This window comes from Brevundimonas albigilva (assembly GCF_023503965.1).
In the GTDB taxonomy this organism is placed as follows: domain Bacteria; phylum Pseudomonadota; class Alphaproteobacteria; order Caulobacterales; family Caulobacteraceae; genus Brevundimonas; species Brevundimonas albigilva.
In genome coordinates this window covers 2,892,501-3,003,485 of the sequence record NZ_CP097298.1, presented here as the reverse complement: position 1 = coordinate 3,003,485, position 110,985 = coordinate 2,892,501, and the positions used below count along the sequence as shown (strand labels likewise).

Here is a 110,985-nt window from a genome sequence, read left to right as displayed (position 1 = left end):
GTCGACATGGCCCCGGCCGCCGGCAGGAAGATGATGTAGACCTCGGGGTGGCCGAAGAACCAAAACAGGTGCTGCCACAGCACCGGATCGCCGCCCCGCGCCGCATCGAAGAACGGCCAGTCCAGCGCCCGCTCCAGTTCCAGCAGCAGGGTCGACAGGATCACCGACGGAAAGGCGATGATGATCATGCAGGCGAAGATCAGCATGGCCCAGGCGAAGATGGGCAGCTTGTCCAGCGACATCCCCGGCGCGCGGGTCTTCAGCACGCCGACGATGATCTCGATGGCCCCGGCGATGGCCGAAATCTCGATGAAGCCGATGCCCAGCAGCCAGAAGTCCGCGTTGATCCCGGGCGAATAGGTCATGGACGTCAGCGGGGGGTACATGAACCAGCCCCCGTTCGGCGCCAGGCCGAAGAACAGCGAGCAGAAGAAGGCCAGCCCCCCGACCAGATAGGCCCAGAAGGCGTAGGCGCTCAGCCTGGGGAACGGCAGGTCGCGCGCGCCCAGCATCTGCGGCAGCAGCAGCACCCCCAGCGCCTCGACCGCCGGCACGGCGAACAGGAACATCATCACCGTGCCGTGCATGGTGAAGATCTGGTTGTAGGTCTCCTGCGGCAGGAAGCCGTTCAGCGGCAGGGCCAGCTGCGTCCGCATCAGCAGCGCCAGCACCCCCGCCAGCACGAAGAACAACATGGCCGCGCCGACGTAATAGACGCCGATGAAGTTGTTGTTGATCGCCGTGATCCACTCCCACGGCCGGCGCGGTCCGCACCAGACGTCCTCAAGCTGCTTCAGCTCGCCCTCGGGCCGCTTCTCCTGCGTGGGGAAGCGTTTGTAGAGTTCGGGATCGAACCCGGTTTCCGAACTCATTTCAGGCTTTCCAGATAGGCGGCGACGGCGCGCAGGTCCTGGCCGGTCAACACGGGATAGGACGGCATCCGGTTGCCGGGCTTGATGCCCTGGCTGTCGGAGATCCAGCCCGCCATCGTTCCCTGGTTGTTGGGCAGGATGCCCGCGCCCAGGGTCTGGCGCGATCCGACGTGGGTCAGGTCCGGCCCGGCTAGCCCGTTCGCCTCGGTTCCGCGAATGGTGTGGCACGCCCCGCAGCCCGAGGCGGCGAACACGGCGCGTCCCTGATCGATCAAGGCCAGCGGCGCCTGGGCCGAAACGACCGCCGTGGCGGCCTGCGCCTGACGCGCGCGCCAGGCCGCATAGGCCCGGGGATCATGCGCGACCACGACCAGCCCCATCAGCGCGTGGGGACCGCCGCAATATTCGGCGCACTGCCCGCCATAGGTCCCGGGCGCATCGGCCTGCAGGCGCAGGAAGTTGCGCCGCCCCGGGATCATGTCGACCTTGCCGCCCAGACGCGGAACCCAGAAGCTGTGGATCACGTCGGCGCTTTCCAGTTCGAACACCACCGTCTGGCCGGTGGGAATGTGCACCTCGTTGGCGTCCTGGACCACCTCGCGGCCGTCGGCGTCCAGATAGGCCACGCGCCACCACCACATCTCGCCGGTGACGCGCACCCGCATCTCGCCGGGTTTGGGCTCGGCTGCGACCCGCGCGCCGGTGGCCAGGCCATAGATGAGCAGGCCGGACAGCACCACCACCGGGAACGCCAGGCCGCCGATCCACACCAGCCGCTCGCCGCCCACACGCCGCTTCCACTTTCGCGGCCCGAACAGGGCGACGCCCAGCGCCAAAAGGACGATGGCCAGGACCACCGCCGCCATGACGAACAGGACCCAGGCCACGACCTGGATCGGCCCCGCGAAGGGACCGGCCGGATCGAGCACGGGCGGGGGCCAGCCGGACAGTCCGGGCGCGGTTTCAGTCGTCATCGAGCTCATACAGATAGGCCGCGACATCGCGGGCTTGGGCTTGGGTCAGGGGCATGGGCGGCATGGCCGTTCCGGCGTCCAGCGAAGGCGCGTCGATCAGCCAGCGCACCAGAACGTCCGGCTGGTTGGGCAGGCGGCCGGCGATCAGCGGCCGGGCACCGAACCCCGCCAGGGCGCCCGCGGAACGGCCCTCGGGCCACGCGACGCCCGGGATTGCATGGCAGGCGGCGCAGCCGACCTGTCGGATCACGTCCAGGCCGCGCGCCGGATCGCCCTGGGCCACGGGTCGCGGCAGATCGGCCTTGTCGACACACCCTGCCAGTCCGACCAGCGCGAAGGCGAACAGGCCCGGCAGGCTGCGCCTCATGTCTCGCCGCTGATGACGCAACGCCGCATCCCCGTCCCCTAAGCTTGACCAGACCAACCCCGACCCCGCCGGCGGTTCCCGGCTGCGACACGTCGTCCCCAGGCGAATGCGGTGGAACCTTCGCCATAAGCGCGGGTTGGATCGCCGTGCGCGCGATCCTTCCGACCCTTTCCCTTCTGGCCGCCATCGGGGCTTCGGGCTGCGACGCCACGCCTGGGCGAACGGATCGCGCCTTTTCCGAGACGGGCCAGACCATCGCCATGAGCGGCGGCCCCGGCGGCGCGGCCAACGCCTGCTTCACCTGTCACGGCCTGGACGGTCAGGGCGACGGCGTCGCCGCGCCGCGACTGGCGGGGCTGGATGCGGGCTATCTGCAGAAGCAGATGGAGGACTACGCCTCTGGCCTGCGTCAGGACGCTCTGATGACCCGCGTGGCGAAGGGTCTGGACCCGAACGGCCGGCGCGCGGTCGCGGCCTATTACGCCAGCCTGCCGGTCCCCGCCGCTGCGCCCGTCCCCGTGTCGCCGGCGCCCGCCCTCTACAGCCGGGGCGATCCCGCGCGCGGCGTCGTCGCCTGCGCCGCCTGCCACGGCGACCGGGGCCAGGGCGCCGGCGACGGCGGCAATCCCCAGATCGCCGGACAGCCCTACGCCTATACGCTGGAACAGCTTCAACGCTGGAAGACCGGCGCCCGCCGCAACGACCCGCGCGGCGTGATGGCCGCGGCGGTCAGGCCGCTTTCGGACCCAGAAGCCCGCGAAATAGCGCTTTGGCTGTCGCGCCAACCCGCTTCTCCAGCGCGCGCCAGCGCCGTTGCCAGCGGGTCCGCTTCCGTCGACGCAGCGGCACGACCGGCAGCATCGCGTGAAACACGTCGTCCCGATCGATCAGATGGTGCTTGAGGGCTGCGCCCGCGTGGATGGGAATCATCAGCAGCAGCGTGACGACCAGGCCCCAATGCATCCATTCCGCCGCCGCCTCGATCGCCCATAGCTGGGTGTTCGACAGGTCCTGCAACGGCAGCAACGGCCACGGGATGAACCCCAGCGCCTCCAGCTGTCGCATCCGGTCGGTGGCGGAAATCATCGCCCAGCCGCTCAACGGCAGGCCGAACAGGCAGATGTAGAAGACGTAGTGGGTGATGTGGGCGGCGGTGCTTTCCCAGCCGGGCTTGTCCGCGTCGTTGATCAGGTTCGGCGCCAGCAGACGCCAGGACAGGCGCCCGATCACCAGGATCAGCATGAAGACGCCGACCGCGAAATGCACGTCATAGGCCGCGACCATCGCCCCGCCCACCGGCTGACGGCCCATCCACCAGCCCCAGCCCAGCTGGAAGAAGACCAGCGCCGCCATGACCCAGTGAAAGGCTATGCCCACGGGCGAGTAGCGCCCTTCGTCGTGGTGCCCGGCGGCCCACTCCAGGGCCTGGCGAAACAGCTTTTCGATCACGCGGCGACCTCCGCGCGCGGCGTCAGCAGCCGCGCCATCCGCCACAGGGCGACGACCAGATAGACCGCCGCCGCCGGCGCCCACATGATCAGGCCGGCCGCCTGCTGGTCTTCCAGGGGCGTCAGGCCCCATGCCAGGGTCGTGGCGAAATGCGGCGCATAGATCGGCTGGCCGGCGAAGGCGATCAGGGCGCCCAGCAGCCCCATCCCCAGCATCACCGCCAGCAGGCCCGCGATCGCCGCCGGGGCCGAGGCGGCGCGCACCGCCGACCAGAACCAGATCGCCGTCGCCAGCAGGCTGGCCTGCATCGCCCAGTAGGTCGCGTCGTTGGACAGGGCCGCCGCATAGGCGCCCGGCGCATGCCAGGCCCACAGGACCAGCAGGTGCAGGGCGGCCGCCGGCAGCAGTCGTGATCGCTTCGGCGTCGGCAGCGCCAGCGCCAGCAACGGCGCCGCGGCCAGGATCAGCAGCAGGTGGTGCAGCGTCCGCGCGGTGAACAGCGCCGAACTCAGGGCGCACAGCGGCGAGACGAAGCTGATCGCCAGCACGCCTGCAGCGGCCGCCAGCATGATCCGCTGGTCGCGCGCCCGTCCTCGCCACAGCAGGGCGAAAGTCACCGCCATCACCGCGATCAGCACCGGGTCCAGGTTCCATCGCGCCAGCCAGCCCGCCGGGGCCGGGGCCGCGCCGCAATAGGGTGTCCAGATCCGCTCGTCCATGCCGTCAGCCCCCGTTTGCTCGCGCTTCTCGTGATGGCAACGCTTGAAACGCCATGAGGTTGTCGCGCCAAGGCGGAATCGCGCCTAAAGGGAAGGTCATGGCCAAGCCGCGCCCCGATACGCTGGAACGCGCCCTCGCGCGGATTTTCGAGGGGCGGATGATCGATCGCGCCAGCTGGTTCGCCCTGACGGGCGGCGAGCCGCTGTTCCTGGCGGGCGAGCCGGCCGACACCCTGTATCTGGTCCGTTCGGGCCGTCTGGGCGTGTTCCGGGTCGAGGACGCCCAGCCGGTCCAGTTCCTGGGCGTGGTCCGCGCCGGCGAACCGGTGGGCGAAATGGCCATGCTGGCCGGCACGCCGCATACCGCCAGCGTCGTCGCGCTGCGCGATTCCGAGATCCTGGCCCTGCCGCGCGACGCCTTCTTCGAAGCCGCGCGCTCTGAGCCCGACCTCATGGTCGAACTGTCGCGGTTGATGATCCACCGGGCGCGGGAGCGCACCGCCGGCGCGGCCGAGCCCAGCGTGTTCGGCTTCGTCTCGGCCCGTCCCCGCCCCATCCGCGCCTTCGTCGAGCGTATCGCCGCCGCCATCCAGGCCCTGGGCTTCAGCTGCAAGGTGATCGACCAGTCGGCCCTGACCTCGGCTGCGGAATGGTTCAATCGGGTGGAGGACGACCACGACTATGTCCTCTACGTCGCCGAACTGGACCAGCCCGCCTGGGCGGCGCTTTGCGCGCGCCAGGTCGACCGCCTTTTCGTGGTGGGCAGCGGCCTGCTGGCGCCGCCGCGCAATCTGCCGCACCGCACGGGCTTCGGCGACGGACGGCAACTGACCGACCTGATCCTGCTGCGCGATCCGCGCATGACGCGGCCGGCCAACACCCGGGTGTGGATCGACGGCGTTCGTCCCGACCGCTGGTTTCATTGCGTGGAAGGCGTGGCGTCGGACGCCCAGCGGCTGGCCCGCGTCGTCACCGGAACCTCGGTCGGCCTGGTCCTGTCGGGCGGCGGCGCGCGCGCCTACTGCCACATCGGCGCGGTCCGCGCCCTGCATGAGGCGGGCGTTCCGCTGGACTTCATCGGCGGCGCCTCGATGGGGGCGGTGGTCGGGGCGGGTCCGGCGCTGGGCTGGTCGGACCAGGAGCTGGACCAGAAAATCCGCAAGGCGTTCGTTCAGTCCGATCCGCTGTCGGACCTGGCCTTCCCCCTGGTCGCCATGACCCGGGCGCGCAAGGTCGCCGGCCTGCTGGAAGACGCCTACGGCGACATCGACATGGCGGACATGCCCCTGCCCTTCTTCGCCGTGTCGTCGAACCTGACCTCGGGCAAGCTGGAGGTCCACCGCACCGGCCTGCTGCGGCGGGCCATGCGCGCCTCCATCGCCATTCCCGGCGTCATGCCTCCGGTGGTGATGGACGGCCAGGTTCTGGTCGACGGCGCCGTGCTCAGGAACTTCCCCACCGGCGTGATGCGCCAGCTCAACAGCGGCCCCATCGTCGGCGTCGACATGTCCCAGACGCGCGGCGTCGATCCGGAGACGCTGCAGAACCCGCCGTCCTGGTGGAAGTGGGTTCTGTCGGGCGCATGGAAGCGCGGACCGCCCATCGTGTCGGTGCTGATGCGCTCGGCCACCCTGTCCACCGACGCCGAGATGGAGCAGGCCCGCGCCCAGGCCGACGTTCTGGTCCTGCCCGATCCGGGCGGCGCCGACATTCGCGACTGGAAGGTCTATGACCAGCCGGTGGCCGCCGGCTACGACGCCATGCGCGCGGCCCTGGCCGACCTGCCCTGCCCCGTCTCGGACCTGCGCCACTGCGCAAAGGACGCCAAGGGCGGTTCAACGACCCAGACGCCCGCGGCATAGGCGCCTTGCGCTCGCGATGAGCGGCTATCGGTTCACAGCGGCGCGCACGCCTGCGCCAGCCACGTCTTCGCCTCGCCGTCCAGCAGCGGTCCGACCTTGGCCAGCGTCTCGGCGTGATAGGCGTCGACATAGGCCCGTTCGTCCGGCCTCAGCAGGCCGACCTCGATCAGCCTGCGGTCCAGCGGCGCGAAGGTCAGTTGCTCGAAGCCGTGCATCGGCCGTTCGCCGCCTTCGGGAACCACGGCCGGCGTCACCACCTGAAGCGTCTCGATGCGGATGCCCCAATGGCCTTCGCGGTAATAGCCGGGCTCGTTGGACAGGATCATCCCCTCCAACAACGGCTGGCTGGTGCCCCATTTGGCGATTCGCTGCGGCCCCTCGTGGACGCCCAGATAGCTGCCGACGCCGTGGCCCGTGCCGTGGTCGTAGTCCAGGCCCGCGTGCCACAACGGCGCGCGCGCGATGGCGTCCAGCGCCATGCCGCTGGTTCCCGGCGGGAAGCGGATGGTCGCCATGGCGATGTGGGCCTTGAGCACAAGGGTGAACATCCGCCGCTGGTCAGCCGACGGTTCGCCGACCGCCACGGTGCGCGTCACGTCGGTGGTGCCGTCCAGGTACTGGCCGCCGCCGTCGACCAGCAGCAGCGACCCCTTCTCGATCCGCCGGATGGTTCGCGTGACGGGCTTGTAGTGCGGCAAGGCGCCGTTCGGCCCGGCCCCGGCGATGGTGTCGAAGCTCAGATCCTTCAGCGCGCCGGTCTCCTCTCGGAACCGCTCCAGCGCCTCCACCACCTCGCGCTCGTCGGGAAGGGTCTGCTGCGCCGTCGTGTCGACCCAATGCAGGAAGCGGCTCAGCGCGGCGCCGTCGCGGATGTGGGCCTGGCGGCTGCCCTCGATCTCCACCGCGTTCTTGACCGCGCGCGGCACGGCGCAGGGGTCGGGCGCCCGCACCGCCGTCGCGCCCGCCTGCTCCAGCCGGTCGAAATACCAGGCCGAGGACAGCGCGGGGTCGATCATCACCCGCCGCCCGGCCAGGCGTCCAGCGCTTCGGCCAGCCGCTCGGGCGCCTCGATCTGCACCTCGTCGCCCAGCCACGCCGGCAGGGCGTTGGTGACCTTGGCCGAATCCAGGAACAGGCGCGCGCGGCCATCGGCCTGCAGCAGGGCCTGGCCGATCGGCAGCGGCGAACGGATGACGTCCCCCCCGCGCACGTTGAACAGCCAGGCGATCGACGACGGCGCCGTCAGCAGGGCTGCGTCGGCGCCGGCCTTGGCCACCGCCTTGCCGATGCGGGCGCGCTTGGCGGCGTGGCTCTCGCCGGAATAGTCGTCCGGATGCGGGACCACCGGCGCGGCGGGTTGCGCGGGACGGCCTTCGCCCCAGGCCTGGTCCAGCGGATTGACCTCGACCGGCTTCAGGGTCGCGCCCGCCCTGGACGCCGCCTCTTGCAGCTGCGCCAGCGCGTCGGGGCTGTGCAGGCGCGGATCGTAGCCGATCACGGCGCCCTGGGGAGCGCCTTCCAGATAGCGGGCGACATCGCCCAGGTCGAAGCGCTCGAACAGGGCCGGATCGGTCTGGGCCTTGACCTGGACGGTGTAGCGGCCGTCGGTGAACATGGCCGCGCGGTCGCGCATCACCACCGCCGCCCCGGCCGAGCCTGTGAAGCCCGTGGCCCAGGCCAGCCGCTCGTTGGCGTCGGGCAGATATTCGTTCTGATGCTCGTCCTCGTGCGGGATCAGGAAGCCGTCGAGGCCCTGCTCGGCCATGCGGGCGCGCAGCAGGGGCAGGTGTCGGGCTCCGAAGGACGGGTCGGTGGTTTCGTCGAAGGTCTGGCGCATGGCCTTCACCTAGGCCCAGGCCGCGTTCCGCTCAACCCGTCGCGGGGCGATCAAAATCTGCTGATGGAACGGGGCGGCGGCGGTCCGGTTGTGCCCGCAACCCCCGATGCAGCAAAAGGAGCACAGCATGAGCCGCTTTTCAGGAAAGACCGTGATCGTCACCGGCGGCGGGTCCGGCATCGGTCAGGCCGCCGTCCGCCGCTTCGCCGGCGAGGGCGCCAACGTCCTGGCCGCCGACCGGGACGAGGACGGCCTGGCCGAGACCCTGTCCGGCCTGGACACCTCCCGCGTGATCACCCGGATCGTCGACGTCTCGCGTCAGGACGACGTCGAGGGCATGGTCCAGGCCGCCGTCGATCGCTTCGGCGCCCTGGACGTCATCCACAACAACGCTGGCGTCGGGTGCGACGGCACGGTGCAGACCATGACGCTGGACGACTATCGCAAGGTCATGGCCATCAATGTCGACGGCGTGCTGTACGGTTGCCGCGCCGCCTATCCTCACCTGAAGAAGAGCCGCGGCTGCATCGTCAACACCGCCTCGATCTCCGGTCTGGGCGGCGACAGCCAGATGCTGGGCTACAATATCTCGAAGGGCGCCGTGGCCAATCTCACCCGCGCCCTGGCCCGCGACAGCGGCAAGGACGGCGTTCGCGTCAACGCCGTCGCGCCCACCCTGGTCCACACCGGCATGACCGCCGAGATGGAGGACGACAAGGCGCTGATGCAGGAGTTCGCCAAGCTGATCCCTATGGGTCGCGGCGCCCAGCCCGAGGAGATCGCCGCCGTCGTCGCCTTCCTGGCCAGCGACGACGCCAGCTTCGTGCACGGCCATGTGCTGTCGGTGGACGGCGGCCTGGCCGCCTCGACCGGCCAGCCGGACTTCAGCCTGTTCTGATCACGCCATCCGGCGCAGCACCAGGGCGCTCCAGGCGTCGTGGCGAATGCGCTTTTCCAGCCGGAACCCGCGCGAGGCGTAGGCCGCCGTCACCCGGCGCTCCTGCGTCCGCAGCAGGCCCGACAGGATGGCCACGCCGCCCAGGTTCAGCGCCATCTTGATATCCTGCGACAGGGCCACCAGCGGCGGCGCCAGGATGTTGGCGAACACCAGGTCGTAGGGGCCGTGCCGGCGCACCCGCTGGTCGTTCAGGCCCGAGGCGTGGACGAAGGACGCCTTGGCCGCGTTCAGTTGCGCGTTCTCGTTGGCGATCCGCACCGAGGGCGCGTCGATGTCGGTGCCGACCGCCACGCGGCTGCCGGTGCGCGCGGCGGCGATGGCCAGCACGCCCGTGCCGCATCCGACATCCAGCACCCGTTCGAACCGCTCGCGCTTCAGCAGGTCGTCGAACGCCTCCAGGCAGCCGACGGTGGTGCCGTGGTGGCCGGTGCCGAAGGCGGCGCCGGCGTCGATCTTCAGGGCCACCGCGTTGGGCGGCACCCGCCCCTCGTCATGGGCGCCATAGACGAAGAACCGCCCCGCCCGCACCGGCGGCAATCCCGACAGGGACATGGCCAGCCAGTCGGCGTCCGCCAGCTTCTCGACCGAGACGGTGACGGGGTGATCGGCCAGCCGCGCCTTCAGGCCCTCCACCTCGTCTTGCGAGGTCGGAAAGGCGTCGATGCGCCAGATGTTGCGGTCCTCGTCCTCCTCCAGGATGGAATAGGTCGCGCCTTCCAGCAGCGGATCGGCGTCGATGGCGGCGGCGGCGGCCTCGGCGGCGGCGCGCGGACCGCGCGCGATTAACTGAATTGCGGACTCGGACATTTCTCAAACACCGCTATCATGGCGAATCGTTGCGGCCCGGCGCTTTCGCCTGAACCACGCCGCGTCGTCTAAACCGAGGGGTCGGGGAAATACATGGCTAAAGCACCGTCTACGTCGAAACCCGCCGCCGCCAAGCCGGCGGCCGCGAAAAAGCCCGCCGCGCCGAAGGCCGCCGCCGCCAAGACGCCCAAGCCTGTGACGGCCAAGGCTCCGGCCGCCGCGAAGGCGGCGCCCAAGACGACCGCGCCAAAGACGACCGCTCCCAAGACCGCCGCTTCGAAGACGGCGACCAAGACCGCCGTCGCCAAGACCGCTCCGGTCAAGTCGGCCGCGCCGAAAACCGCTGAAGCGAAGGCGCCGGCCGTCAAGACCGCCGCCCCGAAGGCCGCGGCCCCGAAGCCGGCCGCTGCGAAGGCCGCCGCCCCCAAGCCCGCCGTCAAGGCCCCGGCCGCCAAGACGACCGCCTCGAAGCCCTCGGCGCCCAAGGCCGCGGCGCCGAAGCCTGCGCCCGCCCCCAAGGCTGCGGCTCCCGAGCCCGCCGCCGCCGCCGCGGTTGCGCCCAAGCCGGAACCGGTCGCCGCGGCCAAGCCCGCGCCGGCCCCGACGGCCGCCCCGGCGCCCGCCGCCGAGAGCAAGGGCTTCTTCGCCAAGTTCGGCGACCTCATCTTCGGCAAGCGCTGACCCAACACTGAACCCAGTCGCAGGATCGCCGGACGGGCCGCCCGTCCGGCGATTTTCGTTTGGGCCCTCTCGCGCCCTTCATGCGTTCATGGCGACGCTGAAGGAGGTACGGCCATGCGCGGCGAACTCGACACCTATCGCGGCAAGCGCGACTTCGAGAGCACGCCCGAGCCGCGCGGCCGCAAGGGTCGCTCCAATCGGGGCCGGCTGCGCTATCTGATCCAGCGACACGCCGCGACGCGTCTTCACTACGATTTCCGCATCGAATGGGACGGCGTGCTCAAGTCCTGGGCGGTCACCAAGGCGCCGTCGCGCGACCCGTCCGTCAAGCGGCTGGCGGTCGAGGTCGAGGACCATCCCCTCGACTACGGCGACTTCGAAGGGACCATTCCCGGCGGCGCCTACGGGGCCGGCACGGTGCAGATGTGGGACACGGGAACCTGGACCCCCCAGGACGAGGATGTCGAGGCCGCCTTCAGAAAGGGCGTCCTGAAATTGACGCTGGACGGCGAGCGCCTGAAGGGCGGGTGGGCGCTGGTGCGGCTGAAATCCGATCGCGGCAAGCCGTCGAAGCGCAACAACTGGCTGCTGCTGAAGGAAAAGGACGACCAGGCCGTCGAGGGCGAGGGCGACGCCCTGGCCGAGATCGATGCGTCGATCACCACCGGCCGCTCGATGGCCGAGATCGCCGGGGTGCGTCTCGCTGGACCCGCTCGCGGCCCACCACGCGCAAGGCCCCGCCCAAGCCCAAGCCGACCCGCGCCGCCGCCTCCAGCTCGTCCCGACCCCGCGCCTTCACGCCCCTGCAGTTCGCCAAGGTGGTCGACCATCCCCCGGCGGCGCCGGTTGGGTGCACGAGATCAAGTTCGACGGCTATCGCATCCAGATCGCGGTCGGCGGCGGCCAGGCGGTCCTGCGCACGCGCAGCGGTCTGGACTGGACCGATCGGTTTCCCGCCCTGGCCGCCCAGGCCGCGACCTGGCCGGATGGCGTGATCGACGGCGAACTGTGCGCGCTGGACGCCGACCACACCCCCGACTTCTCCGCCCTCCAGGCCGCCATATCGGACGGCAAGACCGACAGCCTGGTCTATTTCGCCTTCGACCTGCTGTTCGAGGGGGACGAGGATCTTCGCGCCAAGCCCCTGTCGCATCGCAAGGCGCGCCTGCAGGCCTATTGCGACCGCGTCGGCAAGGCCGGTCCGAACCTGCGTTTCGTCGACCATTTCGCCTCCTCCGGCGAGGCGGTCCTGCTCAGCGCCTGCCGCATGGACCTGGAAGGGGTCATCTCCAAGAGGCTGGACGCGCCCTACAAGGCCGGCCGCACTGTCACCTGGGTCAAGTCCAAATGCCGGGGCCGCGATGAGGTCGTGATCGGCGGCTGGTCGTCCGAGGGCGGGTCGCGGCTGCGCTCCCTGTTGGTCGGGGTGAAGGACAAGGGCGGGCTGCGTTACATGGGTCGCGTCGGCACCGGCTTCTCGGCCGCCCTGACCAAGACCCTGCTGCCCGCCCTCAAGAAGGCCGCCGCGGACGAGAGCCCCTTCGCCGGCAAGGCCGCGCCCAAGGGCGGTCGCGACATCCACTGGCTGAAACCCGTCCTGGTGGCCGAGATCGAACACGCCGGCCTGACCGAGGCCGGCTCGGTCCGCCAGGCCTCCTACAAGGGCCTGCGCGAGGACAAGGCGGCGCGCGAGGTGACGGCCCAACCCCAGCCCCCGCGTCCGCCCCGACGGCGGCGAAGGCCGCGAAGGCTCCGGCGCCGCGCGGCGGCAAGGTCGTGGTGGCCGGCGTGACCCTGTCCCACCCGGACAAGGTGTTGTGGCCGGCCCAGGGCGGCCGGCCGGCGGTCACCAAGGCCGACCTGGCCCGCTATTACGAGGCGGCCGCCCCGCGCCTTCTGACCCACGTCGCCCAGCGGCCGGTGTCGATCGTGCGCGCGCCCGAGGGGATCGACGGCGAGCGCTTCTTCCAGCGTCACGCCATGCCGGGCCACAGTCCCCGCCTTGCGTTGATCGACGTCAAGGAACGCAAGCCCTACGTCGGCGTCTCCGACGCGGGCGGCCTGGTCGCCATCGGCCAATCCGGCGGACTGGAGCTTCATCCGTGGGGTTGCCGTCCCGGGGACCCCGAAACGCCCGACCAGATCACCTTTGATCTGGACCCGGACGAGGGCCTGGACTTCGGCGACGTCATCGCCGCCGCACGGATGCTGAAACCCTATCTGGAGGGCCTGGGCCTGACGCCCTTCGTCAAGACGACCGGCGGCAAGGGCCTGCACGTCGTCGTCCCGATCAAGTCCGACAGCCGCAGCCGCGTCGAATGGGACCAGGCCAAGGCCTTCGCCAAGGCGGTGTCGGAGGCCATGCGCAAGGACCATCCCGAGCGCTTCACCACCACCCTGGCCAAGAAGGCGCGCGGCGGAAAGATCTTCCTCGACTATCTCCGCAACGGCCGCATGGCCACCGCCGTCGCCCCCTGGTCGCCGCGCGCCCGGCCGGGCGCGACCATCGCCTTCCCCCTGTCGTGGGGACAGGTGAAGGCGGGCCTGGATCCCCGCGCCTACACCATCGCCGACGCCGCCGCCCTGCTGAAGAAGCCCGATCCCTGGAAGGACTTTCGCAAGGCCGAGGCCTCGCTGAAGCCGGCCCTCAAGAAGATGGGTCTCTAGCCAGGCCCCGTCACCTCAGCCGTTCGACCAGGAAATCGACGAACACCCGCACCCGCGCCGGCGTGTTGGCGCCGCCGACGAAGACGGCGTGGATCGGCTCCCGGTCGCCGGGATTGAACGCCTCCAGCAGCGGCACGAGGCGGCCCTCGGCGATGGCGTCGCCGACGCTGAAATGCCCGACGCGGGTCACGCCGACACCCGCCAGCGCCAGTTGGGTCAGGGTCTCGCCGTTGTTGGCCTCCACCGGCCCGTGCACCGTCAGGGCGTAGTCGCGCCCGTCCTTGCGGAACGGCCAGACCGGCTCGGCCCGGCGGAAGTTGAAGTTCAGGCAGTCGTGGTCGTGCAGGTCCTCGGGCGTGCGCGGCGTCCCCTTGCGCGCCAGATAGTCCGGCGAGGCCACGATGGTCCGCCCCGTCTCGCCCAGGCGCCGGGCGGTCAGAGGACTGTCGGCCAGCGGCCCGAACCGGATCGCCACGTCCGCCTGCCCCGCCGCCACATCGACCACCGTATCGGTCAGGTTGATGTCCACCAGGATGTGCGGATAGCGCCGCACGAACGCGCCCAGCAGCGGCACCACCTGTTGGCGGCCGTGCGCCAGCGCCGCGCTCACCCGCAGCCGCCCCTCGGCGCCCCCTGGTCGGCGACGCCCTGTTCGGCGTCGTCCAGGTCGGCCAGGATGCGCCGCGCGGCGGCCAGATAGGCCTGGCCTTCCGCCGTCAGGGCCAGGGCGCGGGTCGTGCGCAGCATCAGGCGCACCCCCAGCCGCGCCTCGATCCGGTCCACGGTCCGGCTGACCGCCGACGGCGTCAGGCCCAGCCTTCGTCCGGCCGCCGAGAAGCTGCCGCCGGCCGCCACCGCCGCGAACACCTCCATCTCTCGCGCGCGGTCCGCGCCTGACGCCTGCATCTTTGCGTTCATGTCAAAAATCCTTGGCCTGCCGACGCCCTACCCCGGCGTCGTCTCCCCGTCCATCTGTGCGTCGCACCGGATCGAAAGGGATTGTCATGGAATATCGTCAACTGGGCGCATCGGGCCTGCGCGTGCCGGCCCTCAGCTTCGGCGCGGGGACCTTCGGCGGCTCCGGCCCCTGTTCGGGGCCTGGGGAAACAGCGACGCGGCTGAGGCGCGCAAACTGGTCGACATCTGCCTGGAGGCCGGGGTCACCCTGTTCGATACGGCCGACGTCTATTCCGACGGCGCTTCGGAAGAGGTGCTGGGCCAGGCGATCCAGGGCCGCCGCGACGCCGTCCTGATATCGACCAAGACCGGCCTGCCGACGGGCGACGGCCCCGGCGACTGGGGCGTGTCGCGCGACCGCCTGATCCGCGCGGTGGAGGCCGCCCTGCGCCGCCTGGGGACCGACCGCATCGACATCCTGCAACTGCACGCCTTCGACGCCTCGACCCCGGTCGAGGAGTTGCTGTCCACGCTCGACGTCCTGGTCCGCGCGGGCAAGGTGCGCCACGCGGGCGTCTCCAACTATCCCGGCTGGGCGCTGATGAAGGGTCTGGCCGCCGCCGAGCGCCACGGCTGGCCGCGCTTCGTGGCCCACCAGGTCTATTATTCGCTGATCGGCCGCGCCTATGAGGCCGACCTGATGCCCCTGGCCGCCGACCAGGGGGTCGGCGCTCTGGTCTGGAGCCCGCTGGGCTGGGGCCGCCTGACCGGCAAGATCCGTCGCGACGCGCCGATCCCAGAGGGCAGCCGCCTGCACGAGACGGCCCAGTTCGCCCCGCCGGTGGACGACGAACACCTTTATCGCGTCGTCGATGCGCTGGACGCCGTCGCGGCCGAGACGGGCAAGACCGTGCCCCAGGTGGCGATCAACTGGCTGCTGCGTCGCCCGACCGTCGCCTCGGTCATCATCGGCGCCCGCAACGAGGATCAGCTGCGCCAGAACCTGGGCGCGGTGGGCTGGAGCCTGACGCCCGAACAGGTCGCCGTCCTCGACGCCGCCAGCGACGTCATGCCCGCCTACCCCCACGCCCCCTATCGCCAGCAGGAAGGGTTCGCCCGCCTGAACCCGCCGCTGGTCTGACCGCCCCAAGTCGAAGGCCTCCTCCCATGAAACTCAATCCTCCCCTGCTGGCGCTGGCCGCCGGCGCCTTCGGCATCGGCGTGACCGAATTCGCGCCGATGGGCCTGTTGCCCGTCATCGCCACGGACCTGGGCGTGTCGATCCCCTCGGCCGGCCTGTTGATCAGCGCCTATGCGCTGGGCGTCATGCTGGGCGCGCCCCTGATGACCCTGACCACGGGCCGCGTGCCGCGCCGAACCCTGCTGATCGGACTGGCGGTCATCTTCACCGCGGGCAATCTGCTGGCCGCCATATCGGACAGCTATGGGATGCTGCTGGCGGCGCGGGTCGTCACCTCGCTGAACCACGGCGCCTTCTTCGGCGTCGGCTCCATCGTCGCCGCCGGCCTGGTCCCGCCGAACCGCCAGGCGGGTGCGGTCGCCGCCATGTTCATGGGCCTGACCATCGCCAATGTCGTGGGCGTGCCGCTGGCGACCTGGGCCGGGGACGCGCTGGGCTGGCGCGCCAGCTTCTGGGGCATCGCCGGCGTCGGCGTGATCGTCATCGCCGCCCTGCGCCTGACCCTGCCGAACCTGCCCGCTCCGTCCGGGGGCGACGGGATCGCCGAGCTTCGCGCCCTGGGGCGCGGCCCGGTCCTGGCCGCCCTGGCCCTGACGGTGATCGGCTCCAGCGCCATGTTCACCGTCTTCACCTATATCGCGCCGATCCTGCGCGACGCGACCCACGCCTCGGTCGGCTTCATCACCGCCATGCTGGTGACTTACGGCCTGGGCCTGACCGTCGGCAACTGGCTGGGCGGAAAGTTCGCCGACCGCTCGGTCGATCGGACCCTGATCGTCACCCTGGCGAGCTTGTCGGCCATCCTGATCGCCTTCGCGTTCGCCATGCCCTTCGCGATTCCGACGTCGGTCCTGGTCTTCCTGTGGGGCGTGGCCAGCTTCGCCCTGGTGCCCCCGCTGCAGGTGCGGGTCATGGCCGCCGCCTCGGACGCGCCGAACCTGGCGTCTTCGGTCAACATCGGCGCCTTCAACCTGGGCAACGCCATCGGTGCGGCCTTGGGCGGCGCGGTCATCGCCGGCGGCCTGGGCTATCCGGCCGTGTCCCTGGCCGGGGCCGGCGCCGCGGGCCTGGGCCTGCTGCTGGTGCTGGTCCTTGCGCGCCGCGGCGCGTCGACGCCGGTCCCGGCGGCCGGCTGATCAGGCCGCCGTCTTTCGGGTCGTCTTCTTCGCAGGGGTCTTGCTGGCCGTCGTCGCGCTTTTCTTGGCGGCGGCCTTCTTCGCCGGGGCCTTCTTGGCGCCGCCGGCCGACCCTTTCAGGCTGGCGCGAAGCGCCTCCATCAGGTCGATGACGTTGGTGTCCTCGGGCTCTGGCGCGGCGACCACGCCCTGCCCCTTCTGTTTGGCCTTGATCATCTCGCGCAGGGCGTCGTCGTAGCGATCCTTGAATCCCGAGGGATCGAAGTCGGCGTCCTTCTGGGCGATGATGCGTGCGGCGATCTCGACCATGTCCTTGTCCGCCTTCACCGTGGGGATGCCGTCGAAGAATTCATCGGCGTCGCGCACCTCGTCGTGCGGTCGCAGGGAATAGGCCACCAGCCCCTTGCCGTGCACCTCCAGCGCCAGCTGCCGCTCGCGTCCGCGCAGGACCAGGCAGCCGATGGCGATCTTGCCCGCCTTCTTCATCGCGTCGCGGATCACCGCGAACGCCTCGGCGCCGGCGCCCTTCTCGGGCACGACGAAGAAGGGGTCGTCCCAATACAGGCGATCGATCTCCTTCTCGTCGACGAACTGGTCGATCGAGATCGTCTTGGTGCTTTCCAGCCGCACCTGCTCGAAGTCGGCGTCGTCGAACAGGACGTATTCGTCCTTGGACACCTCATAGCCCTTGACCAGGTCCGAGCGCTCGACCGGCCCCGTGTCCGGATCCGTCGGCACCATGCGGATGCGGTTGTTGGTCTCGGGATTGATCAGATGGAAGCTGACGTGGCTGGACGACGCCGTCGCCGTGTACATGGCGACCGGACAACTCACCAACGACAGCTTCAGATGCCCCTGCCAGGTAGGACGCGCGGCCATGACGATTCTCCTTCGTCGCCACAACGTCATTCCGCGGCCAAGGTTCAGAGGCGCGGGCTCAGTGGAAGTCGCGCGACCCTGGCAGGATGCGCACGTCGCGCGGATGGCGGCCGGTCGGCGACCGCGGCGCCTGCGGGTATTTCACCGCATCCGCCCGCGACAGTTCGACCTGAAGGTCATAGTCCTCCGACAACCGCCTGAGCTCGGCCGAACGGTCGAAGACGCGCCGGACCATGACGTGCAGCACGCCCTCGACGCTCTTCTCGACCGTGCCCTCCACCTCCATCAGCCGCGCGGCCATGACCTCGCGCCGGAAGGTCTCGAACAGCCGCGCCCACAGCAGGGCGTTCACCACTCCCGTCTCGTCCTCCATCGTCACGAAGATGGCGTTGCCGGTCCCCGGCCGCTGCCGCACCAGCACCACCCCGGCCGTGCGCACCAGCCGCCCGTGCTTCTGGGCATTGACCTCTTCGGCGCTCAGCACCCCCTCGGCCCGGAACACCGGCCGCAGGATCTGCATCGGATGGCCCTTCAGCGACAGGCGCGTGGTCTGATAGTCGGTGGCGATATGCTCCTTCAGCGGCATCAGCGGCAGGTTCGCCGCCGCCTCGACGCCCAGTTCCCTGGCGCCGTTCTTCACGGAATTGGCGGCCTGGAACAGCGGCAGCGGCTCGTCGTCCGGCAGGCGCCGCACCGCCCACAGCCCCTCGCGACGATCCAGGCCCAGCGACCGGAACGCATCCGCGTCGGCCAGCTTGCGCATCGCCGCCGCCTCCAGCCCCGTCCGCCGCGCCATCTCCTCGACATCGGAGAAACCGTCGCCGCGCGCCTCCGCCAGCTTCACGGCCCAATCCTCCCTGAACCCGTCGATCTGCCGCAGCCCCAGCCGCAGCGCCAGGCCGCGCGCGCCGGGTTCCAGCGTGTTGTCCCAGACGCTGTGGTTCACGTCGATCGCCCGCACCTCGACCTTCTGCGGGCTCTCCTGCGCATCCCGCACCAGTTGCGCCGGCGCATAGAAGCCCATCGGCTGGCTGTTCAGCAGCGCGCAGGCGAACACCGCCGGATGATGGCATTTGATCCACGACGAGATGTACACTAGCTTGGCGAACGACACCGCGTGGCTCTCGGGAAAGCCGTAGGAGCCGAAGCCCTTGATCTGCTCGAAACAGTTGCGCGCGAAGTTGGGGTCGTAGCCGCGCTCGATCATGCGATTGACCATTCGGTCTTCGTACTTCCAGAGATTGCCGTCCCCTCTGAAAGTCCCCATCGCTTTGCGCAGGCCGTTGGCCTCACCGGATGAAAACTCAGCCGCGACCATAGCCACCTTCATCGCGTGTTCCTGAAACAGCGGAACACCGAGCGTTTTCCAAAGAATCGCCTTCAACTCATCGGGATCATGCGGCGGCTTCGGCCCAGCGTAATCCGGCTCCTCGAGCCCCTGCCGTCTTCGGAGATAGGGGTGGACCATGTTTCCTTGGATTGGCCCGGGCCTGACGATCGCGACCTGTATCGCCAGGTCGTAGAATTCAGCGGGCTTCAGTCTCGGCAGCATGTTTATCTGCGCCCGGCTCTCCACCTGAAAAACGCCGATTGAGCGCCCCTCCTGGAGCATCCGGTAAACGTCCGGGTCTTCGTCTTCGAAGGAATCCAACTCCAAGCGTCGAGCATGATGCTCATGGATCAGGTCGAACGCCTTTCTGATGCAGGTCAGCATCCCCAGCGCCAGTACATCGACCTTCATCAATCGCAGTGCGTCGATGTCGTCCTTGTCCCATTCGATGAAGGTGCGGTTCGGCATGGCCGCATTCCCGATGGGGACCAGTTCATCCAACCGGTCCTGGGTCAGGACAAATCCGCCGACGTGCTGGGACAGATGTCGCGGAAACTCCAACAGACGCCGGGTCATGGCGACAGCACGGGTCACCGTCAGATTTCCGACCTCAAGCCCGGCCTGTTCCAGGTGTCGATCGGGAATGTCCGATCCAAAGCTGCCCCATTGGCTTCCCGCCAGACGGGCCGTGATATCCTCGGTCAGTCCCATGACCTTACCGACTTCGCGAATGGCGCTGCGTGGACGGTATCTGATCACGGTCGCGGCGATGCCGGCGCGGTGACGGCCATATCGCTTGTAGATGTGCTGGATGACCTCCTCGCGTCGCTCGTGCTCGAAATCGACGTCTATGTCAGGCGGCTCGTTCCGATCCGTCGACAGGAACCGCTCGAACAGCACATCGTGCTTGCTGGGATCGACCGAGGTGATCCCCAAAACATAGCAGACGGCCGAGTTCGCCGCCGACCCGCGGCCCTGGCAAAGGATGCCTTCCTTGTTTGCGTAACGAACGATGTCGTGAATCGTAAGAAAGTAGTGAGCCAGTTCGCCGTCAGCGATGAAAGCCAGTTCCTTATCTAGAATATCCCGAACCTTGCCGGGCACGCCTTCCGGATACTTCCGCTGCTCATAGGCAGCCACCAGTTCGACCAGGCGATCTTGCGCCGTCATGTTTGGGGGACCGGCTCTTCGGGGTAGTTGTAGCGAAGATCCCCCAGATCGAACGCCACGCGCGCCAGGAAGTCCTGCGTCTCGGCCACCGCCTCGGGCGCATCGGCGAACAGGCGCGCCATCTCCTGGGCCGGCTTCAGATGGCGTTCGGCGTTCTGGTCCAGACGGCGCCCGGCGGTTTCCAGCGTCACGCCCTCGCGGATGCAGGTGACGACATCCTGCAGGTCGCGCTGCTCGGCGTCGTGATAGAGCACGTCGTTGACCGCCAGCAGCGGCGTGCCCGTCGCCGCGCCCAGCGCCTTCAGCCGCGCCAGCCGACGCCGGTCGTCGCCCGTTCGGCGCATGGCGACGCCCAGCCAGACGGCGCCGGGCGCCGCCGCGTTCACCTGGCGCAGCACCGCTTCCAGCCCGTCCAGCCGGCGCGGCGGCGTCACGATCAGCAGCAGCCCCTCCGGCGCCCGCAGCAGATCGGAAGGCCGATCTCGCACTGGCCCTTCTTCGCCCGGCGGTTGCCCAGCGTCAGCAGGCGGCACAGCCCCGCCCAGCCCTGCCGGTCCTCGGGATAGGCCAGGATGTCCGGCGTCCCGTCGTTGAACCGCAGCCGCGCGCCCAGGATCAGCTTGAAGGCCTTGGCGCGCGCCTTCACCATTTCCCGGTCGATGTGCTGGAACTCGGGATCCTCGACCCAGACGAACTCGCCCGGGCCGCCCCCTTCCCGCTTCTTCTCGGGGGCCCAGCCCTCCTCCCGGAAGTCCCTCAGCGCGCTCCAGGCCCGCACCACGCCGGCCAGGGTGTTGCGATCCGCCAGCCCCAGTCCCGTGTGCCCGCGCAGGATGGCGCTCAGCACCAGGTGCTTCGGATGCGACGCCCCCTCCAGGAAGGAGAAGTTGCTGCGCGCCGCCAGTTCGGCGTAGGCGGTCATGCGAAGACGCCGTGGACGAACCAGCGCGGCGCCGGCTCCTCGCCGTAAGCCGGAGCGGAACAGCCAGAAGCGGCGGCCCTCCTGGTCCTCGACCCGGTAATAGTCGCGCGTCGGCTCAAGCGGCGTCTCCAGCCGCCGCCACCATTCGGGGGCGATGCGCTCGGGCCCTTCGACGCGCACCAGGCGGTGATCCAAGCGTCGCCAGATGAAGCGGTTCGGCGGATGATCCGGCACCTCGGCCGTGGCCAGAACCGGCTGGGGCGGATCGAACACCTGCAGCGGCCGCAGCGGCGGGTCGGCCGGGTCCGGTTCGGGCCACCCCTCTTCGGCCCGCACCGGCAGGGCGGCGGGCGCCAAGGCTGCAGGGATCAGGCGGACCGCGCGTTCCGGCCGGTGCGACGCCACCGGCTCAAACCGGCTGACGGCTTCCGGGCCCAGGCGGGCGGTCAGGCGGTCGACCAGCCGCCCCAGATCTTCCGCCCCCGGCGGGGTTTGCTCGAACCCCCGCTGGCGCGACGCCAGGCGGTCCGCGACCGGCACGGACGGACAGGCGCAGCTGGTCGAAGCCGAAGCCCGGGTCCAGCGGCCGCGCCAGCGCCGCCAGCCGTTCCTTGAACAGGCGCAGCACCCCGGCCGCGTCACGGCTGGGCCGGCCGGTGCGGACCGTGATGCGCCGCACCTCCCCGTCCACGCGGAAGAAGGCCGCCTGGAACGCGCGCCCGCCCTGGCCGCGCAGGTCCAGCCGGTCCATGGCCTCGGCCAGCAGGTCGCCGATCACCGCCTCGATGTCGGCCGTCTCGGTGATCGGCTCGACCAGAACCCGGTCGACCGACACCATCAGGGTCGGCCGTTCGGGCCGGATGCGCACGTCCTCACGCCCCAGCACCCGGTTCAGCCGCGTCGCCGCCGCCGCGCCGAACCGGGCGGCGATCGGCGCCGTGGGCCGGTCGTCCAACTGCGCCAGGGTCTTCAGGCCCGCACGGGACAGGGCCTGGGTCTCCTTGTCCGACAGCTCCAGCGCCGCCACCGGCAGGCGGCGCAGCGCCGCGCGCTGGCCTTCGCCCTGATGGATCCCGCCGCGACCGAACCGCGTCAGCGCCCGCGCCGCCTCGGGCGCGCCCGCCATCGCCGTGCGGATCGCCAGGCCGATCCCGCGCGCCCGCGCCTCGACCGCCTTCACCAACCCGGCCTCCCCGCCGAACAGATGGGCGCAACCGGTCACGTCCAGCGCCAGGCCGTCCGGCCCGTCGGTCGCCGCCATCGGGGTGAAACGGCCGAAATCCAGCAGCACCCGCTTCAGCAGCGCCGCATCCGCCTCGGGCCGGTGCGCGACCACGCGGATGTCGGGCGCCCGCGCCCGCGCGTCGGCCAGGGTCATTCCGGGCGACAGGCCCAGCCCCATCGCGCGCGGGTCCGCGGCCGCCAGCCGCAGCGCGCCCTTGACCTTTTCGACCAGGACGACGGCGGCCTCAGCCGAAGCGTCGGACTGCCCCTCCTCCCGCCGCAATCGATCGGTCGGCAGGAACGGAAACCACACCGCCAGATACCGCCGGCCGTTCGAGCCGTTCCTGCCCGCCATTCTGGAAGACTCCGCGCTCACGATTCCACTCCATGATCCAGGATCTCGGCTGCGCGCCCAGCCGATGCCGCAACAGTTCGACCTCGAAGGTCGGATGACCGGGCGCCTCGGCTTCCAGCGCCCGCGACGGGGCGGCCTTCACCCGCCACCGGCTCTCGGCCGCGCTGGGCTGGGGCGGGGCCGCCAGCCGCACCAGGACAGCCGTCGCCCGGCCCTGCGCCGCCGCCAGCGACAGCCGCCGGCTGGCCGTCAGGCTCATGGTCTTGGCCTCGCCCCACGCCGTCAGCAGCACCGCCCCGACCGCCCCGCAGGCCAGCGCCTCCTCCCCCGCCGCCAGCAGGTCCTTCGTCTCCTTGACCCGCACCAGCACCACCCGGTCGGGGTCCAGCCCCAGCTCGCGCAGCCCCGGCCCGTGGATGTGGCCCGTCTCCAGCCCCGCCATCGCCTGCACGCCCCACACCAGCGCCTTGTCCGGCGCCGCGCGTCGCGCCAGCCCCAGGGCGAAGCCCAGGGCCGCCGTCGCATCGGGCGTCGTCGCGGCATGAACCTCGTGCAGGGCATGGACCGCCAGTCCGCCCAGATGCCGGTCCGCCGCCTCGTGTCCCAGGTCGAAGCGCGCGGAATCGACCGGATGGCCGTCGGCCTCCAGCATCTTCAGGCGTTCGCGCAGGGCGTCGATGTCGCGGTCGGGCCGCACGTCAGTTCTCCTTTTGTTCTTATATGCCGCCTTCCCAACCCCGGGAGTCAAGCGGCGTTCCAGCTTGGCCATAGGAATTCATTCCGCGGCGACGACCGATCCGGAATACTTGACTTTTACGCAGGGACTTCTATATCGCCCCCAGCCTCGGGACAGGTCTGCGATCCGCGCCGCCCGCTCGCCCACAGAGGGGCGGTTCCGTCGCTGCTATGCACGCAGACGCTTTCTCTCCCAAGGATTCATGACCGAATTTTCCCAACTGGGCCTTTCGCCCACGACCCTTCAGGCCGTCGCCGCCACCGGCTACACCACCGCCACCCCCATCCAGGAGCAGGCTATTCCGGTCGCCCTGGCCGGCCGCGACGTTCTGGGCATCGCCCAGACCGGCACCGGCAAGACGGCGGCCTTCACCCTGCCCCTGGTCGAGCGTCTGGCCTCGGGCCGCGCCCGCGCCCGGATGCCGCGCGCCATCGTCCTGGCCCCCACCCGCGAACTGGCCGACCAGGTCGCCGAGAGCTTCGGCAAATACGCCAAGGGCACCAAGCTGAACTGGGTGCTGCTGATCGGCGGCGTCTCGATGGGCGACCAGGTCGCGGCGCTGAACAAGGGCGTGGACGTCCTGATCGCCACTCCCGGCCGCCTGCTGGACCTGTTCGAACGGGGCAAGATGCTGCTGACGGGCGTCGAGATCATGGTCGTCGACGAGGCCGACCGGATGCTCGACATGGGCTTCATCCCGGACATCGAGCGTATCTTCAAGCTGACGCCGCCGCGGCGCCAGACCCTGTTCTTCTCGGCCACCATGCCGCCCGAGATCACGCGCCTGACCACCGCCTTCCTCAAGGATCCGACCCGGATCGAGGTCTCGCGCCCGGCCCAGACGGCCGACACCATCACCCAGTATCTGGTGCGCATCCCCACCAGCGATCCCAAGGCCAAGCGCACGGCCCTGCGCGCCCTGATCGAACGGGCCGACGTCAAGAACGGCATCGTCTTCTGCAACCGCAAGTCCGAAGTCGATATCGTGGCCAAGTCGCTGCAGAAGCACGGTATCGACGCCGCCCCGATCCACGGCGATCTGGACCAGTCCTACCGCATGAAGACCCTGGCGGCCTTCCGCGCCGGGGAGCTGAAGATCCTGGTCGCCTCCGACGTCGCCGCGCGCGGCCTGGACATTCCCGACGTCAGCCACGTCTTCAACTACGACGTCGCCCACCACGCCGACGATTACGTCCACCGCATCGGCCGCACCGGCCGCGCGGGCCGCACCGGCGAGGCCTTCATGATCGTCACTCCGGCCGACGACAAGTCGCTGGACAAGGTGCTGAAGCTCATCAAGAAAACGCCCGAGGAACTGGTCCTCGACGGCATCGACTTCAGCGAGATTCACGATCGTCCGCGCGATGATCGCAAGCCCGCCCGGGGACGCGAGCGCACCCGCGGCGGACGTTCGCGCGTCGCGGACTCCGCGCCGGCGGCCGTCGAGGCCACGCCCGCTCCCGTCGAAACCGTCGAGGCCGCGGCGGATGACAAGCCCGCCCGTTCGCGCAGCCGCCGCAAGAAGGCCGAGCCGGTCGCGGAAATTCCGGTGGCCGAGACGCCGGTTTCCGTCGTCGATCCGATGGAGCCCCAGCTGCTTCAGTCCGATCGTCGCGGCGAGCCCCGCCCGACCCGGTCCGAGCCCCCCGCCAGGGCGGCGTGCGCGGCTTCGGGGACGACATCCCGGCCTTCCTGCGCCGTCCGGTCGTGGTTCCGGCCTGAGCCGGGTCGCCGTTTAACCCGGCGTTACGGAACATCCCGTAGTCTTTTCCCTCGACGGACCTCGGCGCGGGGTCCTTTGGGGGAAGCGGATGTCCAATCAAGTCGAAACGGCGGTGCGAGGCCCCCAGGCCTATGCCTTGGCGCGCGACGTCATCGATGAGATGGAAAAGGCCCGCGTGTGGCCGACGCCCCTGAACTTCGAGATCTGGCTGCACTATCTCGGCGATCCCGACGGCGCGCTGGGCCGCGAAATTCGTCGGATGCTGGCCGAGAACCTGCCGATCACCGAGGAGACCTCGGAGATGCTGGCCGCCGAATTCCTGCCGCGCGGCCGCCTGTCCGACGAGATTCGCGACGCCGGCGCCGTGCTCGACCGCGAACTGGCCAGCGTCGCCTCCGCCATCGCCCGCGCCCACAAGACCCAGTCCGACTACGGCCAGACCCTGGCGGGCGCGTCGGACTCCATCGACACGGCCACGGACGGCGACGCCCTGAAGACGGTGATCGGCGGCCTCTCCACCGCCACGCGCAAGGTTCGGCGCGAAACCGCCGCCCTTGAAAAGCGCCTGGAGGCCTCCAACAACGAAGTCGCCCGCCTGCGCGACCATCTGGAACAGGTCCGTCGCGACGCCATGACGGACGCCCTGACCAACCTGGCCAACCGCAAGGCCTTCGACGAACGCCTGGCCGAGGTCTGCGCCGAGGGTCAGAAGGCGCCGCTGACCCTGGCCCTGCTCGACATCGACCATTTCAAGCGTTTCAACGACACCTGGGGCCATCAGACGGGGGATCAGGTGCTGCGCTACGTCTCCACCGTCCTGTCGCGCGTCTGCGTCGGCCAACGCTTCGCCGCCCGCTTCGGCGGCGAGGAATTCGCCATCATCTTCCCGGGCGAGAGCGCGGGCGCCGTGATGGCCGCGCTGGAAAGCATCCGTCAGGAAGTCGCCTCCCGCTCGCTGCGGCGTCGGTCGACGAACGACGAGCTGGGCGCCGTCACCCTGTCCGCCGGCTTCGCCGAGCGCCGGCCGGACGAGCCCTGCGCGGCCCTGCTGGAACGCGCCGACGCCGCCCTCTACGCCTCCAAGCGCGCGGGCCGCAACCGCATCACCGGCGCCCCGGCCGTCGACCGCGCCCCCGGCCAACGCGCCGCCTGACTCAGGCCCTGGTCCGGCGCGACGCCGCCGTCCTCAACGCGACCTCCAGCGACCGCCGCGCCCAGGCCAGCGCTTCGTCGGGGTCGTCCAGGACGCTGTCGGGCAGGGTCCAGTATCCCATGCTCATCGACCGCCCGTCCTTCGTCGGATAGGTGAACTGGCGGCTGCCCGCCTCTCGCAACGCCGGCGCCAGCGCCTGGTCCGCCTTCAGCCACACCACGCCGGCGTCCAGCAGGGCGAACATCACGCCGGACGCATAGACGCCGGCCCCGCCGAACATCCGCTTGATCTCCAGCGGTCCCAGCCCCTCGAAATGTTCGCGGACCCATTCGCCGAAGTCCGCGTCATAGGCCATGTCAGGCGCTGGCGGCCGGCACGATGGTGACGCTTTCGCCGCAGCCGCAGGCGTCGGTCTGGTTCGGATTGTTGAACACGAATTTGGAGGCCAGCCGGGTCGTCTCGTAGTCGATCTCGGTGCCGATCAGGAACAGCACCGCCTTGGGCTCGATCAGGATGGTGACGCCCTTGTCCTCGACCACCTCGTCCATCGGCCCGATCTCGTCGGCGTAGGCGAAGGTGTATTCCTGCCCCGCGCAGCCGCCGTTCTTGACCCCGATCCGCAGGCCGATGTGGTCGTTCTCGGCGTTGTCCAGGATCTCGCGCACCCGCTCGGCGGCGGCGTCGGTCAGGGTGACGGCCTTGGGGCGCGGCCGGCGCGGGCGGGATGTGGTCTGCAGGTCGGTCATGGTCGGAACCTGTCCATCAGAACATATTCAGGGCCAGCTTGGCCTCGTCGCTCATCTTGGAGGCGTCCCACGGCGGGTCGAACACCAGGTTGGCCTTGGCGCTGCGCACGCCCGGCACCTTCTCCACCGCCGTCTCGACCCAGCCGGGCATCTCGCCCGCCACCGGACAGCCCGGCGCGGTCAGGGTCATGTCCACCACCACGTCGCGGTCGTCGCTGACATCCACGCGGTAGATCAGCCCCAGCTCATAGATGTCGACAGGGATTTCCGGATCATAGACCGTCTTCAGCGCCTCGATCAGGTCCTCGGTCAGCGTGTCCAGCTCGGCCTGCGACAGGGCGCTCTTCTGGGGTTCGTCCCAGGCGGCCTTGAAGGCGTCGTTGTCCTGAATCGCGTCGTCGGTCATGGGGCCTTACACAAAGAAGTTCCGCGCCTTGATCAGCGCGTCCACGAAGGCGTCGGCGTCCTCCACGGTGTTATATAGGGCGAAGGAGGCGCGCGTGCTCGACGTCACCCCCATTCTTTTGGCCAGCGGCTCGGCGCAATGCGTGCCCGCCCGCACCGCCACGCCGTAGCGATCCATGATCTGGGCCACGTCATGGGCGTGCGCGCCCTCGACGGCGAAAGTCAGGATGGCGCCCTTGCCCTCCGCCTGCCCCAGGATCCGCAGCCAGTCCTGCTCCGCCAGCCGGTCGGCCGCGCGCCGGTACAGGGCGTGCTCGTGCGCCTGCACCGCCGCCCGGTCGTACTGCGCCAGCCAGTCCAGCGCGACGCCCAGGCCGATGGCTTCCAGGATCGGCGGGGTGCCGGCCTCGAACCGATGCGGCGGGGCGGCATAGGTGACGCGGTCCTTCTCGACCACGCCGATCATCTCGCCGCCCCCCTGATAGGGCGGCAGCGCCTCCAGCGCCTCGGCCTTGCCGTACAGGGCGCCGATGCCGGTCGGGGCGAACAGCTTGTGGCCCGTCAAAACATAGAAGTCGCAGCCGATCGCCTGCACGTCCGGCGCCGCATGGACCGCGCCCTGACAGCCGTCGACCAGCACCTGCGCGCCCGCCGCATGGGCCAGTCGGGTGATCTCCGCGACCGGATTGATCGTCCCCAGCACGTTCGACATATGGGTGACCGCGACCATCCGCGTCCTGGGCCCCAGCAGGTCCGCATAGGCGGCCATGTCCAGCGAGCCGTCGTCCAGGACCGGGATCCACTTCAGCACCGCCCCGCGCCGCTCGCGCAGCAGATGCCACGGCACGATGTTGGAGTGATGCTCCATCTCAGAGATGATGATCTCGTCGCCCGGCTGGATCGACAGGCCCAGGCCGTTGGCGACCAGGTTGATCGCCTCGGTCCCGCCCTTGGTCCAGACGACCTGTTCCGGCGTCTCGGCGTTCAGGAAGCGGGCCACGATCTCGCGCGCCTTTTCGAACGCCTCGGTCGCCTCGTTCGACAGGGTGTGCAGCCCGCGGTGGACGTTGGCGTAGCCGCCCTCCATCGTCGCGACCAGGGCGTCGATCACCGCACGCGGCTTCTGGGCCGAGGCGGCGTTGTCCAGATAGACCAGCGGCTTGCCATTCACCTGTCGCGACAGGATCGGAAACTGCACCCGCACGGCGTAGGATCGAACAGGGTCACAGGCGCGCCGTCAGCCATTCCCGCACCACCTCTCGCGCGCCTTCGTGCTCGATCCGGTCGACGACCTCGATCAGGAAGGCCTGGGTCAGCAGGGCGCGGGCCTCGTCGGCCGGAACGCCGCGCTGCTGCATGTAGAACAGGGCGCTTTCGTCCAGCGCCCCCACCGTATTGCCGTGCGCGCACTGCACGTCGTCGGCGTAGATGATCAGTTCCGGCTTGGCGTCGATCTCGGCCCGCTCGCTGGCGATCAGGGCATGGTGCCCCATCCGCGCGTCGGTCCCGTCCGCCCCGCGCTCGACCACGATCTTGCCCTGGAAGACGCCGCGCGCCGCATCGCGCGCCACGCCCTTGATCAGCTGGCTGGTCGTGCCGTCCCGGTCCAGGTGGCGCACCACGCTCGTCAGGTCCGCCTGGCGTGCGCCGTTCAGCAGATACAGGCCGTCCGCCTGCACGTGCGCGCCGCGCGCGTGATGGTCGACCCGCGTCTCCACCCGTTGCAGCCTGGCGCCGGTGGCGATCACGGTCTGACGGAACACCCCGCCCGCCTCGACCTTGACCTGGGCCTGGGCGATCGACAGCGCGTCCTCGGGCTCCTCGACCAGGACGATGCGCGTCACCTCGGCGCCGGCCGCCACGTCCAGCTCCAGGGTGTTGTGCGCCACATAGGCCGAGCCCGCGCCCTCGTGCGTCTCCAGCAGCAGCAGCCGGGCGCCCGCCCGCGCGGCCACCCGGGCGCCGGCCGAATGCCCGGTGCCCACGGCGTCCGAGATGTAGCGCAGCCGCAGCGTCTGGTCGCCCGAGGCGATGAAGTCGGTCACGCCCACCGCGCGTCCGTTGGCGAAGACGATCGCCTCCCCGCCCAGGTCGTAGAACGGCCCCGGCGCGCCGATCGCCGCCGTCGGCGACGGCTGCGGCGCTTCGCGAAGATAACGCTTCAGGTCACTGTATTTCCACGCCTCCGTCCGCCGTGACGGAAAGGTCGAGGCGTCCGCCAGGTCGATATCGAACAGCGCGCTCATCCGATCCTCCCCGTTCACGGGGGAGGGGGACCATCCGAAGGATGGTGGAGGGGGCGGACCCGAAGCCGGTGTCTGGGGTCGCCCCCTCCACCGCTTCGCGGTCCCCCTCCCCCGCTGCGCTTCGCTTGCTGGGGAGGATCATCGTCAAGCCGCCGCCGGAAGGTATTTGTCATAGCCTTCCGCCTCCAGCTGCAACGCCAGCTCCGGCCCGCCCGACGCCACGATCCGACCCGCGGCCAGAACGTGCACCCGGTCCGGTTTGATGTAGTCCAGCAGGCGCTGGTAGTGGGTGATGACCAGCATCGACCGCTCGGGCGACCGCAGGGCGTTCACCCCGTCGGCGACGATGCGCAGGGCGTCGATGTCCAGGCCCGAATCCGTCTCGTCCAGGATCAGCAGCGACGGCTCAAGCAGCGCCATCTGCAGGATCTCCATCCGCTTCTTCTCGCCGCCCGAGAAGCCGACGTTCAGCGGCCGCTTCAGCATGTCGAAGTCCATCTTCAGCGCCTTGGACGCCGCCTTGACCAGCTTCAGGAACTCGGGCGCCGACACCTCCTCCTCGCCGCGCGCGCGGCGCTGAGCGTTCAGCGCCGTCCGCACGAAGGTCAGGGCCGGCACGCCGGGGATCTCGATCGGATACTGGAACGACAGAAACACGCCCTTGGCCGCCCGCTCGGCCGGATCCAGGTCCAGCAGGTCCGCGCCGTTCCATTCGACGGACCCTTCGGTCGCCTCATAGCCCGGCCGTCCCGACAGGGCGTAGCCCAGCGTCGACTTGCCCGCCCCGTTCGGCCCCATGACGGCGTGCACCTCGCCGGCGGGAACATCGAGCGTCAGCCCCTTGAGGATCGGCTTGTCGCCGACGGAAACGTGGAGGTTGGAGATAGAGAGCATTGTCATTCTTCGTTCAAGGGAGCGCGGACCTCCAGGTCCGCAGTCGATGGCGAGGCGGACCTGGAGGTCCGCGCTCCGGTCGGCGTCATCACCCCACGCTTCCCTCCAGGCTGATCGCCACCAGCTTCTGCGCCTCGACGGCGAATTCCATCGGCAGTTCCTGCAGCACGTCGCGGACGAAGCCGTTGACCAGCAGGGCCACCGCCTCCTCCTCGCTCAGCCCGCGCTGCTGGGCGTAGAACAGCTGGTCGTCCGACAGGCGCGTCGTCGTCGCCTCATGCTCCAGCTGGGCCGAGCCGTTGCGCGCCTCGATATAGGGGATGGTGTGCGAGCCGCAGTCCTTGCCGATCAGCAGGCTGTCGCACTGGGTGAAGTTGCGTACGCCCGTCGCCTTCGGATGCACCGAGACCAGGCCGCGATAGGTCGAATCCGACTTCCCCGCCGACACCGCCTTGGCGATGATCCGCGACTTCGAATTCCTGCCCAGATGGATCATCTTGGTGCCAGTGTCGGCCTGCTGATGTCCGTTGGTGATGGCGATGGAATAGAACTCCCCCGAGCTCTCCTCGCCCTTCAGGATGCACGACGGATATTTCCAGGTGACGGCCGAGCCCGTCTCCACCTGCGTCCACGACACCTTCGACCGGTCGCCCCGGCAGTCGGCCCGCTTGGTGACGAAGTTGTAGATGCCGCCCCGCCCTTCGGCGTCGCCCGGATACCAGTTCTGGACCGTCGAATATTTCACCTCGGCGTCGTCCAGCGCCACGATCTCGACCACCGCCGCATGCAGCTGGTTCTCGTCGCGCATCGGCGCCGTGCAGCCTTCCAGGTAGCTCACATAGCTGCCCTTGTCGGCGATGATCAGCGTCCGTTCGAACTGGCCCGTCTGGCTGGCGTTGATCCGGAAATAGGTCGACAGTTCCATCGGGCAGCGCACGCCCGGCGGAATGTAGACGAACGACCCGTCCGAAAAGACCGCGCTGTTCAGCGCCGCGAAATAGTTGTCCGAGACCGGAACCACCGACCCCAGATATTGCCGCACCAGATCAGGATATTCGCGCAAGGCCTCGGAAATGGGCATGAAAATCACGCCCGCCTTGGCCAGCTCCTCCTTGAAGGTGGTGACCACCGACACGCTGTCGAACACGGCGTCCACGGCCACGCGCGGCGCGCCCTCGACGCCCGCCAGCACCTCCTGCTCCTTCAGCGGGATGCCCAGCTTCTCATAGACGGCCAGCAGTTCGGGATCGACCTCGTCCAGGCTTTTCGGCCCCTCCTTCTTCTTGGGCGCGGCGTAGTAGAACAAGTCCTGGTAATCGACCGGCGCGTATTTCACCGCCGCCCAGGTCGGCTCCTCCATCGCCTGCCAGCGCTCATAGGCGGCCAGACGCCATTCCAACATCCACTCCGGCTCGCCCTTCTTCTCGGAGATGAAGCGCACGATGTCGGCGTTCAGGCCCTTGGGCGCGAACTCCTGTTCCACGTCGGAGGTGAAGCCGTACTTGTACCGCTCCAGCTCGGCGACGGCGTCGATGGTTTCCTTGACGGCGGCCATCAGGCGACCTCTCTCACGCGCGCGGCGGCGCGTGCCTTGTGCTTGTCATACGCGGCGACCCAGGCGTCGGCGAACCGCGCCCAGTCGCCCTCGGTCGTGCCCCAGCCGCCGGAGACGCGCACGCCCCCGGTCGCCAGCGCGTCCAGCCCCATGGCGCTGATGGTCTTGGACGGCTTGACCTTGCCCGACGAACAGGCCGATCCCGCCGACACCATGACCCCGGCCAGGTCCAGGGTGATCAACTGTTGAGGGCTGTCCCAGCCCTCGACCGCCATGAACAGGGTGTTGGGCAGGCGGTCGGCGCCTTCGCCGATGATGGTCGCCCCGGCCGTCTTCACCCGGGTCTGGGCGGCGTCGCGCCAGGCGGCGTGAGATCCCATGGCTTCCAGGTCACGCACGGCGCAGTCGGCGGCCACGCCGAAGCCGACGATGCCCGGCACGTTCTCGGTGCCCGCGCGCAGCCCGCGCTCCTGACCCGCGCCGTGTAGGATGCGAACGCCCGACACGCCTTCCTTGAAGACCAGGGCGCCCACGCCCTGCGGCCCGCCCAGCTTGTGCGCCGACAGGGTCAGGCTGTCGGCGTCCAGCGTCCGAATATCGACCGGAATCTTCCCCGCCGACTGGATGGCGTCGACATGCAGCCAGCCGCCCGCCGCGCGCACCAGACGCGCCGCCTTGGCGATCGGCTGGATCACGCCGCTCTCGTTGTTGGCGTGATGGATGGCGACCACGGCGCGTCCCGGCCGCTTCAGCGCCGCGTCCAGCCAGTCCAGGTCGATCACGCCCTTGGCGTCGACGGGCAGAACCTCGACCGGCGCGCCGGCGTTCGCCGCCGTCTCGGCCACGCACGGATGTTCGGTCGCGGACACGATCAGCCTTTCGCCGCCCGCCGCCAGGGCGCTGGCGACGCCTTGCGCGTTCGCCTCGGTCCCGCCGCTGACGAACACCACCGCCGTCGGGTCCGCCCCGACCAGTTCGGCGACCTGGGCCCGCGCCGTCTCGACCCGCGCCCGCGCGCGCCGCCCGGCCGCATGGACCGCCGACGGATTGCCGTTGTCGGCCAGGGCCCGGGTCATGGCCTCCAGCACCTCGGACCGCACCAGGCCCGAGGCGTTGTAATCCAGATAGATCGCGCTCATGCCGCCACCCCCACGGCCGCGCCGTCGTCGGCCGACAGGGCCGCGCGACGCCGCGCGCCGGTCCGCCGCATCACCACGTCCTCCAGCGACACGCCGGCCAGATAGCGGTGGATCTCGTCGCCCAGGTCTTCCCACAGGTCGTGGGTGATGCAGCGCTCGCCGCCCAGCATGCAGCCCTTGGGCGTGCCGTGCGCCACGCAGCGGGTTGCGCGGATCGGTTCGTCCACCGCCAGCACGATCTCGGCCACCACCGTCTCGTGCGCGCCCTTGGCCAGCCGATAGCCGCCGCCCGGCCCGCGCACGCTGCGCACCAGCCCGCTCTTTCTCAGACGGGCGAACAGCTGCTCCAGATAGCTCAGCGAAATTTCCTGGCGCGCGGCGATCTCGGCCAGCGATACGGCCCGGCCTTCGCCGCCGTCGCCGCGCCCGTTCTTGGCCAGATCGGCCATCGCCATCACGGCGTATCGTCCCTTGGTCGACAGACGCATCGCGCACCCTCAAAAATTGCGCTTTTCGGGGCTCCTGTGCTAGAACCCGCGCCTTCGCAAAGGCGGCGGCGCGCCGGAGGGACTTAGAAAGTCCTACCCTGGCGGTCAAGTATTACGCAGCCGCGAAATGACAGTTGAACGGATTGCAGAGCCGACATGCCTGAAGTCATCCTGCCCGGCGCGGCCGGCCGCATCGAAGGCCGCTATTCTCCCGGCAAGCGCCCCAATGCGCCGATCGCCCTGATCCTGCACCCGCACCCCAAGGCCGGCGGGCACATGAACAATCCGGTGACCGTGACCCTGCACCAGCTGTTCCAGCAGCGCGGCTTCGCCACCCTGCGCTACAATTCCCGCGGCGTGGGCAAGTCGCAGGGCGAGTTCGATTCGGGCATCGGCGAACTGGCCGACGCGGCGACGGCCCTGGACTGGCTTCAGGCCAACAATCCCGCCGCCACCCAGACCTGGGTCGCCGGCTATCAGTTCGGGGCCTACATCGGCATGCAGCTGCTGATGCGCCGGCCCGAGACGGACGGCTTCATCTCGGTCTCGCCGCCGTCGAACATGTACGATTTCAGCTTCCTGGCCCCCTGCCCGGCGTCCGGCCTGTTCCTGCACGGCACGGCCGACACCATCGTTCCGCCGGTCGAGGTCGAGCGTGTGGTCAACAAGCTGCGGACCCAGAAGGGCATCGTCATCGACTACGAACTGGAAGAAGGCGCCAGCCACTTCTGGCAGGACCACCTCGCCGCCGTCGATCGCCGCGTCGGCGCCTATCTGGACAAGCGTCTGGAAGAGAACCCGGCGTAGAGCCTGTATCGGGATCGTGCTAAACTGACCAACCAACTGGTCAGGAAGCGATCGTGGAACGCATCAATCTCGCCGACGCCAAGGCGCACTTGAGCGAACTGGTCACCCGCGCCTCCAACGGCGAGGAGATCGAGATCGTCCGGCGCGGTAAATCTGTCGCCCGTCTCCTGCCGCCTGAAAAGCCTCGCAAACCCTTCGATTGGGACGAGCTGGAGCGGGTGACCAGCGCCATGACCCCTCAGCCCGAAAGCGCAGGCGACTTCATGCGCAAGCTCCGCGACAGCGGCTATTGATGCACTATCTCGATGCGTCGGTCCTCGTCGCCGCCGTCACCGAAGAGATAAGCCGCAAAGCGGTCCAGAACTGGCTACGGCCGCGAGAGGACGATCTCGCATTCAGCCATTGGACCTTGACGGAAGTCGCCTCCGCCCTGTCCATCAAACTGCGGACGGGCCAGATCGACGAACATGCGAAGGCGGCGAGCGCCCGGCAGCTTGAAGAGATGCGAAACACCTTCCTCGTTTCCACCCCGATCGATGAAACCCACTTCTTCGCGGCTCGTAAATTCGCCGACAAGCATGAGACCGGCCTGCGCGCCGGAGACGCCCTTCATGTGGCGATCGCCGCCGATTTCGACATGACGCTCGTTACGCTCGACAAACGTATGGCGGCTGGCGCGGCCATGCTGGGCGTCAATGCCGTTCTGCTTCCAATCGCTCCCGGCTCGTGATCGGGGATCTCTGATGCAGCACGACATCGTCATCATCGGCGGCGGCGCCGGCGGGCTTGAGCTGGCCGCCCGTCTGGGCCGTCGCTTCGGCCCGCGAGAGGGACGCCGCCGCGTCCTGCTGATCGACCGCTCCATCTTCCACCTGTGGAAGCCCAGCCTGCACGAGGTCGCCGCCGGTTCGCTGGACAGCCACCAGGAGGGCCTGTCCTATCCCGTCCTGGCGCGCCGCAATCACTTCAGGTTCGCCTTCGGCGACCTGACCGGCCTCGACCCCGAGGCGAAGACAATCTCCCTGGCGGAAATCCGCGACGGCGACGGCCAGGTGCTGGTCGCGCCGCGCACCCTTTCCTACCGCACCCTGGTCCTGGCGACCGGCAGCGGCTCCAACCTGTTCGACACCCCCGGCGCGGCCGAACACGCGCACCTGCTGGAAGACGTCGCCGACGCGGAAGGATTCAACCGCCGCCTGACCTCGGCCTTCCTCGCCGCCGCCTATTCGGACGAGCGGACGCTGAACATCGCCATCGTCGGCGCCGGGGCCACCGGCGTGGAGCTGTCCACCGAACTGATCGAGGGCCACGACGAACTGTCCGCCGGACTGACGCCCGACCAGCGCTTCGACCTGAACGTGACCATCGTCGAGGCCGCGCCGCGCATCCTGGGCGGCCTGCCCGAGCGCGTTTCCGACAAGGCGGCCCGCGCGCTGGAGGCCAAGGGCGTGCGCCTGCTCACCGACGCGCAGGTCCAGGCCGTCCATCCCGACCGTCTCGACACCAGCCGGGGCCCGGTCCCCGCCGACCTGATCGTCTGGGCCGCCGGGGTGAAGGCGGACGACCGCAATCGCGCCTTCGGCCTGAAGACCGGCCGCCTGAACCAGTTCGTCGTCGACGACCGCCTGCGGACCTCCGCCCCAGACATCTACGCCCTGGGCGATTGCGCCGAGGCGCCCGGCCCCGACGGCCGCCCCGTCCCCGCCCGCGCCCAGGCGGCGGCGCAGCAGGCCGCCTATCTTGCGAAGGCCCTATCCGACCCGGCGCGCGATCCCGGTCCCTACGTCTATCGCGACAAGGGCTCGCTGGTGTCGCTGGGCGACGACAAGGGCGTCGGCTCCCTGATGGGCGGCCTGGGCGGTCCTGACTTCCTGATCGAGGGCCTGCTGGCCAAATGGGCCTACATGGCCCTGCACCTCGACCACCACCGCGCCATCATCGGCGTGCGCCGCACGGCCCTTCTGGCCCTCTCGCGCCTGCTCCACCGCCGCGTCTCCGGACGGCTGAAGCTGCATTGAGCCCGCCTTCCGCTCATCCCGGCGAAAGCCGGAATGAGCGGAAACGAAACTTAAGCCGCCTCCGTCGCCTCTTCGGCCGGGACGGTGCGGATCAGGTAGTCGAAGGCCGACAGGCCGGCCTTGGAGCCCTCGCCCATGGCGATGACGATCTGCTTGTAGGGCACGGTCGTGGCGTCGCCCGCCGCGAACACGCCCGGCTGGGACGTCTCGCCGCGATGATCGACCTCGATCTCGCCGCGCGGGGTCAGGGCCACCGCCCCGTGCAGCCATTCGGTGTTCGGGACCAGGCCGATCTGGACGAACACGCCTTCCAGCTGGACCTCGTGCACGGCGTCCGAGTTGCGGTCCTTGTAGACCAGGCCGTTCACCTTCTCCCCGTCGCCTAGCACCTGGGTCGTCAGGGCCGAGGTGACGATCCTGACGTTCGGCAGGGTCGCCAGCTTCCTTTGCAGCACGGCGTCGGCCCGCAGTTCGCTGTCGAACTCGATCAGGGTGACATGGGCCACGATGCCGGCCAGGTCGATGGCCGCCTCGACGCCCGAGTTGCCGCCGCCGATCACCGCCACCCGCTTGCCCTTGAACAGCGGCCCGTCGCAGTGCGGGCAATAGGCCACGCCCTTGTTCCGGTACTGGTCCTCGCCCGGCACGTTCATCTGCCGCCAGCGCGCGCCGGTCGACAGGATCACGGTGCGCGCCTTCAGGCTGGCGCCGTTCTCCAGCTGGACCTCGTGCAGCCCGCCCGGAACCTTGGCCGGGATTAGACGCGACGCCCGCTGCAGGTTCATGATGTCCACTTCATACTCGCGGACGTGCTGCTCCAGCTGGGCGGCCAGCCTGGGCCCCTCGGTGTGGGGCACGGAGATGAAGTTCTCGATCGCCATGGTGTCCAGCACCTGGCCGCCGAAGCGCTCGGCCGCCACGCCGGTGCGGATGCCCTTGCGCGCGGTGTAGATGGCCGCCGCCGCGCCGGCCGGACCGCCGCCGACCACCAGCACGTCGAACGGGTCCTTGGCCTTGATCTTCTCGGCCGCCTTGGCCTCGGCGCCGCTGTCGATCCGGGCGACGATCTGCTCCAGCTCCATCCGGCCCTGCCCGAACAGTTCGCCGTTCAGGAAGACCGTCGGCACGGCCATGATCTTGCGTTCCTCGACCTCGTCCTTGAACAGGCCGCCCTCGATCGCGACGTGCTTGATGCGCGGGTTGATGACGCTCATCAGGTTCAGGGCCTGCACCACGTCGGGGCAGTTCTGGCACGACAGCGAGAAATAGGTCTCGAACAGATAGTCGCCGTCCAGGTCCTTGACCTGCTGGATCACCTCCTGCGCCGCCTTGGACGGATGGCCGCCGACGTGCAGCAGGGCCAGCACCAGCGAGGTGAACTCGTGGCCCAGCGGGATGCCGGCGAAGCGCACGCCGATGTCCGTTCCCTTGCGGCGGATCAGGAAGCTGGGCTGGCGCACGTCGTCGAAGTCGCGGCCCATCTCCACCTTGCCGTGCGAGACCGAGACGATGTCCTCCAGCAGGGCCTTCAGCTCCTGCGACTTCGGGCCGGCGCCCAGCGAGGCGACCAGCTCGACCGGATGCACGATGTTCTTCAGATAGCCTTCCAGCTGGGTTTTCAGATTGGCGTCGAGCATCGGGATCCTCACAAAATCTCGGGTGGAACGCGCCGTCCTCCAGCCGCTGCGGGCGAGGACCGGACGCAAAAAGGCCGCGGGGACGGAAACACTACATGCACCCCGCGGCCTCTGCGGACGCCCGGCGGACCGGGCGCCGTGAACCGGCGGCGAAAACGCGACGCGCCGCCGGTCTGTCTGGGTCGTCGGGCTTAGATCTTGCCGACCAGGTCCAGCGACGGGGCCAGGGTGGCTTCACCCTCTTCCCACTTGGCCGGGCAGACTTCGCCGGGGTGCGAACGCACATACTGGGCGGCCTTGACCTTGCGCAGCAGTTCCGAGGCGTTGCGGCCCACGCCTTCCGAGGTGATCTCCATGAACTGGATCACGCCGTCCGGATCGACCAGGAAGGTCGCGCGGTCGGCCAGGCCCACGCCCGGACGCATCACGTCGAAGTTGTTGGTGATCGTGCCCGACTGGTCGCCGACCATGTAGTAGTCGATCTTGCCGATCGCCGGCGAGGTGTCGTGCCAGGCCTTGTGGCTGAAGTGGGTGTCGGTCGAGACCGAGAACACTTCCACGTCCAGGCCCTGCAGGGTCGGATAGATGCCGGCCAGGTCTTCCAGCTCGGTCGGGCACACGAAGGTGAAGTCGGCCGGATAGAAGAAGAAGACGCCCCACTTGCCCTTCACGTCGGCGTCGGAAATCTCGACGAACTTGCCCTGCTTGTAGGCGGTGGCCGTGAACGGCTTGATGGTCGTGTTGATGAGGGCCATGCGAAATCCATAGGCTGGAAGTGATTGGGGAGGAGGTCCTTCTAACCGACTCGAACGGATAAGCCCAATCACTTATTTGCAGATGCACAATAAACTGCGTTTATACAAAAAAGCGCAGGATGTTCAGAGACAACGATCCGCCGGACAGGCCCTTTGGCACGCCGCCGCCCTCCGTCGCTTCGCGATCGCAGCAAATCTTAGGCGCAGGGCGCCGAAGCGGCGAACCGCGCCTCGTACTCCGCCATCGTCCATCGGAAGCCCATCTCGCGGCGGCGCGTCTCCACACGCTCGGGCTCTTCCAGATTCTCGACCACCCATCGCCCGTCGCGGCAGGTCATTTGGGTTCCATAGCGCTGCGGGCGGCCCTCGCTGACGGCCAGGCGGTCGTACATCAGGCCATATTCCTCTCCGTCCACCTCGCCTCTCGCCACCAGCGGCTCCAACACCGGCACGAACCGTCGCCAGTGCTCGGCCCCGGAATGCTGTACGATCAGGAAGGCCGAGCCCGCAGCCTGCTCGCCATACCGGCTCTTCAGGAACCAACCCTCCGGCGGAACCATGGTCAGCAGTTCCGCCATCAGGGCGCGGTCATTCTCGCCCAGCACGCGCCAGATCGCCGCGCGCGCGGCCGACCGCTCCTCGGGCGGCAGGCGGCTGTAGTCCACGCTGTTCAGCGCATGGCGGCCAGCCTGATCCAGCACGCCCATGCGCTCCAACCGCTCGCGGTCGCTGGCCGCCGGGGCCAGCGCGGCCTGACGCGCCTTCTCGGTCTCCAGCGCCTGGACGACCGGCTTGATCGCTTCCCGAGCCTCGACACTCAAACCGTCCGGATTCGGTTGGCTCATCGAGAGAACCACCGCCATCGCCAAACCCAGCATCACGCCTCCTCCGCACAGGCCGGCGATCCATCGTCGCATCATCCCGAATGCCCCGCTGTTCAGTACAGCAGATGGGGACGCCGAATCTCAATCCAAGATTGCTCGTCCGACAAGGCTGGCGCGTCCAGGTCCCCCGCGCCGCCCCCGTCGTCGACCCATTCGCGCAGCCCCGGCCCGCCGTTGATGGTGTCGATCGGCAGCCGCCCGAAGGCGTACTCATACGGAAAGTCGCGCCACAGGTCGTAATCCGGATACAGCCGCCGGATCGCCTTGAACCCGAGCGCCTGCACCCGCCACGGCCGGAACGCCGCATGGTCGTAATGCGGTCCCTCGACGTGGATCTGCACGCCGCTGCACAGTTGGCCGACATGCTTGTGGAAGGTCGGCTGGAACCAGCATTCGCGCAGCACGCACCCCGTCAGCCACTCCGGCGCCAGCGCCTGCATCTCGAAGATGACCGCCCGCGCGTCGATGTCCGGCGCCCCGAACAGCTCCAGCGGCCGCGTCGTCCCCCGCCCTTCCGACAGGGTCGCCCCCTCCAGCATCACCGTGCCGGCATAAGTCCTGGCCATGCTCAGGTTCGGCGCGTTCGGACTGGGATTGACCCAGGCCCGCTCGAGCAGCGGCCAGCCGTACCCCGGCCCCTCGTCCGGCCGCCAGCCCTCCATCTCCACCACGCGGTAGTCGACATCCAGCTTGAAGCGGTCGACGAACCACAGGCCCAGTTCCCCCATGGTCATGCCATGCCGCATCGGCATCGGCCCGGCCCCGACGAAGCTCTCGAACCCCGGCTTCAGCGTCATGCCCTCGACCGGCCGTCCCGCCGGATTGGGCCGGTCCAGCACCCACACCGCCTTGCCGTGCTTCGCCGCCGCCTCCAGCACATAGAGCAGCGTCGTGACGTAGGTGTAGATGCGGCACCCCAGGTCCTGCAGGTCGATCAGGATGACGTCGAACGTCTCCATCCACGCGTCCTTCGGCCGCCGCACCTCGCCGTACAGGCTGAACACCGGAAAGCCGTGGACCGGATCGCGATAGTCCGGGCTCTCCATCATATTGTCCTGCAGGTCGCCCTTCATCCCGTGCTGCGGCCCGAAGGCGGCGCTCAGCGTGATCTCGGGACAGGCGGCCAGGGCGTCGATGGCGTGCGTCAGGTCCTTCGTCACCGACGCCGGATGCGCCAGCAGCGCCACGCGCCGCCCCTTCAACTGCGCGCGCAGGGCGTCGTCGGACAGCAGGCGATCGAGGCCGAAATTCATGTCAGGTCCAGCGCGAGGGAATCGGAATGATGAAAGTCCGGCTTATCCGACGGATGGGTCAGCGCCCAGTACAGGATCGACCCGTCCAGCCGCTCGATCACCGCCGTCAGGCCCACCGCCCCCGTCGCATCGTCCGGCAGTTGCACGTCGACCGTCAGCACGAACCGCCCCGGCGCCGTCCGCGTGACGATGAAGGGCGCCGGAACCGCCAGGTTGCGCATCCCCGCGCGATAGCCGTCGAAGCCATAGGCCGCCCACGCCCCCGACGGCGACAGATTGTATTCGACATAGCCCCCGGCCGTCCGCGCGAACGCCTCGAAACAGGTGGTCCGCCACAACTCGTCCGTATGCGCCCGCGCCGCCGGTTGGGGCCACCGCACCGTTTCCACCGCCCCGCCCAGCGTATATTCCAGGCTCAGCCCCCGGCCCTCTCGCCGCGCCTCGACCTCCAGCGTCAGGCCGTGCACGGCGGCGGTGGTCGGGTGCGGGATCAGGGGCAGACGCATCCGCCACTGGTATCGCACGCGGACGCCGGGTCAAAGTCGGCTCGACGGTGCCTTGCGCCGTCGCACGCGCATTGCCTCCCGCTTTTCCTTTGAAAAACAACGACGGCGCGGCTCGATCAGCCAATCGACCTCGCACCCCTCGGGGCTGGTGTATGATGCGGGCCCCTTGGTCGGCCGCAGCCGCGCACCGACCAGGGGTATGCGCCTACCGGATTTCACACGATTCACACTATTCACACTGTGTTTTTCGCCCTGACCATCGCCCGTCCGTCGCGCTTGTCCCCCGAAGGGGAAGACGACCGAGGGCAAGCCTGCTAACGACCCACCGCCATGACAGACCCAGCCTTCAAGTCCGACTTCCTCCGCACCATGCAGGCGCGGGGATACATCCATCAGATCACCCACCCGGCCGAGCTCGATCAGGCGGCGGCCTCGGGCGTGGTCACGGGCTATATCGGCTTCGACGCCACGGCGCCGTCGCTGCACGTGGGCCACCTGATCCAGATCATGCTGCTGCGGCGTCTCCAGCAGCAGGCCGGACACAAGCCCATCGTCCTGATGGGCGGCGGCACCACCAAGGTCGGCGACCCCTCCTTCAAGGACACCCAGCGCCCCCTGCTGACCGAGGCGCGGATCGCCGAGAACATCGCCGGCATCAAGGGCGTGTTCGAGAAGTTCCTGACCTTCGGCGACGGCCCGTCCGACGCCATCATGGTCGACAACGACGAGTGGCTGTCGAAACTGGGCTATCTGGAGTTCCTGCGCGACTACGGCACGCACTTCACCGTCAACCGGATGCTGAGCTTCGATTCCGTCAAGCTGCGCCTGGAGCGCGAGCAGCCTCTGACCTTCCTCGAATTCAACTATATGCTGATGCAGGCGACCGACTTCCTGGAGCTGAACCGCCGCTATGGCTGCGCGCTCCAGATGGGCGGATCGGATCAGTGGGGCAACATCATCAACGGCGTCGAACTGACCCGCAAGGTGGACCAGAAGGCCGCCTTCGGCCTGACCACGCCGCTGCTCTCGACCGCCTCGGGCCAGAAGATGGGCAAGACCGTGGGCGGCGCCGTCTGGCTGAACGCCGACGCCCTGTCGCCCTATGACTACTGGCAATATTGGCGCAACACCGAGGACGGCGACGTGGGCCGTTTCATGCGCCTGTTCACCGATCTGTCGGACGCCGAGATCGCCGGCTACGAGGCGCTGGAAGGCGCGGCCATCAACGACGCCAAGAAGGCCCTGGCCGACGCCGCCACCGCCATGCTGCACGGCGCCGACGAAGCCGCCAAGGCCCGCGCCGCCGCCGAAACCGCCTTCGAAAAGGGCCAGGTCTCGGCCGATCTGCCGACCGTCGAACTGCCCGCTTCCGAGGTTTACGGCGCCATGATCGCCGCTGTCGTGACCAAGGCCGGCCTGACCGCCTCGAACGGCGAGGCCCGCCGCCTGGCCCAGGGCGGCGGCCTGCGCCTGAACGATGTGGCCGTGTCCGACGGCGCGCAGCTGCTGAGCGAGGCGGACGTCGCCGACGGCGTGATCAAGCTGGCCGCGGGCAAGAAGAAGATCGTGCTGGTGCGCCCCGTTTAACCCGCTCGGAGATGTGAGATGCCCGAAGTCGGCCGCCCCGCCCCCGCCCTCGACCTGCCGACCGACGGCGGCGGCCGCGTCTCCCTGGCCGCGCTGAAGGGCCGGCCCGTGGTGGTCTATTTCTATCCCAAGGCCGACACCCCCGGCTGCACCAACGAGGGCAAGGACTTCTCCGCCCTGCTGGACGACTTCGCGGCGCTGGATGCGACCGTCGTCGCCGTGTCCAAGGATCCCGTGAAGAAACTCGACCGCTTCAAGGCCAAGCACGACCTCAAGGTCGTCCTGGCCTCCGACGAAGCCGGCGCCGCGTGCGAGGCCTGGGGCGTCTGGGTCCAGAAGAGGCTCTACGGCCGCGAATACATGGGGATCGAGCGCGCGACCTTCCTGGTCGGGCCGGACGGGAACATCGTCCGGGCCTGGCGCAATGTCCGCGTCCCCGGCCATGCCGAGGCCGTGCTGGCGGCCCTCAAGGCTCCGTGATCGGCGAGCGGGGTTCGAAAGCGGTGCTTGACGTTCGCCCTCCCCGCCCCCTAAATCGCGTCCGAGGGCTTTGGGGTAAGGGCCGGCCTTGGCTGGCAGATGCGGAGCGCACCATGTTCACCAAGAGCAAACCCAACGACAGCGGCGGCATGGGCATTCCCCCCGCCCCGGACCCCCAGCCTGCGGCTCCTAACCCGGCTCCGGCGCCCGCAGCGGCCGCGCCCGTCGCCCGCGCGCCCGAACCGGCCCGCCCCGCGGCCGCGCCGCGCTCCACCAGCCTGTCGACCCTGTCGGCGGGCGTGAAGTACGAGGGCAACATCTCCGGCGCCGGCGACCTCCAGATCGAGGGCTCGCTCAAGGGCGACGTCCGCGTCGCCCGCGTCACCATCGGCGAAGGCGGCTCGGTCGAGGGCACGGTCCACGCCGACGTGCTTGACGTGCGCGGCCGGGTCACCGGCGCCATCGTGGCCAAGCAGGTCCGCCTCTACGCCACCTCGCGCGTCGAGGGCGACATCACCCAGGAACAGCTGTCGGTCGAACAGGGCGCCTGGTTCCAGGGCCGCTGCAACCAGGCCAAGCGCGACACGCCCGGCGCGTCGATGCTGGAGCCGCCGGCCGACAAGAAGGCCGACGCCAAGGAAAAGGCCCCGGCCTGATCCGAAAAGGGGCGGTCCGCCGGACCGCCCCTTTCCTTATTCCGCCGTCGATCCGCGCGTCTCGCCGACCCGCGCGGCCAGCGCCGCGCCCATGAACTGGTCCAGGTCGCCGTCCAGGACCCCTTGGGTGTCGGACGTCTCCACCTCGGTCCGCAGGTCCTTGACCATCTGGTACGGCTGCAGGACGTAGGACCGGATCTGGTGGCCCCAGCCGATGTCGGTCTTGGCGTCCGCCAGCGCCTGGGCCGCCGCCTCGCGCTTCTGAAGCTCAAGCTCGTAGAGGCGCGCGCGCAGCATCTTCCAGGCCTGTTCGCGGTTCTGGTGCTGCGACCGCCCGGCCTGGCAGGCCACGACGGTGTTGGTGGGCACGTGCGTCAGGCGCACCGCCGAGTCGGTCTTGTTGATGTGCTGCCCGCCCGCGCCCGAGGCCCGGTAGGTGTCGGTGCGGACGTCCGCCGGGTTGATGTCGATCTCGATCGCGTCGTCCACCACCGGCGACACCCCGATGGAGGCGAAGCTGGTGTGCCGCTTGGCGGCCGCGTCATAGGGGCTGATGCGCACCAGGCGGTGAACGCCCGATTCCGACTTCAGCCAGCCATAGGCGTTGGGGCCCTTCACCTGGATCGTGGCGGACTTGATGCCGGCCTGTTCGCCGCCTTCCTCCGCCTCGATCTCGACCTCATAGCCGTGCGCCTTGGCCCAGCGCGAATACATCCGCAGCAGCATGCCGGCCCAGTCGTTCGACTCGGTGCCGCCCGCGCCGGAGTTGACTTCCAGATAGGCGTCGTTGCCGTCCGCCTCGCCCGACAGCAGGGCTTCCAGCTCGGCGCGCGCGGCGCGGTCCTTGATGGCCTTCAGCTGGGCGCGGGCGTCTTCGAGAGCGGCCTCGTCGCCCTCGTCGTCCGCCATCTCGGCCAGCATGACGCCGTCCTCCAGCCCCTGCTCCATCTCCCTGACGGCGTTGACCTGGCCTTCCAGGCGCGAACGGTCGCGGCTGACGGCCTGGGCCTCGTCGGGGTTGTCCCAAAGGGTCGGGTCCTCGACCCGCGCGTTCAGCTCGTCGAGCTTCCTTAGAGCGACATCCCAGTCAAAGTCGCCTCCTGAGCAGAGCGACGCTCTGCTCGATGTCGGCCTTCATGGCCTCGACATCCGGTCTCATCGCGATCTCCAGCGATACGTAAAGTGAGGGGCGGACATAGAGGCCCCGCGCCGAAAGGGAAAGGGGCGATCCCGATCAGGGCCACAGCCGGGTCTTGCGCCAGCCGTCGCCGTCGCGATCGAACCGCATCCGGTCATGCAGGCGGAACGGCCGGTCGCGCCAGAACTCCACCGACGACGGAACGACGCGCCATCCGCTCCACCGCGCGGGCCGGGGCACGTCCTGGCCGTCGAACCGCGCCGTCTCGCGCGCCACCGCGGCTTCCAGCGCCGCCCGGTCCGGCAGCGGGCGCGACTGGTCCGAGGCCCAGGCGCCGATGCGGCTCTCGCGCGCGCGGCTGGCGAAATAGGCGTCCGCCTCATCGGCCGTGACCGGCTGCACCGCGCCGCGCACCCGGACCTGGCGGCGCAGCGACTTCCAGTGAAAGGTCAGGGCCGCGACCGGCCGGGCGTCCAGCTCCAGCCCCTTGGCGCTCTCGCGGTTCGAGTAGAAGGTGAAGCCGCGCCCGTCGACGTCCTTCAGCAGCACGATCCGCGCGTCCGGCAGGCCCTCGGCGTCGACGGTCGACAGGGTCATGGCGTTGGCGTCGTTGACCTCGTGCGCGCGGGCGTCGGCCAGCCAGTCGACGAACAGGCCGACCGGCTCGGCCCGCTCGAAGGCGGCGTCGTCGCTGTTGGCGGCCAGGGCGGCGGCGTAGTCGCGGGCGTATTCCTCGCGCGACGGGCTGGGCGGGATCACGGGGGCGGTCATGCCGTCGGTCTAGCCCCTTCCCCGCATCGAGGAAATGATGCGGATCAAAGGCGGCTTTCCGCCATCGCGGTTAACCGGCTCTTGACCATGTCGCGCCACAGTCCGGGCCATGCGCGCGTTTCCTTCCGTGTCCGATCCCGCCGTCCGCGACGCCCTGGCGTTGCTGGGCCTGGAGAGTGCGGAGCACGACGCCGCGTCGTTGAAGACGGCCTTCCGCAACGCCGTGAAGACGGCGCGCCCGGATCGGGCCGGCGGCGACGCCGAGCGTTTTCGTCAAGTCATCGCCGCCTATCGGCTGCTGCAGGCGCAGGGTTCGGCGCGGCTGGCCCTGGCCGCGCCGGTGGTGCGCGCCGCCCCGCCGCCCGTCGCGACCCTGACGCCGCGCCAGGCCGTGAACGGCGCCCGGATCGACATTCGGCTGGGCGGCCGTCGCCTGCGCCTTTCCGTTCCCGCCGGGATGCGAACCGGCCAGCATCTGCGCCTGAGGGGCGCGGCCCCCGACGGCGGCGACCTTTACCTGCGCGTCCTGATCCGTCCGGCCGAGGGCCTGTCGGTCATGGGCGACGATCTGTTCATGACCGCCCCGGCCAGCGAGCGCATCCTGGCCGACGGCGGGCGCCTCGAAATCCAGACCCACGCCGGCCTGCGCTCGGCGTGGATCACGCCGGGCTTGCAGTCGCCCGTGCGCCTGAGCCTTCGCGGCCTGGGCCTGCCGGCGCGCGGGTCGCGACCGGCGGGCCGGCTGATCGTCACCCTGGAGCCCTGCGAGGACACGCCGTCCGCGGCCGAGGACCTGCTGATGCGCTTCAACCGGGTCTGGACGCCGGAGCGTCTGGCGGCCTAAGTCGGGCCATGTCGCACAACACCTTCGGCCATCTGTTCCGCGTCACCACCTGGGGCGAAAGCCACGGCCCGGCGATCGGCTGCGTGATCGACGGCTGCCCGCCGCGGATCCCGCTGACCGAGGCCGACATCCAGCCGTGGCTGGACCAGCGGAAACCCGGCGGCTCCCGGTTCGTCACCCAGCGGCAGGAGAGCGACACGGCCCAGATCCTGTCGGGCGTGTTCGACGACGGCGATGGTCCGGTCACCACCGGCACGCCGATCTCGATCCTGATCCGCAACGAGGACCAGCGGTCCAAGGACTATGGCGAGATCGCCCGCGCCTATCGGCCGGGCCACGCGGACTTCGCCTATCAGGCCAAATACGGCGTGCGCGACCATCGCGGCGGCGGGCGGTCGTCGGCGCGCGAGACCGCCAGCCGCGTCGCCGCCGGGGCCGTGGCGCGACGCATCCTGGGCGACGGCGTGCAGATCCGCGCCGGCGTGGTCCAGATCGGCCCGCACCGGATCGCGCCCGAAGCGATCGACTTCGACGCCGTTCCCGGCAACCCGCTGTTCGCCGCCTCGGCCGAGGTCGTGCCGGACTGGGAGGCCTATCTGGACGGCGTCCGCAAGGCCGGCTCCTCCATCGGCGCGGTGGTGGCGCTGGAGGCGACCGGCGTCCCCGCCGGCTGGGGCGCGCCTCTGTATGGCAAGCTGGACGCCGAACTGGCCGCCGCCCTGATGTCCATCAACGCCGCCAAGGGGGTCGAGATCGGCGCGGGCTTCGGCGCGGCGGAACTGTCGGGCGAGGACAACGCCGACGAGATGCGGCTGGACCTGAACAGGCAGCCCGTCTTCCTGTCGAACCAGGCGGGCGGCGTGCTGGGCGGCATCTCGACCGGACAGTCGGTGACGGCGCGGGTGGCGTTCAAGCCCACCTCCTCCATCCTGACGCCGCGCCAGACCATCACCCGCGACGGCGAGGAGACGGACCTGCGCACCAAGGGCCGCCACGACCCGTGCGTCGCTCTGCGCGCCGTGCCGGTGGTGGAGGCGATGGCCGCCTGCGTCCTGGCCGACGCCTTCCTGCGGCATCGCGCCCAGGTCGGCTGAGCCGTCACGTCAGGGCGATGCGCGCCAGGTTGCGGTCGCCGGCGCGACACGCCGGCCCGTCTTCCGCCGCCACCGACACGCCCGTCGCCGCCAGTTCGGCCAGGAAGCGTTCGCGCGCGTCCGGCGGGGCGGTTTCGCCCTCCCCGACCGCCGGGGCCGGATCGGGCCGGCAGAACCGGAGGCGAGGCCGCGCCCGCCAGCGCGCCAGGGCCCAGGCGGCTTGGGCGCGGGCGTCGGCGTCGGCCAGATCGACCGTCTCCATTCCCTCCAGCGGCGGCGTGACCCAGACGTCCACGCCCTCGAACTTGGCTCTCAAGGCCTTCTCCAGGGCGAAGGCGCTGGACAGGTCCAGCCCCGCGTCGGGCCGCAGCAGCACCACCGCCCGGCGCCCCTCCCCGTCCACCATAAGGGCGTCGGTGGCGAAGGGGACCGAGTCCGACAGCCGGCCGCGCAGGGCCGCCACCGGGTCCGGCGCGGAGGCGGCGCTGGCCTGGACGGCGCGGGCCGCGGCCTGGGGATCGGCGACGACGATCTGGTCCAGCGTCGCCTCGACCGGCACGTGCAGCGCGGCGGTCAGCCGTTCCTGCAGACGCGCCTGGGCGTCGGCGACCAGGGCGCGCGTGCTGACCAGGGCCGAGACCGTGACCTTGTCGCCGTCCGCCCGCGCGTCCAGCAGAGTCACGCGCGAGTCGGCGCCGGAGAAGATGTCGTTGACCGCCAGCCGCGTCTCGGCCGTGGCCCGGCTCTCCAGCCCGATCGAGCGCAGCGACAGCGCCAGCGGGATCGACAGCAGCACGAAGACCACCACCACCGCCACGCCCCGCCACGGCGCAGGCCGTTCCAGCAGGCGGGGCCGAAAGCCGTAGAAGCCCGCCGTCAGCGTCGCGGCCAGGGCGATGGCCACCAGGTTGGTCATGAACAGGAAGACCGCGCCGCCCGCGATCCGCAGGTCGCCGGTGCCCAGGCCGAACCCCACGGTGGCCACCGGCGGCATCAGGGCGGTGGCGATGGCCACGCCGATGATGGTTTCCCCCTTTGCCGGATCACGGCGTAGGCGCCGGCGACGCCCGAGAAGACGGCGATCAGCAGGTCGAAGAAGTTGGGCCGCGTCCGCGCCAGGATCTCGCTGGTCGGCTCCTTCAGCGGCGACAGCAGGGTCAGCAGTATGGCCACCGCCAGGGCCAGGCCGACGCCGACCGCCAGCGCCTTGACCGCCCGCTTCAGCTCTTCCCAGTCCAGCAGCGCCAGGGAAAAGCCCAGCGCCACGATCGGCCCCATCATCGGCGAGACCAGCATGGCCCCAATCACCACCGCCGGCGACCCCAGCATCAGCCCCAGCGCCGCGATCGCCGCCGAGATCACCGTCATCATCAGATATCGGCCGGTCAGCCCGCCGTTGTCATAGACCGACAGGGCGACCACCGAATGGTCCACCCCCAGGCGGGCGGCGGCCAGGGCGCGTCGCGCGATGTTTCGTTTTCGCGGGCGGAGGCGGATTCGGTCTTCATGCAGCCAGACTAGCGAGCTTCGTCCGTCGGATCGCCCCCGGGCTTGTCGTCGTCCGATTTCGGCTTGCGGGCCGCCATGCCCGCCGAGCCGAGGCCCGCGCCGATGGCGACGCCGAGCGCGATCCCCAGCGCCAGATTGTCCAGCGCCAGGCCCAGGGCCACGCCGATGGCGACGCCCATGCCGATCCCGCCCGCGAAAAACGCCCCGCCCCTGTTCTTCATCCCCGACTCCTTCGTGACTGCGGCGACGATAGCATCGCGCGAAGCGGAATCAGCGCCTAAATAGGCGCATGAGCACGCCCCGTTCCGTCCGCCTCGCCATCATCGGTTCCGGCCCCGCCGGCTGGACCGCCGCCATCTACGCCGCCCGCGCCTCGCTGAACCCGGTGGTCATCGCCGGCCTGCAACCCGGCGGCCAGCTGACCATCACCACCGACGTGGAAAACTATCCCGGCTTCGCCGAGACGATCCAGGGGCCGTGGCTGATGGAGCAGATGCGCGCCCAGGCCCAGCATGTCGGGACCGAGGTGATCCACGACATCGTCGTGTCCGCCGACCTGTCCCAGCGGCCCTTCCGGCTGAAGCTGGACGGCGGCGACGAACTGCTGGCCGAGACGGTCATCATCTCCACCGGCGCCCAGGCCAAGTGGCTGGGGCTGGACTCCGAGGCGGCCTATCAGGGCTTCGGCGTCTCGGCCTGCGCCACCTGCGACGGCTTCTTCTATCGCGGCAAGGAAGTGGTCGTGGTCGGCGGCGGCAACACCGCCGTGGAAGAGGCGCTGTTCCTGACCAACTTCGCCTCCAAGGTCACCGTGGTCCACCGCCGCGACGAGTTCCGCGCCGAGAAGATCCTTCAGGACCGCCTGTTCGCCCATCCCAAGGTCGAGGTGATCTGGAACCATGCGGTGGAAGAGGTTGTCGGCGTCGTCGACGGCGTGGCCAGGAACGTCACCGGCGTGCGGCTGAGCACGTCCAGGACGGCTCCACGCGCCAAGTCCCGGCCGACGGCGTCTTCATCGCCATCGGCCACGCCCCGTCGTCGGAACTGTTCAAGGGCCAGCTGGAGACCAACAGCGGCGGCTATCTGCGCGTCACGCCCGGCACGGCGGCGACGGCCATCGAAGGCGTCTGGGCCGCCGGCGACGTGACCGACGACGTCTATCGCCAGGCCGTCACCGCCGCCGGCATGGGCTGCATGGCCGCGCTGGAAGCCAGCCGCTTCCTGGCCGAGGAAGACCACAAGAAGCAGGGCCATCCCATCAGCCACGCCGAGGCGGAGAAGATCGGGGTCTGGTGAGCCTGCCCCCGCCGCGCCGACGGTCGATCAGAAGCGGAAGTTGATCCAGGCGGTCAGATAGTCGGAACTGGCGTAGCCGGCGTCCTTCAGCACCGGTCCCGCCGCCAGATGTTCGTAACGGCCGATCAGGCTGGTGCGCGCCGAGACGTTGTGGGCCGCCTGCACGCGCCAGACCTCGCCGACGCGACGGCCGTCCACCGCCTGGGTCCCCGCATAGGGCAGGTCCGTGGCGCGATAGACCGCATCGCGCTCTGACGCCCGCCAGGTTCCCTGCACCTCGCCGCTCAGGGTCGTTCGCCCGCGGCGGATCGAGATGTTGGGCGCGACGGCGATCATGTTCACCGGGCCGAACACGTTCTGATAGCTGTAGAAGGTCGGCACCCCCTGGGGCGTGACCGCCGCGCGCAGGGTCCCATCGCCGTAGGACCCGCCGCCGGAGCCATAGTCGATCCTGACGCCCAGACGCGGCGCGCCGGCCCCGTCGCCCAGGCTGACGCTCTGCTGGGTGAAGACGTGCAGCGCCTCGATGCGCCGGTCGCCGAACCGTCCGGTCTGTCTGGCCACGGCCCAGTCGATGTTGGCGGGCCCCATCTCGCCCCACAGGCGGGCGCCGACATAGTCGCGCCTCTCGCGCGCGGTTTGCGCGCCCCACCGTCGATCGGCGTCGGTCGTGCGCCACACGAAGGGATCGAAGAACAGCTTGGACCCGCCGAACCAGTCGCGGGGGACCACCATCCCCGCGGTCACGCCCTGGAAGCGACGCGCATCGTCGGTGCGGTCGTCGTCGACGCCCCCGGTCCCCAGCTGCGTGGCCTTCAGGTCGAAGACGTCCGCCCTCCACCGGGCGCCGCGGACCCAGGCCCGGGCGCCGTTGAACGGCGTCAGGATCGTGGCGCCGTTGCGGGTGCTGATCAGATAGGGCGATCCGTCGATGAAGAATTGGCGCCCCAGCCGTGCGCCCAGTTCCAGGCCGCCAGCCTCGCCGCTGACATCGACGAACGCCTGCTGCACCACCAGGTCGTTGCGGATGGCCCCCACCGGATTGGGATCGTTGCGGCCGCCGGAGCCGCCATGCGCCACTTCGCCATAGGCGCGCAGGTGACGCCCCAGATGAAGGTCCGCGCCCCCGACCAGCCGCAGGGTGTCCAGGCGCTGGTCCGGCCGATCCAGCAGGCCCGGACCGGTCGTCAGCGCCGTGCGGGCGCGCATCTCGCCCGAAAGGCTCAGCCACACCGCGCCGTCTGCCGACAAAGGAATGAACTTCAGCCGGTCCAGCGCATCCTTGCGTCGGGCGGGATCGGCGTATGCGGACCAGTCCTCGGCCCAGCGCGCCTCGGCGTAGCCCGCCGCAACCGGTCCCACGCCGATCCCGGCCCGGGGATAGGGCGCCGCCGCAGGGCCCGCGCTCTCCTGCGCCAGGGCGGGACAGCCGATCAGCGGCAGGCTGGCGACCGCCAGGCCCAGGATCGGACGGTGGAACCGACGCGCGCGATCGCGCGCCGTGAAACGGAGAAGGGTCGTCTTCATGATGGAGGCCTTGAAAAGGGCCGCGCGCCGGGATCGTCGCCGGCCCAGCCGGGGCGACAGGCGGCGCGCGGGGATTCGGGTTCGCCGGTCGCCCGGCTCGACGTCAGCCGCCTGTCGCGCCGGTCAGTTTCAGCACCAGCAGAACGGTCGAGGCGCAGATCGACGCCAGGCCGACCGCCGCCAGGATGTTGTGCCACCACCGGTTCTTCAGCGCGCCCATCAGCCGGTTGTTGGCGGTCAGGACCAGAAGGACGCCCAGCAGGGGCGCCACCAGCACCGTCATGGCCTGGGCCAGGATGATCAGCTGAACCCGCGATCCCGGCGCAAAGGCCACGATCAGCACGCCGAACAGCAGCACCAGGCCGACCAGCGCCTTGGTCCGCAGGGACTCGAACGATCCGCCCCAGCCCAGGCCGTCGGACAGCAGGGTTCCCCCCGCCGTGGCGTTGGCGAGCATGGACGAGAAGGCGGCGCCGAAGAAGCCCAGGGTGAAGACATAGTAGCCGACCTGCCCGGCCAGCGGCTCGAAGATGCGCGCCAGTTGCGGCAGGGTCTCCACCCGTTGCCCGGTCTGTCCCAGGACCGCGGCCGCCACCATGATGACCAGCGCGGTCATGATCCCCGGCGCGACGATGCCGGGAATGGTGTCGGTCAGGGTCGCGTCCCGATATTGATCCGGCCGGGTCTTGTGGGCCTGGGTCGCATAGCTGGTGAAGAAGGCCGCGTTGATCGAGAAGTTGGTCCCGACCAGGGCGACGATCAGCAGTTCGCTGCCCGGCGGAAAACTGGGCATTCCGCCCGCCAGACCCGCGACCCAGTCCGGCCGGGCCATGAAGGCGCTGGCGACGAAGCCCACCGCCATGGTGGCCACCAGGCCGATCAGCAGGCGCTCGACCGTGCGAAACACGTTTCGGGCCAGCAGGATGAAGCCCACCGCCAGGCTGACCATCACCGTCCACAGCACGGCGTTGCCGCCGAACAGCATCGACAGCGCCAGGCCCGAACCGGCCGCGTTGCCCACCGAAAAGCACAGGGTGATGAAGAAGACGCCGAACCCGGCGGCGACGCCGGTCGGCTTGCCCAGGGTCTGTTTGATCGTGCCGATCATCGACAAGGGCGAGGCGATGCCGATGCGCACGCTCATGTCGGTGAAGGCGATCATCAGCACCGTCGACAGCACGATGACCCAGATCAGGGCGTAGCCGAAGGCGCTGCCGGCCTCGATCGCCGAGGTCAGATTGCCGGGCCCGAACTGCCAGGCGCCGGCGATGAAGGCGGGGCCGACCAGGGCCAGCTTGGCCAGCAGCGTCCTGGACGGGGCCTTGCGGGGCTCCGCCACGGCCGCGGCCTCGGGGAGCACGTCACGATGCGACATGACTTTACCTTTCTGGCGGGGTGGCCCTCGACCATCCTCGCCGGGTGTTTCTTCCCAGGCGCCGTGACACTTCTGACGGGGCATCGGCGCGGTGATAGGCTTGTCGGGCCCGGTCACGCCAGGCCTGAAAGCGAAGCAGCCCCCGCGCCGGACGACGCGGGGGCTGATCCTTATTCGGCGGCGATCGCGGAGGATCCGACCGAGCCGACGCCGGCGGCGTCGAACGCTTCGAAAATCTGGCGCTCGGCGGCCTCGCCCAGGTTCTTCAGCGGCTCGCGGATCGTGGCGTGATCCAGAACGCCGCGCTTCACCAGGCCCAGCTTCAGGGCGACGGTGCCCTCCATATGCGAGCCGCGGTGATACACCGCCCTGGTGATCGGCAGCAGCTGCTCGAAGATGCGGCGCGCCTCGGGATAATCCTGCGCCTTGCCGGCCGCGATCAGTTGGACCAGCAGTTCCGGCGCGATGTTGCCATAGCCGACCAGCAGGCCGTCGACGTCGAACATCGTGGGCAGCAGCCATTCGTCGTGGCACGACAGCACCTGTAGTTCCGGCGCGGCCTTCTTCAATTCGGGGATTTCGACGTACCAGCGCTTCATGTTGCGCACGCCGTTCTTGGTGGCGACGACGCCCTCCTGGGTGGCGATGTCGATCTGAGTGTCCAGGTCATAGGACGCCTTGGTCGCGTCGGGATACTGGAACAGGATGCATTGCAGGCCGGACTCCTGCCAGATCGCCTTGTAGCGGTCCTGCGGCGCGCCCTTCTGAAGCCGAAACGCAGCCAGCCGTGGTTCGGATAGACCAGGGCGCCGGTCGCGCCCGCGGCCTTGCACGCCTTGGCCTCTTCGGCCGCGACGCGGGTGCCCTCGCCGGTGATGTCGAAAAGCAGCGTGTCGCGGTTCCTCGACGAAGGCTCTCCGTCCGATACCGAGGCCGCGCGCCTGGTGCGCCGCGTCGCGACGGAACTGGGCTATGTCCGCGACGTCTCGGCCGCCAACCTGCGGCGCGGGTCCACGGGCACGATCGGCGTGATCGTGCCGCGCCTGACCGACACGGTCATGGCGATGCTCTACGAATCCCTCGCCCATGCCGCGGCTCAGTCGGGGCGGTTCACCATCGTCGCCACGACCAATGACGATCCGGTCGCCAATCAGCGGGCGGCGGAGATGTTGATGGCGCGGGGCGTCGACGGCCTCGTCCTGGCGACGACACGAACCGGGGATGGCCTGGCCGAACGGCTTGCGGCCCAAGGCGTCCGCTTCGTTCTCGCCCTTCGGACCGATGGGGTGCACCCCTCCTCCGTCGGCGACGACCGCCTGGGCGGCTATCTGGCGACGCGCCACCTGATCGACCTCGGCCACAGCCGGATCGGCGTGGTCGCGGGCCCCAGCGACGCCTCCAGCGCGGCGGGGCGGGTGGAGGGCTATCGCGCGGCGATGGACGAGGCCGGCCTGTCGGTGCGCCCCGAGTGGGTCGTGCCCTCCAGCTTCAGCCTGGAGGCCGGCAACCTGGCGGCGCGTGAGTTGATGACCCTAGCCGATCGGCCCACCGCCCTCTTCGCCATCAACGACAACACCGCGCTGGGCGCCCTGTCAGCCCTGGCCCAGCAGGGGCTGTCCGTTCCCGGCGACATTTCCGTGGTGGGCTACAACGACATCCCGCTGGTCAGCCACCTGCCCACGCCGCTGACCACGGTAAGGACGCCGTTCGGCCAGATCGCCGCCACGGCCATGGAACTGCTGACCCAGGCCGACACGCCGGGCGCCCCCGCGGTTCGCCGCGCCACCCCTTCGCTCATTCCCCGCCAGTCGACGCGCCGCCTTTAGGCCCTCGCGCGTCTCACGCTCGCGTCGTCGTCCCTCGCCTTGACGATTGCGGTCTCAGGCCTTTCACGCCAGCTCCGGCAATCGATCCAGATACTTGTCCAGGGTGACGGGATATTCGCGGATTCGCACGCCGGTTGCGTTATGGATCGCATTGGCGACCGCCGCCCCGACGCCGCACAGGCCCAGCTCGCCCACGCCCTTGGCCTTCATCGGCGAGGACAGCTCATCCGCCTCTTCGAGGAAGACAACCTCCTGGTGCGGGATGTCGGCGTGCACCGGCACCTCATAGCCCGCTAGGTCGTGGTTGACGAAGAAGCCCAGGCGCTTGTCGACGACCAGTTCCTCCATCAGGGCGCCGCCGACGCCCATGGTCATGGCGCCGATGACCTGGCTGCGGGCGGTGGTCGGATTGAGGATGCGGCCGGCCGAACAGACCGCCAGCATGCGGCGGATCTTGGTCTGGCCCGTGTACATGTCGACCGCGGCCTCCACGAAATGGGCGGCGAAGGTGCCGTACTCGTACTGCTGGGTGAAATCGCCGAACTCGATGGCGTCCTCGGCGACGATTTCGCCGTCGCGCGCGGCGCTGGCCAGGGTCGCCGACCGGCGGCCGTCCCGGACCCGGCCGTCGCTGAAGACGGCGCCGCCGGGGTCGTAGCCCAGCTTCTGCGCCACGGCTTCGCGCAGCTTGACGCAGGCGGCGTATGTGCCCGACGTCGAACTGTTGGCGCCCCACTGGCCGCCCGATCCGGCGGCCGACGGGAAGGCGGAATCGCCCAGTCGCATCTCCACCCTATCGAGGGGCACGCCCATCGTCTCGGCCGCAGTCTGGGCCATGATGGTGTAGGAGCCCGTGCCGATGTCCGTCATGTCGCTCTCGACGATGATCCGGCCCTCCGGCGTCAGGCGGACCCGGGCGCCCGACTTCATCGTGGGGCTGCCGCGATAGCCGCCCGCCATGCCCAGGCCCACCAGCCAGCGCCCGTCGCGCGTGGCGCCCGGCGCGGCGCGGCGCGACCAGCCGAACCGCTCGGCGCCCTGGGTCAGGCATTGAACGAACTGTCGCTTCGAGAACCGCTTCTCGGGGTTCATCGGATCGACCTGGGTGTCGTTCATTATGCGGAACTGGACGGGGTCGATCCCCAGCTTCTCGGCCATCTCGTCCATGGCGATCTCCAGCGCCATCAGACCCGGCGCCTCGCCCGGCGCGCGCATGGCGTTGCCTTCGGGCAGGTCCAGTTCGGCCAGCCGGACGCGGGTGCGGATGGCGTCGCTGGCGTAGAACAGTTTGGTCTGGGCGGTTCCGTTCTCGGGGCCGCCGCCGGGAAGATCGCCGCTCCAGTTGTCGTGCCCGATCGCCAGGATCTTGCCGTCGCGGTTCGCGCCGATGCGGATCCGCTGGATGGTGGCCGGGCGGTGCGTGGTGTTGTTGCCCATGAACGGGCGCGGAAGCGCGACCTTGACCGGCCGTCCCACCTCGCGCGCCGCCAGGGCCGCCAGCAGCACGTCCGCGCGGAGGAACAGCTTTCCGCCGAAACCGCCGCCGATGTAGGGCGACGAGATCCGGACCTTTTCGGCCGGCACGCCCAGGGTGCGCGCCAGATCGCCCTTGCCCCAGGTGATCATCTGGTTGGAGGTCCAGACGAACAGCTCGTCGCCGTTCCAGGTCGCGATGGAGGCGTGCGGCTCCATCATGGCGTGGCTCTGATCCGGCGTGTGATAGGTCTCGTCCAGCTTGACCGGGGCGTCGGCGAAGGCGGCGTCGAAGTCTCCCGTTTCGGCGTCCTTGACGTCCTTGGCCTCGGTCGCGGTCTCCCGCTGGGCTTCCAGGTCGAAGCGCCCGCGCGCGCGGACGTAGGAGACCTTCAGGCGGGCGGCGGCTGCGCGCGCCTGCTCGAACGTCTCGGCCACCACGACCGCGATCGCCTGGTGATAGTGCTGGATATCGGGTCCGCCCAGCAGACGGGCGGTGTTGTACTGGCCCTTCTCCAGCTCGCCGGCGTTTTCGGCGGTCACCACGCCAAGCACGCCAGGCGACGAACGCGCCGCCTGGGTGTCGATGGCGCGAATGCGACCCTTGGCGATCGCCGAGCCCACGACATAGCCATAGGCGGCGTTCTCGACTCCTCCCGATGCTCATAGGCGTAGGGCGCACGGCCCGTCACCTTCAGCGCGCCCTCCACGCGGGAATGGGGACGTCCGACGACCTTCATCTGGTCGATGGCGTTTGTTTCGGCGGCCCGTTCGAACTTCATGCCCTCGCCTCCGCCAGCACGCCCGCCAGGGTGCGTTCGGCCAATGTGATCTTGAACCCGTTCTGATCGGTGGTCTTCGCGCCTTCGAACACGCGCGACGCCACCGCCTTGGCGCCGGACGGCATGGCCGCCTCCGCCGCCTCGACCCGCCACGGTTTCGGCGCGACGCCGCCGAAGGCCGCGCGGCCGGACCCGTCCGGCTGGACCACGGCGGCGACGGACACCAGGGCGAAGGCGTAGGACGACCGGTCCCGGACCTTGCGATAGACCTGGCGGCCGCCGATGGGCCGCGGCAGGACGACCGCGGTGATCATCTCTCCTGGCTGCAGGTTCGTTTCCAGGTGCGGCGTCTCGCCCGGCAGGCGATGCAGGTCCGCCACGGGCAGGCGGCGCGTCTCGCCTTGGGGCGTGACCGTCTCGACCGTCGCGTCCAACACTCGCATGGCCACCGCCATGTCGCTGGGATGGGTGGCGATGCAGGCGTCGCTGACGCCGACCACGCCCAGCTGGCGGGTGAAGCCGCCGATGGCCGAGCAGCCCGAGCCGGGCTCGCGTTTGTTGCACGCCTGATCGGTGTCGTAGAAATAGGGGCACCGCGTCCGCTGAAGCAGGTTGCCGCCGGTGGTGGCCTTGTTGCGCAACTGGCCCGAGGCGCCCGCGACGATGGCGCGGGTCAGCACACCATAATCGCGGCGGACACGCCGGTCGCTGGCCAGGGCCGTGTTCGACACCAGGGTCCCGATCCGCAGACCGCCGTCGCGCGTCTCCTCGATCCGGTCCAGTCCGGTGTCCTGCACATCGACCAGATGGACCGGCGTCTCGATCTCCAGCTTCATCAGGTCCAGCAGATTGGTGCCGCCGGCGATGAACTTGGCGCCGGGCCGGGCCGCCACGACGGCGGCGGCCTCCTGCGGCGTGCGGGCGCGCTCGTAGCTGAAGGCTCTCATGCCCGGACCCCCGCGACGTCCGCCATGGCCTCGGCGATGTTGGAATAGGCGCCGCAGCGGCAGATGTTGCCGCTCATGCGCTCGCGCATTTCATCGGTGGTCATCGGGGGCCGACCGGCGATGTCGTCCTGGACGTGACTGGGCACGCCGTCGCGCATCTCCTGCAGCACGGCCACGGCCGAGCAGATCTGCCCCGGCGTGCAATAGCCGCACTGATAGCCGTCATGCTTGACGAAGGCCGCCTGCATCGGATGCAGATCCTCGGGCGAGCCCAGGCCCTCGATGGTGACCACCTCGTCGCCCTGGTGCATCACCGCCAGAGACAGGCACGCGTTGATGCGCTGTCCGTTGACGATCACCGTGCAGGCCCCGCACTGACCATGATCGCACCCCTTCTTGGCGCCGTTCAGATCCAGGTGTTCGCGAAGGGCGTCCAGCAGCGTGGTTCGCGTGTCTAGCTGCAGCGACATCTCCCGACCGTTGACCTGGAAGCTGACCGGCAGGGTGGTGGCGGCCACCGCTGGCGTCGCCGAGGCTTGCGCCTCCTGGGCGCCGGCGGGCATGGCGGCCAGGGCCGCGGTCCCCGCGCCGCCCAACAGAATGCCGCGTCGCGAGACGTCCGGCTCCAAGATGTCACGCATAAGCATCAGCCCTCCAGAAGCCGCTTCCTGATATTCCATCGCGCCAGGCAACCCCGATGCGAGTTGCGAATGGTTATTACTTGCCAAATCTACTGGCCCATCTGCGCGAGAACTTGCCGACCATAATGCACAGCTCGGCAAATCGTCTCACACGCAACCATGATCATCGCCCAATGCTCCCATGAGAGCGCCTCATGAGATCAGCGGGGTTCAGACGCGCAGCAGAGTCTTGATCGCCCGTCGCTCATCCATCGCCTTGTAACCTTCCGACACATCGGCGATCGGGATCTGCAGATCGAAGACCTTGCCGGGATCGATCTCGCGACGAAGCACGAGGTCCATCAGATGCGGCAGGAAACGCCGCACCGGCGCCGGACCGCCCAGCATGTTGCGCTGGGCGAAGAACAGCTGCTGTCCGTCGAACGTCACGCCATGCGGAACGCCCACATAGCCGATCGACCCGCCGGGCCGCGTGCTCTCCAGCGCCTGCGACATGGACTCCTGGGTGCCGACGCATTCCAGCACGGAGTCCGCCCCGACGCCGCCGGTGAGATCCTTGATCACCCGGGCTCCCTCGGCCCCGCGCTCGGACACGATGTGGGTCGCGCCGTATTCCAGCGCCAACGCCTGCCGGGGCTTGTGGCGGCTCATGGCGATGATGCGTTCGGCCCCCATCTGCTTGGCCGCCAGCACCCCCATCAGGCCGACCGCGCCGTCACCGACGACGACCACCGATGACCCGGGCCGAACCCGCGCGGCGTCCGCCGCATACCATCCGGTGCCCAGCACGTCGGAGACCGCCAACAGACTGGGGATCAGATCGTCGTCGGGCATGCCGTCCGTGGCGACGAGGGTGCCGTCCGCCAGGGGAACGCGGGCATACGGCGCCTGGGCGCCGGTCATGAACTCGACCTGTTCGCAGGACGACTGGAAGCCGTGGCGACAATGCGGACAGGTGTTGTCCGAAAGGCAGAAGGAGCCAACGACGAACTGCCCCGGCTTGACCGTCTTCACCGCCTCGCCGACGGCGACGACGACGCCGCAATATTCATGGCCCATCTGCAAGGGCTGCGACACGGCGTTCAGCCCCCGATAGGCCAGAGGTCCGAGCCGCAGATGCAGCTCGCCGACAGCTTGATGATTGCGTCGGTCGGCTTCTGGATGACGGGTTCGGGGACATCCTCGTAACGGACATCGCCCGGTGCATGGAGCACGGTGGCCAGCATGACGGTTCCTTTCGTGATGAAGCGCCGATCGGGCGGCTCGGTCGAGCGATCCTAGGCCCGCGCCTCTGTTGCGATTAGTCAATCAACAACGCAGGCCGCTATGAGCAGCATTCATAATGGACGGGCTGGTTCCATGAGCCGTGCTTCTGGCTCCATGCAGTTCCGCGTCTCTAAACCGAGCGGCCCACCGGCCCTAGATTGAGGGCGTCAGCCGGAGGTCACCATGAAACTGTTCGCCGCCCTCGCCGCCGCCGCGGTCTTCTCTCCCGTCGAAGGCGGGGCGCAGCCGCGCCGTCCCAGCGTCGCGCCGCCCCAGGTCCACGACGTGGCGCCGGCGTTGGCGCAATACACGGACGTCGTCCTGTTCGGGGACATGTGGGAACGCGAGGCGCTGTCGAAGCGCGACCGCAGCCTTGTCACCGTCTCCGCCCTGGTCGCCGGCGGCCACGTCGACCAGATGCGCAGCCACATGGGAAGGGCGCTGGACAACGGCGTGACGCCCGTCGAACTGTCCGGGGTCATCACCCACCTGGCCTTCTACGCCGGTTGGCCGCGCGCCATGTCCGCTGTCGGGGTCGCGAACGGCCTGCTGACGGACCGGGGCCTGACGCCGATTTCGCCCGGGACCGAAAAGCTCCCGTTCGATCCCCAGGCCGACGCGCCGCGCGCCGCGTCGGTGCAGGCCTCGACCGGACCGGTCGCGCCGGGCCTTGCCGCATACACCAATGAAATCCTGTTCGAAGACCTCTGGCTGCGCACCGATCTGACGCCCCGCGATCGCAGCGTGGTCACCCTGGTCGCGCTGATCGTCAACGGTCAGGCTGAGCAACTGCCTTTTCATCTCGACCGGGCGCTCGACAACGGCGTGACCCGCTCCGAGGTCGGAGAGATGATCACCCACTTGGCCTTCTACGCCGGATGGCCCCGGGCGATCTCTGCGGTCAACGCGGTCAGCGCCGTTTACGACACGCGGCCAGAGTAGCGCCGTCAGACCACCCGTCCGTCGCGCAGTTCGACGACATGGTCGGTGAGTTGCTCGACGTCGCGGGCGTCGTGGGACACCAGGATCAGCGGCACGCCGGTCTCGTCCCGCAGGCGCTGAAGATTGCCTGTCAGCCGGGCTCGCCGCTCGTCGTCCAGGCCGGTGAAGGGCTCGTCGAGCAGCAGCAGCCGGGGGCGGGGCAGCAGCGCCCGGGCCAGGGCCGCGCGGCGCGCCTCGCCCCCCGACAGCGAGCGGGGCCGGCGGTCTTCGAAGCCGGCGAGATCGACCAGCGCCAAGGCCTCCGCCGTCGACATCGGCGCGGCGGCGTACCGCGCGCCGAACGCCACATTGGCTCCGACGGACAGGTGCGGGAACAGCCGACCGTCCTGGAAGACGTAACCCACCCCGCGCATGAGCAGGGGATCGAGGCGCGTCGCCGTATCGACCACCGCGCGCCCGTCGACCGCCAGACGGACCTCGGCGCGCGGCGCCAGCCCCGCCAGCGCCTGAAGCAGCGTCGTCTTGCCGGCCCCGGAGCGCCCGACGATCGCGAGCGTGGACGACGCCGCCTGGACCTGGACGTCCAGCTCGAAGTCGTCCCGGCGCGCGCGTACGCGAAAGTCCAGGCCGCTCATCGACGGCGCTCCAGCAGACGGCGGTTGATGGCCTCCGTGACGAACAGGGCGACCACCGAGATCACGATGGACAGGATCGCCAGCCGGAACGCGGCCCCTTCCCCGCCGGCGCGCTGAAGGGCGATGTAGATGGCCACGGGCAAGGTCTGGGTCTCGCCGGAGATGGCGCCCGCGAAGGTGATGGTGGCGCCGAACTCTCCGAACGCCCGCGCGAAGCCCAGCAGGGCGCCGGACACCAGGCCCGGCATGGCCAGCGGCAGGCTGACGCGAACGAACACCTGCCACGGCGGCGCGCCGAGCGTGGCCGCCGCCTGTTCGAGGTGCGGATCGATCGCCTCGAAGGCCAGGCGCAGCGGTCGCACGACCAGCGGCAGGGCCATCACGGCGGCGGCCACGGCGGCGCCCGTCCAGTGAAAGGCCAGCGTGACGCCGAACATCGCCTCCAGCGCCCGACCGACGGGGCCGCGCGCGCCGAACACCGTCAGGAGGACAAGACCGACCACCACCGGCGGCAGCACCAGGGGCAGGTTGATCATCGCCTCCACCAGCCATTTGCCCGCAAACCGCTTGCGCGCGAGAACCCAGCCCAGGGCGGCCGCTGGAACGATGACGCCAAGCAGGGCCGCGCTCGCCACCCGCAAGGAAAGCGTCAGCGCCTCGATCTCGAAGGACGACAGAGGCGCGATCACGGCGCCGCGACGGGCTCGAAACCATGCGCGCGAAAGATCTGGCCCGCCCGGGGCCCGCGCAGATACTCCAGGAAGGGTCGCGCCGCCGCCGCGCCCTTCGGCGTCAGGGCGGCGGGATAGACGATGTCCGGCTGCTCCGCGGCGGGGGGCTCCAGCAGGACGCGCAGATCAGGCGTCCCCTCCGCGTCGCTGCGATACACGATCCCCAGCGGCGCCTCGCCCCGCTGGACGAACGTCCGCACCGCCCGCACGTCGGTCGCGGTGGCGAGCCGGGGCTGCAGCGTCTCCCAAAGCCCGCGGCCCTGCAGCCATTCCCGTGCATAGGCGCCGGCGGGCACGCTGTCGGGATCGCCGATGGCCACCCGCCCCTGCCCCTCCGCCAGGGCGGACAGCGGATCCCCCATGTCCGGCGCGTCGGCCCGCGCGATCACCACGAGACGATTGCGGAGCAGGTCGATGCGGCTGTCGCGTTCGATCCGTCCCGCGTCCGACAGGCGATCCATCCACGGCCGGTCGGCCAGCACCACGGCGTCCGCCGGGGCGCCCGCCTCGATCTGTCGCGCGACCGACCCGCTGGCGGCGAAGGAAAAGCGCACCGCTTGCCCCGTTTCGTCCTCCCAGGCGCGGCCGATCTCGCCAAGCGCGTCGCTCAGCGACGCCGCGGCGAAGACGGTCAGGGGCGGCCGCTCCGCCGGCTGGCCGGGCGAACACGCGGCCAGAGCCAGCAGGCCCGCCAGCAGGATGTGGTGGAAGATGCGCAAGGAACCGTCCCTTTTCTTCCGGCTTTCCGGACCGCCAATCTGACGCGTTCGTCGCCGGTCGCCCATGCCGCCGTTCTGAACGCCGCCATGAGACCGCCTCATCACCGAACCCGATGACGCAGGGCGTCGACCACCGCGACAAAGGCGGGCGAGGCCTGGCGCCGACTGGGATAATAGAGGTGAAAGCCCGTGAACGGCTCGCACCAGTCAGACAGCACGCGCACCAGCCGACCGGCGTTGATGTCCGGCTGTACGATATCCAGCGGGATATAGGCCAGTCCGAACCCGTCCAGCGCCGCCTGGCGGATCTGCTGTATGCCGTTGAAGACAAGCTGACCCTCCACGCGCACGTTGACGCTCTGTCCGGCCTTGTCGAACTCCCAGGCGTAAAGGCCGCCATAGGTCGGCATGCGCATGTTGATGCAGTTGTGGGCCAAGAGGTCCTGCGGGTGGCGGGGCGGATCGCGCCCCTTGAGATAGTCCGGCGAGCCCACGATGCCGATCTCGGCGTCCGGGCCGATGCGGACGGCGATCATCTCCTTGGCGATGGCCTCGCCATATCGAACGCCGGCGTCGTAGCGCTCGGCCACGATGTCGGTGAAGCCGTAGTCGACGATCAACTCGACCTTGATTTCCGGGTACTGTTTCAGCACCGGCTGCAGCTTCGGCCACAGCAGGCTGTCGATCGCGTGATCCGATGCGGTGATCCGGACCGTGCCGGAGGGGCGATCGCGCAGAGAGCCCAGGGCGGCGATCCCGGCCTCGATCTCCTCGAAATGGAGCCCGACGGACTCGATCAGCCGCTCGCCGGCCTCGGTCGGCGCGACGCTGCGGGTGCTGCGGGTCAAAAGGCGCAGGCCCAGGCGCTCCTCCAGGCCGCGGATGGTGTGGCTGAGCGCGGACTGGGTGACGCCCAGCTGGGACGCGGCGCGGGTGAAGTTGCGTTCGCGCGCCACCGCCAGGAAGGCGGCGATGTCGCTGAGGTCGTTACGGCGTGGCATTCATGAAGCCTACTCACAAAGGCAAGCGCGATCCATGGCCTAGTCGTCGCACCGATAGCCTGAGACCCTTCCCGCCAAGGAGATCCGCATGTCCCATCGCCTGTCCCTAATCGCCGCCGCCGTCCTCGGCGCCGCCACCCCCGCCGTCGCGCAGGAGGCGTCCGACACCGTCACGGTCAGTCGTCCCGGCGACCGTCCATCGACACGGGGGCCCGCCTCCCGCTTCACCGGGGCGGTGCGGGTGGACCCGGCCTTCGAGCCCCAGGGGGCGGTCCGCGTCTCCGGCGCCTATGTCACCTTCGAGCCCGGCGCACGCACGAACTGGCACGCCCATCCGCAGGGTCAGACCCTGGTGGTCACGGCGGGCCGGGGCTGGGTCGCCGCGTGGGACGGCGCGCCGCTCGAGATCCGCACCGGCGACGTGGTCCGCATTCCGCCCGGCGTCAAACACTGGCATGGCGCCAGCGCCGGCGCGGCCATGACCCACCTGGCGATCCAGGAAAATCCGGAAGGCGAGGACGTCGACTGGATGGAGCCCGTCGATGACGCCCGATATCCCAGGTCCGCCGAAGTCGACCGCTGACACGTCCCTCCGCGCGTATTAGGCTGACGCTGGATGACTGACTGGTACCCGGCCGGGCTTGAGGACGACATGCGTCCGCGCATGTTCGCGGCGGCCGACGCGGGCCAGCCCTTCGCCCTGGTCACCATCGTGGCGGCCCAGGGCGGCGGGCCGCGCGGCGTCGGCGCCCAGATGGTGGTCACCGCCGACGACATGGGCGGCTTCCTTTCGGGGGCTGCATCGAAGCCGACGTGGCGCTGCATGCCCGCGACGTCCTGGAAAGCGGCCAGGTCGTTCGGCTGGTGTACGGCGAAGGCAGCCCGTTCGTGGACACCCGCCTGCCCTGCGGCGGCCGGCTTGACCTTCAGGTGGAGCGGTTCACGCCGGACGACCCCCTGCTGGCCGACCTGCGAGCGGCGCGGGATCATCGCCGGCTGGCGACCCTGACGTCGGACCAGGGGCGTCGCGATCTCGTTCCCGGCGACGTCCAGCGCCCCGACCGTCTGCGGGCCTATGCGCCGTCCCAGCGCCTTATCGTCATCGGCGCCGACGCCTTCGCCCTGGCCATCGCGGAGGAAGGCGCGCGCCAGGCTGGGAAACGGTTTTCGTGCGGCCGAACGGACCGGAAGCGCCCCCGCCGCTCGCCGCCGCCTATCTGCGCGACGCCCCGGCGGCGGCGCTGGAACGCCTCGGCTGCGACCGCTGGACGGCCGTCGCCATCGCCACCCACGACGCCGATCTCGACCACCAGGCGATCAAGGCGGCCCTGGCCACGGACGCCGGCTATGTGGGGGTGCTGGGCTCGCGCCGCCGCCTGCCCGATCGTCTCGATCGGCTCCGGTCCGACGGCGTCCCCGACGACGCCCTGGCCAGGCTGAAGGCCCCCATCGGCCTTCGGATCGGCGCGCGCGCGCCACGCGAAGTCGCGGTGTCCGTGGTCGGCGAGATCATCGGCGCGCGCGGGTGAGCCGCCACGCCATCGTTCTGGCGGCGGGCGCGGGGCGGCGCTTCGGCGGCGGCAAGCTGGTCGCGCCGTGGCGGGGCGAGCCCTTGATCCGGCGGCCCGTGCGCACGGCGCTGGCCGCCCGCGTCGCCGATGTCGTGGTCGTGCTGGGCTCGGGCCGCGAGGCGGTCGCGACCGCCCTGCAGCCCCTTGCCGATGCGCGCCTGCGCGTCGTCGTCGCCGACGACTGGTCGACCGGCATGGCCGCATCGCTGCAAGCCGGCCTGCGCGCCCTTTCCCGAAAGCGCGACATCGGTCTGCATCCTGCTCGGCGACATGCCCGGCGTGCCCGCCGGCCTGGTCGACGCCCTGCTGGACCGCATCGACGCCGGCGCGCCCGCGGCGCGACCCGTCCATCCGGACGGCCCCGCCCATCCCGTCGCCTTCGCGCGCTCTACGTTCGCCCAGCTGATGACGCTGAAGGGGGACGCGGGCGCCCGGTCCGTGCTGCAGCGCCTGGGCGGCGACCTCGCCCTCGTGCCGATCGACGACCCCGGCGTGGTCTTCGACATCGACCGGCCGGACGATCTGGACGCCGCCGTCAGCTGGGTCGGATGACCTCGACGATCTCGCCGGCGACCGCCGCCGGCGCACCCGGCGGGCGCCGCACCAGGGCGTCGGCCTGGGCCATCACGCTGACCAGCGACGAATCCTGATTCGAGAAGGGCCAGGCCAGCAGGCGTCCCTCGGCCCCGACCTCCAGCCGCGCCCGCATATAGTGGTCGCGCGGCCCATTGGCGGGCAGATCGACCGCCAGGGCGGCGCTGTCGCGTCGCGGCGTCGGCGCCCCGCCCTGCAGACCCGCGATCAGGGGCGCCAGGAAAAGCTCCGCGCAGACAAGGGCGGAGGCCGGGTTGCCCGGCAGCCCCAGCACGATCCGGCCGTCGGGCAGAACGGCGAACCACACCGGCTTGCCGGGCCGCATCGCGCACCCTTCGACGATCATTTCGGCGCCCAGCGCGCGCAGCGCTGGCTTGACGCGGTCATGGTCCCCGACCGAAGCGCCGCCCACCGCCACCAGAAGATCGAACGCCGCGCCGGTCACGGCCGAACGGATCGCCGCCTCGTCGTCCCTGGCCGGCGGCAGGGCCGTCGGGCGCGCGCCGCAGCGGGCGGCGAAGGCGGCCAGCGCCGGGCCGGCGGAGTTGAAGATCTGGTGATCCGCGATCGGCCGACCCGGCTCCACCAGCTCGTCGCCGTTGGGCAGCAGGGCGACGCGCGGCCGCCGGCCGCAGCGGACGGCGCCGACGCCCGCGGACGCGGCCAAGGCCAGCCTCCAGGGATTCAGCCGCACCCCGGCCGACAGCAGCACGTCTTCCGCCTTGAAGTCCCCGCCGCGCGGCCGCACCCAGGCGGGATCGGCGCCGGCTTCGCCCAGGATCACCGCGTCGCCCTGGCGGGTCGCCTTCTCCTGAATGACGACGGCGTCGGCCCCCTCGGGCATCGGCGCGCCGGTGAATATCCGAGCGGCCTCTCCAGGGTTCAGCCTGAAATCGACCGACCCGCCGGCGGCGCTTTCGCCCACGATGCGCAGGCGCGCGCCGGGTCGGACATCCGTCCCCCTCACCGCCCATCCGTCCATCGCCGAGGCGTCGAACGGCGGCTGGTCGCGACGGGCCGCGACCGCCTCGGCCAGCCACCGCCCATCGGCCTCGCCCAAGCCCACCGTCTCTTCGTCCAGCGGCGCTGTCCGCGCCAGCATTCGGGCCAGCGCCGTATCGACATCCGGCAGGGTCACGGACGAACCCAATCGCCAGACGCGCCGCCGGACTTGCTGACCAGGCCGACGCCCTCGATCGTCATGCCGCGATCGACGGCCTTCAGCATGTCGTACAGCGTCAGCAGGGCCACGCTGACGGCGGTCAGGGCCTCCATCTCGACGCCGGTCTGACCGGATGTCTTCACCCGGGCCGTCGCCTGCAGGCCCGAGCCGTCGTCGAGCGGCTCCACGCTGACCTTGACCGACGTCAGCATCAGCGGATGGCACATCGGGATCAGGTCGCCGGTCCGCTTGGCCGCCATCACCCCGGCGATTTCCGCCACGGCGCGCACGTCCCCCTTCTTGCCGCCGCCGGACAAGGCGGTCTGAAGGGTTTGCGCCTGCATCCTGAGCCGCCCCGCGGCCACGGCTTCGCGCGCTGCTCGCCTTGTCCGACACGTCCACCATTCGGGCGCGGCCGTCGGCGTCGATATGAGTCAGGTCGGGCATCAGCGTTCCAACAGGCGGGGCATGATCTCGACGAGATTGCAGGGCTTGTGCCGGCTGTCGAGCTGCCAGCGGATGACCTTGTCCCATCCGTCCCGAACCGCGCCGTTCGAGCCCGGCAGGCAGAAGACGAAGACTCCGCCGATCACGCCCGCCGTCGCCCGCGACTGCAGGGTGGACAGGCCGATCGACTGGTAGCTGACCTGATGGAACACGACGGAGAACCCTTCGATCCGCTTGTCGAACAGCGGCTCCAGGGCCTCGGGCGTGACGTCGCGGCCGGTCAGGCCGGTGCCGCCGGTGGTGATGATCGCATCGACCCCTCCGCCCTCGATCCAAGACCGCACCTGGGTCCGGATGGCCTCCACGTCGTCGGGGACCAGGGTCTTTCCCGCCACCTCGTGACCGGCGGCCTCGATGCGTGCGGCCAGGATGGCGCCGGAGGTGTCGCTGTCCTCGTCGCGCGTGTCGGACACGGTCAGCACCGCGATGCGAACCGGCCGGATGTCGCCTTCGATCAATCGTCCGCCGGGCGCCGGCAGGGTGTCGGTGTTGGTCATTCGTCTTCCTTGTCCGTCCAGCGTTCCAGATCGCGATGGTCCTGGTCCCGCGCCTCGATCCAGCGCGCGCCGTCCGGCCCCTCTTCCTTCTTCCAGAAGGGTGCCCGGGTCTTGAACTGGTCCATCAGATAGTCGCAGGCCTCGAAGGCCGCCCGGCGATGCCGCGCGGCCACCGCCACGAAGATGATCTGCTCGCCCACGCCCACCGCGCCCCACCGGTGGACCGCCAGGATGTCCTGGACGTCGAAACGCTGCCGCGCCTCGGCCTCGATTTCCCGCATCACCGCCTCGGTGAAGGTCGGATAGGCCTGAAGCGTCAGTCGATCCACGGCGGCGCCGGGCGCCCCGCCCGCGTCAGGCCCACGAAGCTGACCACCGCGCCGGTCTGGTCTCGATCCTTGCAGAAGGCGTCCAGCAGGCGGCCGACGTCCAGCGCGTCTTGGGTGATGGAAATCATCTTCAGCCGCCGCTGACCGGCGGGCCGAAGGCGACCTCGTCGCGCGGCGCAAGGAGATGGTCGTCCGGACGCAGGCTGTGCGGCAGGAGCGTATCGTTGACGATGACCAAGGTGCTCGGCGACGACAGACGCGCCGCAAGACCTGGGTCGGATCCCGCGACCTGGATCCTCAGCGCGCCCAGCGTGTCCGCCGCGACCTCGCGCTCGGTCCAGCCGGCCATGTCCCCGAACGCGCCGAAAAGCAGAACTCGCGCCATCTCAGCCTCCGGTCATCGACATGGGTCGGGCGACGGCCGGCGCCGCGCCGCGCCGCTCGATCCGAAAATCGTGGCCTTCCGGCTTTAGGCCGATTCCCGAACGGATCGCCGCCCGCAGAGGCCGGTCGTCGTCGGGGTGATCGCGCAGGGCGTCGCGCAGATCCACGGCGTGATCCTGACCCAGGCACAGATACAGCCGCCCCGTGCAGGTGACGCGCACGCGATTGCAGCTTTCGCAGAACATATGACTGAGCGGCGTGATGAACCCCAGCAGGCCGCCGGTCTCCGCAACGCGGACGTAGCGGGAAGGCCCGCCTGTCCGGTGCGCGACGGGCGTCAGGGTCCACGTCTGCTCCAGACCGCGCCGCACCTCCGCCAGGCTGAGATACTGATCCATGCGATCGGCCTCGATCTCGCCCAGCGGCATGGTCTCGATCAGGCTGATGTCGATGTCGCGCTCATGCGCCCACCGGATCATGTCGGGCAGTTCGTCCGCATTGTCGTCGCGAAGCGCCACGGCGTTCAGCTTGATCCGCAGGCCGATTGCACGGGCGGCCTCGATCCCCGCCAGCACCTTGCCCAGGTCGCCGCCGCGCGTGATCCGGCGATAGGCGTCCGGGTTCAGGGTGTCGATCGAAACGTTGACGCGGCGGACGCTGGCGCGGAACAGGCCCTCGGCATGGTCGGCGAGGAGCGTTCCGTTCGTCGTCAGCGTCAGCTCCTCCAGGCGCCCCGACCTCAGATGCCGGCCCACGCCCTGGACAAGATCCATGAAGCCCCGGCGCACCAGGGGCTCTCCCCCGTCAGCCTGATGCGGCGAGCGCCCAGGTCGACGAAGGCCGTGCACAGGCGGTCCAGCTCCTCGATAGTCAGCAACTCGGCCTTCGGCAGGAACGTCTGCCGCTCCGCCATGCAATAGACGCAGCGCAGGTCGCATCGGTCCGTCACCGACACGCGCACATAGTCTATGGCCCGGCCGAACGGATCGACCAGCCTGTCGCGGACGGCGGTGGCGTGCTGCGCATTGATGATCAAGGTCATTCCGAGACACATAACGCGCGAAGCCGCCATTCGTCAGGGGCGACCTCCTGATCGGCGTCATGAGCCGCCTTCACCATGGTTCGGGCGTCTTTCATGAGCAGGATTGATGAGCGCAAGAAGCTTCAGGCGCCTAACGCATGCATGAGCCAGCGCTCATCTTGGCCTCTTGGATATCGCAGGAGAACGCCATGAAAACCCGCACGCTGGGCGCCGCCGGCCCCGAAGTGTCCGCCCTCGGCTTTGGCTGCATGGGCCTGGACTTCGGTTACGCCCACAAGGTCACCAAGGCCGAAGGCGTCGACCTGATCCGCCAGGCGGCGGATCTGGGCGTGACCTTCTTCGACACCGCCGAGGTCTATGGCCCCTTCACCAATGAGGAGATGGTCGGCGCGGCCCTGGCGCCGGTTCGCGATCAGGTCGTGATCGCCACCAAGTTCGGCTTCGACATCCAAGACGGCAAGCAGGCCGGCTTGAACAGCCGTCCCGAGCACATCAAGGCGGTGGCCGAGGCCTCTCTGAAGCGCCTGGGCACGGACGTGATCGACATCTTCTACCAGCACCGGGTCGATCCGAACGTGCCGATCGAAGACGTGGCCGGGGCGGTCAAGGATCTGATCGCCGAGGGCAAGGTGCGTCACTTCGGCCTGTCGGAGCCGGGCGCCGAGACCGTGCGTCGCGCCCACGCCGTCCAGCCGGTGGCCGTGTTGCAGAACGAATATTCGCTGTGGACGCGCGGCCCGGAAACGAACGGCATCCTGGAAGCGTGTGAAGAGCTGGGCATCGGCCTGGTGCCCTACAGCCCGCTCGGCAAGGGTTTCCTCACCGGCGCCATGTCCAAGGACACCCGGCTTGACGAAGGCGATTTCCGGGCGGGACTGCCTCGGTTCCAGGCGGAGGCGATGGCGAAGAACCAGGCCCTGGTGGATCTGATCCGCCGGATCGCAGGCGCGCACGACGCCACGCCGGCGCAGGTCGCCCTGGCCTGGCTGCTGGCGCAGAAGCCCTGGATCGTGCCGATCCCCGGCACGACCAAGCGGCACCGCCTCCAGGAAAATCTGGCCGCGGCCGATCTGGAGCTGACCGCCGAAGACGTGGCCGAATGGGTCGCGCCGCCGACGAGATCGGCGTCGAGGGAGAGCGTTATCCGCCGCACCTGATGGCGATCGTGGGTCGCTAGGCGGATCCGTCAGAGCCGGCGCGCGCGACAAGCGCGCCGGCGGGCTGAACCCGACCGTCTCGGCGTCGTTTCGCAAGGCGGGACGCCGTCGTCCCGGGATCAAAGCCAAGGAGGCCGGTCTTGGCCATCCTCATCAACGCCCAGGCTGTCTCGGCGCCCGACGACCCCCGGGTCTCCCTGCTCGATCTGTTGCGGGAACAGCTTCATCTCACCGGCACGAAGAAGGGCTGCAACCAGGGCGCCTGCGGGGCCTGCACGGTCCTGGTCGACGGCGAGCGCGTCCTGTCCTGCCTGGCCCTGGCCGTCCAGTACGACGGACGGCAGGTGACGACCGTCGAGGGCCTGGGCGCGCCCGGCGACCTCCACCCGCTGCAGGCCGCCTTCGTCGAGCATGACGGCTTCCAGTGCGGCTACTGCACCCCGGGACAGATCTGTTCGGCGATCGGCATGGCGGCCGAGGCGAGACGCGGCGTGCCCAGCCATGTGTCGCCCGATCTGGAAGCGGACGCGGTTGACCTGACCGCCGAGGAGGTGCGCGAGCGCATGAGCGGCAACCTGTGCCGCTGCGGCGCCTACAACGGCATCGTCGCGTCGATTCAGGAGATTTTCGGCGAGGCGGCGCAGTGACGCCGTTCGCCTTCAGCCGCGTCGCCAGCGCCGACGAGGCGGTGCGCCTGGGCGCCCTGCCCGGCGCCAAATATCTGGGCGGCGGCACCAATCTGGTCGATCTGATGCGCGAGACGCTGGAGCGGCCGACATCGGTCGTGGACGTCACCGGCCTCTCCAGCGACATCGGCGAGACCGACGACGGCGGGCTGAGCCTGGGCGCCGCCGCCCGCAACACCGCCGTCGCCGAGCACCGGCTGGTCCGGCGACGCTATCCCCTTCTCAGCCGCGCCATTCTCTCCGGCGCCAGCGGCCAGATCCGCAACATGGCCACCGTCGGCGGCAATCTGCTGCAGCGCACCCGCTGCGCCTACTTCTACGACGACGACGGCGCGCGGTGTAACAAGCGCGCGCCGGGTCAAGGCTGCGATGCCGTCGGCGGCTTCAACCGGATTCACGCGGTGCTGGGCGCCTCCGAAGCCTGCGTGGCGACGCATCCGTCGGACATGTGCGTGGCCCTGACGGCCCTGGACGCCCAGGTCCATCTGCGCGGGCAGGACGGCGGGCGCACCGTGCCGATGGTCGATTTTCATCGCCTGCCGGAGGACCGGCCCGAGATCGACACGGTGCTGAGGCCCGGCGAGTTGATCACCCATGTCAGCCTGCCCCCGCCCCTCGCCGGCCGGTCGGCCTATCGAAAGGTGCGCGATCGCGCCAGCTTCGCCTTCGCCCTGATCTCGATCGGCGCAGTGCTGACGGTGGAAGACGACCGCGTGGCCGACGTCCGGCTGGCCCTCGGCGGCGTGGCGCACAAGCCCTGGCGCGCATTCAAGGCGGAGGCGGCGCTTCGCGGCGGTCCGGCGACCGAGGCCGCGTTCGGCGCGGCAGCCGAGGCGGAACTGGCCGACGCCCGGCCGCTCGAACACAACGCGTTCAAGATCGAACTGGCCAAGCGGACGATGGTCGCGGTCCTTGGCGAGCTGGCCAAGGGGCAGGCGTCATGAGCATTCTGGACGAAGCCAAGACCCGCGCCCAGGGCCTGATGCAGGGCCTGATGGGCAAGGCGGTGGCCCTGGCCCCGGACAGCTGGGTGCCCGGCGGCCATCCGGACCCGCTGATCCGCCGTCAGCACGGCCATATCGGCAAGCCGGTCTCCCGTCTGGATGGTCCCTTGAAGGTCGCCGGCCAGGCGCGGTTCGCCGCCGAATTTCCCATGGACGGCATGGTCTATGCGGCGGTCTTCTACAGCACGATCGCCAAGGGCCGGATCGTGGAAATCGACGCCGAGGCCGCCCGGGCCGCGCCGGGCGTGGTCCTGGTGATGACCCACGAGAACGCGCCGAAGCTGAAGCCGACGCCGATCTTCCTGACCGATCCCAAGGCGGCCGGGGGCGACGGCCTGCCCGTGCTTCAGGACGACCGGGTGCACTGGAACGGCCAGCCCATCGGCGTGGTCCTGGCCCGGACCCAGGAAGAGGCGGATCACGCCCAGTCCCTGATCCGCGTCCGCTATCAGGCGGAAGAAGCCGCGACCGACTTCGACCAGGTGAAACAGGCCGGCGCCCGCCAGGCCCAGTTCATGGGTCAGCCGCTGCACAATGAGATCGGCAAGGCGGAACAGGCGTTCGCCGAGGCCGAGGTGAAGGTCGAGGCGACCTATGTCACGCCGCGCCACAACCACAATCCGATCGAGCTGCACGCCGTGACCCTGGCCTGGGACGGCGACAGCCTGCGCGTCCACGACGCCCAGCAGGTGGTCGCCCATGCCGCCTGGACGCTGGCCAAGGTGTTCGATCTGAAGGAAGACCAGGTGGTCGTCACCTCGCCCTTCGTCGGCGGGGGCTTCGGCTCCAAGACCCTGTGGCAGCACCAGATACTCGCCGCGGCGGCGGCCCGGCTGGCGGGCGTTCCCGTGCGGCTGGTGCTGTCGCGCGAGGGCGTGTACCGCACCGTCGGCGGACGCTCCATGACCGAACAGCGGGTCGCGCTGGGCGCCGACCGAAGCGGCAAGCTCCAGTTCGACCTGCTGGACGTCGAGCAGCATGGTCTCGGCGCCATACACGCTGCGGGTCGGCAGGATGAAGGGCTCGGGCATGATGTTGTGCGGCGTCTTGGCCGTCACCCCGGTATGGATACATGATCGGCAACACCTTCATGCGCGCGCCGGGCGAGGCGGTCGGCACCTTCGCGCTCGAGGTCGCCATGGACGAACTGGCCGAGGCGCTCGGCATGGATCCGATCGAGTTGCGGCTGAAGAACGAGCCGGAAAAGGATCCGACGCAGGGCCTCCCCTTCTCCTCGCGCGAAGTGGAGAAGGCTTTCCGCGACGGCGCCGAACGGTTCGGCTGGAGCCGGCGCGATCCGCGTCCCCGCGCCCGCCAGGAAGGCGAGTGGCTGATCGGCATGGGGTGCGCGACCGGCACCTGTCCCTACTACCGCATGCCGGGCGGGGCCGCCCGCCTGACCCTGACGCGCGACGGACAGGCGATCGTCGACGTGGCGGTCCATGAGATGGGCATGGGCACGGCCACCGTTCAAACCCAGGTCACGGCCGAACGGCTCGGCCTGCCGATGGACGCCGTCCGGTTCAACTATGGCGACTCCACCCTGCCCGGCCTGATCATGGCGGGCGGCTCGCAGCAGACCGCGGCCATCGGCGCCTCGGTGATCGCCGCCCACAGGACGCTGGTGGGGGAGCTGCTGAAGCTGGCGGGCAATGACTCGCCGCTAGCCGGCCTGAAGGCCGACGAGGTCGCCTGCCGTGACGGCGGCCTTTGCGGGTTGGAGGACGAAACCCGTTTCGAGAGCTACGCCTCCATCCTGGGCCGGGCCCAACGCAAGAGCGTCTGCGTCGAGGCCGAGCCGCCTCAACCGATGGAGACCATGCACTGGTCGATGCACAGCCACGCGGCCATGTTCTGTGAGGCGGCAGTCATGTCGTTACGGGCGAACCGCGGATCCGCCGCTTCCTCGGCTCGTTCGACTGCGGCCGGATCCTGAACCCGAAGACGGCCGCCAGCCAGTTCCGCGGCGGCGTCATCATGGGCCTCGGCCTGGCCCTGATGGAAGAGACCCAGGTCGACCCGCGCAACGGCCGCATCATGAACCCCAGCCTCTCCGAGTACCACGTCCCGGTTCACATGGACGTGCCGGACATCGACGTGATCTGGACCGACATTCCGGACCCGCATGCGCCGATGGGCGCGCGCGGGGTCGGCGAGATCGGCATCACCGGCACGGGCGCGGCCGTGGCCAACGCCATTTACAACGCGACCGGCCGACGCATCCGCGACCTTCCGATCACCCTGGACAAGCTGCTGGTCCCGTCTCTGGGCTCATAGCCGCCGGGGCGGCGTTTGTCGTCCAGGGCGCGGGGCGTATTCCAGAACGCAGAAAACCCCACGGTCTGGGACCGTGGGGTTGATCTGGGTGCGGGAGCAGGATTTGAACCTGCGACCTTCAGGTTATGAGAACGATTTTTAGAGTTTTCACTTCTCGCGACGGCGCTTCTTATTGAACGCTAAACCCCTACTATGCCTGACTTTCTGTTGACGCCCCAGCCATTCTGACTCACCGTTTCTGCGATCTATTTCGCCCTGCTTTTCCGCCAACCGCTTCCATATTGCTTCCACGGAACAACCGGCTTGAAACGCGGCGACATCGTCAGAAAAGGACTTGGAGATGGCCAGCGAGAAGTTGAGCAAGCGCGTGGTGGACCGCCTCGAGGCTCGCGCCAGAGATTACATTATTTTCGATGGCGAGTTGCCGGGTTTCGGCGTCCGCGTGATGCCAAATGGCAAACGCTTCTATCTGATCCAGTATCGGCGGCACGGCCGAACGCGACGCATGGCGCTGGGCCAGCATGGCGTCGTGACGGCCGAGATCGCGCGACGAGAGGCCAACCGGATGCTGGGCGCCGTTCGCGGCGGCGGGGCCGATCCAGCGACGTTGCGCGACATGGAGCGTCAGGCAGCGACGGTTCAGGAGTTGGGAGCGCGCTTCCTCAAGGAACATGTCGCCGTGCGCTGCAAGCCGACCACCGAGTACGAGTACAAGCGAGCCATTCAGTTCTTCATCAATCCGTTCTTCGGCAAACAGAGGGTTCGGACAGTGACCTCTGCCGACGTGGCGGAGTTGCATGGGAAGTATGCCCATACCCCCTACCAATCGAACCGGGTCCTAGGCGTTCTCTCCAAGATGATGAACCTGGCCGAGGTCTGGGGCATGCGGGACAAGCGCACCAATCCATGCGACGACGTGAAGGCCTTCCCCGAGCGCAAGCGAGAGCGCTTCCTGTCGCCCGAAGAGATCGAGCGCCTGGGCGCGGCCCTTCAAGAGGCCGAGCGCACAGGCGCAGAAAGCCGTTTCGCCGTCGCCGCCTTCAGGCTGCTGCTGCTCACCGGCTGCCGCCTGCGCGAAATCCAGACATTGAAGTGGAGCTATATCGACTTCAGGGCTGGCCGCTTCCGGCTGCCGGACAGCAAGACCGGAGCGAAGACGGTCTACCTGGGCGACGCCGTCGTCGAACTGCTGCGCAAGCTGCCTGAGGTGGACGGCAATCCCTACGTCATCGTCGGCAAGTTGGAAGGAAGCCACCTCACCGATCTCCAGCATCCGTGGCGGCGCATTCGTAAGACTGCCAACCTGGAAGACGTTCGCATTCACGACCTTCGCCACACCTATGCGTCGGACGGCGTCTTGGCGGGCGAAGGCTTGCCGATGATCGGCAAGCTATTGGGACACACTCAGGTTCAGACCACCGCCCGGTATGCGCACCTTGCCGACCACCCGGTGAGAGAAGCGGCGACGCGGATCGCGGGACGGCTGGCGTCAGCGCTGGGGTGAAGCTGGGCCACCTCCAGATAGCCCTCTCACCTCGATTGACGGTCGCCCTGGCGATGTCAGAGAACGCCGATCAACATCGTAACGGCCGCTCAACCTTCAGCGAGCATCGTGTGCTGATGCGCCGAAAATCGCCCCATAGATCTCACCGGCAAGCGCCCCCTGCTCGCCCCTTCCAGCTACCTTTTGCTGCCGTCGTCGGCCTAACCGCTGTTGTGGCTTTTGCCCTGACCTGGTTCGCGATCACGCCATCAGCTCCTCGCGCAGCAGTCGCGTCATATGTCAAAGTGCGCACGACCGATCAGCATTACAGCGGCTGCACGGCCGTGCGGGCAGCCGGCCGAAAAGACATCCCCAGTTGGGATCCCTCATATCGCTCCTGGATGGACGGCGATGGTGACGGCCTCGCCTGCGAGCCGCCGCGTGGCGGCTATTGATCCGCTTTGCGCCAGTAGCGGTCATTCACTCACCGCCGGAAACCGGACCTCGGCAACACACCTAGGTGAGCGTCCGCAACGGGTCGAGGCTGTGTGAAAACGCCTCCAGCTTGAGCAAATTCGTTTAACCTTCCTGATGTCAGCAGGAGGTGGGTATGAGCCGCTTCGTTCAGGGTGCCGATCGCCGGCAGCCGACGCTGCTTCCCGAATGTCTCGACGACTATGTGGCCGAGGATAATCCGGTTCGGGTCGTCGATGTCTTTGTCGATGAGTTGGACCTCAGGGGCTGGGCTTCGTCGGCATGACGCCGGCGACGACGGGCCGGCCGGCCTATCACCCGGCCATGCTGCTGAAGCTCTATGTCTATGGCTACCTGAACAAGGTGCAGTCCAGCCGGCGGCTGGAGCGCGAGGCGCAGCGCAACGTCGAGCCGATGTGGCTGACGGGGCGGCTGGCTCCGGACCACAAGACCATCGCCGCCTTCCGCCGCGAGAACGGCCCGGCGATCCAGGCGGCTTGCGTCCAGTTCGTGGTGCTGTGCCGGCAGCTGGGCCTGTTCGGTGCGGCCCTGGTCGCCATCGACGGGTCGAAGTTCAAGGCAGTGAACACCCGGGATCGCAACTTCACCGCCTACAAGCTGAAGCGGCGGATTGAGCAGGTTGCCGAGCACATCACCGGCTATCTGCAGGACCTGGACACGGCGGATCGTCACGAGGGCGAGGCCGCCGAGGCGCGGTCCGGACGGCTGGTCGAGAAGATCGATCGGCTGCGCGCCCAGATGGCGATGCTCAAGACCATGGAGGCCGAGGTCGAGGCGTCGCCGGACGGCCAGGTCTCCCTGACCGATCCCGACGCCAGATCCATGGCCACGTCGGGCCGGGGAGCGGCATCGTCGGCTACAACGTCCAGTCCGCCGTCGAAGGCGAGCATCACCTGATCGTCGCCCACGAGGTGGTGATGACGGGAAGCGACCGGGAGCAACTGGCCTCCATGGCGGCGAAGGCTAAGGACGCCATGGGCGTGGAGACGCTCGATGTGCTGGCCGACCGGGGCTACTTCTCCGGCGAGGAGATCCTCGCCTGCGAGACCATGGGCGTGACGCCCTTCGTGCCCAAGCCCCTGACGTCAGGCGCCAAGGCGGCAGGCCGCTTCGGCAAACAGGACTTCGTCTACCTGTCCGATCAGGACGTCTACCGCTGCCCGGCCGGCGCGCTGCTGCCGCGCCACATGACGCCCGTCGAGAAGGGCATGACCCTGCACCGATACGGGGACCGGGCCAGTTGCGCCGGCTGCTCGCTCAAGAGCCAATGCACGCCAAGCATTGAGCGGCGCGTCACCCGTTGGGAGCATGAGGGCGTGATCGACGCGCTTCAGGCCCGAACGGACCTAGCCCCGCGCGCCATGCGCACCCGACGACGGCTGGTCGAACACCCGTTCGGAACGATCAAGGCCTGGATGGGCCACACTCACTTCCTGATGAAGCGGTTGCCCAACGTGAAGACCGAGATCAGCCTCCACATCCTCGCCTACAACATGAAGCGCGTGATGGCGGTGCTGGGAACCAAGCCCCTGATGGAAGCGATCAGGGCCTGAGAGAAGGAGATACTTCGCGCCTTGAGGCCTCCGCCGTTCCCTCCCAGCTCGGCGCGTTTTTACACGGCCTCGACCCGTTGCGGACATAGTTAGATCAGTTCCGCTATAGATGGCTTATGACCACCACCACTCCAACGCGCGATGCCGAAGCTACCCGACACGCGATCCTTCGGGCTGCGCTGGACCTCTTCGCTGAGGAGGGTTTCGAGGCGGTCGGAGTCCGCTCTATTGGAGCGCGCGCGGGCGTCGACTATTCGCTGATCAGCCGATACTTCGGTGGAAAGGACGAGCTTTTCGTCGAAGTGATCAAATCTGGGAGCGTGAACTGGCAGCGTCGCTGGGGAGATCGTGAGAGCTTCGCTGAGCGCGTGACGGATGATGTTCTGGCGGTTCCAAATGGCGGAAGGGTGCTGCGCGACTTGCTCGTTCTGATGCGCTCCGCTGGATCAGATAAGGCCAAACGCCTCATCGATGAAGCGTTGGGTGACCAAGGCTTTCGCGACCTTGAAGCATGGATCGGGGGCGAGGACGCAGATGTCCGTGCGCGCCTGCTTATGGGCTTTCTCGCCGGTATGGCCATCACCCGCGATCTGAACAGTAAGTTTGACCTCAGCCACGAACGCGCCGTCGTAATGCGCGAGCAACTCCGTTCAGCGGTTGCTGCTTTCCTCATGCCAGCGACTTGAGAACGCCAGTCCGCTTTCCACTCTTAGCGGACGAACGCCGGGTCCGCTGAGCCGCCAGGCGCGACGTCACTGACGCGGAGCTTCACCAGATCACAGGCTCTGAGCTTTGCATCCAGTGCACAGTTAAACATCGCAAGGTCGCGTAAGCGGATGCGGTCCTTACCGATCACGATTGACAAAATCCTGGACTGATTAACCGAAGTCAGCATCCACCGTGCCGGGTCAATACCCAGCCTCAGCCATTCTCCGGTTCCTAGTCTGGCTTGTAGGTGGGCTTTGCTGGCGGAACGATGTAGCTCAACGTCACGATCCCCGCGGCGATCAGTCCAGCACGCCAATTCCAGAGTGCCAAGCCGAATGCCGCCCAATAGGCAGCGGCAGTTAGGCCATATTTGATGGTAAGGCGGCGAAGATAAGCCTCGGTCAGCCTTCGATCGGGAAGACCTCTCGCGGTGGCGTATACCCAACGAAGAAACCACCAAGTCGCCGGTGTCGCTGCTACGCCCAGATACCATAGGGCGGCGGTGGTACTCTCCGCATCTCCGCCGAGGTGTTCGACCAACGGTCGCGCAGGAAACGGAGTGATGCTGACGGCAGCCAGAAAGCCGATGCTCAGCAGATTGTAGCCGTGGTCGGTCTTCTCCAGCAGCTTGCCACTGAAATGGCTGTACGCTCAGTAGAGGCCGATCAGGACCACGCTGAGAACGTAGGCGCCGTACTCCGGCGCCAACTTCAGATACGCCGCTGCGAGGTCGCCCTCCTCCGGTTTCGGCGCGTGCAACTCGACCACAGGAAGGGTGAACGCGATCGCAAGTACCGCGTCCATGAACGCCTCAAGGCGATCCGATTTGCGTTCGGTTCCTTCGAGAGAGAAGATCGCCATCTGCCGCTACAGCATTTCGAGCGGGCGTCGGTCCGCTGGGCGGGGAAATGCCGCGTCGAGTGTCGCAATGTCGGCGTCTGAGAGGACGATATCCGCGGCCGCGCGGTTCTCCCGCACGTGTGCGATCGAACTCGCTTTCGGGATGGCGATGAGGCCATCGTGCCGCAACGTCCAGGAGAGTGCCACTTGGGCAGGGGTTGCACCGACCTCGGCTGCGATCTTTTCGAGAGCGGGATGGCTTGAGAGTCGTCCCTGCTCGACGGGACTATACGCCATCGCTGGCACTTTATGCTCGGCGAGCCACGGCAACAGGTCCAACTCAGGGCCTCGACGGACGAGATTGTAGAGGATCTGATCGGTCACGCAGCCATCTCCGCCCGCAGCGACAAGCTCGTCCATATCGTCGGTATCGAGGTTGCTGACACCCCAATGCCGAATCTTCCCTGCCGATTTCAGCGCCTTCATTGCCTCCACCGTCTCAGCGAGCGGCACCGATCCCCGCCAGTGGAGCAGATAGAGGTCGAGCCGATCAGTGCCGAGCCGCTTCAGGCTCGCCTCGCACGCACCGGTAAGGCGGGAGCGCGATGCGTTCTGTGGATACGCCTTGCTGACGAGGAACAACTCGTCGCGACGGTCGCCGAGCGCTTCGCAGATCAGCACTTCCGCCGCACCGTCGCCGTACATTTCCGCTGTATCGACGAGCGTCATACCCAGCTCGACACCGGCGCGCAGCGAGGCAATTTCATCGGATCGCCGCTCGGCACGCTCACCCATCTTCCAGGTGCCTTGACCCATTGAAGGAACCACTTCCCCGCCGGGCAATGTCACGTGTTTCATGTGCATCCGTCCTATTAGATCAGTTCGACTGTTCGGTCGCGGGAGGCGGATTGGCAGATGACCACCATGTAACGGTCATATCGCGGCAGGCCATCGATCGAGTGCCATTTTGGCGATGGAGAGCAGTTCGTTGATCGTAGCGCCGTCGCGCGCCTGAACGGACATGCCTTCCATGACAGTATTGATGAATTTGCCTAGCACGGCCGGATCGGTGTTGGCCGCGAGCTCGCCCTGCGCGGCGCCGCGTTGCAGACGCTCGATCAGGAGGGCCTCCGCCGCGATACGCTTGTCGCGCAGCAGGCATTCGATGGCGGCGGACGCCGGCGAAACGGCTGCCGCTGCCGAATACATGAAGCAGCCGGCCGGCGTTCCAGGTTCCGAGAATGATGACGCCGCTCGATCCAGCAGGCCTTTGACGGCCTCGTAGGTGGACAACGCCGGATCGTTGATGGGTGCGTAGAGGTGGACGCTAAACGTCGCAGCGTAGCGCTCGATCACCGCCGCAAACAGCCCCGCTTTGTTGTCAAACGCTGCATAGAGACTGGCGGCGGCGACGCCAGTCTCCGCCACCAGATCGGCCATCGATGTCGCCTCGTAGCCGCGCTGCCAGAACAGCCGCACCGCCTTGTCGAGCGCAGCGTCAGTGTCGAACACACGTGGGCGACCTGCGCGGCGACGGGCTTTCGTCTCTGTCATCTCTGGTGCACGATATGGAACGATCGATAAATAATATCTTGAAACTGGTGGTCCGCTACCTTACAGAACGGTCATTCAATAATCAAGGAGTCTCCCATGAGCCGCATCGTCCGTATCCACGAATATGGCGACGCCAGCGTCCTCAGGATTGAAGATGTGGCAGTCCACGCGCCCGCGGCCGACGAAGTGCAGATCGCGGTGAAGGCGATAGGCATAAACCGCGCCGAGGTGATGTTCCGCAACCATGCCTACCTTCAGGAAGCCGAGTTCCCGAGCCGCCTTGGCTATGAGGCTGCCGGCACTGTCGCTGCGGTCGGTGCGGACGTTACCGGGTTTGCGGAAGGCGAAGCCGTCAGCGTCATTCCCCCACTCGATATCGCGCGCTGGGGCACTTATGGCGAGGTCGCAAACGTGCCCGCCCGCCTCGTCGTCAAGCATCCTGCGGCGCTGTCGTTCGAGGAAGCGGCGGCCGTATGGATGCAGTATGTCACCGCCTGGGGTGCGCTGGTGGAGCAGGCGAAACTCGGCGAGGGCGATTTCGTCATCGTCACTGCTGCCTCCAGCAGCGTCGGCCTTGCTGCCTTCCAGATTGCGCGGATGGTCGGCGCGACGGTAATCGCGACGACGCGTACCGGCGCCAAGCGCCAGGCCCTGATCGATGCCGGTGCACATCATGTCGTCGCGACCGGGGAAGAGGATCTGGTAGCGAGGGTGATGGAGATAACCGATGGTCAGGGTGCGCGCGTGGTGCTCGATCCCGTCGGAGGCCCGTCGTTCGAGCCGCTGACCGAGAGCATGGCACGCGGCGGCATCCTGCTCGAATATGGCGCGCTCAGCGGCGAACCGACGCCGTTCCCGTTGTTCTCCGTGCTGGGCAAGAGCCTCACGCTCAAGGGGTATCTCTACAGCGAGATTGTCTCGGACGATGCCGCCCTCGATCGCGCCAAGGCGTTCATCGTGGCGGGTCTGGAATCGGGCTCGCTCAAGCCGCGGATCGCGCGCACTTTCCCGCTCGACGCCATCCAGGACGCTCACCGCTTCCTCGAATCGAACGACCAGATCGGCAAGGTCGTCGTTACGGTCTGACCGGCATACCGGGGAGTGAGCGATCGCTCCCCCTTCCCCGACAGAGAATCGGACCCTCGGAGCCCATGCCAAAGCTGCTCGTGGCGAAGGCTTGAGAGCATGACCGCAACCTCGCCCGATCAGAAAAACGCCCAGCTCTGTGCAGGATTGAAACTCCCCCTGTATAGTATGCTGGAGCGATTTCTCGGGAAAACGCGATGCCACATTCATCAGAGGACAAGAAGCGAGCCATCACACGCTTGCGGCGCATCAAGGGTCAGGCGGACGCTCTGGAACGCGCGATCGAAGCGGGGGCCGATTGCGCTCCCCTGCTGCAGCAAATTGTCGCCATGCGCGGTGCGACAAATGGACTGATGGCAGAAGTGATGCAGAGCCATCTCAGGGAAACATTCGGTGCGGGCGCGGATCGGGCCGTCGGAGGCGCAGGTGGCGAGCACGATGACGGCGTGGAGGGCGTAATGAAGATTCTGCGTACTTATCTCAAATGACGATTTCAGGCTCATTTTCCTGCCCGTGTCCTCCCGCACTCAGAAGCCAGCCCCTGCTGCCTTCTCTGGTTTGAGATCCTCGTCAGGACACCTCTTGTATACTGCTGGGGAGTATGATAAACATACTCCCTGCCAGTATGAGAATGTCGACGAATTTGCGCTGACGCAACAGCCTCGCGCCAGCAATCAGTTTAGTCCAACGAGGGTATCCCAACATGAAATCTCGCGCCGCTGTAGCCTTCGAGGCGGGCAAGCCACTCGAAATCGTCGAGATCGATGTCGCCCCACCCCGGAAAGGCGAAGTCCTCATACGGGTGACGCACACCGGTGTGTGCCACACCGACGCGTACACGCTGGCGGGGAGTGATCCGGAGGGTGTTTTCCCGGTGGTTCTGGGCCACGAGGGCGCGGGCATCGTTGTCGAGGTCGGCGAAGGCGTCACCAGCGTCGTGCCGGGCGATCACGTGATTCCGCTCTACACTGCCGAGTGCGGCAAGTGCGACTTCTGCCTGTCGGGCAAGACCAACCTGTGCGTCGCTGTCCGCGAAACGCAGGGCAAGGGCTTGATGCCCGATGGGACCACCCGCTTTTCGTACAATGGTCAGCCTCTCTATCATTACATGGGCTGTTCAACCTTCAGTGAATATACTGTCGTCGCCGAAGTCTCGCTCGCCAAGATCAATCCCGAGGCAAACCCCGAACATGTCTGCCTGCTCGGCTGCGGCGTCACGACCGGCATCGGCGCAGTCCACAATACCGCCAAAGTCCAGCCCGGAGACTCGGTTGCCGTGTTCGGCCTCGGCGGCATCGGCCTCGCGGCGATTCAGGGTGCGCGCCAGGCGAAGGCGGGTCGCATCATCGCCATCGACACCAATCCGTCCAAGTTCGAGCTGGCGCGCCAGTTCGGCGCGACCGAGTGCATCAACCCCAAGGACCATGACAAGCCCATCCAGCAAGTGCTGATCGAGATGACGGGCTGGGGCATCGATCATACCTTCGAGTGCATCGGCAACGTCCACGTCATGCGCGCCGCGCTTGAATCAGCGCACCGTGGCTGGGGTCAGTCGATCGTGATTGGCGTTGCCGGCGCGGGCGAGGAAATCTCCACCCGCCCATTCCAGCTCGTCACGGGCCGCGTATGGAAGGGGTCCGCTTTCGGTGGCGTCAAGGGACGGACTGAGCTCCCCGGCATGGTCGAGGACGCGATGAGAGGCGATATCGATCTGGCCCCGTTCGTAACCCACACGATGGGTTTGGAGGAGATCAACGAGGCCTTCGAACTGATGCATCAAGGCAAGTCGATCCGCTCGGTCATTCACTACTGACCCATCGATCCAAAGCGGCGCGAAGCGCTCGATCGACAACTCGCCCGTCATCATGGCCCGACCCCGGCCATGATGACGCGCGCTCTGGCAAATGGGCAACGCGTCGCGATGCGGTAACAGGGGCCGAAGTGCGGTCGTTACATGCCGATAGCGGCACTGACCAGGTCCGCCTGGCCCAGGCGCTTACCAGCGGAGTGTGTGTGGTCTCGTCGCGCGACCCAACGGGAAAAATGGTTTTGTCGTAACCGTTGTCTGATGCTGAAAAAATATTTCAAAGGTGCCGAACATCGGGCCAGCCTGGCCGTTGGACGTATTGAGTCGGAAATGCATTCATCTGTCGCCCGACTGTGATGAACCACGGGGCGCACGGGCGTATAGGGCAGGAAGACTGAATTGAAGAGCAAGGATATTCACGCGAGGACGCCGGCCACCGATCATGGGCATACGGGGCCGCCCGCTTGCGTGCAGGTTCGCGGCGCGCGCCAGAATAACCTCAAAAATATTGACGTCGATGTACCGCGCGACGCCTTCGTGGTGTTCACCGGCATATCGGGCTCGGGCAAGTCATCGCTGGCTTTCGGCACGCTCTACGCCGAAGCGCAGCGGCGTTATCTGGAATCGGTTGCGCCCTATGCCCGTCGCCTGATCGACCAGGCCGGCGTGCCGGAGGTCGACGTGATCGACGGTTTGCCGCCTGCGGTCGCGCTGCAGCAGCAGCGCGGCTCGGCCAACGCGCGATCCTCGGTCGGCAGCGTGACGACGCTCTCCAGCCTGGTGCGGATGCTCTATTCGCGCGTCGGCGAATATCCGCGCCATCAACCCATGCTCTATGCGGAGGATTTCTCCCCCAACACGGTCGCGGGGGCCTGCGCGACCTGCCACGGCATCGGCCGCGTATATGACGCGACCGAAGAGACAATGGTTCCTGACGACAGCCTCACCATTCGCGACCGGGCGATCGCCGCCTGGCCGACCGCCTGGCATGGGCAGAACCTGCGCGATATCCTCGTTTCGCTCGGCTATGACGTCGACACGCCGTGGCGCGACCTGCCGAAAAAGGATCGCGACTGGATTCCTTCACGGAAGAGGCGCCGACGGTGCCGGTCTATGCGGGTCTGACGCCCGAACAGACCCGGGCGGCGCTCAAGCGCCGCATGGAGCCGAGCTACCAGGGCACCTTCACCGGCGCGCGCCGCTATGTGCTGGAAACCTTCGCCAACACTAAAAGCGCGCTGATGAAGAAGCGCGTCTCGCAATATATCATCGGCCGCGATTGCCCGACCTGCGACGGCAAGCGCCTGAAGCGCGAAGCCTTGTCGGTCAAATTCGCCGGCCTCGACATTGCCGAGTTCGGCGACCTGACGGTGCTCAAGCTGAAGGACTTGCTGATGCCCGTCGCGCATGGCGCGTATGGGGCGGTCTCAGCCCCCTCAAAGGGCCATGTTCTGGAAAAAGCGGCCCGCGATGCAGCGGTCGAACAACGGGTTGCGGCGGGCGGCTCTGCGCACAAGAGCGCGCCCGACGTACGCCGCACGCCCAATCTCTCCGACGAGAAGCGGATCGCCGCCCAACGCCTTGCCTGCGAATTGATCGAGCGGCTGGACCCGCTGATCGATCTTGGCCTTGGCTACATTTCGCTCGACCGCAGCACGCCGACGCTCTCCTCCGGAGAGCTGCAGCGCTTGCGGCTTGCCACGCAATTGTCGTCACAGCTTTTCGGGGTGGTCTATGTGCTTGACGAGCCTTCGGCAGGGTTGCACCCGGCAGATGGCGAAGCCTTGCTCACCATCCTCGAGCGTCTCAAGGCGGCGGGCAACTCCCTGTTCGTCGTCGAACATGATCTCGACGTGATCCGCCGCGCGGAATGGCTCGTCGATGTCGGGCCAGGAGCCGGGGAAAAGGGCGGTGAAGTCCTCTACAGCGGGCCGATAGAGGGGCTTGCCGACGTCGAGAGTTCGATCACCCGCCGCTACCTGTTCGCAGAGCCGGTCCGCAGTGAGCGCACACCGCGCGATCCCAAGGCATGGCTACGCCTGGAAGGGATCAGACGGAACAATCTCCATGGTCTCGACGTCGAGTTTCCCATCGGCTGCTTCACCGCTGTCACCGGCGTTTCGGGATCGGGTAAATCCAGTCTTGTCAGTCAGGCGCTACCCGAGCTCGTCACGGAACACCTCGGCGGCTCCCCCGCGGCTGATGAGGAGGATATCGATCCGCTGCTCGATGTTGCGCAGAACGACACTGAAGGACGCATTGTCGCAGGCATGGAGCATGTTCGCAGGTTGGTGCGGGTCGATCAGAAGCCGATCGGCCGCACGCCGCGCTCGAACCTATCCACCTACAGCGGCATGTTTGACCATGTGCGACGGATCTTCGCTGATACGCCGCTCGCCCGCCGGCGGCACTACAGCCCGGGAAGGTTCTCGTTCAACGTCGCGCAAGGCCGCTGCCCTGTGTGCGAGGGCGAGGGATACGTCATGGTGGAGCTGCTATTCCTGCCGAGCGTTTTTGCCCCGTGCTCGACCTGTCATGGCTCGCGCTACAACCCGCAAACGCTCGAAGTCGAATGGAACGGGCGCAATATCGCCCAGGTGCTCGAACTGACGGTCGACGATGCGTGCGATTTCTTCGCTGGCGAGGCATCTGTAATGCGCTCCCTCGACGTGTTGCGGGAGATCGGTCTTGGCTATCTGAGGCTCGGTCAGCCGGCGACCGAGCTGTCTGGCGGGGAGGCGCAGCGCATCAAGCTGGCGACTGAACTGCAACGTGCTCAACGCGGCAACACGATCTATATCCTCGACGAGCCAACTTCGGGGCTTCACCCCTCCGATGGCGACCGGCTGATGCAACACCTGCAGGGCCTCGTAGACGCCGGCAATACCGTCGTAGTCGTCGAACATGACATGCGCGCCGTCACGCAGGCGGACTGGATCATCGACCTGGGACCGGGGGCTGGAGAAGATGGGGGCCGTATCGTTGCCAGCGGCGTCCCTGGCGTCGTTGCGGAAGCGAAAGGCAGTCTCACCGCCCGCTATCTCAAGGCGGCGCTGTAGGTCGTAAATCTGGCCGAACGCACGTTCGACCAGGTGCATCTCAACCACACGGCGGAATGGGTCGGATCTGGAAGCGGGAGCCGGCGATGTGTCACCGCGGTTGACGCGGCTTAGGGTTTGAATGCCCGCCAGGTGCGCCGTGTCCGTGTGCTACGCAGCGTGGCGGACGGCCAATCGCTGGCCACCCGCAACGCTTGTTTTGTGCGGACCTTCTCCAGGGAGAGGGTCCTCACATGGTTCGTCGAAACGCCCCGTCTTAACTCCCTGCTGGGAGCGCTGCGCCCCCACCTTCTGCGATTTCTTCAACGAGTTTGGTACAGAAGGCGGGCAGATCATCGGGATCGCGGCTGGTAACAAGGCCTTTGTCGACCACGACTTCCTCATTGGTCCATGCACCGCCAGCGTTCTCGATATCGACCTTCAGCGTCGAGTAGGACGTCAAGGTGCGACCCTTGAGTACGCCCGCCTCGATCAATGTCCAGGGTGCATGGCATATAGCCGCGACAGGTTTCTTCTGATCGAAGAAAGCCCGGATGAAACCAATCGCCTCGTCGCTGCCGCGCAGCTTGTCGGCACCGACAGTCCCTCCGGGCACAACAAGCCCGTCGAAATCGTCGGCTTTGACCTCGGAAAACGTCTTGTCGATAGTATAGCTGCCGCCCTCGTCAAGATCGCCATTGACTGTGCGAGCCTTGCCCGGTTCAAAACTGACCACGGTAACTTTGCCACCAGCGTCCTCGACAGCTTGCTTGGGCTTCGAGAATTCTGGTTCTTCCGTTCCACGAGGTGCGATCAGAATAGCAACTGATTTGCCTTTCAAAGTCATAATTTATTTCCTATCCGTCGAAAGTCAGGCACCCGGTTTGAGCACGACCTTCGTCCAACCAGCATCGCGTTCGTCGAAATGCTTGTAGGCGTCTGGTGCCTGATCAAGCGGCAGTCGGTGCGAGATGATTTGGGCAGGATTGGCCCGGTCTCGCTCGATAAGCTTCATCAGTCGCCGGTTGTAGTGCTTTACATTACTGGCCGGTGCCGATCTTCTGGCCCTTGAACCAGAAGTTGCCGAAGTCGAACGCCATCTTGCCTTCCTTCTGGAGATCGTCGGGCGCGTTCGGGTCTTCCGGAATGAACACGCCGACGACGCCGATGCCTCCGGTGGCCTTCGTGCTTTTGACGAGGCAGTTCATCGTGTAATTGCTGCGCTCCTTGCCGTGGCGATCGCAACACTGATACCCGACCGCCTCGACCCCCCGGTCGGTCCCGAGGCCGCCGGTCGCGTCAAGGATCTGCTGGGCGGGATCGCCCTTGCGCATGTCGATCGGAATAGCGCCCATCGCCTCGGCCAGTTTCAGGCGGTCATCGTGAGAATCGACCACGAAGATCTGAGAGGCGCCGCGGATTTCGGCTGAGTGCGCGGCCATCAAGCCGACCGGACCGGCGCCGTAGATCGCGATGCTTTCGCCCGGCTGGAAACCCGACAGTTCGACGCCATGCCAACCGGTGGGGAAGATGTCGGAGAGCGACATAGTCATCCTCCTTCTCCTCAGCGTCCTCAGGCAGCTTCAGACAATTGAAGTCCGCATAGGGAACGCGCATCAACTCGGCCTGACCACCCTGCCACGGACCCATCTCGGCAAAGCCATACGCTGCGCCGGCGGTTCCAGGGTTGGTCGTGAGGCAGAAACCCGTCAAACCGCGTTCGCAATTTTCGCAGAAACCGCAACCGACGTTGAACGGCATGCACACGCGATCGCCCTTCTTGATGCGATCTACGGCAGCGCCGACTTCGATGACCTCGCCAAGGTTTTCGTGACCGAAAACTTTGCCCTTCTCAAAGCTGGTGCGGCCCTCATACATGTGAAGGTCCGACCCGCAGATATTGGTCGTGGTCAGCCGGATGATAACATCGGTCTGCTTTTCGATCTTGGGATCATCGATGGTATTGACGGAAACATCTTTGGGCCCGTTGTACACGACAGCTTTCATGGATCTTTTCCTTTCGCAGCTCTTCTCAACGCGTCATCAAATCGAGAGCTTGGTAATGATCCGGTCCATCGCAACGGCGGAGGACATCGCACCCTTCGAAGTGATCTCAGTTTCCTGAACCATCTGCTACCTGAGAGGTTCCTTCCCGTAGAGCCATCCCGGGATCGATTCACGGCGGTTTTCTGAATGACCGGACCAGAACCGCCCAATAACGCGCCAAACGGAAGCGACCCGCGCCGCGCGGGAGGCGCGCCCGGCGCCCGAGCCGCCGCCGTCGACTGAACCGCCGTGACGGAGCCAGCGCCGTCGCGCCCGGCACCGCGCTCCAAAGCTCAGCCGCCCGCCAACGCCTGCGCCGCCGCCTCGGCCACGCCCTGGTCCTGCTTGCCGGTGCCGCCCGACACGCCCACCGCGCCGATCACCGTCTCGCCCTCCTTGATCGGCACGCCCCCGGCGAAGATCATCACCTTGCCGTCGTTAGAGGCATGGATGCCGTAGAAGTCGGCGCCCGGCTGGGCGAGCTTCGCCAGCGCCTTGGTCTCGACGTCGAACGCGCGCGCCGTCCACGCCTTGCCGATCGCGATGTCGACGCTGCCGCGCCACGCGTCGTCCATCCGCGCGAACGCTAGGAGGCAGCCGCCCGCGTCCACCACCGCGATGTTCATCGGGTTGCCGATCCGCTCGGCCTCCGCGATCCCCACATCGATGATGGTCCGCGCGTCGTTCAGGTCGAGCGTTTGGGTAGTGCGCATGGTGTGTCTCCGTGGTCAGTTCGTGGAACACCGCTCAACGCACGCCGCCGCGCCCGGGTCCACCCCCCACGCGGGCGATGAGAGCGACGCGCTAGGGTGCCGATCGCTCCGCTATTTCGCAGCCAGCAGAGTGAACTTGTGAATCTGCGGCGGTTCAGAGAACAGTTCTTCTGCCTTCTCCATCAGTGCGGCGGCAACCTTGCCGTCAAGATGGGCCTGCCGATCCTCCTCTGTGTCGAACGTATCGAAGATCGCGTACGCACCGGGACCTTCCTCGATCGCATACCAGGTCAGAGTGCCCGGCTCAGCTTGAACGAGCGGCAATGCCGAGGTCAGGAAATCGACGACATCGCGCTCTTTTCCGGGCTTGGCCTTCAGCGGTACATACAGGGCAAGTTTGGGCATAATTGACTCCTCGAGTAAAACGGACAGATATCATTCGGCAAAGTAACGGACGAGCGGGCCGGTACGTTCCCCATAGGCGGAGCACACGCGGCCCCGCCTCCTCGTCGAAATCAGAACTCCTGTGCGGTCGGCCGGATGACGATCGCGTTGACGTCGACGTCATCAGGTTGTTCGACAGCGAACGCGATAGCACGCGCCACCGATGCCGCCGGAATGGCCTGCTTGTAGAAGTCCAGCACCGTCTCGGCAGCCGTGCCAGAGGTCGTGAACTTCAAATCGCTTTCGACAGCTCCTGGCTCGATTGACGTGACCCGGACCTTTTCCCCCACCTCGTGGCGCAAGCCCTCGCTGATCGCGCTGACGGCGAACTTGGTGCCGGAGTAGACCGTGCCGCCTGGTGCGAAGACCTTGATGCCCGCAACCGAGCTCAGGTTGATGATGTGGCCGCTGCCCTGCTCGAGAAAACCGGGAAGGGCCGCCGCGATGCCGTAGAGCGTACCCTTCAGATTGACGTCGATCATCTGGTCCCACTCGTCGGTGTTGACCTCGGCCATCGGACGGATCGGCATCAGCCCGGCGTTGTTGATCAGCACGTCGAGGCGGCCGAAGTCGGCAATGATTGCGGCGACGACGGACTGGACCGCCGACTTGTCGGTCACGTCCAGCGCGTACCTACGTGCCGTGCCGCCGTTTGCGGCGATGTCCGCGACGACCTCATCGAGCCTGTCCTTGCGCCGTGCGGCGATGGCCACCTTCGCGCCGCGTTCCGCGAGAAGACGCGCGGTTTCTGCGCCGATGCCGGTGCTGCCGCCGGTGATGAGAACGACCTTACCTTCGATACCCTTGGTCATGACTGTATTCCTTCAAGTCAATTGTTGATTTTCGCCGGATCGCGGCTCCGCGGGAGCCCGCCCGGCCTGGTGGGGTCACCGCGAGCGCAACAGGACGGGAGCGGCGCCCACCTTGATGCGGAGCAGCTCGTAGGGCTTGCGGCGCAGGTCTCGGCCGCCGTGGAAGCCGGGCTGGCGGTGGAGCTGGTTGGCGGTGAAGTAGAGATATCCGTCGGTGCCGATCGACAGCGTGTCGGGCCAGCTGATGCGCGGGTTGCTGACCACCGTCGTCCAGCGGCCCTGGTCGAGCACGCGGATTGCGTTGTTCTCGTAATCGCCGGCGAACACGCGGCCCTTGTCGTCCTCGGCTATCCCGTCCGAGGCGCCTTTGCGCCCCAGGCTGCGGACCGCGCGGCCCAGCTCCTCCTCGGACACCGCGGGATCGCGCAACAACGCCGTGGGCACCGCGTGAAGCGTGCGACCCGACAGCGGACCATAATACAGCAGGCTGCCGTCGGCGCTGAGCGCAATCGCGTCGCTTGCGATCGTGACCGGCGTCGTGGGGCCGTCAGCCGGGCGGTTCATGAGCACCGCGCCATCGACAACCGGGGTGAAGCCGGGCTCGGGGTTGGTCGTCGCATGGTTCGACAGGCGCCGGATCGCCCGCCCGCTTGCGATATCGACGACGATGATGCCGCCGATCCCCTCGTTGCTGCTGTCGGTGATGTAGGCGACGCCCTCGGCGCCCTGACGCAGATCGAAGCGCACGTCGTTGAGGTAGGTCGTGGGCAGCACCACGCTGGGCGGCAGGACGATCGTCTTCACCACCCGGTCGGTCGCAAGGTCGATTGCCACCAGCTTTGCACCGCCGGCCTGTGGTTGAGAGAATTTGGGCGCCGCCGTGTCGAGCACCCAGAGGCGATTGGCGCCGTCGGCCACCACGCTCTGCACCGAGATGAAATGCCCAGCCGGGTCGGCCGGATCGGGCTGGTTGGTCGCGGCGTCGGGATAAGGCACCGCCTTGCCGTCGACCAGCTCGGCAACCGTGAACGGCGCGTTGTCGCCCCATTGCGGGAAGTTGACGAAGATGCGCCCGTTGGGGGCGACGGTCACGCCAGTCGGCATCGCGCCATCGAAGGTCGCGACCTGTTCGATCTGGGGCGCGGATGCACCCTCGCGGGTCGTCGAGCAGGCGGCAAGCGAGAGGGCAGCGCCAGCGGCAAGAAGCAGTTTGACGGAGGTTTTCATGGGGTCATTTCCTCGAGGATGCGGCCCGCTTCGTGGGGCTCGGACCGGAGATATTGCGGGGGCGCCTTGACCGATGCGCCAAGCGCGGCGGCGGCGTGCCAGGGCCAACGCGGCTCCCACAGCGCAGCGCGGGCTATCGCTATGGCGTCGGCATGCCCGTCTTCGAGGATGCGCTCCGCCTGGTGCGGATCGGTGATCATTCCGACCGCCACGACAGGCATGGAGACCGCGTCCTTGACCGTCCGCGCCAGCGGCACCTGATAGCCGGGACCGACAGGGATCTGCTGGCGCGGGTCGAGGCCGCCGCCGGAGACGTGGATTGCCGAACAACCGCGCCGCTCCAGCTCCTGTGCAAACAATGCGGTTTCCTCCGCTGTCCAGCCGCCTTCAACCCAGTCGGTCCCAGAAACGCGGACGGTCACCGGGCGGTCGGCCGGAAACGCTTCGCGCACGTCATCGAACACTTCGAGCGGGAACCGCATCCGGTTGTCGAGGCTGCCGCCGTATTCGTCGCCGCGCCGGTTGGAGATCGGCGAAAGAAACTCGTGGAGCAGATAGCCATGCGCGACGTGGATCTGGATGGCTTCGATGCCGAGCCTGCCGGCGCGCCGGGCGGCATCCGCGAACGCCTCCCGGATGCGGGCAAGCCCTGACTTGTCCAGTTCGACAGGGGGATTGTCGTCCGGAGCGAAGGGAATGGCGCTGGGTGCCACGGTCTGCCAGCCATTCTCCGCATCGGGGGCGATCTGCGTTCCGCCTTGCCACGGCTTGGCGCAGCTCGCCTTGCGGCCGGCATGGGCCAGCTGGATGATCAGCGGCATGTCCGACCAACGGCGCACACTTTCGAGCACGCTTCGCATCGCCGCTTCGGTACGGTCATCGTACAGGCCGACGTCACCGTAGGTGATGCGCCCTTCCGGGCTGACCGCGGTCGCCTCTATCGTCAGCGCGCCCGCGCCCGAGAGCGCCAACTGGCCGAGATGCATCTGGTGCCAGTCGGTCATCGCGCCGTCGACTGCCGAATACTGGCACATCGGCGCGATGACGATGCGGTTGGCGAGCCGCAGCCCGCCAACCTCAATCGGTTCGAACAATTTCGCCATCACCATTCGCCCGTGTTGGGCATGGAGGCCCAGGGTTCGGCCGGAGCCTTGTGTTCGCCCTTCTGCAGCAGTTCGATCGAGATCCCGTCCGGCGAGCGGACGAACGCCATGTATCCGTCACGCGGGGGCGATTGATCGTCACGCCGCCCGCCTGCAGCCGCGCGCACGTTTCGTAGATGTCGTCGACCCCGTAGGCGAGATGGCCGAAGTTTCGGCCGCCCGTGTATTTCTCGGAAGCGCTGCCATCCTCCGGCGGCCAGTTGTACGTCAGCTCGACCTCGGCATCGCCCTGCTCGCCGTCGCCGCGGAAATCCTCGTCGGCGGCAAGGTAGATCAGCGTGTAACGCCCGGCCTGGTTCTCCATGCGCCGGGTTTCCTTGAGACCCAGCAGCGTGAAGAAACGGATCGCCGCCTCGGGATCGGCGACGCGCACCATGGTGTGGAGATAGCGCATGATCAGGCGACCTTGTCCTTGAGGGCTTCCATCACGAGCTCCGCGGTGCGGGTAGCGCTGGCGGGGTTCTGGCCGGTCACCAGATTGCCGTCGCGCAGGGCGAAGGGGGCAAAATCGGGGCCGCCCTCGTGCTTGCCGCCGAGTTCCTTGAGACGCGTTTCGAGCAGGAACGGCACCGCCTGATCGAGGCCGACCGCGCGTTCCTCGCTGTCGGTGAAGCCCGCGACACGGCGATCGGCGACGAAGAAGGCGTGCCATCGGCCTTTTCGCTGAGACCAGCCCCGCCGGTCCATGGCAGACGGCGGCGACGATCTTGCCTTCGCGGTCGAAGCGTTCGACCAGGCGCGCCAGTTCGTCGCTGCCGGGGTAATCGAACATGGTGCCGTGGCCGCCGGGCAGGAACAGCGCGTCGTAGCCGGCGGGATCGATGCTTGTGAATACAGGGGTGCTGGTAACCTCGGCCTTCAGGGCCTCGTCCTTAAGATAGCGCTCGACCGAAGCGTCGTTCTCGCCGTCGGCGTTGACGCTGCGCTGGTCGACGGGGATGGCGCCGCCCTTGATCGAGGCCAGCGTCACCTCGGCGCCCGCATCGCGGAAGGCATAATACGGGGTGGTAAGTTCCTCGAGCCAGACACCCGTCGGTTCGGTGCCGGGAATCATTCGGTCGGCGGAGGTGGCCACCATGAGAATGCGGGTCATCGTCAACTGTCCTTTTCCATTGATGTCGGGGACACGAGCAAACGCAACCGGCGCAGCCGCACCCGCCACAAAGACAGCGGTGAGTGCTTTCAGCAGTTGGCGGCGATTTTGCATTCAATCGTTCCTTTCGGCGGCTTAGATACGCAGGGAACGGCATCATGAAATCCAGCGGGAATGGCGGACGGCCATAAATCCGGTTATGGAACCGGAATGTCTCTCCTGCAGTTGCGCACCTTCGTCGAAGTCTACCGCCGTCGTTCACTGAGCGAGGCGGCCCGGGCAATCGGCATCACCCAACCGGCGGCGTCGCAGCACATCGCATCGCTCGAGGCGCAACTGGGCCGTCCCTTGTTCGATCGCCATTCGCGCGGCGTCCGACCGACAGCGATCGCCGACGATCTCGCTGCTTCAATCGGAAGCAGCCTCGATACGGCGGAATCGGCACTGGCCAGCGCGCGGGCCCGTTCGTCCCGCATCTCGGGCACGGTCCACATCGCCGCGCCGTCGGACCTGCTGGGCGAAATGATCACGCCCCGACTGGCTCCGCTGCTGGAAGCAGGGCTGGACCTGCGGCTGCATATCGGCGGGCGCGAGGCGCTTTATGCCATGCTCCTCGAAGATAAGGTGCACCTGGCCGTCACCGCCTCGCAACCCGAAGATCCGCGGTTGGCCTTCCATGCGCTGGGCGAAGAGCATCTGCGCGCCGTAGCCTCACCCGCCGTGGCCATGCGGATTGCCGAATTGCCGCTTGCCGACGGGCTCAACCGGACGGCCCACCTCGCCTACGACCTCGACCGGCCGCTGCTGCGAACCTGGCTCCATGCAAACCAGCTCGAGCTGACGAGCCAGCCCGCGTTGACCGCGCCCGATTTGAGAGTATTGCGATCGGGATTGTGCGCGGGTCTCGGCTGGACGGTGATGCCCGGCTATCTCACCCGCAGCGAACGCGCTGCCTGCACGCTGATCGAGATACCCGCCCCGGTCACGGTGCCGCGCAACGCTTACTACCTCGTCTGGGCACGCTCATCGCTGCGACACCCGCGCGTGGCCATGGCTCGGGACGCGCTGATTGCTGCACTCCGAACATAATGGTGGCCACACCTGTTGGGCCGTGAGCGCAATGTCGGGTCTGAACCAGTTGAGCGCTGGCGGAACAAAGGGCGGCTTTCGGGATCGTCGGCGACAAGGCCGAACGGCCGGATGTGGGGCACAAAGCGCTCATCCTAGGAATGAAAAGGTTGTGTCGTCCCCTGCCCCAAAGTCGGCCACCTCTGTTCGGATCCTCAGGCGGGACTCGAACTCACGTTAAATAATTGGGATCTTTCCGACCAATCCCGTTGCGGAAGGGCTGGGGCACGCCGTTGCACTAGCGTGAGAATCCGGCTGTGAGCCACAGATCGCGGCTGGGGTCTTGCCTGATTTCGCACTGCCCGAGGATACCCCAAAATACCCCCATAAAGGCCCCGGCTTCAAGCGAACACTGCCGTCAACCAGCTGACTCTTAATCAGCGGGTCCCAGGTTCGAGCCCTAGCGCGCCCACCATATTTCCCTTATTCATCAATCAGATACAGATCCAGCGCCTCACATCAATGGGTCCTGAACCTAAGAGCCCGAAGCTGACCGAACCATATCCAAACGCCCCGCAATTGCAGCGGTAGTCCAGTCTTCAAACCCTGGAAAATGCTGGGAGCCCGAGATGTGGGCCAATGAGTCCAACTTTCTGTGTCGGAGTCTAGCCTGCTGTGTCGTCCGACACTTGCGTCGCGCTCGAAACGATTCGAACGTCCGATCTTCAGATTCGTAGTTGGATGCCGTCAGCGGACGCTCCCAAAGTCCGATATGAGTCAAATAACGTCCTTTGCCATTTAGTGACATCGGTGATTTGGCGGGCAGGCTGTCAGCAATGATCGCTAAGCCCAGCCCAATGTCAGACATCATCAGGGGCACCGCGCGAGCAATCCGCGCCAAGGCTTCCGCCAGATGGGCCTGAACCACGGTGCGCTTGATGCCGAGTTGTTGGCCGATCTCTTCAAAGGACAGCCCCGCCATCCGGTGCAGCAGGAACACGTCCCGCAGATCGGCCGGGAGTTGGAGGATCGCCTTGGCTAGGGCGCGCTTCTGATCAGCGGCAGTTGAGCGCCTTAAAATGCGTCGTGGTGAGGCCTTCTGGCGGTTCATGTGTCTGCCTGCCCGTTGTCATCCATGGCGGTTGCAACAGCCGATAGAAGGCCGCCGACCACTTCCTCTGCAGTTTCCGGCGTCATCAGGAGCACGGGCTTGCCCTGCCCAAAGGATAATGCCCCTGAAGCATAGAGCGGGCTGAGGGTGGCGATCAGTTGAGGAAGTCCGTCTGGCAGATGACGTAGGCCTGCCATACGAGCGCATCTCAGCGCCTTGTTCAGATCATGCCGCAGATGGATGCGGTTCCAGTTGTCCGTGATCCCGCACTGAAGAAGATAGGCCTTCAGAGCCAGCTCAGTGGCGATAGCCAGATAGTAGGCGCGAGACCCGTCAATCTCCGAGTTTCCGGCTTGTGCTATTTCCTTGAAAGCCCGGGCGTTCCCCGCAAGTACCTGGGCCAAACGTCTATCGGGGCGCCAACGAGCGCGTGTCACGACGGATGCTTCAAACGTGAGAGATCGCGGGCGGCCCTGACGATCAGTCCATGCACGATGCGGTTTTCTTCCGGCGCCAGGAGGCGTTCAGCGACTTGCAGGTTCGCAATGACGCCCTCGATATCCTGAGCCGGTACCTTGGGCAGAAAGCGTAACCAGCGGCGAAGGCGGCGGTCCATCAACCGCAGGCGGGTGTTTGTGTCAGTAAGTCCGCAGGCCCGCTCCGCCCTATCGCGATCCGCGTCTGACAGGGCAAACCAACCCGGCTGGCGCTCAAGCCGCGCCAAGGCCACCGCCCAAGTGTCTAACTGCCGGGCATACTCGTCATTGAGCGCCAGCCATTGTTGGTGCCAAGATACCCTCTGGAAATCAGGCATGCGGAACCTCCCGCGCAAACGCTCGGTCGCCCAGTCATCGCTGAACGGTGGAGTTTGATGGAATCTCCATTACACTCGACCGAATTTCAGCGACGATGTCAACGAAATTCCATCATCAAGAGAGGAATTTCAGTCATGATGCATGCTGTGCAGGTTCGTATGGCCCGTGCTGCGCTCGGATTAGCGTTCGCGAGTTGGCAGAACGATCCGGTGTCGCGGACTCCACCATCCTGCGATTTGAGACCGGCAAAGGCGCAATCCTCACCACCAATATGGCGCGGATTCAGAACTCACTCGAGGAGGCTGGTGTCGTGTTCATTCCAGCAGACGCTGCTGGCGGACCAGGCGTTCGACTGAAGGCCTGATCTTCACCAGCGTCGTTATGGCGGACCCACGCCGGGCCGCGAAAGGCCTGTCAGGGGTGAGCGCGGCACGTGCTCATCGCTCCGCGACGGCGCAGCCGCCCTTGACCGGCCGAGAGCGGCCCGGTCCGCTCAGACAGCCAAGACGCACAGAAAAGGCGCGATTTACCGCGCCGCTTCAAAGAGATGACCGCCAAGGCAAGGTGCACGCTCGGCGCACGCCTTGACCTATCAAGTTGAAATACGACGAGGAATCATCACCCCACCCCCGCCGCACCTTGTGGCTTTTATCTTGCCCTCTCTGTTTTGGCGTCTTTGTTGCCTCGATCGCCCGGTATCGGACCTTGGCACCATTGAGGGATCCGCACCAAGCGAGCGCGCGGGCAGCAGTCAGCATCGCACCCAGACCCGCCAGGAGTTGTCCTGCGGTGGCTCGGGCCCGCACCAATAGCGACCGACCTTGAGTCTCGCACACTTTACCGTTCAACTTGTCGTAGAGGGCCCGAACCTCCAACATCGGGAAAAGTCAGGGGTGAGGCGATGGATTGGAAACCGCACTGTTACAGGGCCGGCTCGCACCTCGATGCCGTCGACGATCTGCCTGCGGGTGAAGATCTTGAGAAGTTCATTGAGCGGTCCCGACGCTATATCGAACCTTGGTTGTCGGCCGTCTTCCAAGCCGAGCATCTGAATCTGGTGCTGGGCAGCGGGTTCACATCAGCGGTCGCTTTTGCCGCTGGCGGCCGAGCGGCAGACATGGGCCAGATCGCCTTCGGTAGCGCCTATGATGCAAGTATCAATCGGCACGCTGAGACCACCGCTCAATCAATGGGCCGAGGGGCGGCAAACATCGAAGATCAGTTCCGTAGCGCCCTCGCCGTTCTTGAGGGGCTGACAGTCACAGACGAGGCAGCTGCAACGGCGTTCAAGAGGCAGATTGATGCCAAGATGTTGGATTTCCTGCGCAGCATTCTGGCGACGGAACGGGCCATATCAGGGGCCCACCAAGATGGTCGGCTGAAAGCTGAAAGCCTCCTCCAATCCTTCCTCTTGAGCTTTGCCAGTCGTTCGGCGTCCCGCGAGCGCCTGCACGTCTTCACGACGAATTACGAGCGGTTGATCGAGCACGGCTGCGATCTTGCCGGTCTTCGGATCGTTGATCGTTTCGTCGGTGCGCTCAATCCGCTTTTTCGATCATCGCGGGTCGAACTGGATATGCACTACAACCCGCCAGGAATTCGAGGCGAGCCTCGGTTCATGGAAGGCGTCGTGCGGGTGTCGAAACTGCACGGGTCGATCGACTGGCAGTTCGATAAGGCGTCGAAAGTGATCCGGCGAGTCGGCATTCCTTTCGGTGCTGCCGACGACCACACGGACATTCCGCAAAGTCCAATCGATACGGTGATGATCTATCCCAACCCTGCAAAGGACGTGGAGACCACCGCTTACCCTTACGCCGAGATTTTCCGCGATATGGCGGCAGCCGTCTGTCGCCCCAACGCCGTTGTTGTCACCTACGGCTATGGGTTCGGAGACGATCATATCAATCGCGTGTTGCTCGACATGCTCTCGATCCCGTCCACGCACATCGTCATCATAAGCTATGGCGTCGATGATCGGCTAAAGAACTTCTGCAAAAAGGTCCGAACGGCCCAAGTCTCGCTTCTTTGCGGATCGCATTTCGGCGGCCTCGAAAATCTCGTCGAACATTATCTGCCGAAGCCGGCGCTCGACTACATCACCGGCCGCCTGTCTGACATCCTTCGACGGCGGCCAGATATCGCTCCGGTCCGTGAAGCAGCAGTCGATCAACCTGGACCGGACATCGCCGGCGGTGGCGGAGAAGGAGCGCAGGGATGACCAGCGCCATCGAACGCCTTGCTGAACTCGTCATCGGTTCAGTCGAGTCGGTTGCGCCCGGTGAGATACGGATCCAGCTCGAGCTTGAGGCTCCGCACACAACAGCCCTCAATACAGGGACGCCGTCGTCGTTTCCGAGGCTCAACAGCTATGTCGTCATCCCGAATGAAGCTGGCGCGACCGTCGCCTACGTCCACTGGATCGGGATCGAGCGTTCTCCGTACCCGAAACGGGCAGGCCTCAAAGACTTTGGCCTCATCGACCTTCCTTTCCCGCTGAGGAAGATGTGGGTGGCCCCCGTTGGCACTCTTCGGTCGCGACGCGACAGCGCGTCAGGTACGGTAAAATACGAACTGTCGCGAGGGGTAAGCGCCTTCCCTTCTGTCGGCGACCAAGTTCTGATTCCGACGCCCGAACAGATCGACGCTATTGTCGGCGGAAAGGACTCGGAGAAACGCGTCCGGATTGGCGCATCACCGCTCGCGGCCGATGCAGCGATCAAGGTCGATCCAGACAAGCTTTTTGGGCGCCACCTCGCCGTCTTGGGAAATACCGGCAGCGGAAAATCGTGCAGTGTTGCCGGCCTCATTCGCTGGTCACTGGAGGCAAGTAAGCGAGAGATTGGTGGCGAGAATCCTACGCCGAATGCGCGCTTCATTATCCTGGATCCGAATGGAGAATATTCCAAGGCCTTCAACGATCTGGGTGGGCAAACGCGTGTCTTCCGTGTCCCTCCGGTAGCCGACGACGTTCGACCGTTAGACGTTCCAGCGTGGCTTTGGAGCGGCCACGAATGGACTGCCGTAGCCCACGCGCAGCCTGGTGCTCAGCGCCCACTTTTGATGCAGGGGCTTCGTGAGCTAAAAGGGGGAATATTCATGGTGTGCCAAGAGAGGCCATCGTTCGAAGATACCTTGGATCGTATGTAATCCGGATCGTGGCGCTTCTAAATCAAGGCGCTCCAGCGTTCAGCGGTAGCGTGCCAGCTCGCTTTTCTGCAGCCCGACTCCTTGAAGGAATACGAGACGACACGCTGGCGTTCGTCGATGATATGGACGTCGCCTATCACGACCCACTGCGCGAGATTTCAGTCGCGGCAGGCGAGGTTCTAGACAACCGTAGCTCCGGCAATGGCTATTTCAACGACTTCAGCTTCGATGACCTTGAAGGCGTGCGCGATCAAATCCAGGCGCTAATTCGCGACCTTCCGGAAGCCGTCGAACTCATCGGCACGAGCGAGGATTCCCCTACATATTTCGACGTGAACCAACTGCCTGCTCATCTTGAGCAGATCGCCACCGAACAAGGAGGCAATCTGGCGGCGTTCATCTCGACGCTGGGTCTTCGGATTAAGAGCATGCTCGCGGACCAACGGCTCGGCCCTGTCATCTCCCGCGACCCGCCCACAACCTTCGAGGACTGGCTGAAAGACTATGTGGGCGATGATGGCGCTAGCAACGGACCGCTTGCGGTCATTGACCTTTCGCTCGTGCCCGCCGAAGTCGTTCATATCGTCGTCGCCGTCACAGCGCGGCTGATCTTCGAGGCGCTCCAACGATATCGACGCGTCCATCCTGAAGGGAAGACGCTGCCGACGGTCCTGGTACTTGAAGAGGCTCATTCCTTCATCAAGAAGGGCGGCGATATCGATGCCTTGTCACCGAGTCACCTTTGTCGAGAGACGTTCGAGCGCATCGCTAGGGAAGGCCGAAAGTTCGGATTAGGTCTCGTGCTGTCCTCGCAGCGGCCATCCGAGCTATCTCCGACGGTGCTGGCTCAATGCAATACGTTTCTGCTGCATCGCCTCGTCAACGACGCCGACCAAGGCCTCGTGTCTAAGCTCGTGCCCGACAATGTAGGGGGACTTCTCAAAGAATTGCCGAGCCTGCCTTCGCGACAAGCTATCCTTCTTGGGTGGGCGACGCCCATCCCGATCCTCGTTGAAATCGATGAACTGCCGGATGCGCACCAGCCGCAATCGAAAGACCCCGATTTCTGGGATGTCTGGACACAGAAATCGCCGCGCGAATTGAACTGGCAGGACGTCATCGCTGAATGGATGCCTGCGCAGCCTGGTGGTGGACCCCCAATCGCTGACGGGGAGATGGTCCCGCCGGGCCTGACGCGCCAGATCCCCTGCTCGATATCGTAGGCGATTGATCGAGTCCCTCCGATCAGTCGCCGAAGATCACAGCCGGTCGCGTTCCGAGCCCCTTCGCTTAGTCTAAAAGAACGCTCAGCAGATGGAACAGTCGATCTCGCCATGCCTGATGCGCGATCAGTCATGCTGTCCGATTTGAGTGCAGTGCGCTGGAGCGACGGTTGGGCTCAATAGATTAGGATTCGTCCATCTGAGCTGCCTCACGCGCCAGCCGCTCAGGCGTGTCGAACAGAATGGTCTCGGGCCGGCCCATCTGGAGGTAGCTGATCGCGCTTGATCCCGCGATGGCCATCTGAAGTTCGCGCTTGGCGCGTTTCTCATCGAGGCCAAGCTCGACAACCTTCGCCTCGATGGTCGCGAACGGGTCGGGATCGCCCAGATTGATCGCGCGGTTGCTGGCCTCACCCAGCTCGATCATCTGGGCGTCGGTGATGAGGCGCTTCTTGAGCAATTCATGACGCAGATCTGTGGCGGCCTGCATGCGGATCATACCGGAGCAGATTTCGGCCCAGGTCATGGCCCTGCCGACCGCATTGATCATGGGCGGCACGAATTCGGCGAGCCGGTACAGAAGCCGTGCCGCAAACGTCGCCGCATTCATGGCCTCCAACGGGAAGACCGACGCCAGAACGGTACGGCAGCCCAGCATCAGGAAGCCGTTCGCGGTCGTCGCGTGATTGCGGTCGGCTGCATGCGTATCGCAGGCGCTAAGGATCATGATCGGCGGAGCGCGTTTGATCCGAGCGCGCAACGACCACACATCGCATGCCTCGTCCTTGAGCATGAGCACGGCCGGCTTGTCGCGGTCATGCGTGCCATGCCCGTCAAAGATCGCGATGGCGCCGTCGAACGCGTTGATCGCGTCCGCCAGTTGGTCGGCGCTGCCGACCTCCTTGAAGGTGATTTCGAACCTGTCCTTCCAGAGTTTGCCGAAGGTCACGAAGGCAGCCTCGAACATGCCTCGGATTTGGTCTTCGGATTTCAGGGCGCTCAGGACGAGCACGCGCTTGAAGGTTTCGGGCACGATCCGGATCGGCTGTTGTGCGCCGATCTGTGAGACGAACAGGTTTCCAGGCGTCACCGACACCCGCGAAACCTGCTTACGCAGGCACAGCGGCAGGCCATCGACCTCAAGCCATTCCAGATGTGCGTCGGCGACGATACGGATTTGATCGCCGCCATCGCGAATGAGGTCCAGAAACTCGGGCGGCACCGCCTGGGAAATGCGCGCCTGCACGGCCCGAAAATCAGCCAGCGTCTCGGCGTCGGACCGATTGGCCATGCGGTAGTGGTTGGAGAATTGACGCACCGCCGATCCGGTCCGATTGATGTCGTTTGGAAGGCGCGCGACGGCCGAGATTTCCGAGGCCGTCAGAATCTCCATCACGGCCGTTGTGAGCTGCAATTCAATCTGACGGGCCTGCATCAACACGTTGGGTTTGAACGTGCCCGTCCCCGACTTCGCCTCTTCGACCGTCATGCCGGTCAGGGCTACGTTCTGGGCTTCGGTCGTGATGTCGTACGCATAGCCCCGCTGACGCTGAATCATGTTTTTGATTATGCGGAAGTTCCGGCGCTCAAGCTTGTCAGCGTTCGCTACCGGCTTCAGGGCGTTCACATGCGGGTACACCGCCGGCGCAAAGAGCGTGAGCGCGGGTGGCCTAGGAAAGCTGGGTTCGGGCAGTGTCTCCGGCACCGCCGCCCGTTCCTCGAGCACACTGCGCGTCGTTTGCACGATCTGCGCGACATACGGCTGTATGCCGTCGCCTGTCGCTTTGAACCGCCCCGTCACGGGGCTGTCGAACCCCAGGACGGACAGCGCGATCAGATTGGGCGTCACCGTGGCGTGGCCGCCCACTGTGTAGTCCAGCCTGCGCACCGCAGGCGGAGACCAAGACCCGATACAGCGCTTGGTGTCTGCAACGGCCTCACTGGGCGACAACGCCATCATGGCGTCGCACGTAGCGAGCAGCGCTTTCTGGAGGCCGTCGACATCAAATTCCGCGTAGCTAAGCGTTCCGTCTTTCTCGGCGACCACAACGGGCTTGATCGGGCAGCTTGCCAGCCACGTTTGATAAGGCGCGACGCTTTGCCCAGGTCCAAGAATGATGACCGAGAATGGCGCTTCCAGCGGCATCGGCTCGGACATGATTGCGCGAGGAGATTGCGGGAAAAACTGGATGGCCGATGTGCCGCAGACGCGGCTGGCGATGCGCCCCAGGTGATACTCGGGGCACAGCTCGTAGACATTAGCAGGAAGAAGAGCGACGCGCCGGATCAGTTCGCTCGACAAGGCCAACCGAGGCGAGAAGCCCGCTAGAGGGGTCGTGTCTTCCGGCCGCCAATCCGGCGTGGCGACGAGGTAGTGAATCTCTGTGAGGAAGCCATCGGCCATAGCCGATCCTAGCTCGGCATGAATGTGGTCGCCAATCCGGTTCGGAGAGAGCAGAGCCGCGAGGGAATTTGGTAGTTCAATGGATCTCAGGGAGACGTGGATACCCCCAGATTGCGAGTGGAAATGGGGACTTCCACCGGCAGTGTCCCCCGTTGAGCGGCTCGGCTCCGGGGAAGACCATGAACGACCTATCGCTTGTCTTGGAGACGGTGACGGCCAACGAACCGAAGGCGATGGCGTGGACACTTTCGGTCGCTCCCGATCAGGCCAGGTTCGCACAGATGGCTTTCGACCACTTCGCCACCTGTCTGGCGTCGGTCGATAAAGGACAGATGTTTTTTCAGGGCATCTACGTTCACGCCCGAAAGATGGCCGGGCTGTCCGTCCTGTCCGCCCTACGCCAACATCGGATCGAGAGTGGTCAGAACCTCCGACAAGTCATCGAGGCGACGTCGCTGATGGGCTACCACGCGATTCACCCCGGCACGCCCGAAGACCTAAACCAACCCGACATGTCGGCCGACGAATTCATGGCCGCCAACGAAGAGGGATTAAAGCGTGCGTTCAGATGGATCGGCACCGCCTATCCGCCCCTAAGCCGCGACCTGAAGCACAACAAGGATCACATCAACCGGCACCTCTCACACGCGACTGTGCTGGGGTCGGCTTTCGTCTTCGACTATCTGGCCAATACCGACACCGATCGAGGGTTCTTCGACCACCCGAATGAGGATGAGACGCGGATGAGCCTTTACCTCGCCGGTCAGGTCATCATGCTGGCCATCACCATGCTGGGCACCGCTGCGAGGGACGCCCAAGGTATCAAACTGCAACCCGGCTTCGGAGCGGCATACGATGAGTTGATCGATGTCGCGATGACGGTTCGGCAAGGGTTCTTGGCCTGATGGGTGCCCAAGTCGTTCCTGACCATCGCATCCAGCTACTCGCGGCACAGGAATCGGAGATGATCGAGTGGACCGCGAAGCGGGCCGGTATCTACGGCGTCTTCGCCCACGGTGCCTTCTCAGTCATGGACAGCATGGTGACCGACCTGCCGAAGTCACACATGCTTTTCGCCGGAGCGTGGGCAACGGTGCGATCATTCGCCGGTCAGGCACTTCTATCCGCCATGCGGCAGCACCGCATTCAGATGAACCTCTGCATCCGTCAGGTTCTCGAAGGTACCACGCTCGCAGCGTATCTTCTCGCCCATCCCCAGCCAGATCACCGCACCGAGGACGATCAGGGCAACATGGTCGAACCCAAGTTGCTGATGACCAAGCTCGTCTACCCGTGGTTCAAGACAACGTTCCCCGATGAGAACGCTAAGATCAAAGAGCTAAAGGACCAAATCAATCTGTTGAGCGGCCACGCTAACCTGATCGCGACGTCGGCGGTCTTCGACTACGGCCAGAAGGCCGGCATGCAGATCACGGCGGATTTCTTCGACCAACCCATCGACCAGATGGTCTGGGCAAACTTCTACGAAGTCGGCGAAGCAATCACGCTGGCGATCGAGGTCATTTTGCATGCCAACATCACCGCGACCGCTTTCCGACTCCGGCGGACGATCGTGGAAGAGTATGCAGCACTCGATGACTTACATCGTCGGGCGACCATCCAGTTCAACACCGACTACGACGCCGCCCAGGTCTAAAAAAAGCCGACGAAGCAACACTGGCACCTGTTGCGATCAGGGATCATCGGCCTCACCGCCGGTGACCTCGAACTGCGCCTTCCCAACATCAACCGAGAAGTCCAACATCGGCGGGATAGTTCTCGGATTTACCCAGGGCGGCGCGCCGCCGTGGAAGACGGCGAGAACTACGCCGACGCGGTGGCTTGGGCGGCTTAAGCCAGGTCTGAACCAGGCGTCATTGTCCCATTCTGAACCGAGAGCGGCCTTCGGTGGGGCCATCGCCCAGACTAGCGGGGCTCATTACGTGGTGCGATGATAACGCGGGTCCGCAGGGTACCTTGCACTCCTTCAAGGTCGTCCTCGATGCCACGCGGATTGTTGATCAGACCATCAGGATCGTAGACGAAACATACGAGTGTGTCGCAGCCGGGATGCGCTTGGTAGCGCGCGCGATCGACGATCAGTTCTTCGCCGAGAGCAGCAGCCTTTAACGACGGGCGGGTCTTTTTCACCTCGACGACGAGCCGTTCGGCTTTGAGCAGAAAGTCGATGCGAGACCCTCGTCCGGCGTAGCTCGGTGAATGCTCCTCTGGCCGCACATCGTCGAAGTGAAGGCGCAAGATCGTGTGAAGCAGGTCTTGGACGTCATATTCGTCAGCGATGGTGAGGGTAGGCCGATCGCCGTGACGGTGCCTAAGCTGACGGGCCGCTGCGTGGAAGCGGAGGCATAGCTTCTCGATCAAAGCGAGAGCGTCCGGAACCTCAGTCGCTGCTGCCTCCCCGGCAGGCCATACTCGGTGATCTCGTCGATCATGGAGTCCAGAATGGTGGCCGCATGCCTCAGACCATCGCGGCGGGCCTCCGCGAAGACGTAGTCGGGCGTATCCGTCGTGAAGATGCCGAGGGAATATCGGACGTCCTCGTAATCCGACATGTGGCTGCTCTGTGATCCAAAGATGCGCTCGATGGCGACCTTGGTATCGCGGTGCCACTTGCTGAACTCGGGCACATCCTTGTCCCCACGCGCCAAGGAAATCGCGGCCCCGGACTGGCGTTTAAGGATATCTATGGCTTTGACGCTGTTCATGAACACGGTTTTGCATAGGAATCGGTCCGCTTGCCAGCGCTTAACCATGAGGCACGGTTGCACAGGCGTCGCCTTCGGCTTTAGCCTCCCCGCCATGCGTACGGGTGCCATCCATTTCCAGTTCAACATCGCCAATGTGCTGGCCGATGTTCGCCGTTTACCTCGGGTGGGCCTCGATGCCGTTCCGATTTCCCTGCCGTTTGTGACTGTCATGTCCCGTGCGAGCGAAGCCGATCGCCTAATCGCGGCGGAATTGGTCACTCGGCTGGCTGACCGGCGCGTCCTCAACTCTCAAGAGTGTTGTGACAGTTGTATCGACGAGGCCTTGGAAGCTTTCCAGGAAATCCGTGCATCTCTGCTCGAGGTCAAAGTCCGATTGATCGGTTCAACTGACCCTGTGCTCGCGAATCTCATCGAGCTCATGCTTGGGCCAATCCGGCAATTCCTAACCTTTGAACAATCGCTTCGCCAGCAGACCCCTACAAGTGGCGAGGATGGCCGCTACCGTTCCCACGAGAGTAGGCAGGTCTACTTCGATGCGCTTGAACAGCTTAGGGCACATCTAAGCCGCTGCATCGGTCAGTTGGCTGTCATCGCCGGTCTCCCGCAGCCTTTGGACGGTTATCACAGCCAATATAGTGGCGGATGGGATTTGGACGCCTACCGGGCTAGTTGAACCGACTGCCGCTGAGCTGGTGCGCGGCGACCAGAAATCCGCAATCAGCTTCCCCTTTAGGATTTTCTGAAGGTCCACCCAAAGCGTCAGATGCTGGCTTGATCGAACGCACGCGCAACACTTCGTAGAAACGGCGGCGGTGCGCCGCTGTAGATGGAAACATAACCAGCCAGCCTCAAGCACTGCACACCGGTGCCTGCCCGTGTCGCCTTCAGGACGCTCGTTTGGCCCTCTGCTTCGGAGGCGTGCCTTTTCGTTTAGCCCCGAGCCCGATCGCCTTGGCTTGGGCGGATCTTACGGCCGAATAGCCGGGCGCCACGATGGGATAGTCGGCCGGCAGTCCGAACGCTTCACGATAGCTGTCGGGCGTATAGCCCCGCGTGCTGAGGTGTCGTTTCAGCGTCTTGTACATTTTGCCATCCAGGAAGGAGACAATCCCCTCCTCCGTCACCGACTTCCGAATAGCAGCGCGGCCGGGCGTTTCGGGACCTGTCTCTGCGGTCGCTTCGGCCGGTGCGGCCGTTAGCCGGACCAGGGCCGAATGAGTGGCGCTGATGACCTCAGGGACCGCAACGGGATCGACCTTGTTGTTGGCCAGGAACGCCACGACGATGTCGGCGGTGAGGACAGCAGATCGGCTGCGCCGGCATGTTCGGTCGGGGTGTCGGTCATCAAGAGCTCCTAGGTCGCGCGAAGCGTCGCATTTGGCTCTGGCGAGAGCAACCGCTGTCGCCGCGTCGTCTCTCAGCATCGTGATCCAAAGCCCCGCTGTGCCTGCATTTGCGCGCCGGGTGCTTCCACGAGGCTTCCACGGGCGGATTTGGGGTGGGGAATGGCCAAAGAAAAACCCGCTATCCTGTTGGAATAGCGGGTTAAAACTGGGTGCGGGAGTAGGATTTGAACCTACGACCTTCAGGTTATGAGCCTGACGAGCTACCGGGCTGCTCCATCCCGCGGCGAACGGTAGGATCGTGAGGAAGAACGGTTCGAGCCTGGCCTCAAGTCGCGCGAAGCGCGGTAGGCCAAGGATAATCGCTTCATTCGGCTGTCCGCCTGGTAGACCCGGCGGCGACCTACTCTCCCGCGCCTTAAGACGAAGTACCATTGGCTCTGGAGGGCTTAACGACCGAGTTCGGAATGGGATCGGGTGGGAACCTCCGACATAGCCACCAGGTCAACGAGGCGGACAGCGGAATGAAGAGAAGACATTGTCTGAGATTGCTTCGGTCAAGGAAGCAATCATCGAATGAGTTTTGCTGAGAAACGATCAAACCGATCGGATTATTAGTACCAGTAAGCTACACGCGTCGCCGCGCTTCCACACCTGGCCTATCAACGTGGTAGTCTTCCACGATCCTCAGCGAAGCCTTGTTTTGGGTTAGTTTCCCGCTTAGATGCTTTCAGCGGTTATCTATTCCATACTTAGCTACCCTGCTGCGCAGCTGGCGCCACGACAGGTCCACCAGAGGTATGTCCATCCCGGTCCTCTCGTACTAGGGACAGATCCTCTCAAGCTTCGAACACCCACGGCAGATAGGGACCAAACTGTCTCACGACGTTCTGAACCCAGCTCACGTACCACTTTAAATGGCGAACAGCCATACCCTTGGGACCTGCTCCAGCCCCAGGATGTGATGAGCCGACATCGAGGTGCCAAACTTTGCCGTCGATATGGACTCTTGGGCAAAATCAGCCTGTTATCCCTAGAGTACCTTTTATCCGTTGAGCGATGGCCCTTCCACGCGGGACCACCGGATCACTATGGCCGACTTTCGTCTCTGCTCGACTTGTCAGTCTCGCAGTCAGGCGAGCTTATGCCATTGCACTCGACGAGCGATTTCCGACCGCTCTGAGCTCACCATCGCGCGCCTCCGTTACACTTTGGGAGGCGACCGCCCCAGTCAAACTACCCACCACGCCATGTCCCGGGACCGGATAACGGCCCTCGGTTAGACGTCAACGACAGTAAGGGTGGTATTTCAAGGACGACTCCACCGAGGCTGGCGCCCCGGCTTCATAGTCTCCCACCTATCCTACACATACGGTCG

The 110,985-nt window shown here is 67.2% G+C and carries 110 protein-coding genes, 1 tRNA gene, 2 rRNA genes and 14 pseudogenes (2 of these 127 running past the window's edge); 50 read left to right on the top strand and 77 right to left on the bottom strand.

The window, feature by feature from the left end; translation table 11 throughout:
- The 3 genes in view from MU852_RS15880 to MU852_RS15870 are tightly spaced (each overlapping or abutting the next) and all read right to left on the bottom strand, a layout consistent with a single transcriptional unit that may run on beyond the window.
- Positions 1–872, bottom strand: partial view of a cbb3-type cytochrome c oxidase subunit I gene (locus MU852_RS15880; protein ID WP_249750365.1) — the start only. Its footprint begins 1,981 nt before the window's first position; the window shows 872 of its 2,853 coding nt (coding positions 1–872); its start codon is at positions 870–872; its stop codon lies off the left edge, out of view.
- Positions 869–1,846: a cytochrome c oxidase subunit II gene (coxB, locus tag MU852_RS15875; protein WP_249750364.1), complete on the bottom strand. Its 978-nt coding sequence runs from the start codon at positions 1,844–1,846 to the stop codon at positions 869–871. The genes MU852_RS15880 and coxB overlap by 4 nt, the downstream gene beginning before the upstream one ends.
- Positions 1,836–2,213: a c-type cytochrome gene (locus MU852_RS15870; RefSeq protein WP_249750363.1), complete on the bottom strand. Its 378-nt coding sequence runs from the start codon at positions 2,211–2,213 to the stop codon at positions 1,836–1,838. Before MU852_RS15870 ends, coxB begins: the two co-directional genes overlap by 11 nt.
- A gap of 260 nt (positions 2,214–2,473) precedes the next feature.
- Between MU852_RS15870 and MU852_RS15865 the strand changes: the two are divergent.
- Positions 2,474–2,929: pseudogene (locus MU852_RS15865) on the top strand (c-type cytochrome); the annotation flags it as partial.
- 13 nt (positions 2,930–2,942) lie between these two features.
- Here MU852_RS15865 and MU852_RS15860 read toward each other — a convergent pair.
- The gene (locus MU852_RS15860) at positions 2,943–3,662 is read right to left on the bottom strand and encodes a cytochrome b (RefSeq protein WP_249750362.1); all 720 of its coding nucleotides are present in this window, start codon (positions 3,660–3,662) and stop codon (positions 2,943–2,945) included.
- Complete coding sequence (locus MU852_RS15855; RefSeq protein WP_249750361.1) at positions 3,659–4,381, bottom strand: cytochrome c oxidase assembly protein; 723 nt, start codon at positions 4,379–4,381, stop codon at positions 3,659–3,661. Before MU852_RS15855 ends, MU852_RS15860 begins: the two co-directional genes overlap by 4 nt.
- A 98-nt stretch (positions 4,382–4,479) precedes the next feature.
- Between MU852_RS15855 and MU852_RS15850 the strand changes: the two genes are divergently transcribed.
- A complete protein-coding gene (locus MU852_RS15850; protein WP_249750360.1) occupies positions 4,480–6,243 on the top strand; it encodes a patatin-like phospholipase family protein in 1,764 nt (587 codons plus the stop codon).
- Between the two features lie 32 nt (positions 6,244–6,275).
- On the opposite strand, the pseudogene MU852_RS17585 reads toward MU852_RS15850, so the two are convergent.
- Positions 6,276–8,080, bottom strand: a pseudogene (locus tag MU852_RS17585) (aminopeptidase P family protein).
- Between the two features lie 127 nt (positions 8,081–8,207).
- Here MU852_RS17585 and budC point away from each other — a divergent pair.
- Complete coding sequence (gene budC, locus MU852_RS15830) at positions 8,208–8,978, top strand: meso-2,3-butanediol dehydrogenase (protein ID WP_249750358.1); 771 nt, start codon at positions 8,208–8,210, stop codon at positions 8,976–8,978.
- Here budC and MU852_RS15825 read toward each other — a convergent pair whose 3' ends face one another.
- Positions 8,979–9,845, bottom strand: coding sequence for a 50S ribosomal protein L11 methyltransferase (locus MU852_RS15825; protein WP_249750357.1), 867 nt, complete (start codon positions 9,843–9,845; stop codon positions 8,979–8,981).
- Between the two features lie 93 nt (positions 9,846–9,938).
- Here MU852_RS15825 and MU852_RS15820 point away from each other — a divergent pair, with 93 nt between their 5' ends.
- The 4 genes and pseudogenes from MU852_RS15820 (at position 9,939) to ligD (MU852_RS15805) (ending at position 13,193) form a co-directional block, all read left to right on the top strand.
- Entirely contained in the window at positions 9,939–10,526 is a 588-nt protein-coding gene (locus MU852_RS15820) for a hypothetical protein (protein WP_249750356.1), read from the top strand.
- Positions 10,527–10,640: 114 nt separating this feature from the next.
- Positions 10,641–11,072, top strand: a pseudogene (locus MU852_RS15815) (DNA polymerase ligase N-terminal domain-containing protein); the annotation flags it as partial.
- Positions 11,073–11,376: 304 nt separating this feature from the next.
- On the top strand, positions 11,377–12,318 hold the full coding sequence (gene ligD, locus MU852_RS15810) for a non-homologous end-joining DNA ligase (protein WP_249750355.1): 942 nt from the start codon (positions 11,377–11,379) through the stop codon (positions 12,316–12,318).
- Positions 12,315–13,193 carry a non-homologous end-joining DNA ligase gene (gene ligD / locus MU852_RS15805; protein ID WP_249750354.1) on the top strand — a complete coding sequence of 293 codons (879 nt, stop codon included), beginning with the start codon at positions 12,315–12,317 and terminating at the stop codon, positions 13,191–13,193. The genes ligD (MU852_RS15810) and ligD (MU852_RS15805) overlap by 4 nt, the downstream gene beginning before the upstream one ends.
- Before the next feature lie 10 nt (positions 13,194–13,203).
- On the opposite strand, the gene MU852_RS15800 is transcribed toward ligD (MU852_RS15805), so the two are convergent.
- Together MU852_RS15800 and MU852_RS15795 are read right to left on the bottom strand one after the other, a co-directional pair.
- Entirely contained in the window at positions 13,204–13,803 is a 600-nt protein-coding gene (locus tag MU852_RS15800; protein WP_249750353.1) for a LysR substrate-binding domain-containing protein, read from the bottom strand.
- On the bottom strand, positions 13,800–14,111 hold the full coding sequence (locus MU852_RS15795) for a LysR family transcriptional regulator (RefSeq protein WP_249750352.1): 312 nt from the start codon (positions 14,109–14,111) through the stop codon (positions 13,800–13,802). The genes MU852_RS15800 and MU852_RS15795 overlap by 4 nt, the downstream gene beginning before the upstream one ends.
- Here MU852_RS15795 and MU852_RS15790 point away from each other — a divergent pair.
- Together MU852_RS15790 and MU852_RS15785 are read left to right on the top strand one after the other, a co-directional pair.
- Positions 14,110–15,231, top strand: a complete 1,122-nt coding sequence (locus MU852_RS15790; RefSeq protein WP_249750351.1) for an aldo/keto reductase — start codon at positions 14,110–14,112, stop codon at positions 15,229–15,231. The two genes, MU852_RS15795 and MU852_RS15790, sit on opposite strands and share 2 nt — an antisense overlap.
- A gap of 26 nt (positions 15,232–15,257) precedes the next feature.
- Entirely contained in the window at positions 15,258–16,427 is a 1,170-nt protein-coding gene (locus tag MU852_RS15785) for an MFS transporter (RefSeq protein ID WP_249750350.1), read from the top strand.
- On the opposite strand, the gene ku is transcribed toward MU852_RS15785, so the two are convergent.
- The 6 genes from ku to MU852_RS17580 are packed head-to-tail and all read right to left on the bottom strand — an operon-like array spanning position 16,428 to position 23,004.
- Positions 16,428–17,306, bottom strand: coding sequence for a non-homologous end joining protein Ku (gene ku, locus MU852_RS15780; protein WP_249750349.1), 879 nt, complete (start codon positions 17,304–17,306; stop codon positions 16,428–16,430).
- 58 nt (positions 17,307–17,364) lie between these two features.
- A complete protein-coding gene (locus MU852_RS15775) occupies positions 17,365–19,806 on the bottom strand; it encodes an error-prone DNA polymerase (protein ID WP_249750348.1) in 2,442 nt (813 codons plus the stop codon).
- Positions 19,803–20,294 (bottom strand): PHP domain-containing protein, encoded by a 492-nt coding sequence (locus MU852_RS15770; protein WP_249750347.1) that lies wholly within the window; start codon positions 20,292–20,294, stop codon positions 19,803–19,805. Before MU852_RS15770 ends, MU852_RS15775 begins: the two co-directional genes overlap by 4 nt.
- Positions 20,243–21,133 carry a PHP domain-containing protein gene (locus tag MU852_RS15765; protein WP_249750346.1) on the bottom strand — a complete coding sequence of 297 codons (891 nt, stop codon included), beginning with the start codon at positions 21,131–21,133 and terminating at the stop codon, positions 20,243–20,245. Before MU852_RS15765 ends, MU852_RS15770 begins: the two co-directional genes overlap by 52 nt.
- Positions 21,134–21,137: 4 nt before the next feature.
- Positions 21,138–22,307 carry a Y-family DNA polymerase gene (locus MU852_RS15760; protein ID WP_249750345.1) on the bottom strand — a complete coding sequence of 390 codons (1,170 nt, stop codon included), beginning with the start codon at positions 22,305–22,307 and terminating at the stop codon, positions 21,138–21,140.
- Positions 22,198–23,004, bottom strand: coding sequence for an ImuA family protein (locus MU852_RS17580; protein WP_283843670.1), 807 nt, complete (start codon positions 23,002–23,004; stop codon positions 22,198–22,200). Before MU852_RS17580 ends, MU852_RS15760 begins: the two co-directional genes overlap by 110 nt.
- A 241-nt stretch (positions 23,005–23,245) precedes the next feature.
- Here MU852_RS17580 and MU852_RS15745 point away from each other — a divergent pair, with 241 nt between their 5' ends.
- Both MU852_RS15745 and MU852_RS15740 read left to right on the top strand, forming a co-directional pair.
- Entirely contained in the window at positions 23,246–24,925 is a 1,680-nt protein-coding gene (locus MU852_RS15745; protein ID WP_430641160.1) for a DEAD/DEAH box helicase, read from the top strand.
- Complete coding sequence (locus MU852_RS15740) at positions 24,855–25,919, top strand: GGDEF domain-containing protein (protein ID WP_249750344.1); 1,065 nt, start codon at positions 24,855–24,857, stop codon at positions 25,917–25,919. Before MU852_RS15745 ends, MU852_RS15740 begins: the two co-directional genes overlap by 71 nt.
- A gap of 1 nt (position 25,920) precedes the next feature.
- Here MU852_RS15740 and MU852_RS15735 read toward each other — a convergent pair whose 3' ends face one another.
- The 9 genes from MU852_RS15735 to MU852_RS15695 all read right to left on the bottom strand — a co-directional run bounded on the left by MU852_RS15735 (position 25,921) and on the right by MU852_RS15695 (position 33,392).
- Positions 25,921–26,274 (bottom strand): TfoX/Sxy family protein, encoded by a 354-nt coding sequence (locus tag MU852_RS15735; RefSeq protein ID WP_249750343.1) that lies wholly within the window; start codon positions 26,272–26,274, stop codon positions 25,921–25,923.
- A gap of 1 nt (position 26,275) precedes the next feature.
- Positions 26,276–26,665, bottom strand: a complete 390-nt coding sequence (locus tag MU852_RS15730) for a HesB/IscA family protein (RefSeq protein ID WP_249750342.1) — start codon at positions 26,663–26,665, stop codon at positions 26,276–26,278.
- 16 nt (positions 26,666–26,681) lie between these two features.
- Entirely contained in the window at positions 26,682–27,071 is a 390-nt protein-coding gene (locus MU852_RS15725; RefSeq protein WP_201216881.1) for an SUF system Fe-S cluster assembly protein, read from the bottom strand.
- 6 nt (positions 27,072–27,077) lie between these two features.
- Positions 27,078–28,274 carry an aminotransferase class V-fold PLP-dependent enzyme gene (locus MU852_RS15720; protein ID WP_249750341.1) on the bottom strand — a complete coding sequence of 399 codons (1,197 nt, stop codon included), beginning with the start codon at positions 28,272–28,274 and terminating at the stop codon, positions 27,078–27,080.
- Positions 28,275–28,293: 19 nt separating this feature from the next.
- Entirely contained in the window at positions 28,294–29,316 is a 1,023-nt protein-coding gene (gene sufD, locus MU852_RS15715) for a Fe-S cluster assembly protein SufD (protein WP_249750340.1), read from the bottom strand.
- 144 nt (positions 29,317–29,460) lie between these two features.
- On the bottom strand, positions 29,461–30,210 hold the full coding sequence (gene sufC / locus MU852_RS15710) for a Fe-S cluster assembly ATPase SufC (protein ID WP_249750339.1): 750 nt from the start codon (positions 30,208–30,210) through the stop codon (positions 29,461–29,463).
- Between the two features lie 88 nt (positions 30,211–30,298).
- Positions 30,299–31,765 carry a Fe-S cluster assembly protein SufB gene (gene sufB / locus MU852_RS15705; protein ID WP_249750338.1) on the bottom strand — a complete coding sequence of 489 codons (1,467 nt, stop codon included), beginning with the start codon at positions 31,763–31,765 and terminating at the stop codon, positions 30,299–30,301.
- Entirely contained in the window at positions 31,765–32,904 is a 1,140-nt protein-coding gene (locus tag MU852_RS15700) for a cysteine desulfurase family protein (RefSeq protein ID WP_249750337.1), read from the bottom strand. Before MU852_RS15700 ends, sufB begins: the two co-directional genes overlap by 1 nt.
- On the bottom strand, positions 32,901–33,392 hold the full coding sequence (locus MU852_RS15695; protein ID WP_249750336.1) for an Rrf2 family transcriptional regulator: 492 nt from the start codon (positions 33,390–33,392) through the stop codon (positions 32,901–32,903). Before MU852_RS15695 ends, MU852_RS15700 begins: the two co-directional genes overlap by 4 nt.
- 156 nt (positions 33,393–33,548) lie before the next feature.
- Here MU852_RS15695 and MU852_RS15690 point away from each other — a divergent pair, with 156 nt between their 5' ends.
- Genes MU852_RS15690 through MU852_RS15675 form a run of 4 tightly spaced genes read left to right on the top strand, consistent with a single transcriptional unit; the run spans position 33,549 to position 36,217 of the window.
- Positions 33,549–34,199: an alpha/beta hydrolase gene (locus MU852_RS15690; protein WP_249750335.1), complete on the top strand. Its 651-nt coding sequence runs from the start codon at positions 33,549–33,551 to the stop codon at positions 34,197–34,199.
- Between the two features lie 53 nt (positions 34,200–34,252).
- Complete coding sequence (locus MU852_RS15685) at positions 34,253–34,492, top strand: type II toxin-antitoxin system Phd/YefM family antitoxin (RefSeq protein WP_249750334.1); 240 nt, start codon at positions 34,253–34,255, stop codon at positions 34,490–34,492.
- Complete coding sequence (locus MU852_RS15680; RefSeq protein ID WP_249750333.1) at positions 34,492–34,929, top strand: type II toxin-antitoxin system VapC family toxin; 438 nt, start codon at positions 34,492–34,494, stop codon at positions 34,927–34,929. The genes MU852_RS15685 and MU852_RS15680 overlap by 1 nt, the downstream gene beginning before the upstream one ends.
- Before the next feature lie 13 nt (positions 34,930–34,942).
- A complete protein-coding gene (locus MU852_RS15675; RefSeq protein ID WP_249750332.1) occupies positions 34,943–36,217 on the top strand; it encodes an NAD(P)/FAD-dependent oxidoreductase in 1,275 nt (424 codons plus the stop codon).
- A gap of 50 nt (positions 36,218–36,267) precedes the next feature.
- On the opposite strand, the gene ahpF is transcribed toward MU852_RS15675, so the two are convergent.
- The 5 genes from ahpF to MU852_RS15650 form a co-directional block, all read right to left on the bottom strand.
- Positions 36,268–37,854, bottom strand: a complete 1,587-nt coding sequence (gene ahpF, locus MU852_RS15670) for an alkyl hydroperoxide reductase subunit F (protein WP_249750331.1) — start codon at positions 37,852–37,854, stop codon at positions 36,268–36,270.
- Positions 37,855–38,045: 191 nt separating this feature from the next.
- On the bottom strand, positions 38,046–38,609 hold the full coding sequence (gene ahpC, locus MU852_RS15665) for an alkyl hydroperoxide reductase subunit C (protein ID WP_249750330.1): 564 nt from the start codon (positions 38,607–38,609) through the stop codon (positions 38,046–38,048).
- Between the two features lie 197 nt (positions 38,610–38,806).
- Entirely contained in the window at positions 38,807–39,487 is a 681-nt protein-coding gene (locus MU852_RS15660) for a DUF6624 domain-containing protein (protein WP_249750329.1), read from the bottom strand.
- 59 nt (positions 39,488–39,546) lie between these two features.
- Complete coding sequence (locus tag MU852_RS15655) at positions 39,547–40,746, bottom strand: exo-beta-N-acetylmuramidase NamZ family protein (protein ID WP_249750328.1); 1,200 nt, start codon at positions 40,744–40,746, stop codon at positions 39,547–39,549.
- Positions 40,743–41,252, bottom strand: coding sequence for a DOMON-like domain-containing protein (locus tag MU852_RS15650; protein ID WP_249750327.1), 510 nt, complete (start codon positions 41,250–41,252; stop codon positions 40,743–40,745). The genes MU852_RS15655 and MU852_RS15650 overlap by 4 nt, the downstream gene beginning before the upstream one ends.
- A 330-nt stretch (positions 41,253–41,582) precedes the next feature.
- On the opposite strand from MU852_RS15650, the gene tyrS reads away from it, so the two are divergent.
- From tyrS to MU852_RS15635, 3 genes are all read left to right on the top strand, one after another.
- On the top strand, positions 41,583–42,839 hold the full coding sequence (gene tyrS, locus MU852_RS15645; RefSeq protein WP_249750326.1) for a tyrosine--tRNA ligase: 1,257 nt from the start codon (positions 41,583–41,585) through the stop codon (positions 42,837–42,839).
- Between the two features lie 18 nt (positions 42,840–42,857).
- A complete protein-coding gene (locus MU852_RS15640; protein WP_249750325.1) occupies positions 42,858–43,319 on the top strand; it encodes a peroxiredoxin in 462 nt (153 codons plus the stop codon).
- A 113-nt stretch (positions 43,320–43,432) separates the two neighbouring features.
- Positions 43,433–43,975, top strand: coding sequence for a bactofilin family protein (locus MU852_RS15635; RefSeq protein WP_249750324.1), 543 nt, complete (start codon positions 43,433–43,435; stop codon positions 43,973–43,975).
- A 36-nt stretch (positions 43,976–44,011) separates the two neighbouring features.
- On the opposite strand, the gene prfB is transcribed toward MU852_RS15635, so the two are convergent.
- Both prfB and pdxH read right to left on the bottom strand, forming a co-directional pair.
- A protein-coding gene (gene prfB / locus MU852_RS15630) for a peptide chain release factor 2 (RefSeq protein ID WP_249750323.1) occupies positions 44,012–45,134 on the bottom strand; the annotation gives its coding sequence in 2 pieces (ribosomal slippage) (positions 44,012–45,064 and positions 45,066–45,134; 1,122 coding nt in all).
- Positions 45,135–45,209: 75 nt separating this feature from the next.
- On the bottom strand, positions 45,210–45,884 hold the full coding sequence (gene pdxH, locus MU852_RS15625) for a pyridoxamine 5'-phosphate oxidase (RefSeq protein WP_249750322.1): 675 nt from the start codon (positions 45,882–45,884) through the stop codon (positions 45,210–45,212).
- 109 nt (positions 45,885–45,993) lie between these two features.
- Between pdxH and MU852_RS15620 the strand changes: the two genes are divergently transcribed.
- Positions 45,994–46,728 carry a J domain-containing protein gene (locus MU852_RS15620; RefSeq protein ID WP_249750321.1) on the top strand — a complete coding sequence of 245 codons (735 nt, stop codon included), beginning with the start codon at positions 45,994–45,996 and terminating at the stop codon, positions 46,726–46,728.
- An 8-nt stretch (positions 46,729–46,736) separates the two neighbouring features.
- A complete protein-coding gene (gene aroC, locus MU852_RS15615; RefSeq protein ID WP_249750320.1) occupies positions 46,737–47,822 on the top strand; it encodes a chorismate synthase in 1,086 nt (361 codons plus the stop codon).
- Positions 47,823–47,826: 4 nt separating this feature from the next.
- Here the strand turns inward: aroC and MU852_RS15610 are convergent.
- Positions 47,827–49,100, bottom strand: a pseudogene (locus MU852_RS15610) (DUF389 domain-containing protein).
- 239 nt (positions 49,101–49,339) lie between these two features.
- Entirely contained in the window at positions 49,340–49,552 is a 213-nt protein-coding gene (locus MU852_RS15605) for a glycine zipper domain-containing protein (protein ID WP_249750319.1), read from the bottom strand.
- Positions 49,553–49,620: 68 nt separating this feature from the next.
- Here MU852_RS15605 and trxB point away from each other — a divergent pair.
- Positions 49,621–50,627, top strand: a pseudogene (trxB, locus tag MU852_RS15600) (thioredoxin-disulfide reductase).
- Positions 50,628–50,654: 27 nt separating this feature from the next.
- On the opposite strand, the gene MU852_RS15595 reads toward trxB, so the two are convergent.
- From MU852_RS15595 to MU852_RS15585, 3 genes are all read right to left on the bottom strand, one after another.
- Positions 50,655–52,154, bottom strand: a complete 1,500-nt coding sequence (locus MU852_RS15595; protein ID WP_249750318.1) for an alginate export family protein — start codon at positions 52,152–52,154, stop codon at positions 50,655–50,657.
- A gap of 103 nt (positions 52,155–52,257) precedes the next feature.
- Positions 52,258–53,529, bottom strand: coding sequence for an Nramp family divalent metal transporter (locus MU852_RS15590; protein ID WP_249750317.1), 1,272 nt, complete (start codon positions 53,527–53,529; stop codon positions 52,258–52,260).
- A gap of 170 nt (positions 53,530–53,699) precedes the next feature.
- The gene (locus MU852_RS15585; protein ID WP_249750316.1) at positions 53,700–54,362 is read right to left on the bottom strand and encodes a dihydrodipicolinate synthase family protein; all 663 of its coding nucleotides are present in this window, start codon (positions 54,360–54,362) and stop codon (positions 53,700–53,702) included.
- Positions 54,363–54,419: 57 nt separating this feature from the next.
- Here MU852_RS15585 and MU852_RS15580 point away from each other — a divergent pair, with 57 nt between their 5' ends.
- Positions 54,420–55,355: a LacI family DNA-binding transcriptional regulator gene (locus MU852_RS15580; protein ID WP_249750315.1), complete on the top strand. Its 936-nt coding sequence runs from the start codon at positions 54,420–54,422 to the stop codon at positions 55,353–55,355.
- 63 nt (positions 55,356–55,418) lie between these two features.
- On the opposite strand, the gene paoC is transcribed toward MU852_RS15580, so the two are convergent.
- From paoC to MU852_RS15555, 5 genes are all read right to left on the bottom strand, one after another.
- A complete protein-coding gene (paoC, locus tag MU852_RS15575; protein WP_283843666.1) occupies positions 55,419–57,452 on the bottom strand; it encodes an aldehyde oxidoreductase molybdenum-binding subunit PaoC in 2,034 nt (677 codons plus the stop codon).
- Between the two features lie 154 nt (positions 57,453–57,606).
- Entirely contained in the window at positions 57,607–58,557 is a 951-nt protein-coding gene (locus MU852_RS15570; RefSeq protein WP_249750314.1) for an FAD binding domain-containing protein, read from the bottom strand.
- Entirely contained in the window at positions 58,554–59,198 is a 645-nt protein-coding gene (gene paoA / locus MU852_RS15565; RefSeq protein ID WP_249750313.1) for an aldehyde dehydrogenase iron-sulfur subunit PaoA, read from the bottom strand. The genes MU852_RS15570 and paoA overlap by 4 nt, the downstream gene beginning before the upstream one ends.
- A gap of 210 nt (positions 59,199–59,408) precedes the next feature.
- Complete coding sequence (locus tag MU852_RS15560) at positions 59,409–60,275, bottom strand: zinc-binding dehydrogenase (protein ID WP_249750312.1); 867 nt, start codon at positions 60,273–60,275, stop codon at positions 59,409–59,411.
- Between the two features lie 5 nt (positions 60,276–60,280).
- Complete coding sequence (locus tag MU852_RS15555; protein WP_249750311.1) at positions 60,281–60,424, bottom strand: alanine acetyltransferase; 144 nt, start codon at positions 60,422–60,424, stop codon at positions 60,281–60,283.
- Between the two features lie 223 nt (positions 60,425–60,647).
- On the opposite strand from MU852_RS15555, the gene MU852_RS15550 reads away from it, so the two are divergent.
- On the top strand, positions 60,648–61,406 hold the full coding sequence (locus tag MU852_RS15550) for a carboxymuconolactone decarboxylase family protein (RefSeq protein WP_249750310.1): 759 nt from the start codon (positions 60,648–60,650) through the stop codon (positions 61,404–61,406).
- A 5-nt stretch (positions 61,407–61,411) separates the two neighbouring features.
- Here the strand turns inward: MU852_RS15550 and MU852_RS15545 are convergent, their stop codons facing one another.
- From MU852_RS15545 to MU852_RS15530, 4 genes are all read right to left on the bottom strand, one after another.
- A complete protein-coding gene (locus MU852_RS15545; RefSeq protein WP_249750309.1) occupies positions 61,412–62,041 on the bottom strand; it encodes an ATP-binding cassette domain-containing protein in 630 nt (209 codons plus the stop codon).
- Positions 62,038–62,730, bottom strand: a complete 693-nt coding sequence (gene modB / locus MU852_RS15540) for a molybdate ABC transporter permease subunit (RefSeq protein ID WP_249750308.1) — start codon at positions 62,728–62,730, stop codon at positions 62,038–62,040. Before modB ends, MU852_RS15545 begins: the two co-directional genes overlap by 4 nt.
- The gene (gene modA / locus MU852_RS15535) at positions 62,727–63,491 is read right to left on the bottom strand and encodes a molybdate ABC transporter substrate-binding protein (RefSeq protein WP_249750307.1); all 765 of its coding nucleotides are present in this window, start codon (positions 63,489–63,491) and stop codon (positions 62,727–62,729) included. Before modA ends, modB begins: the two co-directional genes overlap by 4 nt.
- A gap of 101 nt (positions 63,492–63,592) precedes the next feature.
- The gene (locus MU852_RS15530; RefSeq protein WP_249750306.1) at positions 63,593–64,492 is read right to left on the bottom strand and encodes a LysR family transcriptional regulator; all 900 of its coding nucleotides are present in this window, start codon (positions 64,490–64,492) and stop codon (positions 63,593–63,595) included.
- A gap of 88 nt (positions 64,493–64,580) precedes the next feature.
- Here MU852_RS15530 and MU852_RS15525 point away from each other — a divergent pair, with 88 nt between their 5' ends.
- From MU852_RS15525 to MU852_RS15510, 5 genes and pseudogenes are all read left to right on the top strand, one after another.
- Positions 64,581–65,075, top strand: coding sequence for a (R)-mandelonitrile lyase (locus MU852_RS15525; protein ID WP_249750305.1), 495 nt, complete (start codon positions 64,581–64,583; stop codon positions 65,073–65,075).
- A 33-nt stretch (positions 65,076–65,108) separates the two neighbouring features.
- Positions 65,109–65,501 (top strand): XdhC family protein, encoded by a 393-nt coding sequence (locus tag MU852_RS15520; protein ID WP_249750304.1) that lies wholly within the window; start codon positions 65,109–65,111, stop codon positions 65,499–65,501.
- A gap of 160 nt (positions 65,502–65,661) precedes the next feature.
- Complete coding sequence (locus tag MU852_RS15515; protein WP_249750303.1) at positions 65,662–66,021, top strand: XdhC family protein; 360 nt, start codon at positions 65,662–65,664, stop codon at positions 66,019–66,021.
- A pseudogene (locus MU852_RS18330) lies at positions 66,018–66,245 on the top strand (NTP transferase domain-containing protein); the annotation flags it as partial. The gene MU852_RS15515 and the pseudogene MU852_RS18330, both read left to right, overlap by 4 nt.
- Positions 66,151–66,615, top strand: coding sequence for a nucleotidyltransferase family protein (locus MU852_RS15510; RefSeq protein ID WP_430641159.1), 465 nt, complete (start codon positions 66,151–66,153; stop codon positions 66,613–66,615). The pseudogene MU852_RS18330 and the gene MU852_RS15510, both read left to right, overlap by 95 nt.
- On the opposite strand, the gene MU852_RS15505 is transcribed toward MU852_RS15510, so the two are convergent.
- The 6 genes and pseudogenes from MU852_RS15505 to moaA all read right to left on the bottom strand — a co-directional run bounded on the left by MU852_RS15505 (position 66,599) and on the right by moaA (position 70,590).
- On the bottom strand, positions 66,599–67,795 hold the full coding sequence (locus tag MU852_RS15505; RefSeq protein ID WP_249750301.1) for a molybdopterin molybdotransferase MoeA: 1,197 nt from the start codon (positions 67,793–67,795) through the stop codon (positions 66,599–66,601). The two genes, MU852_RS15510 and MU852_RS15505, sit on opposite strands and share 17 nt — an antisense overlap.
- Positions 67,792–68,266 (bottom strand): annotated as a pseudogene (gene moaC / locus MU852_RS15500) (cyclic pyranopterin monophosphate synthase MoaC). The gene MU852_RS15505 and the pseudogene moaC overlap by 4 nt, the downstream one beginning before the upstream one ends.
- Positions 68,266–68,823: a molybdenum cofactor biosynthesis protein B gene (gene moaB / locus MU852_RS15495; RefSeq protein ID WP_249750299.1), complete on the bottom strand. Its 558-nt coding sequence runs from the start codon at positions 68,821–68,823 to the stop codon at positions 68,266–68,268. Before moaB ends, moaC begins: the two are co-directional and overlap by 1 nt.
- Positions 68,820–69,280, bottom strand: a pseudogene (locus MU852_RS15490) (molybdenum cofactor biosynthesis protein MoaE). The gene moaB and the pseudogene MU852_RS15490 overlap by 4 nt, the downstream one beginning before the upstream one ends.
- A gap of 2 nt (positions 69,281–69,282) precedes the next feature.
- Positions 69,283–69,501 (bottom strand): MoaD/ThiS family protein, encoded by a 219-nt coding sequence (locus MU852_RS15485; RefSeq protein ID WP_249750298.1) that lies wholly within the window; start codon positions 69,499–69,501, stop codon positions 69,283–69,285.
- Positions 69,502–69,538: 37 nt separating this feature from the next.
- Positions 69,539–70,590 (bottom strand): annotated as a pseudogene (moaA, locus tag MU852_RS15480) (GTP 3',8-cyclase MoaA).
- 176 nt (positions 70,591–70,766) lie between these two features.
- On the opposite strand from moaA, the gene MU852_RS15475 reads away from it, so the two are divergent.
- The 10 genes and pseudogenes from MU852_RS15475 to MU852_RS15435 all read left to right on the top strand — a co-directional run bounded on the left by MU852_RS15475 (position 70,767) and on the right by MU852_RS15435 (position 79,919).
- Positions 70,767–71,735, top strand: coding sequence for an aldo/keto reductase (locus tag MU852_RS15475; RefSeq protein WP_249750297.1), 969 nt, complete (start codon positions 70,767–70,769; stop codon positions 71,733–71,735).
- Positions 71,736–71,875: 140 nt separating this feature from the next.
- Positions 71,876–72,382: a 2Fe-2S iron-sulfur cluster-binding protein gene (locus tag MU852_RS15470; protein WP_249750296.1), complete on the top strand. Its 507-nt coding sequence runs from the start codon at positions 71,876–71,878 to the stop codon at positions 72,380–72,382.
- Positions 72,379–73,365, top strand: a complete 987-nt coding sequence (locus MU852_RS15465; RefSeq protein ID WP_249750295.1) for an FAD binding domain-containing protein — start codon at positions 72,379–72,381, stop codon at positions 73,363–73,365. The genes MU852_RS15470 and MU852_RS15465 overlap by 4 nt, the downstream gene beginning before the upstream one ends.
- The gene (locus tag MU852_RS15460) at positions 73,362–74,501 is read left to right on the top strand and encodes a xanthine dehydrogenase family protein molybdopterin-binding subunit (RefSeq protein ID WP_249750294.1); all 1,140 of its coding nucleotides are present in this window, start codon (positions 73,362–73,364) and stop codon (positions 74,499–74,501) included. The genes MU852_RS15465 and MU852_RS15460 overlap by 4 nt, the downstream gene beginning before the upstream one ends.
- Positions 74,498–75,361, top strand: a complete 864-nt coding sequence (locus MU852_RS15455) for a xanthine dehydrogenase family protein molybdopterin-binding subunit (RefSeq protein WP_283843662.1) — start codon at positions 74,498–74,500, stop codon at positions 75,359–75,361. Before MU852_RS15460 ends, MU852_RS15455 begins: the two co-directional genes overlap by 4 nt.
- Positions 75,319–75,702, top strand: a complete 384-nt coding sequence (locus MU852_RS17575; protein WP_347342405.1) for a xanthine dehydrogenase family protein molybdopterin-binding subunit — start codon at positions 75,319–75,321, stop codon at positions 75,700–75,702. The genes MU852_RS15455 and MU852_RS17575 overlap by 43 nt, the downstream gene beginning before the upstream one ends.
- 340 nt (positions 75,703–76,042) lie before the next feature.
- Complete coding sequence (locus MU852_RS15450) at positions 76,043–77,206, top strand: site-specific integrase (protein ID WP_249750293.1); 1,164 nt, start codon at positions 76,043–76,045, stop codon at positions 77,204–77,206.
- 35 nt (positions 77,207–77,241) lie between these two features.
- Positions 77,242–77,640 carry an excalibur calcium-binding domain-containing protein gene (locus MU852_RS15445; RefSeq protein WP_249750292.1) on the top strand — a complete coding sequence of 133 codons (399 nt, stop codon included), beginning with the start codon at positions 77,242–77,244 and terminating at the stop codon, positions 77,638–77,640.
- Positions 77,641–77,795: 155 nt separating this feature from the next.
- Positions 77,796–79,233, top strand: a pseudogene (locus tag MU852_RS15440) (IS1182 family transposase).
- A 116-nt stretch (positions 79,234–79,349) separates the two neighbouring features.
- Positions 79,350–79,919, top strand: coding sequence for a TetR/AcrR family transcriptional regulator (locus MU852_RS15435; protein WP_249750291.1), 570 nt, complete (start codon positions 79,350–79,352; stop codon positions 79,917–79,919).
- Between the two features lie 47 nt (positions 79,920–79,966).
- On the opposite strand, the pseudogene MU852_RS15430 reads toward MU852_RS15435, so the two are convergent.
- The 4 genes and pseudogenes from MU852_RS15430 to MU852_RS15415 all read right to left on the bottom strand — a co-directional run.
- A pseudogene (locus MU852_RS15430) lies at positions 79,967–80,068 on the bottom strand (integrase); the annotation flags it as partial.
- 524 nt (positions 80,069–80,592) lie between these two features.
- Positions 80,593–80,802, bottom strand: a complete 210-nt coding sequence (locus MU852_RS15425; RefSeq protein WP_249750290.1) for a TMEM175 family protein — start codon at positions 80,800–80,802, stop codon at positions 80,593–80,595.
- Positions 80,803–80,808: 6 nt separating this feature from the next.
- Positions 80,809–81,639: an aldo/keto reductase gene (locus MU852_RS15420; RefSeq protein ID WP_249750289.1), complete on the bottom strand. Its 831-nt coding sequence runs from the start codon at positions 81,637–81,639 to the stop codon at positions 80,809–80,811.
- Between the two features lie 75 nt (positions 81,640–81,714).
- Positions 81,715–82,293 (bottom strand): TetR/AcrR family transcriptional regulator, encoded by a 579-nt coding sequence (locus MU852_RS15415; protein WP_249750288.1) that lies wholly within the window; start codon positions 82,291–82,293, stop codon positions 81,715–81,717.
- 138 nt (positions 82,294–82,431) lie between these two features.
- Here MU852_RS15415 and MU852_RS15410 point away from each other — a divergent pair, with 138 nt between their 5' ends.
- From MU852_RS15410 to MU852_RS15390, 5 genes are all read left to right on the top strand, one after another.
- Positions 82,432–83,421, top strand: coding sequence for a zinc-dependent alcohol dehydrogenase family protein (locus MU852_RS15410; RefSeq protein WP_249750287.1), 990 nt, complete (start codon positions 82,432–82,434; stop codon positions 83,419–83,421).
- Between the two features lie 197 nt (positions 83,422–83,618).
- The gene (locus MU852_RS15405; protein WP_184279026.1) at positions 83,619–83,909 is read left to right on the top strand and encodes a metal/formaldehyde-sensitive transcriptional repressor; all 291 of its coding nucleotides are present in this window, start codon (positions 83,619–83,621) and stop codon (positions 83,907–83,909) included.
- A gap of 215 nt (positions 83,910–84,124) precedes the next feature.
- A complete protein-coding gene (locus tag MU852_RS15400) occupies positions 84,125–85,234 on the top strand; it encodes an S-(hydroxymethyl)glutathione dehydrogenase/class III alcohol dehydrogenase (RefSeq protein WP_088582808.1) in 1,110 nt (369 codons plus the stop codon).
- Between the two features lie 393 nt (positions 85,235–85,627).
- Positions 85,628–86,353, top strand: coding sequence for an excinuclease ABC subunit UvrA (locus MU852_RS15395; protein ID WP_249750286.1), 726 nt, complete (start codon positions 85,628–85,630; stop codon positions 86,351–86,353).
- Positions 86,332–88,287: an excinuclease ABC subunit UvrA gene (locus tag MU852_RS15390; protein WP_283843661.1), complete on the top strand. Its 1,956-nt coding sequence runs from the start codon at positions 86,332–86,334 to the stop codon at positions 88,285–88,287. Before MU852_RS15395 ends, MU852_RS15390 begins: the two co-directional genes overlap by 22 nt.
- Positions 88,288–88,543: 256 nt before the next feature.
- On the opposite strand, the gene MU852_RS15385 is transcribed toward MU852_RS15390, so the two are convergent.
- From MU852_RS15385 to MU852_RS18320, 12 genes and pseudogenes are all read right to left on the bottom strand, one after another.
- Complete coding sequence (locus MU852_RS15385; protein WP_249750285.1) at positions 88,544–89,113, bottom strand: type 1 glutamine amidotransferase domain-containing protein; 570 nt, start codon at positions 89,111–89,113, stop codon at positions 88,544–88,546.
- A 24-nt stretch (positions 89,114–89,137) separates the two neighbouring features.
- On the bottom strand, positions 89,138–89,281 hold the full coding sequence (locus tag MU852_RS15380) for a hypothetical protein (protein ID WP_249750284.1): 144 nt from the start codon (positions 89,279–89,281) through the stop codon (positions 89,138–89,140).
- Between the two features lie 25 nt (positions 89,282–89,306).
- Complete coding sequence (locus MU852_RS15375) at positions 89,307–89,813, bottom strand: zinc-binding dehydrogenase (protein WP_249750283.1); 507 nt, start codon at positions 89,811–89,813, stop codon at positions 89,307–89,309.
- A gap of 88 nt (positions 89,814–89,901) precedes the next feature.
- Positions 89,902–90,144, bottom strand: a pseudogene (locus MU852_RS18325) (alcohol dehydrogenase catalytic domain-containing protein); the annotation flags it as partial.
- 461 nt (positions 90,145–90,605) lie between these two features.
- Positions 90,606–91,025: a GlcG/HbpS family heme-binding protein gene (locus tag MU852_RS15365; protein ID WP_249750281.1), complete on the bottom strand. Its 420-nt coding sequence runs from the start codon at positions 91,023–91,025 to the stop codon at positions 90,606–90,608.
- Between the two features lie 111 nt (positions 91,026–91,136).
- Positions 91,137–91,430: a putative quinol monooxygenase gene (locus MU852_RS15360; RefSeq protein ID WP_249750280.1), complete on the bottom strand. Its 294-nt coding sequence runs from the start codon at positions 91,428–91,430 to the stop codon at positions 91,137–91,139.
- 110 nt (positions 91,431–91,540) lie between these two features.
- On the bottom strand, positions 91,541–92,281 hold the full coding sequence (locus MU852_RS15355; protein WP_249750279.1) for an SDR family oxidoreductase: 741 nt from the start codon (positions 92,279–92,281) through the stop codon (positions 91,541–91,543).
- Positions 92,282–92,356: 75 nt separating this feature from the next.
- Entirely contained in the window at positions 92,357–93,508 is a 1,152-nt protein-coding gene (locus MU852_RS15350) for a major royal jelly family protein (protein ID WP_249750278.1), read from the bottom strand.
- Positions 93,505–94,611, bottom strand: coding sequence for an NADH:flavin oxidoreductase/NADH oxidase (locus MU852_RS15345; RefSeq protein ID WP_249750277.1), 1,107 nt, complete (start codon positions 94,609–94,611; stop codon positions 93,505–93,507). Before MU852_RS15345 ends, MU852_RS15350 begins: the two co-directional genes overlap by 4 nt.
- A pseudogene (locus tag MU852_RS15340) lies at positions 94,611–95,065 on the bottom strand (VOC family protein). The gene MU852_RS15345 and the pseudogene MU852_RS15340 overlap by 1 nt, the downstream one beginning before the upstream one ends.
- A 2-nt stretch (positions 95,066–95,067) precedes the next feature.
- Positions 95,068–95,358 carry a type 1 glutamine amidotransferase family protein gene (locus tag MU852_RS15335; RefSeq protein WP_249750276.1) on the bottom strand — a complete coding sequence of 97 codons (291 nt, stop codon included), beginning with the start codon at positions 95,356–95,358 and terminating at the stop codon, positions 95,068–95,070.
- Positions 95,359–95,389: 31 nt separating this feature from the next.
- Positions 95,390–95,725 (bottom strand): annotated as a pseudogene (locus tag MU852_RS18320) (DJ-1/PfpI family protein); the annotation flags it as partial.
- Between the two features lie 249 nt (positions 95,726–95,974).
- Between MU852_RS18320 and MU852_RS15325 the strand changes: the two are divergent.
- Complete coding sequence (locus MU852_RS15325) at positions 95,975–96,853, top strand: LysR family transcriptional regulator (protein ID WP_207823005.1); 879 nt, start codon at positions 95,975–95,977, stop codon at positions 96,851–96,853.
- Positions 96,854–97,367: 514 nt separating this feature from the next.
- On the opposite strand, the gene MU852_RS15320 is transcribed toward MU852_RS15325, so the two are convergent.
- Genes MU852_RS15320 through MU852_RS15310 form a run of 3 tightly spaced genes read right to left on the bottom strand, consistent with a single transcriptional unit; the run spans position 97,368 to position 98,757 of the window.
- Positions 97,368–97,943 (bottom strand): RNA polymerase sigma factor, encoded by a 576-nt coding sequence (locus MU852_RS15320; protein ID WP_249750274.1) that lies wholly within the window; start codon positions 97,941–97,943, stop codon positions 97,368–97,370.
- The gene (locus MU852_RS15315; protein WP_249750273.1) at positions 97,940–98,347 is read right to left on the bottom strand and encodes a hypothetical protein; all 408 of its coding nucleotides are present in this window, start codon (positions 98,345–98,347) and stop codon (positions 97,940–97,942) included. The genes MU852_RS15320 and MU852_RS15315 overlap by 4 nt, the downstream gene beginning before the upstream one ends.
- A gap of 29 nt (positions 98,348–98,376) precedes the next feature.
- Positions 98,377–98,757: a hypothetical protein gene (locus MU852_RS15310; RefSeq protein ID WP_249750272.1), complete on the bottom strand. Its 381-nt coding sequence runs from the start codon at positions 98,755–98,757 to the stop codon at positions 98,377–98,379.
- 902 nt (positions 98,758–99,659) lie between these two features.
- On the opposite strand from MU852_RS15310, the gene MU852_RS15305 reads away from it, so the two are divergent.
- The 3 genes from MU852_RS15305 to MU852_RS15295 all read left to right on the top strand — a co-directional run bounded on the left by MU852_RS15305 (position 99,660) and on the right by MU852_RS15295 (position 103,131).
- Positions 99,660–100,979 carry an SIR2 family protein gene (locus tag MU852_RS15305; RefSeq protein ID WP_249750271.1) on the top strand — a complete coding sequence of 440 codons (1,320 nt, stop codon included), beginning with the start codon at positions 99,660–99,662 and terminating at the stop codon, positions 100,977–100,979.
- Positions 100,976–101,908 (top strand): helicase HerA domain-containing protein, encoded by a 933-nt coding sequence (locus MU852_RS15300; RefSeq protein WP_249750270.1) that lies wholly within the window; start codon positions 100,976–100,978, stop codon positions 101,906–101,908. Before MU852_RS15305 ends, MU852_RS15300 begins: the two co-directional genes overlap by 4 nt.
- 122 nt (positions 101,909–102,030) lie before the next feature.
- Entirely contained in the window at positions 102,031–103,131 is a 1,101-nt protein-coding gene (locus MU852_RS15295) for an ATP-binding protein (protein WP_249750269.1), read from the top strand.
- A gap of 184 nt (positions 103,132–103,315) precedes the next feature.
- Here the strand turns inward: MU852_RS15295 and MU852_RS15290 are convergent, their stop codons facing one another.
- Positions 103,316–105,535, bottom strand: a complete 2,220-nt coding sequence (locus MU852_RS15290; RefSeq protein WP_249750268.1) for a CHAT domain-containing protein — start codon at positions 105,533–105,535, stop codon at positions 103,316–103,318.
- A gap of 179 nt (positions 105,536–105,714) precedes the next feature.
- Between MU852_RS15290 and MU852_RS15285 the strand changes: the two genes are divergently transcribed.
- Positions 105,715–106,440, top strand: a complete 726-nt coding sequence (locus MU852_RS15285; protein WP_249750267.1) for a hypothetical protein — start codon at positions 105,715–105,717, stop codon at positions 106,438–106,440.
- A 59-nt stretch (positions 106,441–106,499) separates the two neighbouring features.
- Positions 106,500–107,192, top strand: a complete 693-nt coding sequence (locus MU852_RS15280; RefSeq protein ID WP_249750266.1) for a hypothetical protein — start codon at positions 106,500–106,502, stop codon at positions 107,190–107,192.
- 269 nt (positions 107,193–107,461) lie between these two features.
- On the opposite strand, the gene MU852_RS15275 is transcribed toward MU852_RS15280, so the two are convergent.
- Both MU852_RS15275 and MU852_RS15270 read right to left on the bottom strand, forming a co-directional pair.
- Positions 107,462–107,917, bottom strand: a complete 456-nt coding sequence (locus tag MU852_RS15275) for a PD-(D/E)XK nuclease domain-containing protein (protein WP_249750265.1) — start codon at positions 107,915–107,917, stop codon at positions 107,462–107,464.
- A complete protein-coding gene (locus tag MU852_RS15270; RefSeq protein ID WP_249750264.1) occupies positions 107,914–108,261 on the bottom strand; it encodes a hypothetical protein in 348 nt (115 codons plus the stop codon). Before MU852_RS15270 ends, MU852_RS15275 begins: the two co-directional genes overlap by 4 nt.
- Between MU852_RS15270 and MU852_RS15265 the strand changes: the two genes are divergently transcribed.
- Positions 108,242–108,937: a DUF6650 family protein gene (locus MU852_RS15265; protein ID WP_249750263.1), complete on the top strand. Its 696-nt coding sequence runs from the start codon at positions 108,242–108,244 to the stop codon at positions 108,935–108,937. The genes MU852_RS15270 and MU852_RS15265 overlap by 20 nt on opposite strands.
- Positions 108,938–109,148: 211 nt before the next feature.
- Here MU852_RS15265 and MU852_RS15260 read toward each other — a convergent pair whose 3' ends face one another.
- The 4 genes from MU852_RS15260 to MU852_RS15245 form a co-directional block, all read right to left on the bottom strand.
- Entirely contained in the window at positions 109,149–109,688 is a 540-nt protein-coding gene (locus tag MU852_RS15260; protein ID WP_249750262.1) for a Ros/MucR family transcriptional regulator, read from the bottom strand.
- Between the two features lie 128 nt (positions 109,689–109,816).
- Positions 109,817–109,893 (bottom strand) — tRNA-Met (locus MU852_RS15255).
- A 104-nt stretch (positions 109,894–109,997) separates the two neighbouring features.
- A 5S ribosomal RNA gene (rrf, locus tag MU852_RS15250) occupies positions 109,998–110,111 on the bottom strand.
- 89 nt (positions 110,112–110,200) lie between these two features.
- Positions 110,201–110,985, bottom strand: a 23S ribosomal RNA gene (locus MU852_RS15245); it runs 1,993 nt beyond the window's last position.

Bases quoted from the DNA above. Each gene is read 5' to 3' on its own strand.
- coxB (WP_249750364.1), bottom strand. From the start codon at position 1,846: ATGACGACTGAAACCGCGCCCGGACTGTCCGGCTGGCCCCCGCCCGTG.
- MU852_RS15870 (WP_249750363.1), bottom strand. From the start codon at position 2,213: ATGAGGCGCAGCCTGCCGGGCCTGTTCGCCTTCGCGCTGGTCGGACTG.
- MU852_RS15855 (WP_249750361.1), bottom strand. From the start codon at position 4,381: ATGGACGAGCGGATCTGGACACCCTATTGCGGCGCGGCCCCGGCCCCG.
- MU852_RS15850 (WP_249750360.1), top strand. From the start codon at position 4,480: ATGGCCAAGCCGCGCCCCGATACGCTGGAACGCGCCCTCGCGCGGATT.
- budC (WP_249750358.1), top strand. From the start codon at position 8,208: ATGAGCCGCTTTTCAGGAAAGACCGTGATCGTCACCGGCGGCGGGTCC.
- MU852_RS15825 (WP_249750357.1), bottom strand. From the start codon at position 9,845: ATGTCCGAGTCCGCAATTCAGTTAATCGCGCGCGGTCCGCGCGCCGCC.
- MU852_RS15820 (WP_249750356.1), top strand. From the start codon at position 9,939: ATGGCTAAAGCACCGTCTACGTCGAAACCCGCCGCCGCCAAGCCGGCG.
- MU852_RS15790 (WP_249750351.1), top strand. From the start codon at position 14,110: ATGTCAAAAATCCTTGGCCTGCCGACGCCCTACCCCGGCGTCGTCTCC.
- MU852_RS15795 (WP_249750352.1), bottom strand. From the start codon at position 14,111: ATGAACGCAAAGATGCAGGCGTCAGGCGCGGACCGCGCGCGAGAGATG.
- MU852_RS15785 (WP_249750350.1), top strand. From the start codon at position 15,258: ATGAAACTCAATCCTCCCCTGCTGGCGCTGGCCGCCGGCGCCTTCGGC.
- ku (WP_249750349.1), bottom strand. From the start codon at position 17,306: ATGGCCGCGCGTCCTACCTGGCAGGGGCATCTGAAGCTGTCGTTGGTG.
- MU852_RS15775 (WP_249750348.1), bottom strand. From the start codon at position 19,806: ATGACGGCGCAAGATCGCCTGGTCGAACTGGTGGCTGCCTATGAGCAG.
- MU852_RS15760 (WP_249750345.1), bottom strand. From the start codon at position 22,307: ATGGCGGGCAGGAACGGCTCGAACGGCCGGCGGTATCTGGCGGTGTGG.
- MU852_RS15745 (WP_430641160.1), top strand. From the start codon at position 23,246: ATGACCGAATTTTCCCAACTGGGCCTTTCGCCCACGACCCTTCAGGCC.
- MU852_RS15740 (WP_249750344.1), top strand. From the start codon at position 24,855: ATGTCCAATCAAGTCGAAACGGCGGTGCGAGGCCCCCAGGCCTATGCC.
- MU852_RS15735 (WP_249750343.1), bottom strand. From the start codon at position 26,274: ATGGCCTATGACGCGGACTTCGGCGAATGGGTCCGCGAACATTTCGAG.
- MU852_RS15730 (WP_249750342.1), bottom strand. From the start codon at position 26,665: ATGACCGACCTGCAGACCACATCCCGCCCGCGCCGGCCGCGCCCCAAG.
- MU852_RS15725 (WP_201216881.1), bottom strand. From the start codon at position 27,071: ATGACCGACGACGCGATTCAGGACAACGACGCCTTCAAGGCCGCCTGG.
- sufD (WP_249750340.1), bottom strand. From the start codon at position 29,316: ATGAGCGCGCTGTTCGATATCGACCTGGCGGACGCCTCGACCTTTCCG.
- sufC (WP_249750339.1), bottom strand. From the start codon at position 30,210: ATGCTCTCTATCTCCAACCTCCACGTTTCCGTCGGCGACAAGCCGATC.
- sufB (WP_249750338.1), bottom strand. From the start codon at position 31,765: ATGGCCGCCGTCAAGGAAACCATCGACGCCGTCGCCGAGCTGGAGCGG.
- MU852_RS15700 (WP_249750337.1), bottom strand. From the start codon at position 32,904: ATGAGCGCGATCTATCTGGATTACAACGCCTCGGGCCTGGTGCGGTCC.
- MU852_RS15695 (WP_249750336.1), bottom strand. From the start codon at position 33,392: ATGCGTCTGTCGACCAAGGGACGATACGCCGTGATGGCGATGGCCGAT.
- MU852_RS15690 (WP_249750335.1), top strand. From the start codon at position 33,549: ATGCCTGAAGTCATCCTGCCCGGCGCGGCCGGCCGCATCGAAGGCCGC.
- MU852_RS15680 (WP_249750333.1), top strand. From the start codon at position 34,492: ATGCACTATCTCGATGCGTCGGTCCTCGTCGCCGCCGTCACCGAAGAG.
- MU852_RS15675 (WP_249750332.1), top strand. From the start codon at position 34,943: ATGCAGCACGACATCGTCATCATCGGCGGCGGCGCCGGCGGGCTTGAG.
- ahpF (WP_249750331.1), bottom strand. From the start codon at position 37,854: ATGCTCGACGCCAATCTGAAAACCCAGCTGGAAGGCTATCTGAAGAAC.
- ahpC (WP_249750330.1), bottom strand. From the start codon at position 38,609: ATGGCCCTCATCAACACGACCATCAAGCCGTTCACGGCCACCGCCTAC.
- MU852_RS15660 (WP_249750329.1), bottom strand. From the start codon at position 39,487: ATGCTGGGTTTGGCGATGGCGGTGGTTCTCTCGATGAGCCAACCGAAT.
- MU852_RS15655 (WP_249750328.1), bottom strand. From the start codon at position 40,746: ATGAATTTCGGCCTCGATCGCCTGCTGTCCGACGACGCCCTGCGCGCG.
- MU852_RS15650 (WP_249750327.1), bottom strand. From the start codon at position 41,252: ATGCGTCTGCCCCTGATCCCGCACCCGACCACCGCCGCCGTGCACGGC.
- tyrS (WP_249750326.1), top strand. From the start codon at position 41,583: ATGACAGACCCAGCCTTCAAGTCCGACTTCCTCCGCACCATGCAGGCG.
- MU852_RS15640 (WP_249750325.1), top strand. From the start codon at position 42,858: ATGCCCGAAGTCGGCCGCCCCGCCCCCGCCCTCGACCTGCCGACCGAC.
- MU852_RS15635 (WP_249750324.1), top strand. From the start codon at position 43,433: ATGTTCACCAAGAGCAAACCCAACGACAGCGGCGGCATGGGCATTCCC.
- pdxH (WP_249750322.1), bottom strand. From the start codon at position 45,884: ATGACCGCCCCCGTGATCCCGCCCAGCCCGTCGCGCGAGGAATACGCC.
- MU852_RS15620 (WP_249750321.1), top strand. From the start codon at position 45,994: ATGCGCGCGTTTCCTTCCGTGTCCGATCCCGCCGTCCGCGACGCCCTG.
- aroC (WP_249750320.1), top strand. From the start codon at position 46,737: ATGTCGCACAACACCTTCGGCCATCTGTTCCGCGTCACCACCTGGGGC.
- MU852_RS15605 (WP_249750319.1), bottom strand. From the start codon at position 49,552: ATGAAGAACAGGGGCGGGGCGTTTTTCGCGGGCGGGATCGGCATGGGC.
- MU852_RS15595 (WP_249750318.1), bottom strand. From the start codon at position 52,154: ATGAAGACGACCCTTCTCCGTTTCACGGCGCGCGATCGCGCGCGTCGG.
- MU852_RS15590 (WP_249750317.1), bottom strand. From the start codon at position 53,529: ATGTCGCATCGTGACGTGCTCCCCGAGGCCGCGGCCGTGGCGGAGCCC.
- MU852_RS15570 (WP_249750314.1), bottom strand. From the start codon at position 58,557: ATGAGAGCCTTCAGCTACGAGCGCGCCCGCACGCCGCAGGAGGCCGCC.
- paoA (WP_249750313.1), bottom strand. From the start codon at position 59,198: ATGCGTGACATCTTGGAGCCGGACGTCTCGCGACGCGGCATTCTGTTG.
- MU852_RS15555 (WP_249750311.1), bottom strand. From the start codon at position 60,424: ATGCTGGCCACCGTGCTCCATGCACCGGGCGATGTCCGTTACGAGGAT.
- MU852_RS15550 (WP_249750310.1), top strand. From the start codon at position 60,648: ATGAAACTGTTCGCCGCCCTCGCCGCCGCCGCGGTCTTCTCTCCCGTC.
- MU852_RS15545 (WP_249750309.1), bottom strand. From the start codon at position 62,041: ATGAGCGGCCTGGACTTTCGCGTACGCGCGCGCCGGGACGACTTCGAG.
- MU852_RS15530 (WP_249750306.1), bottom strand. From the start codon at position 64,492: ATGCCACGCCGTAACGACCTCAGCGACATCGCCGCCTTCCTGGCGGTG.
- MU852_RS15525 (WP_249750305.1), top strand. From the start codon at position 64,581: ATGTCCCATCGCCTGTCCCTAATCGCCGCCGCCGTCCTCGGCGCCGCC.
- MU852_RS15520 (WP_249750304.1), top strand. From the start codon at position 65,109: ATGACTGACTGGTACCCGGCCGGGCTTGAGGACGACATGCGTCCGCGC.
- MU852_RS15510 (WP_430641159.1), top strand. From the start codon at position 66,151: ATGTCGTGGTCGTGCTGGGCTCGGGCCGCGAGGCGGTCGCGACCGCCC.
- moaB (WP_249750299.1), bottom strand. From the start codon at position 68,823: ATGACCAACACCGACACCCTGCCGGCGCCCGGCGGACGATTGATCGAA.
- MU852_RS15485 (WP_249750298.1), bottom strand. From the start codon at position 69,501: ATGGCCGGCTGGACCGAGCGCGAGGTCGCGGCGGACACGCTGGGCGCG.
- MU852_RS15475 (WP_249750297.1), top strand. From the start codon at position 70,767: ATGAAAACCCGCACGCTGGGCGCCGCCGGCCCCGAAGTGTCCGCCCTC.
- MU852_RS15460 (WP_249750294.1), top strand. From the start codon at position 73,362: ATGAGCATTCTGGACGAAGCCAAGACCCGCGCCCAGGGCCTGATGCAG.
- MU852_RS15455 (WP_283843662.1), top strand. From the start codon at position 74,498: ATGATCGGCAACACCTTCATGCGCGCGCCGGGCGAGGCGGTCGGCACC.
- MU852_RS15450 (WP_249750293.1), top strand. From the start codon at position 76,043: ATGGCCAGCGAGAAGTTGAGCAAGCGCGTGGTGGACCGCCTCGAGGCT.
- MU852_RS15435 (WP_249750291.1), top strand. From the start codon at position 79,350: ATGACCACCACCACTCCAACGCGCGATGCCGAAGCTACCCGACACGCG.
- MU852_RS15425 (WP_249750290.1), bottom strand. From the start codon at position 80,802: ATGGCGATCTTCTCTCTCGAAGGAACCGAACGCAAATCGGATCGCCTT.
- MU852_RS15420 (WP_249750289.1), bottom strand. From the start codon at position 81,639: ATGAAACACGTGACATTGCCCGGCGGGGAAGTGGTTCCTTCAATGGGT.
- MU852_RS15410 (WP_249750287.1), top strand. From the start codon at position 82,432: ATGAGCCGCATCGTCCGTATCCACGAATATGGCGACGCCAGCGTCCTC.
- MU852_RS15405 (WP_184279026.1), top strand. From the start codon at position 83,619: ATGCCACATTCATCAGAGGACAAGAAGCGAGCCATCACACGCTTGCGG.
- MU852_RS15400 (WP_088582808.1), top strand. From the start codon at position 84,125: ATGAAATCTCGCGCCGCTGTAGCCTTCGAGGCGGGCAAGCCACTCGAA.
- MU852_RS15385 (WP_249750285.1), bottom strand. From the start codon at position 89,113: ATGACTTTGAAAGGCAAATCAGTTGCTATTCTGATCGCACCTCGTGGA.
- MU852_RS15380 (WP_249750284.1), bottom strand. From the start codon at position 89,281: ATGAAGCTTATCGAGCGAGACCGGGCCAATCCTGCCCAAATCATCTCG.
- MU852_RS15375 (WP_249750283.1), bottom strand. From the start codon at position 89,813: ATGTCGCTCTCCGACATCTTCCCCACCGGTTGGCATGGCGTCGAACTG.
- MU852_RS15365 (WP_249750281.1), bottom strand. From the start codon at position 91,025: ATGCGCACTACCCAAACGCTCGACCTGAACGACGCGCGGACCATCATC.
- MU852_RS15360 (WP_249750280.1), bottom strand. From the start codon at position 91,430: ATGCCCAAACTTGCCCTGTATGTACCGCTGAAGGCCAAGCCCGGAAAA.
- MU852_RS15355 (WP_249750279.1), bottom strand. From the start codon at position 92,281: ATGACCAAGGGTATCGAAGGTAAGGTCGTTCTCATCACCGGCGGCAGC.
- MU852_RS15350 (WP_249750278.1), bottom strand. From the start codon at position 93,508: ATGAAAACCTCCGTCAAACTGCTTCTTGCCGCTGGCGCTGCCCTCTCG.
- MU852_RS15345 (WP_249750277.1), bottom strand. From the start codon at position 94,611: ATGGCGAAATTGTTCGAACCGATTGAGGTTGGCGGGCTGCGGCTCGCC.
- MU852_RS15335 (WP_249750276.1), bottom strand. From the start codon at position 95,358: ATGGACCGGCGGGGCTGGTCTCAGCGAAAAGGCCGATGGCACGCCTTC.
- MU852_RS15325 (WP_207823005.1), top strand. From the start codon at position 95,975: ATGTCTCTCCTGCAGTTGCGCACCTTCGTCGAAGTCTACCGCCGTCGT.
- MU852_RS15320 (WP_249750274.1), bottom strand. From the start codon at position 97,943: ATGAACCGCCAGAAGGCCTCACCACGACGCATTTTAAGGCGCTCAACT.
- MU852_RS15310 (WP_249750272.1), bottom strand. From the start codon at position 98,757: ATGCCTGATTTCCAGAGGGTATCTTGGCACCAACAATGGCTGGCGCTC.
- MU852_RS15305 (WP_249750271.1), top strand. From the start codon at position 99,660: ATGGATTGGAAACCGCACTGTTACAGGGCCGGCTCGCACCTCGATGCC.
- MU852_RS15300 (WP_249750270.1), top strand. From the start codon at position 100,976: ATGACCAGCGCCATCGAACGCCTTGCTGAACTCGTCATCGGTTCAGTC.
- MU852_RS15295 (WP_249750269.1), top strand. From the start codon at position 102,031: ATGGACGTCGCCTATCACGACCCACTGCGCGAGATTTCAGTCGCGGCA.
- MU852_RS15290 (WP_249750268.1), bottom strand. From the start codon at position 105,535: ATGGCCGATGGCTTCCTCACAGAGATTCACTACCTCGTCGCCACGCCG.
- MU852_RS15285 (WP_249750267.1), top strand. From the start codon at position 105,715: ATGAACGACCTATCGCTTGTCTTGGAGACGGTGACGGCCAACGAACCG.
- MU852_RS15280 (WP_249750266.1), top strand. From the start codon at position 106,500: ATGATCGAGTGGACCGCGAAGCGGGCCGGTATCTACGGCGTCTTCGCC.
- MU852_RS15265 (WP_249750263.1), top strand. From the start codon at position 108,242: ATGGCTTTGACGCTGTTCATGAACACGGTTTTGCATAGGAATCGGTCC.
- MU852_RS15270 (WP_249750264.1), bottom strand. From the start codon at position 108,261: ATGAACAGCGTCAAAGCCATAGATATCCTTAAACGCCAGTCCGGGGCC.
- MU852_RS15260 (WP_249750262.1), bottom strand. From the start codon at position 109,688: ATGCTGAGAGACGACGCGGCGACAGCGGTTGCTCTCGCCAGAGCCAAA.